Raw genomic sequence first — 115343 nt, forward strand, 5'->3', positions numbered from 1 at the left:
CCAGATGCGTCGCCAGGCTGGCGGCGTCCGCCAGCGCGGTGTTGGCGCCAAGCCCGCCCGCTGGGCTCATGGCGTGCACGGCGTCGCCGAGAAAGGCGATGCGTTCGCTGTGCCACACCGGCATCGCCTTCGTGACCTGCACCGTCCGCACGCTGAGCGACAGGGGATCCGCCAGCGCTAACGCCGTTTGCAAGGCGGGCGCCCATCCCTGCGAGATATGCCGTACACGCGCCTGCAGCGTTGCGCTTCCCTTCGCCCGTGTCGGCCCGCCGAGCCGTTCAGCCGATCCGATACAGGCCCAATAGAGATAATCGTCGACCGGCGTGAGGCGGCAATCGGGCGCGTAGTCGGCCGCCAGCTGCGCCAAGGGCGCCTGAAAGCGCATCGGTTCAATCACCAGCGATACGCCGTCGGCGAAGATCACCGATACGCCGTTCAGCAGCTCAGGGGCCAATTGGGCCCGGGTTGCCGCATCGAGCGGCGTTTTGCCGTAAAGAGTGACCGTGCCGCTGTCTTCGGGCCCCGCCTCGGGCAGGCAGCGCCGCCGCACCAGCGAGTTGACGCCGTCGGCGGCGATCAGCACATCGACTCGCACTTGCTCGCCGTTGACGAACTGTAGCTCCACGCCCTGCGGCGTTTGTGCAAATTCACGCAAGGTATGGCCGAAACGCACCCGGTCTTGCAGGCCGGCAAGCAGGATCTCGCGCAGCGTTTGGCGCTGAATGCCGAGATCGCCGCTCGGTTCTTGCGTTTGGCGCTGGCTGGACGGCAACCAGTGCTCGGGGCGCCGGCCGGTGAGCGGGGCAAGCTGCGGATCCCATAGATTGCTCTCGCCGCTGTTTTGCGCGCTGCCGGCGCAGAGCAACCGGTAGTGCGCCGGCGGCAGGCAGGCGGCCAGCGCCTGCTGGCCAGACGGATCGATGCGCAGCCGGTAGCCCTGATCGCGCGCTTGCGGCGTGGTGTCGCGTTCAAACACCGTGGCGTGGATGCCGAAGCGGCTCAGCCCCTGAGCCAGACACAGACCGCCGGGCCCGGCGCCGATAATGCCAATGCTGGGTGTTGTCATCATGTTCCCTCGTGAGTCAGTGGCCACAAACGGGAGCGGCCGGAAGCATTTCATTATGTCGGCGCAGGAAAAGGTTGATATAACGGTATCTGGACTAAAAATAGTGATAAGTGGCCAATGTGAACGATAACCCTCACTTCACTGACGCTGACTGCAGCGAATGGCGGGCGGGCCCCTGGCTGATCGCCCTTGGCGGCCGCGACGCGGCAGGCCGGGAGTATCGGTTGGGCACGCGCGAATACGACTGGCATCAGCATGTGCGCGGGCAGTTGCTGTGCGTCGAAAGCGGCTTGTTGCATGTACGCACGGCGCAGGGCGATTGGGTGCTTCCGCCTCAGCGGGCGGGTTGGATCCCACCGGCGACGGAGCACCGGGTGCAGGTCTGCGGCGCACTGAGCGGCTGGAGTTTGCTGCTGGCGCCGGAGGCCTGCCACGATCTGTCGAATGTACCCTGCGTCATCGGCATTAGCGCCGTGCTGCAGGCGCTGGCTCAGCGAGCAGAAGGCTGGGACAAGCGCAGCGCGCTCACCCTGGAGCAGGATCGCATGGCGCAGGTGATGCGGGACGAGATACGTTTGGCGCCGACGGAACCACTGCATTTGCCGATGTCGTCCCATCCGCGCCTGGCCGGCGTTCTGCAGGCCTTGCTGGCGCAGCCGGGGAGCGAGCGTTCGCTGGAGGCGTGGGCTGAATGGGGGGCGATGTCGCCGCGTACCCTGCGGCGGCTGATGATCGGCGAGACGGGGTTGAGTTTTGCACAGTGGCGCCAGCAGGCCCGGTTGTCGTATGCGTTAGCGAAGCTGGCCGAAGGCGAGACGGTGCTGCAGATCGCGGAAACGCTGGGGTATGCCTCGCCGAGCAATTTTATCGCCATGTTTCGTAAAGCTTTCGGCGATTCCCCGGCGCGTTATTTTTCCGCATCGGCAGGCAAGGGGCGCTAAGCGAAATACTTTGAGGATAGTTATATATCCCTAATTAATCATAAGGTTATAGGGGATATTCGCGGCGAGGGAATGCTGTTACTCTCTTGACGGGTGCTTGAGACTGTTCGTCTTGGGCATTGTGTGACAAGGCGGATAGATGAAAGCCCCAAACTGACTCTCAATCAGAATGGGGCTGCCCTAACGCCTAGACACCGTTATGGTAGCCCCTTCACAGCAAGGAGGCAAGCATGCGCTTAAGGCATGTGTTTCACTCGCTAACCGTTGTATGTATTACGGTTTTGTTATTTATCTGGATGATAAGAGACTCGCTGTGCGAGCTGAAAATCTACCAGGAAAATATCACTATCCTGATCAGGTTGGCGTGTGAGGTGAAGCGGTAATCATAGGGCGGGGGCAACCCCGCCTTCTGGTCTCCAGGCGCGGTTTCCGGCACCCGACTTTACATTTCCAGCTCGATATCCGTCAGCGGCATGCAGCAGCAGGGCAGGATCTCGCCGGCGTTGATAAACGCCAGCGGCTGCTGGCGGTAGGTCACTTCACCTTTCACCAGCTTCAGGCGGCAGGCACCGCAATAGCCGGATCGGCACTGATACTCCACCTGCACGTCGTGCAGTTCCAGCACGTCGAGCAGACAGTTTTCACTGTTGGGGCAGGAGAGCTGCGTGCCGGCGGCGCGCAGCGTTACGATTGGCGTCGCCATCGCTTACAGTTCGAAGTCGCTCAGGTCGTCGGCGTTGATCTCCGAGTCGATCTGGCCAACCAGGTAGGAGCTCACTTCCACTTCCTGCGGCGCTACCTGCACGTTGTCGGACACCAACCAGGCATTGATCCATGGGATCGGGTTGGAGCGGGTTTCGAACGGCAGACCAAGGCCGACCGCCTGCATGCGGATATTGGTGATGTATTCCACATACTGGCACAGGATGTCTTTGTTCAGGCCAATCATCGAGCCGTCGCGGAACAGGTATTCCGCCCACTCTTTCTCCTGCTGGGCGGCCAGCACGAACAGATCGTAGCACTGCTGTTGACATTCCTCGGCGATCTCCGCCATTTCCGGATCGTCGGCGCCGGAACGCATCAGGTTCAGCATGTGCTGGGTGCCGGTCAGGTGCAGCGCTTCGTCGCGGGCGATCAGCTTGATGATCTTGGCGTTGCCTTCCATCAGTTCGCGCTCGGCGAACGCGAAGGAGCAGGCAAAGCTGACGTAGAAGCGGATCGCTTCCAGCGCGTTCACGCTCATCAGGCACAGGTACAGCTGCTTCTTCAGCGCGCGCAGATTGACGGTGACGGTTTTACCGTTCACCTGGTGGGTGCCTTCACCCAGCAGGTGATAGTAGCTGGTCATCTCGATCAGATCGTCGTAGTAGCCGGAAATGTCTTTCGCGCGCTTCTTGATCTCTTCATTGGTGACGATGTCGTCGAACACTAACGCCGGATCGTTGACGATGTTGCGGATGATGTGAGTGTAGGAACGGGAGTGGATGGTCTCGGAGAACGACCAGGTTTCCACCCAGGTTTCCAACTCAGGGATCGAGATCAGCGGCAGCAGGGCGACGTTCGGGCTGCGGCCCTGGATGGAGTCCAGCAGCGTCTGATATTTCAGGTTGCTGATGAAGATGTGCTTCTCGTGCTCCGGCAGCGCCTGGTAATCGATACGGTCGCGGGAAACGTCAACTTCTTCCGGGCGCCAGAAGAAGGAGAGCTGTTTTTCGATCAGCTTTTCGAAGATTTCATGCTTTTGCTGGTCGAAACGCGCAACGTTTACCGACTGGCCGAAGAACATCGGCTCTTGCAGCTGGTCGTTTTTGGTCTGAGAAAAAGTGGTGTAAGCCATAAGCCTGAATCCATCGTAACGTGGCTAAATGAAGGGGCCGGAAAATTCCGGCCCGCTAGGTCAAACTTTAGATCTTGCAGGCGCCGCTTTCGCAGTCGTCATCGCCGGCCTTGGCAGGCTGCAAATCTTCCTGGGCGTCTTCCGCACCGTCGCGGGTGTTTTGGTAGTACAGCGTTTTCACGCCGAACTTGTAGGTGGTGAGCAGGTCTTTCAACAGCTGCTTCATCGGCACCTTGCCGCCCGGGAAGCGGGTCGGATCGTAGTTGGTGTTGGCCGAGATCGATTGGTCGATGAATTTCTGCATCAGCCCAACCAGCTGCAGATAGCCGTCGTTGCTCGGCATTTCCCACAGCAGCTCGTAGTTGTCTTTCAGACGCTCATACTCCGGCACCACCTGGCGCAGGATGCCGTCTTTCGACGCCTTGATGCTGATGTGGCCGCGCGGCGGCTCGATGCCGTTGGTGGCGTTGGAAATCTGCGAAGAGGTTTCCGATGGCATCAGGGCGGACAGCGTCGAGTTGCGCAGGCCGGTTTCCTGGATCTCTTTACGCAGGGTTTCCCAGTCGTAGTGCAGCGGCTCGCTGCAGATCGCATCCAGGTCTTTCTTGTAGGTGTCGATCGGCAGGATACCCTGCGAATAAGTGGTTTCGTTGAACCACGGGCAAGCGCCTTGTTCCTGAGCCAGACGGTTGGAGGCTTTCAGCAGGTAGTACTGAATGGCTTCGAACGTTTTGTGGGTCAGGTTGTTGGCGCTGCCGTCGGAATAGCGTACGCCGTTCTTCGCCAGGTAATAAGCGAAGTTGATGACGCCGATGCCCAGGGTGCGGCGACCCATCGCGCCACGGTGCGCAGCCTTGATCGGGTAATCCTGATAATCCAGCAGAGCGTCGAGTGAACGCACCGCCAGGGTCGCCAGCTCTTCCAGGTCGTCCAGGCTGTCGATCGCGCCCAGGTTGAAGGCGGACAGGGTACACAGCGCGATCTCGCCGTTTTCATCGTTGACGTCTTCCAGCGGCTTGGTCGGCAGGGCGATTTCCAAGCACAGGTTGGACTGACGCACCGGCGCGATCTGCGGATCGAACGGGCTGTGGGTGTTGCAGTGGTCGACGTTCTGGATGTAGATACGGCCGGTAGAGGCACGTTCTTGCATCATCAGCGAGAACAGCTCAACCGCTTTCACGCGTTTCTGGCGAATGCTGTCATCTTTCTCGTACTGGGTGTACAGGCGCTCGAATTCGTCCTGATCGGCGAAGAACGCGTCGTACAGCCCCGGCACGTCGGACGGGCTGAACAGGGTGATGTCTTCGCCCTTGATCAGACGCTGGTACATCAGGCGGTTCAACTGCACGCCGTAGTCCATGTGACGCACGCGGTTGCCTTCAACGCCACGGTTGTTTTTCAACACCAGCAGGCTTTCTACTTCCAGGTGCCACATCGGGTAGAACAGCGTTGCCGCGCCACCGCGCACGCCGCCCTGTGAGCAGGATTTGACGGCGGTCTGGAAGTGTTTGTAGAACGGAATGCAGCCGGTATGGAAGGCTTCACCGCCACGGATCGGGCTGCCCAGCGCGCGGATGCGGCCGGCGTTGATGCCGATGCCGGCGCGCTGCGAAACGTATTTCACAATGGCGCTGGAGGTGGCGTTGATGGAGTCCAGGCTGTCGCCGCACTCGATCAGCACGCAGGAGCTGAACTGGCGGGTTGGGGTGCGCACGCCGGACATGATCGGCGTAGGCAGCGAAATCTTGAAGGTGGAAATCGCATCGTAGAAACGTTTGACGTAGTCCAGACGGGTTTCACGCGGGTAGTTGGAGAACAGGCACGCAGACACCAGCAAATACAGGAACTGGGCGCTTTCGTAGATTTCGCCGCTGACGCGGTTCTGCACCAGGTATTTGCCTTCCAGCTGCTTGACGGCGGCATAAGAGAAGTTCATGTCGCGCCAATGATCGATAAAGGAATCCATCTGCTCGAACTCTTCAGCGCTGTAGTCTTCCAGCAGATGCTTATCGTATTTGCCCATCTCGACCATGCGAGTGACGTGGGCGTGCAGCTTCGGTGGCTCAAACTGGCCGTAAGCCTTTTTACGCAGGTGGAAGATCGCCAGGCGAGCGGCCAGGTACTGATAGTCCGGCGCATCGCGGGAGATCAGGTCAGCTGCGGCCTTGATGATGGTTTCGTGAATGTCGGCGGTTTTGATGCCGTCATAAAACTGAATGTGTGAACGCAACTCTACTTGAGAAACCGAGACGTTGTGTAATCCCTCAGCGGCCCAATCGATGACCCGGTGGATTTTGTCGAGATTGATGCGCTCTTTACGGCCATCGCGTTTAGTTACAAGCAGACTTTGGTTCATGTGGTGTTTTACCTGTCCGTATGGTGCCCCTAAGCAGAAGTGTAGTCGCTCTGCTCAGTATGTAAACACTATATATAGGGGTTGTATGTCGGTGAGGTAACAAGATAGTGAGAAAAAACGGCGTTTGCAAGTGAACAAAACCGGCCTAATTTGTGGATAACTTGGGGGTGAAATGCCACTTGCCGTTCGCAGTGCGCGCCGTGACTGGCGCGACAAGCTTGTCAATAAGCACGATCAGATTTTACTGAAAAACTGAAAAAACCGATCGTTTGGCGCTTTATTAAACGTTAGAAAAAAACGGCATATTGATCTGATTTAATATTCTAAAAAACTGTCTACAACCGCTATTTTGATCGAAGTCGCGGAAATTAGGTATTTTTCCTAATACCGCGTTGGCGCCGCCCCCCGGTAATGCAGGGCCGGCGCGGTTTACCGTGCTTAACCTTCGTGCTGGGTGTGCACCATGTAGTTCACGTCAACGTTGCGCCCAAGCTTGAAATGATCGGTGATCGGGTTGTAATGCAGGCCGATCATGTGCTTTTCGCGCAGCGGCGTGCCGTCGACCCAGCCGATCAGTTCGGACGGGCGAATAAACTTCTTATGATCGTGGGTGCCCTGCGGCACCATCTTCAGTACGTACTCGGCGCCGATCACCGCCATCAGCCAGGCTTTGGTATTGCGGTTAATAGTGGAAAAGAACACGTGACCGCCCGGTTTCACCAGATGGGCGCAGGCGCGCACCACCGAGGCCGGATCGGGCACGTGCTCCAGCATCTCCATACAGGTGACCACGTCGTAGCGCTGCGGATTGGCCTGAGCGTGGCTTTCTACGGTTTCCTGCACATAGGTGACGTCCATGCCGCTTTCCAACGCGTGCAGCCGGGCGACCTGCAGCGGCTCTGCGCCCATGTCCAGGCCGGTCACTTTGGCGCCTTCGCGCGCCATGCTTTCCGCCAGAATGCCCCCGCCGCAGCCCACGTCGAGCACCTGCTTGTCAAAGATGCCGCCGGCGCGCTGCATGATGTAGTTCAGGCGCAGCGGGTTGATGCGGTGCAGCGGTTTGAACTCGCCTTCCAGATCCCACCAGCGGGAGGCGACAGCCTCGAACTTGGCGATTTCCTGGTGGTCAACGTTTTGCACTCGGCTGGATGATTCTGCGTTCATGGGCTGGTCTGGCTCCTTGTTCTCGTTGCGCGGATTATACATGTTCCGGCGCGGCATCGTCTGCGCCGATGCGTTTTTAGCGCACTTATCTGCACAATTTCCGTGAAACAGCGGCGGTTATTTTCCCGTAAAGCGTGCTTTGTGATATAGTTTTACACCTTTGCCACTATGGCAGCGGGCAGATGAATCATTAGTAGAGGGATAGCAGCTCCATGAGCGACCTTGCCAGAGAAATCACACCGGTAAACATCGAAGACGAGTTGAAAAACTCGTATCTGGACTATGCGATGTCCGTTATTGTCGGACGTGCGCTGCCAGATGTTCGTGATGGACTGAAGCCGGTTCACCGCCGCGTTCTGTACGCGATGAGCGTATTGGGTAACGACTGGAATAAACCATACAAGAAATCGGCCCGTGTCGTCGGGGACGTGATCGGTAAATATCACCCGCACGGTGACAGCGCGGTTTACGACACTATCGTGCGTATGGCTCAGCCGTTTTCACTGCGCTACATGCTGGTGGACGGTCAGGGTAACTTCGGTTCCGTCGACGGCGACTCCGCCGCGGCGATGCGTTATACCGAAGTGCGCATGTCCAAAATTGCTCACGAACTGTTGGCGGATCTGGAAAAAGAAACCGTCGACTTCGTGCCTAACTATGATGGCACCGAGCAGATCCCGGCCGTCATGCCGACCAAGATCCCGAACCTGCTGGTCAACGGCGCATCGGGCATCGCCGTGGGCATGGCCACCAATATCCCGCCGCACAACCTGGCGGAAGTCGTCAACGGCTGCCTGGCCTATATCGACGATGAAAACATCAGCATTGAAGGGCTGATGGAACACATTCCGGGGCCAGACTTCCCGACGGCGGCGATCATCAACGGCCGCCGCGGTATTGAAGAGGCCTACCGCACCGGGCGTGGTAAAATCTACCTGCGCGCGCGCGCGGAAGTGGAAGCCGACGCCAAGACCGGGCGCGAAACCATCATCGTTCACGAGATCCCGTATCAGGTGAACAAGGCGCGTCTGATCGAGAAGATCGCCGAGCTGGTCAAAGAAAAACGCGTGGAAGGCATCAGCGCGCTGCGCGACGAGTCCGATAAAGACGGCATGCGCATCGTCATCGAAGTCAAACGCGATGCGGTCGGCGAAGTGGTGCTGAATAACCTGTATGCGCTGACACAACTGCAGGTCACCTTCGGCATCAACATGGTTGCGCTGCATCAGGGGCAGCCTAAACTGCTGAACCTGAAAGACATCCTCGAAGCCTTCGTGCGCCACCGCCGCGAAGTGGTCACCCGCCGCACCATCTTCGAACTGCGCAAAGCCCGCGATCGCGCCCATATCCTGGAAGCGCTGGCTATCGCGCTCGCCAACATCGATCCGATCATCGAACTGATTCGCCGTGCGCCGACCCCGGCGGAAGCGAAAGTCGCACTGGTAGCTCAGCCGTGGGATCTGGGCAACGTCAGCGCCATGTTGGAACGCGCCGGTGACGACGCCGCCCGCCCTGAGTGGCTGGAGCCGGAGTTCGGCATCCGCGACGGCAAGTACTACCTGACCGAGCAGCAGGCTCAGGCGATTCTGGATCTGCGTTTGCAGAAACTGACCGGCCTGGAGCACGAAAAGCTGCTGGAAGAATATAAAGAGCTGCTCAACTTCATCGCCGAGCTGATCTTTATTCTGGAAAGCCCAGAGCGCCTGATGGAAGTGATCCGCGAAGAGCTGGTGGCGGTCAAAGAGCTGTACAACGACGGCCGTCGCACCGAGATCACCGCCAATACTTCCGACATCAACATCGAAGACCTGATCAACCAGGAAGACGTGGTGGTGACCCTGTCTCACCAGGGCTACGTGAAGTATCAGCCGCTGTCCGACTATGAAGCCCAGCGCCGCGGCGGCAAAGGCAAGTCCGCCGCGCGTATTAAAGAAGAAGACTTTATCGATCGCCTGCTGGTGGCCAACACCCACGATACGATCCTGTGCTTCTCCAGCCGTGGCCGCCTGTACTGGATGAAGGTGTACCAACTGCCTGAAGCCAGCCGTGGCGCGCGCGGTCGTCCAATCGTCAACCTGCTGCCGCTGGAAGCCGATGAGCGTATCACCGCCATCCTGCCGGTACGCGAGTATGAGGAAGGGCGCCACGTGTTCATGGCCACCGCCAGCGGTACCGTGAAGAAAACCGCGCTGACCGAGTTCAGCCGTCCGCGCAGCGCCGGCATCATCGCCGTCAACCTCAACGAGGGCGACGAGCTGATCGGTGTCGATCTGACCGACGGCAGCAACGAAGTGATGCTGTTCTCCGCCAACGGTAAAGTGGTGCGCTTCCCGGAAGCGCAGGTGCGTTCGATGGGCCGTACCGCGACCGGCGTGCGCGGCATCAACCTCGGCGAAGGCGACAGCGTGATCTCACTGATCGTGCCGCGCGGCGAAGGCGACATTCTGACCGTCACGCAAAACGGCTTCGGTAAACGTACCGCCGTGACCGAGTATCCGACCAAGTCACGTGCCACCCAGGGGGTTATCTCCATCAAGGTGAGCGAGCGTAATGGCCAGGTGGTTGGCGCCGTGCAGGTGGAAACCAGCGACCAGATCATGATGATCACCGATGCCGGCACGCTGGTGCGCACCCGCGTTTCGGAAGTCAGCGTGGTGGGCCGTAACACCCAGGGCGTGACGCTGATCCGCACGGCGGAAGACGAAAACGTCGTCGGTCTGCAGCGCGTGGCCGAACCGGTGGAAGACGAAGAGCTGGATAGCCTGGAACCGGGCGCGGAAGCGGTGGAAGAAGACACCACGCCGCTGGACGATGGCGACGACGCGGCTGAGCCGATGGACGACGACAACGTTTAAAGCAAGGTGAGGGCGTCGGCATGCCGACACCGTAATGCACTGAGACAAAAGGGCCTGGCAGCGATGCTAGGCCCTTTTTCAGTTATATGGTTTAATTGGCGCACCGAGCCGCCGGCCGCCGTGCCGGCGATAGCGTGCGCCGCCACTGACTTTCGTATGGTATCCGATTGAAATACTTAGCCTCTTTTCGAACTACGCTGAAGATATCCCGCTATCTGTTCCGGGTGCTGGCGATTTTGCTGTGGTCGTTGGGAGCGCTGCTCACCACCTTTTATATTCTGAATATCCTGCATCAGAAAGAATCGGACATCCGGCAGGAGTACAACCTCAATTTCGACCAGGCACAGGGCTATATCCGCCATTCCGCCGACATCATCCGCGACATCAAGTATATGGCGGAGAACCGCCTCAACGGGTCGGTCAGCAGCCTGGACATGTTCAGCGGTGTGTTTCCCGGCAAGGGCAGCCCGCCGCAATTCTTTCCGCTGTACCCGGAGTCCAACTGTGCGCTGAGCACCACCTACCGCAGTTCGCTCGATTCACTGAGCGGCCTGATCCAGTATTGGAAAGAGAACTTCGTAGCGGCCTACGATCTCAACCGGGTGTTCTTCATCGGCGGCGACAGCCTGTGTATGGCAGAATTCGGCGGCGGCAATGCGAGTGCCAATCGGGAAAATGTGCTGAAGTCACTGCACGAGCGCATTCTGAAATACCGCAACGCCAAGAATCAGGACAAAGACAACAACCTGTATTGGATCAGCCCCAGCGCGCAGCGGCCGGACGTCGGTTATCTGTATGTACTGACGCCGATCTATATCGGCAACAAGCTGGAGGCGTTGTTGGGCATCGAACAAACCGTTCGGTTGGAGGATTTCGTTACCGCCGGCAACCTGCCGATCGGCGTCACGCTGCTGGATGAGAACAACGAGCCGGTGCTGCGTCTGGCGGACGGCGATCGTTATGCCGCCTCACTTAACAGCTATCCCGTAGAGCACGCGTACTTCGGCTATGTCGACAATTACCGCGACCTGATTCTGAAGAAAGCGCTGCCACCTTCTTCGCTGAGCATCGTCTATGCACTGCCGGTGAAAAGCGTGGTGGAACGCTTCAAAATGCTGATCCTCAACGCGCTGTTGCTGAACCTGTTGTCAGCCATCGTGCTGTTCACGCTGGCGTGGCTGTTTGAGCGCAAGATGTTCCTGCCGGCGGAGGACAACGCGTTTCGCCTGGAAGAGCACGAGCAGTTCAACCGCAAGATCGTCGCCTCGGCGCCGGTGGGTATCTGTATCCTGCGCATCAGCGACGGTACCAATATCCTGAGTAACGAACTGGCGCATAACTACATCAACCTGTTGACCCACGAAGATCGCGATCGCATTACGCGTATCATTTGCGAACAGCAGGCGAATTTCGTCGATGTGATGACCAGCAACAACAACAACCTGCAGATCAGCTTTGTTCACTCGCGCTACCGTAACGAAGAGGTGGCGATTTGCGTGCTGGTGGACGTCAGCGCGCGCGTGAAGATGGAAGAGTCGTTGCAGGAGATGGCGGCGGCGGCGGAGCAGGCCAGCCAGTCCAAATCGATGTTCCTGGCTACCGTCAGCCATGAGCTGCGCACGCCGCTGTACGGCATTATCGGCAACCTCGATCTGCTGCAAACCAAGGCGTTGCCGCAAGGGGTCGATCGGCTGGTCAATGCGATGAACAACTCTTCCGGCCTGCTGCTGAAAATCATCAGCGATATTCTCGACTTCTCCAAAATCGAGTCCGAGCAGCTGAAGATCGAACCGCGCGAGTTCTCCTGCCTGGAGGTGATCACCCATATCGCCGGCAACTATTTGCCGCTGGTGGTCAAGAAACGTCTGGGGCTGTACTGCTTTATCGAACAGAACGTGCCGGAGCGCATCTTCGGCGATCCGGTGCGGTTACAGCAGGTGCTCTCCAATTTGGTGAACAACGCCATCAAGTTCACCGATACCGGCTGTATCGTGCTGCAGGTCTGCACCCGCGGCAGCTACCTGGAGTTCAGCGTGCGCGATACCGGCGTCGGTATTCCGGAGAAAGAGGTCTCGCGCCTGTTCGACCCGTTCTTCCAGGTGGGGACCGGTGTTCAGCGCCACTTCCAGGGAACCGGTTTGGGGCTGGCGATCTGCGAAAAATTGGTCAACCTGATGGACGGCGATGTCTCTGTCGAGTCCGAACCGGGGTTGGGCAGCTTGTTCAGCATTCGCATTCCGCTGTTCAACGCCCAGTTCCCGATCCCGCAGGCCAGCGATACCTGGCAGGGCCGGCGGCTGTGGCTAGATATCCGCAATCAGCGGCTGGAAAGCTACCTGATGGCGATCCTGGGCGGTTACGGCGCCGATATCCAACGCTATGACGGGCAGGAGACCGCTGCCGGTGAGGTGCTGCTCAGCGATTACCCGCTGATGCTGGACACGCCGCTGCTGGCTCAGATCCAATTCTCCACCGAGCATATCGGCCCGTCGCAGGAAACCCGGCCAGGCTATTGGATGCACAGCACCTCCACGCCGCGTGAAACGTTGACCTTGCTCAACCGGTTGTTTGGCGTCGGCGGCGGCGCGGCAGAGGGGCTGGTGCAGCTGCCGGTGCCCGCCAAGGCCAGCGCGGCGGACAACGGCGATATTCATCTGCTGGTGGTCGACGATCATCCGATCAACCGTCGCCTGTTGTCCGATCAGCTGGGGTCGCTGGGGTATCAGGTGGTGACCGCCAACGACGGCGTCGACGCGCTCGGCGTACTGAAACAGCATCACGTCGATATTGTGCTGACCGACGTCAATATGCCGAACATGGACGGTTATCGCCTGACGCAGGAACTGCGACAGATGCAGTTCAGCGCACCGGTAATCGGCGTGACGGCGAACGCGCTGGCGGAAGAGAAGCAGCGCTGTCTCGAGGCGGGCATGGATAATTGCCTGTCGAAACCGGTTACGCTGGAGACGCTGGAACAGACGCTGGCTTACTACAGTCAACAGGTGCGCTACAGCCGCAGCGAGGCCTGAAAAGCAAACAGGCACGGCGGATGCCGTGCCTGTTTGGCGTTCACCTGCCGTGAGGCGGGCTTTAGTCTTTGTCCAACGGCGTCATGCTGACGGACGAGAGATAGTTGAGCAGGGCGATGTCGTTCTCGACGCCCAGCTTCATCATCGCCGATTTTTTCTGGCTGCTGATGGTTTTGATGCTGCGGTTGAGCTTCTTAGCGATTTCGGTCACCAGGAAACCTTCGGCGAACAGACGCAGCACTTCGCTTTCTTTCGGCGACAGGCGTTTGTCGCCATAGCCGCTGGCGCTGATTTTTTCCAGCAGTTTAGAGACGCTTTCCGGCGTGAACTTCTTGCCTTTCTGCAGGGCGGCCAGCGCCTTCGGCAGATCGGTCGGCGCGCCTTGTTTCAGCACGATGCCTTCGATATCCAGATCCAATACCGCGCTCAGGATCGCCGGGTTGTTGTTCATGGTCAGCACGATGATCGACAACTGCGGATAGTGACGCTTGATGTACTTAATCAGCGTGATGCCGTCGCCATACTTGTCACCCGGCATCGACAGATCGGTGATCAGCACGTTGGCGTCCAGCTTGGACAGATTGTTGATCAGTGCGGTTGAGTCTTCGAACTCCCCAACGACATTCACCCATTCAATTTGCTCAAGTGACTTCCGGATGCCAAACAGTACGATAGGATGGTCATCAGCAATAATTACGTTCAGGTTATTCATGTTGTTGGCTACCTTGCTTCAGCAGTCTGCTGACGAAAAAATCAATCTGACTGATGTTATTCTCGATCTCGGGCGCATCACCTTCTGCGATACGCTGTTCTAACGATTCGCACAGCTGCTTGCCGGGAAGCAGATTTAACATGGCAAACACGCCTTTCAGGCGGTGTGCGGTTTGTGACAGCGCATTGAAATCACTGCTGCCCGCCTCAGTATACAGTTTTTTGACATCGTCGGGTACTGTATCGACAAACAGCCCATAGTAATCACTTGATTTCAATTGTTTTTCATAGAGTTGGATATCTTCTGAACTCAATGAAAGCGGGCTTTCTTCCTGTTCCAGCGCGGCCATTTGCTGTTCGATCAGCATCAGCACGGCGTCGATTAATGCGCCGTTCAGGTTGTAGTTCACCCGAATGTAGCGTTTATCCAGCGCTTGCCAACCCGGCTCATCGGTCGCCAGCAGCAGGGTGTAGTCATCGGCCCGCTGCGGGTTATCCGTCAGCAGCACGTCATAATCGCGATTGACCGCGCGATCTTCGGCGACGAGACAGTCGGCGCCGTAGGCCTGCAACAGGCGGGTCACGATGCCGCGCACTTCATCCGACGTGACGTCCAGCAGGGCGGTGACGCCGTCGAGCAGCTTTTCCTGCTCCTGCGGTTCTTTTTTCTCCATCTCCATGGCGACGCGAATGGTGTAGCGAGTGCCGATATCCACCTTGCTGCGAATGTCCAACTGGCCGTTAAGCTTCTTGCACAGCTGATTGCACAGGAAGAAGGTGAGGCCGGAACCGTGGTTGAAGCGGTCCACCAGCGTCTGGCTGAGGAACGGATAGTTGAGGTTGCTGATCTCTTCGTTGGAGATGCCGGAGCCGGTGTCGTTGATTTGGAAAATCAGGCGGTCAGGGTGCTCGGGCTCATGGTCGATGACCAGAGAAATCTTGCCGCAGGCGGTAGTGATAATGGCGTAATGCACCAGCAGCGAGATCACCTTGCGCAGCGCGTTGGCGTCGCCGATATAGTTCTGCTCGACGTCCAGCTGGAAATGCTTGAACAGCGCCAGCCCCTTTTGATTGAGGGCAGGCAGGGCCTCCAGCAGTAACTCGTCGATCAGCGCCGTTGGGTTGAACGGCTCGCGTGTGGGTTGCCAGTCCTGGGTTTCCAGCCGGGTCAGCAGGGTGATGTTATCGATCAACTCCAGTACCGAAGCCGACGCCGTCGTCAGCTGGCCCAGCAGCGCCTGCTGTTGTTCCTCATCCGGCCGGTTGTGCAGGCGGTCGACCAGATCGTGCATCTGACGTACCGGCTGATTCAGCTCGATGCCCAGATTGTGCAGCATCAGTTTGCGCGCCTGAACGTTTTTGTCGTATTCGCGCCGCGCCTGCTGCAGCCGCTTGTTCACCATCACCTCTTTATCCTGATCGTTCATCAGGAACAGGTAGGTGTCCGGTGAGAGCTGGCTGCGGAAAATGCGAATTTCATACACCTCGTTGTTGACCGTCGCCTGGATCACTCCGTGATGCTGTTCGGCCATATGGGCGATCTTTTGCAGGCTGAGATGCGGCAGCAGGTGTTCGGCGATTTTGTTGCTGGCGATCACCGTATTGTTGGCGAAGCTGTAGACCAGCAGGCCGGAGGGCAGGCTGGAGACGATCTCCCGATTCAGCGCGCGCTCGGCCTCCAGTTCCACTGCCATGTTTTCGCTCGGGCGAATGTACTGGCGGCGGATAAAGTAGATGCTCAGCATCGACAGCGCCAGCAGCAGCAAGTTGACTGCGATCAGCCAGATGTTGTTGCGCAGCAGATCGATGGCCAGATTGATAGCCGAAACGCGATACACCACCTTCAGCGGCGCATTGGGCAGGGCGGCGCTGAACTCCACCCAGCCCCCGCTCATCGTTGCATGGGTACCGAGGACGGTTTCCGACGGGATGGTGCTGTCGTCGAGATCGACATCATCCGGCAGCAGCAGGAAATTGGCGCGGGCCAGATTGGCCGGAATGATGTCGTTGATCGGCAAATCAAAGGCGATCACCGTCGCCAGATGCCCCGGCTGATTAAAGGTGGTGCGAATCGAAAACGAATAGGCGTTCTGGAAGCGTTGCTTGCGCAGATCGGAAAAACTCTCGCGTTCGTCGAGCATATTGGCCTGCTGCAGCATCTCGGCGCGGCGTTCGTCCGCCGAGGTGGTCAGGTAGCTTTCCCGAAAGCGCGAAGCCAGCTCTTTGAGCGGCTGGGTAGTGATCAGGCTGAGGCTGTTGTCCTGACCATTGAGGTAATACATGGCGTAGTTCTCGGTCTTGGCGCCCCAGCGGGTATCCAGGTAGTCCGAGATGTTGGCGATCATCGCCAGCGTGTTCTCGTCATGGCTGCCGAAGATCACCGCGTCGGTTTTCTTGTGCGGTTTCTCGACATAATAGACGTCGGGCCGCAGGCGGGTTTCCTGCAAACCGGGATCGACATTCTGCGCCGGCGCATTGCCGAATTTGTCATAGACCTGATAGGTCATATAGCGGTAGGTATCGATACGCTTTTGCAGCGAACCGGCGATGCTATTGAGCGTGTATTTCTTTTCCGCCAGCCAGGCATTGGTGTAGTTGTAGCCATACAGACCGATGCCGATCGTCAGCAGCACGATAAACAGCAGGAAGCAGCGGGTAATGTTGCTGGAGCTGATGGTCAGTTGTTTATTTTGCATAGTGGCTGCGCATTCCTGAATCAGCGAGTGACGGCCCTGGCGCTGGCGGTCACCGCCAACAGCAGAGCGGCTACGCAGGCGAAGGCCACCGTCAGGTTGGAAAACTGAGCGATGAAGCCGATCAGCGCCGGGCCGGCCAGAATACCGGCATAGCCGACGGTGGTGACGGAAGCGATCGCCAAATTGGCCGGCATGTCGCGCTGGTTGCCTGCGGCGCTGAACAGGATCGGCACGACGTTCGAGGCGCCCAGGCCGACCAACATGAAACCGGCCAGCGAAACGGTGGCGTGATTGAAGGCGATGGCCAGACCCAGGCCGAAAGCGGCACACAGGCTGCCCAGCAGCAGCACCCGGTAGCGGCCCAGCGAGTTCACCACCCGATCGCCATTGAGGCGGCCGAGCGTCATGGTGATGGAAAACAGCGCATAGCCCAGACCGGCCTGGCTGTGTTCGACACCGCGCAACGTGGTGAGGAACAGCGCGCTCCAGTCGAGCATCGATCCTTCCGCCAGAAACATGATAAAGCACAGAATGCCGATGAACATCACCCAACCGCGCGGCAAGACGAACATCGGCCCGCCGTCGTCGGCGCCGCTCTCACGCAGCAGATGGCGGCTGGCAAGCGCCAGCAGGACTATCACCGCTAGCACGGTGAGCAGGGTGGATTGCAGCGGTGTCAGCCCCAACCACAGCAACGCGCTGACGCCGCCGGCGCCGGCAATGCCGCCGATGCTGAAGAAACCGTGAAAGCCGGACATCATCGCCTTGCCGCTGGCGCGTTCGACGATCACCGCCTGAACGTTCATCGCTACGTCGATCATGCCGATTGCCGCACCGAATAGCAGCAGCGCTACGGCCATGCCGCCGAGGGAATCCATCAGTGCCAACAGCGGCAGATCAATACACAATCCCAGACCCGCCATCAGGATCACCGCGCGGCAGCCCAGTTTGCCGGTCAGGAAACCGGTCAGCGGCATCGCCAACAAGGAGCCGGCGCCGATACAGAGCAGCAACAGGCCGAGCGAACCGTCATCGATACCGATGCGCGCTTTGGCGAAGGGGACCAGCGGCGCCCAGGCGGCCATGCCGAGACCGGCGACGAAAAAGGCCAGACGGGTGGCGATCTGTTGAGGAATGCCGGGCGTTTGCTGTTCATTGCACAAGGTAGCTGTCATGTAAGCGTCAGGATCTTGGGTCAAAAGAATGGTGAAAGTTACTGACAGTTTTTATCACAATCCGCGATCCGGATCGAAAATATTCGCGCCTGACATCTCCCTGGCACCGCCTCTGCGCACCAGCCACAGCGCGATAGCTTGGACAATATACTCCTTTTGCTGCTCGTTCAGTGCGACGCCTTGCGGTATGCCGTGCCACTTTTCCAGACAGCTGCGGCAGCAGGTAGCGGTGGCATGCTGGGCGACGAACACCGGGTGGCCGCGCATCGGTGTTTGCTTGCCGTCATTCTTAGGATGGGCGGCGGCCAGGCGGCGGTCGATAAAATCGCGGGCATGGCTGAGTATCAGCGGCAATCCCTTGCCGTCGAGATAAGTCTGGTCTTTGGCATTTAAACGGAAGCGAGCGCGGAAGGGGGAGGTTTGTAGCCGCCGCCACAGCACGTCGGGTTGAAAGGGCATCATGAATTTTACTCGCTGGAGGTGCATTTTTTTCAGGTTATCAGAATTGAAACTCTGCGGCTAATTGTGCCTGTGGCGGGAAATAATCGGTGGGATAAAGCACGAAATGAAAAGTAATTTCAATTTGTAGACTAAAATAAGGGAAAAGATTAGCAATTAGTGCGAAAGTAAATTAATGAAACTATATCATTAAGTTATTTATTTGCGTGCTATTTGTACGAGTCGGAATTGTGAGGAGAGTATGGAGAAAAATAAAAAACCGGCCAGAAGCCGGTTAAAGGAGTGCAGAAATTATCCTCGGATCTCGGATAATGAAGGTAATAATGAAAATAATGATGATAGCGAGGTGATTATAGCGGCTGCGTGCGGACGGCGTTTTGGCACAATGTGCTTATTGTCTGGCTCAATTGTATGGTTGGCTTTTTTTTCTTAAAGATATGTATAACTACATGATTTTTTATCAATTAATCTATTCTTTGTCTTTAAGTGCTTTATTTTGTTTGTCTGTAATGTTTTGTGAAAGTTCGCGCGTATTTACATTTGGAAACCTTTATTAATTACACTGAAACACTATCGGATACTTGGTATCATTTTCTTTCTGGATTAATATAACCCTTGTTACCAGAATGGTAATGCACAGTCGTGCTAATAATGCTCGAAAAGGGCAGTGGCCGTAGCTCGACATAATTAACGAGGATAATAACGATGAAACTTCGAGTACTCTCTCTGATGGTACCCGCACTGCTGGTTGCAGGCACAGCAGGCGCGGCGGAAATCTACAACAAAGACGGTAATAAACTGGATTTGTACGGTAAAGTCGACGGTCTTCACTATTTCTCCAGCAACAACGGCGTGGACGGCGATCAGTCTTATATGCGTTTTGGCCTGCGCGGCGAAACGCAAATCAGCGATCAGCTGACCGGTTACGGCCAGTGGGAATATCAGGCGAACCTGAATCACGCTGAAAGCCAGGACAACAAGAACTTCACCCGTTACGGCTTCGCCGGTCTGAAATTCGGCGACTATGGCTCCTTCGACTACGGCCGTAACACCGGCGTGCTGTACGACGTCGCGGCGTATACCGACTTGCAGCCTGAGTTCGACGGTATGACCTACGGCGCCGACCAGTTCATGTTCCAGCGCTCCAGCGGCCTGGCGACCTACCGTAACAACGACTTCTTCGGTCTGGTTGACGGCCTGAACTTCGCCCTGCAGTACCAGGGTAAAAACGGCAACGGCGAAGAGACCAACAACGGTCGTGACGTTCTGGGTCAAAACGGCGAAGGCTACGGTATGTCCATGAGCTATGACATGGGCTACGGCATCAGCGCCGCAGGTGCCTTCTTCAACTCGCGTCGTACCAGCGAGCAGAACGGCGGTAACGGTCATCAGAACATCATGGGTCGCGGCGACAAGGCCGAAGGGTACTCCGGCGGTCTGAAATATGACGCCAACGACGTCTACCTGGCGGTGATGTTCACCCAGTCCTACAATGCGGCGCGTTTCGGTAGTTCTGACAGCAGCGTTTATGGCTACGCCAACAAGGCGCAGAGCTTCGAAGCCTACGCGCACTACCAGTTCGACTTCGGTCTGCGTCCGTTCGTGGGTTATAACCAGACCAAAGGTAAAGACCTGGGCCGCGCCGGCAACGGCAAGGACTACGGCGATCAAGATCTGGTCAAATTCGTCGACCTGGGTGCGACCTACTTCTTCAACAAAAACATGTCCACCTATGTTGATTACAAAATCAACCTGGTGGACAACAACGACTTCACCGACGCTGCCGGTATCAACACCGACAACGTGGTTGCCGTGGGCCTGGTTTACCAGTTCTAAGCACCTCAGTGTGAACGTCATCGCGCGGCCTTCGGGCCGCGTTTTTTTTGCCTGTAAGCCGGTAAAAAAGCACGGATTGATCCGCTATCGGCACGGGAAGTACCGTGGTTTTCCTCCTCTAAGCCTACGCTGTCAGTACAGAAAAAGAGGGGGATGATATGGAACTCAAGATCGACAAGGTGATCGAAACGGTGCTGTACGTCAGCGATATTGAACGCGCGGACGCTTTTTACCGGGAGGTGCTGAAACTGCCGGCGATGGTCGCTAACGAACGGTTTCGCGCCTATAACGTCGGCGATCGAAGCGTACTGTTGCTGTTTATCGAGGGCGACTCGCTGCGCGGGGCGCACTATCCTACCGGGTTTATTCCTGCGCACGATGGCGTGGGGCCAGCGCATATCGGGCTGGCGGTGGCGAAAGCGCAACTGCCACACTGGGAACGGCATCTGACGGCCAACGGCGTGGAGATTGAGGGGCGGATGCGCTGGGAACACGGCGGGGAGAGTATTTATTTTCGCGATCCCGACGCCCACCTGTTAGAACTGGTGACGCCGGGCATCTGGGCCAATTACTGATCGAACCCGCCTTGTGCCAGCAACGCCAGAGCGGCATTCAGCACCTGCAGCGCCGCCTGCGGTTGCCGCTCTATCTGCACTCTGACGATGGCGCCGTCGATCAGCATCGCCAGCATTGCTGCCTGCTGTTCCTGCTGTGGGCCGGCGGGCAGGTGACGTGCCAGTTCCTCCGCCATTTGCCGCTTATGCCGGCTGGCGATGTGCAGGCTTTCCGGCAGCAGATCGGCGATTTCCACCGCCGTATTGATAAATGCGCAGCCGCGAAAGCGCGGTTCGTCGAACCACTCCGCCAGGCAGGGCGCCAACGCCGGCAGCAGCCCACCGGTTTGCGCCACATGATGGGCCAGCGATGTGCTGAACCAGGTGAGCCACTGCTGATGGCGATAGGTCAAAAACGCCGTAATTAAATCATTCTTGCTGGGAAAGTGGCGATAGAAGGTCACCTTGGTCACGCCCGATTCTTTGATGATGCGATCGATGCCGGTGGCGCGGATCCCTTCTTGATAAAACAGATCGTGCGCCGTCAGCAGGATACGCTGGCGGGCGGGTAAGGCGTTGAGATCGGCGGTCATCATTTTCTCCCTGGCTATTTCCGAGTGATTGTAGACAACTCTGTCTACATGCGCTAGCGTAATGATGTAGACAGAGTTGTCTACACGCCTTCACTTAGGAGATAAACATGAGTATTAAACCCCCATTGCCGCCTTTTACCCGCGAATCCGCTATCGAGAAGGTGCGGCTGGCGGAGGATGCCTGGAATAGCCGCGATCCCGAACGTGTATCGCAGGTGTATTCCCTCGATACCCACTGGCGTAACCGCGCGGAATTTGTCGATGGGCGCGCGGCGGTGGTCGGCTTTTTGCAACGCAAGTGGGCGAAAGAACTGGAGTATCGGCTGATTAAGGAGCTGTGGGCGTTTGACGGCGCGCGCATCGCGGTGCGTTTTGCCTATGAATGGCGCGACGATTCCGGCAACTGGTATCGCAGCTTCGGCAATGAGAACTGGGAGTTCAATCAGGAGGGGCTGATGATCAACCGTCACGCCTGCATCAACGACATGCCGATCCGCGAACAGGATCGGCGTTTTCATTGGCCGCTCGGCCGGCGCCCGGACGATGTCCCGGCCCTGAGCGATTTCGGTTTTTGAATCTGATGGGATGCTGCGATGGCCTTTTGAGAGCAAAAGCGCACCGATCGACAAAGGGGAATTTGTAGAAAAGCCTTCCCGCTTCTAGACTTAGGGAACAACAAATGCACTCCAAGAGGACAAGCTATGACGAAGAAGTTGGTTTTGGCCGTCGGCACTGCGGCGGTATTCTCCATTCTTGCCGGTTGTACCACCTATGATCGCGCAGCCAGCTATGTCAATGAGCCGGTGGTCAGCGATGTCAAAGTAGGGATGACCAAGCAGCAGGTGCGGGCTATCGCGGGTCCACCGTCGACCACTGCCACACTGGTTCATGCGCAGGGCACCTGCGACACCTATGCGGTGGCGCCGCGCGACGGCAAGGTGCAAACCTACTTTGTCAGCTACAACGACACGGGCCATGTCATGAACAAGGGCTATCAAACCTGTTCAGACTACGATTCTCAGCCGAAATAATCGCGTTTCGGCCGACCAAAAAAGCCTCGCTTGCGCGGGGCTTTTCATTTTTTAAGCGTTTAAGGCCTGAAGTTTAGGCAACTGCACCGGTTGTGCCATTTTTTTGCATCAAAACGATAGACATTTCATAACGGTATCGCTAATATCAGCGCCCATTGGAAGGATGGCCGAGTGGTTTAAGGCAACGGTCTTGAAAACCGTCGAGTGTAACAGCTCCCAGAGTTCGAATCTCTGTCCTTCCGCCAAATTCAGCCGGCTTAGCTCAGTAGGTAGAGCAACTGACTTGTAATCAGTAGGTCACCAGTTCGATTCCGGTAGCCGGCACCATGACAGAGGCCCCAGCAGCGATGCTGGGGCTTTTTGTTATGGTATTGGTGCGCTAGAAAAGTGCACACTGCAGCAGCGCGCGCTTCGAATAGCATCGATATTAACATTAACCAACCGATAACCGGATGGGGGAGGCACCGCGTCAATCCCATTAGCCAAGGGCTGAACGTTTGCATATACTGGCGGAAATATAGCCGGTGGGCGAGTCCGGCTATCAGACAGGGTTCAAATATCAGTGACCAGCCACTGATCCGCTTCTTCGAACATCTCTTCCAACATTCGGTTCAGCTTCTCACGATCGCTTTTGCTGGCGTCGGAGTTCAGGCCGTTGGCCTGCATCGGCTTCACGCGCACCTCCGCCTCCGGGAACAGCACATGCACGCGTTTTTCCAGCTCGTTGCGAATAATCTCGGCGGCGTTGGGTAGCCCAGCGACGTTGCGCTTGTCGTACACTAATTCTACAAACATGACTCACCTGTAAACACTGATTTAATGTACAGTATTTTGGCCTGAGGAAGGCGGGTTGGCAAGAGGAGGGCGCAATTTTGCATAAGGCGTTTATTCTTACTTGCGCAGCGGGCGGCCAAGCCTGCCACGGCATCATTTCTTTACGTCTGGCCAGTGGTCTGCATTTTCCCCGCTCACTTCGGGCGTGAATATTCAAAGGGCACGATTATCCCCCGCAGTCTACATTTTTCTCCCTTACAAATCAGTACGTAAGGCGGTGGCGTCGGGCTGGGGCTCCCTGGTGTTGGGGGCCCGGCGCCACCTTTCTGGTCGCCGTTCTTGGCATAATATCGATCAACGCAGGTACGCGTCGGAACTCGGCGCTACGGGCGCTGACGCAGCTTCTTCGCGTTCTGACAGAGAAAAAATCCCGAGTGTTGGGCAATGGTCGCTCTATGAGCGCTGAATAAAGCATTCATCTTATTTCCTTTAAAATTATTAAACCGGGATGCGGTTTGCTCTCCAGGTTGGCTTCTGTGCGTTAAATTGCTGCGGGGTTAATGATCAGCATTTTGGGTTTCTCCCGCGTCAGCTATGGCGTGACCCGGGCGTTGTAAAGCGCCTTTGATGTTTGATGAACGGGATATGAGTTAGCCTGCTCAGACAGCCATTTCATAAGTAAATTGAATCATTTAAAAAGCAACCAATCACGTTCGGTAATAACGGCGATTCACAATAAAATAATTATATTACAATGCATTATATTTATATTTCGTATACCAAAGGCCCCGAGCCATTGTCATGCCCACCCTGTAAGTGGTTTAATGTTTTTGATTCACTTTAATGACACTAAAGTATAGGTTTAAAACATTATAATGCAACCAAACAACATTAAAATATCAGAAGAAAATGGTATGTCATTGAAAATGATAGGTGAAAACCTTACTTACCTCATGCGCCTGCACGGGATTGACGCCAGTCGGTTGAGCAGCGAAACAGGGATAGGTATTGCCACGATCAATAATCTGAGGAAAGGCGTGGGGAATCCCACGATCTCTACGCTTGCGTCCATTGGTGAATTTTTCAGCGTAAAAGTAGGGGAGCTGACTGACAAGGATTTAAGCGTCACGGGAGAGGCCAAACACAATGTGAGATCGCTTCCACTCATTAGCTACAGCGATGTAGAACGTTTTCTGGCCAACACGATCAGAACGGCAGATACCTATACGACAGAAGTCGATGACATGACGGACGATTCGCTGTTTGTGGTAGAGATAACGAATAATTCACTGTCGCCTGAATTAGACCGTGGAACGTATTGTGTGATCTCGCTCAAGGAGCCATTTTGCGATGGCGATATCGTCCTGGTTAAGCTGAAAAATTACCCAATATGCTTAAGGCGAGTTTTTGTTTCCGACGGCGACTTGTTGTTTACAAACATCTCATTAGATTCAGATAGCAGTGTGAAGTCCTATAGCGATTATGCGATCGTCGGTGTTCTATTGAAAACGATAAAGAGGCTGAAATAAATGGACTTATTTAATATAATGAGAAGGTTAAGAAAAATATACTCTCCCAGTTACCTCTATACGTTAGATCGTAGCGTGATCCGAACGGCGGATGGATATTGGCTTTTCAAAGAGTTTGGCACCCATACTTTCGTGAAAAAAAACTGGGGGCAACTCATCGAGGGCGATTTTCTCAGGCATGTTAATCCGAAAGATATCGCTTTTATCGCCGAGACCGAATCTAAAATAAAAATCGCCTCGGCCAAACTGTCGATTCATGAAGAGAAACGAAACTGTATGTGGACGTTGAAAAACGATGTTGATTCGATATCAATATCAGGGGCGGATTTTCTAAGGGATCGCGATCTTGTCGACAAAACCGAGTCCTTGGATGCGACGAAAATAGCCTTTTATGCCGGGGTAAAGGAAGGCAGAGCACTCTCTGCCTCATTGAAAAATGCTAAGAAAAGCGACAGGTCTAAAAAAACAATACTGACGTTGATTAAATAAACCAGGGTTCGACGTGAATATGCTCATCGAACGTAATCACGCTGAAAGCCGAATTGTCTATGCTGCTGACAGCGCTTGTGCCGTTCTTCCATTGCGAACAAATCGCCGGGGAAACAGAGACTAAGGTTTCCCCCAGCTTTCTTTGGAATAGCGTATGTGCATGGCCTGAGCCGATAAACTTAACGTTTAATCGTTGGCAGAGGCTCAAAAACTCCTCGGCATTGTTTAACATACAGCTATCAACAATCGGGGTGCCTACCGGAATAGGGTGATGATGCAAGAAGACGGCGACCTTTTTATTGTCACTTGCGACGATGGCTTTTTCAAGCGTGTCGAGCGCATGCGTCGAGACCCTGCCGAAATCTTCGTTATCGACCACCGAGTCGATGCTGAGCATGCGCCATTCGTCATCTTCAAACGAGTTTATATCGTAGCTGCCGCCCTGTTTACGGGCTGTATCGTCCAGGTTCTTTTTGTTGTCGTGGTTGCCTGGGAAAAAATAGAAAGGTAAGGAAGTGCGGTTCATTATCTTAAAGAAGCGCTCATAAGAGGGGATATCGCCATCATGAGAGATGTCACCCGTCACAATGATTAAGTCGGCATTGATTTTATCGGCATTGGCATTAATGAAGTCAATGGCCCTGTCGAAATTAGCAAGATGCTTCGAAGCCAGCGCGCTTTCATTAGGCATAATATGTATGTCGCTAATCTGAATTACTTTCATGTGAGACCCTGTTGATATTACTTAAATGGATTGTATGAGGTGCCCCAATCATAATGATCGGTATTTTCTATCTTCTTCACCCACTCGACTAAGGCGATGGCGAGCGGCAGTAATACAATAGAGACGACAACTTTATAAGACCACGTCGTGCTTATGATGTTAACCAACTCCATGAAGGTGTATTTTCCTGAAAGACTGATCGGATAGGCTGTCAGCAACAGGGCGGCCTGTGTAGACATGGAGCCCACAATATATCGGATAAAGAAGTATTTGCCGGAGAAGATAATCTTCATCTTTGAAATAATAAAACCATTGGCGAAATAAGCGACCGGAACGGACACCCAGGTGCCTATCATGACTCGCCAGAATTCATGGTATAAAGAATAATAGTGTGTGGCGATATCGTTGTTTTCTGGCTGAATAACGGCTGAGAGATTAAGTATTATGACATATAAGCTTTGGCAGAACACCATGATCCATATTGCTCTTACCGACAATTTATAGCCGTAAACCTCAGTCAGCAATGTGGATATCAAGAAACACAAGGAGAATACAATGCCGCTTGCCGTTATTTTAAAACCATAGATATCAAAGACCTTATAAACCAACGTGTCGCAGGTGATCATAATGGTCACCGTCAGGCCAACAAAAAGGCCATAGAGCTTGAGATTTCCTTGCATTTTTATTCCTTATTTAGTCCGTGTTCTTCTGTTATTCATAATCCATACTCATTTAAAACGTCAAACGGGCGGCCAGATAGTGGCGTAATGATGCTCGAGCCATGTTGCATGGTCATCATTTCTCTTTATTCAAGGCAACGCCCCTTCTTTCCCACACGGGGTTCCTGAAGGCGAAAGCGCTACACTGGGTTTTGCGGAGAATGCTGATAGCCTGTTGGTTGAGAAAAGGTGATTCTACCGTAATTAATTAATATTTCTAATAAATATATTGCCTGGATCGCGCTGTGTCAATCAAGGAAAGAGGAATACGGGACGTTAGCTTGATGAGGGCTTTATGCATTCACTCCCGGGGCGTGGGCGGCAGAGCCTGCAGCTGAATCACCAATTCCGCCAGGCTAGCGGCCTGCATTTTCTCCATCACTTTCGCCCGGTGAACCTCTACGGTGCGCAGCGCGATATTCAGCCGCTCCGCCATTTCCCGATTCATCATGCCTCGCACCACCAACTGCGCGATGTCGCGTTCTTTCGGTGTGAGCGTATGGTAGCGGCCGCAAGTTTCATGGCGCTGCTGGGCTTTGGCCGAGACCTGCTGCGCCCGTTCGAGGGCGGCGATTAACGGTTCAGCGGCGATCGGTTTTTGCAGGAAGTCCACCGCCCCGTACTTCATCTGCTCCACCGCCATCGGCATGTCGCCATGGCCGGACAGGAACACCACCGCCAGCGTACTACCGCGGCGGCGCAGCTCAGCGTAGGCCTGATGCCCATCGAGTATCGGCATCCGCATGTCCAGCAAGACGATCCCGGTCTGAAACAGATCGGCCTGCGCCAAAAAGCCGGCGCTGTCATTCCAGCACTGCACGTCGTGGCCGAGGCTGGTCAGCAAAAAATGGCAGGCGTCGGTGACGGCGGCGTCATCGTCCACCAGATGAATTAGCGACATGGTTTTCCTCATCGTTCAATATGAAATGCAGCGTTATGCACAGCCCATTGCGGCTGTCGGGGGCGGGGCGGTTAGCCAGGCGGATTTCGCCGCCGCCGTAGCGGGCCAGGCGCCGGCAAATGGCTAACCCCAGCCCCATGCCGCCGGCTTTGGTGGTGTTGAAGGGGCGAAAAGCCTGTTCCAGCCCGGCCGTTGTCATGCCGCCCGCGTTGTCCTGCAGATGCAACTCGATCGCCCGTTCGCTCTGGACGGCGGAAAGCCAGACGGCGTTGGCTCCGGCCTGCGCCGCATTCAGCAGCAGGTTCGCCAGCAACTGTTCCAGCAGCGCCGGCGGCAGGGTTAGCGTCAGCGAAGGCGCCACGTTGTTGAACAGTTTCAGGTCGGGATAGCGCTGCGTCAGGCGCAGCAGCGTCCACACCCGCTCGGCGGTTTCGCTTACCGCCGCGGGTCGCCAGCGTGTTTGGTCTATCGCCTCAGCGGTGGGCTGCACCCACTGGCGCAGGTTATGAATTGTCTCGCCGCCGCGCTGCGCCTGTCGGTCGATATTTTCCAACGGACCCAACAGCGGATGCCCGGCGTCCGTTTTGCGCAGTTGGATCAGGCATCCCTGCGCATAAAGGCGAATAGCCGCCAACGGTTGATTGAGCTCGTGCGCGAAGCCGGAGGCCATTTCCCCCAGCACGTTCAGCTGCCTGGCGTTCTCCAGCGCCTGCTCCTGCCGCCGCAGTTGCTCTCCGGCATGGAGCAACTGCCGCCCGCGCCGGCGTACCAGCAGCGCGATCCAGATATGGTTGACGATCAACAGCGCCAGCACCGCCAGCGACAGGCCGACGGCCGTCTGATGCTGGATCAGCCAGCTCTTGATATCCAGCCACAGCCGCCGCTGTTCCGGGTGTTGATTGACGGCGCGCAGCAAGGCTTCCACCTCGCTGGTCGAGACCGGTGCGCCCCATTGAAAGGGAGACTGCGGAGGTGCGGTCAGCAAGGCTCTTGCCACCGCATCCACCAGTGAGTTATCCAGGCCGGGCAGGGCGGCGAACGACCAGTTGGGGTAAAGTGGCGTGCTGCTGACGCAGGGAACCGATGTGGGCCGTTGCAACAGCGGGCGAAAATCCGCCGGGTTGATCAGGCCTTCTCGATCCATTTTCTCCAGCAGGCAGACGGGGACGATGGCGGCCTGAATGGCGCGCTCGCGCAACAGATAGAGCAGGGCATCGGCAGGGAAACCGGTAAAGCGCAGGTGGAAATCGCGATCGGGCCGCATACCGGCATCGCTGAGCGCCTTATAGCCGGTCAGATAGCCGCCGAAGGCCTGCGGATCGATGGCGCCCAGCGTTTTGCCCATCAGCGCCTGCGGCGTCGTGATGCCGCTGTCGCGCCGCACCAGAATCACGCTGCCGATGATGTTGCCCGTTGCCCGATCGCCGTTGGCGGCGCGCAATGATGCCAGCCAGCGCAGATGATAGCGGCTGTTCAACTGCACGAACTGCGCCGGATTAGTGACCACGAACTGCACGCTGCCCCGATTGACCGCTTCGCGCATCTGCGTCAGATCGAGCGGCTGCAGGCGGAAGCGCTCACCGCCGACACTGCCGTTGAGGCTGTCGATCAGCGGCTGCCAGTCACGCGCGGTCGCCGCATCGCCGCGCATCGCCAGCACGCCGACCGACCACTCTCCCGCCTGTGCCGCCATCCCCCAACCGAGACTGAACAGCAGTAATAACACGACCCTCACAGCCCCTCCTGATGGGCAATTTGCCTGCCGCCACTTGTTTTAGATCAACGTTGGGGCCGGTATGTGGTTAACCACAATAGAGCGCCATCGATGCCATTTTTACACTGTAAATCATCGACATTGTTTATTCATCTAACGGGCATCAATAGCGTGATCGGGGTGATGCCCAGGGCGTGGGAGAGGCGCATGGACTTCAGTAAACGGCAGTTTTTGCAGCAGCTGGGCGTGTTGACGGCGGGGGCTTCGCTGATCCCCGTGGCGGAGGCCGGGCTGACGTTAGCGCCGACGCGGCGCGAGGGGGATGCGAGCCGCCGCTACGCGATGCTGATCGATCTGCGGCGCTGCGTCGGGTGCCAGGCCTGTACCGTGAGCTGCGCCATTGAAAACCAGACGCCGCACGGCGAGTTTCGCACCACGGTAAACCAGTACCAGGTCAGCCTCGAAGGTGAAGCGGTGGCGACCAACGTGCTGCTGCCCAGGCTGTGCAACCACTGCGACAACCCACCCTGCGTGCCGGTGTGCCCGGTACAGGCCACTTTCCAGCGTGAGGACGGGATCGTGGTGATCGACAACACGCGCTGCGTGGGGTGTGCCTATTGCGTGCAAGCCTGCCCGTACGATGCCCGCTTTATCAATCACGCCACCCAAACGGCGGACAAATGTACCTTCTGCGTACACCGGCTGGAGGCGGGATTGTTGCCGGCGTGCGTGGAGTCGTGCGTGGGCGGGGCGCGGATCATCGGTGACATGCGCGATCCGCACAGCACGCTGAGCAAAATGCTGCGGTGCCATGAGGCCGAGATCAACGTCCTCAAGCCGGAGAACCAAACCGCGCCCCATGTGTTCTATCTGGGGCTGGATGACGCCTTCGTCACGCCGCTGCCGGGGCGGGCGCAGGTTGCCTTATGGGGGGAGGGACGATGAGTCGCCAACTGATGATCGCAGAAGTGCTGGGCCAACCGCAGGCGGTGAGCTGGCTGCCGTGGGCCGTGCAATATTTCTTCTTTATCGGCATCGCTGCCTGTGCTGCGCTGCTGGCCTGCGTGTGGCGCTGGCGCGGTGGAGATAACGCCGCGCATCTGGAGCGCATGGCGCTGTTTATTGGGCTGACGTGCGCCATCACCGCACCGCTGGCGCTGACCGCCGACCTGCATCAAACCGCCCGCTTCTGGCATTTCTACGCCTACCCGACGCCCTGGTCGTGGATGCCGTGGGGCGCGCTGTTCTTGCCGCTCTTTACCCTGCTGATCGGCCTGTGGTTTCTCGCTCTCGAATTTGCGCGGCTGACGGGCAGGCCGGTTGCGTTGCTGCGTGGGATTGCGCCCGCTTGCGCGCTGGTGGCTATTGGCCTGCTGTTGTACACCGGGCGTGAGGTTTCCGTCGTGCGTGCCCGCCCAATCTGGTTCAGCTACGCATTTCCGATCGTGATGTTCCTCAGCGCGCTGCAGGCGCTCTTGGCCTTGCTGCTGCTGACATTGCGCGAACGGCCCGGTCTGCAGGCGCCGCTGGCGCGCGGGATGCTGCTGACGTTACTGCTGCTCGGCGGGGCGATCCTGCTGTGGGTATGCGGCGATACGTTATCCGGCGCGGCGGTACGCCACTGGCTGCAGACGCAGGCGATGGCGCGCCGGTATGCCGTGGGATGGATTGCGCTGTGGGGGCTGACGCTGGCGTGCGCCGCTTGGGCCGGCTCTCGGCGCTTGCCGCGCGGCGGTACGACGCTGCTGGTGGCCGGCGCACTGGGGCTGAGTTGGCTGATGCGCTGGACGCTGTTGATCGAGGTGCAAACCATCCCGAAATACAACGCGACGTATTCCCCTTATAGCCTGCCGCTCGGCACCGATGGCTTGCTGGCGATCGTCGGCACTTTCGGGTTGTGGCTGGCGTTAATGATCATGGTGCGTGAAGCACAGGCGTTTTTACTGCGGAGAAAACAACATGGCTAAACTCACCCGGCGTCAGTGGTTGAAAGTGGGCCTGGCCTTTGGCGGATTGTCCGCTTTCGGCCTGAGCTATCGCGAGGTCGCCAAACGGGCGATAGACGGCTTGATTCACGGCACTTCAGGGCGGGTGACCCTGGATCGCATCAACGGCAACTCCCTGCCACCCGAAGGGCGGGCAAGGCCGGAATGGCAAGGCAATCCGCAGCAGGCCATCTCGATGACCCAGTGTTTCGGCTGCTGGACGCAATGCGGCGTGCGGGTGCGGGTGGACAGGCAGACCGACCGGGTATTGCGCATTGCCGGCAACCCGTATCATCCGCTGTCTCAGGAACGGCACGTCGACTCGGCCTTGCCGCTGCAGGACGCGTTGGCGCAGCTGGGCGGCGAAAGCGGCCTCGACGCCCGTTCCACCGCCTGCGCGCGCGGCGCCACGCTGCTGGAAGGGCTTTACAGCCCGCTGCGCGTGCTGGAGCCGATGAAGCGGGTCGGCAAACGCGGCGAGGGCAAGTGGCAGCGCATCAGCTTTGAGCAGTTGATCGCTGAAGTGGTGGAAGGCGGCGATCTGTTCGGCGAGGGGCATGTGGAGGGCCTGCGGGCGATCCGCGATCTGGAGACGCCGATCGATGCCCGGCAGCCGGGGCTGGGGCCGAAAGCCAATCAGCTGTTGGTGACCAACGCCGGTGACGACGGGCGCGACGGCTTCCTGCGGCGTTTCGCCCAGAACAGTTTCGGCAGCAAAAACTTCGGCGCGCACGGCGCATACTGCGGGCTGGCCTACCGTGCCGGTTCCGGTGCGCTGATGAACGATCTGGACAAAAATCCGCACGTAAAACCCGACTGGGAACAGGTCGAATTCGCGCTGTTTATGGGGACCTCGCCGGCACAGTCCGGCAACCCGTTCAAGCGCCAGGCTCGGCAACTGGCCAGCGCCAGATTGCGCAGCGAGTTCCGTTATGCGGTAGTGGCGCCGGCGCTGCCACTGACCACCACATTGGCGGACGATCATGGCCATTGGATCCCGATATTGCCGGGCACCGACTCGGCGCTGGCGATGGCAATGATCCGTTGGATCCTCGACCACCGGCGTTATCAGGCCGGTTATCTCGCCATCCCGTCCGAGGCCGCCATGCAACGTGCCGGCGAGAAGAGCTGGACCAACGCCACGCATCTGGTGATCGCCGAGAGCGAGCATCCGCGGGCGGGGCAGCATCTGACGTTGGCCGATCTGAATGGCGCCGAGTCGGCGTCGCCGTTGGTGGTCAACGGCGCGGGGGAACTGGTGGCGGCCGAGGCGTGCGACAGCGCCGAGCTGTGGGTAAGCCGTACGGTGACGCTGCACGACGGCGTGCAGGTGGGGGTGAAAAGCGGCTTCCAGTGTTTGAAAGAGGCCGCCGACAAGCTGTCGCCGGAGGCGTACAGCCGGCAATGCGGCGTGCCGGTGGCACGCATCGCGGCACTGGCCGAGGCCTTTACCGCCCACGGGCGCAAGGCGGCGGTGATCGCCCATGGCGGGATGATGGCGGCAAACGGGTTTTACAATACCTGGTCGGTGATGATGCTTAACGTGCTGATCGGCAACCTGAGCCTGGCGGGAGGCGTGTTCGTCGGCGGCGGAAAATTCAACGGCTTCGCTGAGGGGCCGCGCTATAACCTGGTCGAGTTTCCCGGCCTGGTAAAACCGAAGGGCCTGAATATCGCGCGCAGCAAGGCCGCCTATGAAACCTCCGACGAGTACCGCGAAAAAGTGGCGGCGGGCGTTTCCCCCTGGCCGGCCAGGGCGCCCTGGTATCCGTTCGTCGCCGGGCAACTGACCGAGCTGCTGACATCGGCGTTGGCAGGGTATCCGTACGGGCTGAAAGCCTGGATCTCGAACATGACCAACCCCTTGTACGGTATCGCCGGGTTGCGTAGCGTGGCGGAGGAACGATTGAAAGATCCGGCGCGTTTGCCGCTGTTTATCGCTATCGATGCGTTTATCAACGAAACGACGGCGCTGGCCGACTATATCGTCCCGGACACCCATAACTTTGAGAGCTGGGGGTTCAGCGCCCCCTGGGGCGGCGTCGCCAGCAAGGCCACTACCGCGCGCTGGCCGATAGTGACGCCGGCGACCGCGAAAACGGCGCAAGGGCAGCCGATTTCCATGGAGGCGTTTTGCATCGCCGTCGCTAAACGCCTGGCGCTGCCGGGGTTCGGCGATCGCGCTATCGGCGACGGCCAGGGCGAGCTGCTGCCGCTCAACCGTGCCGAGGATTATTATCTGCGCGCCGCCGCCAACGTGGCGTTTGCCGGCAAGGCGCCGGTGCCGGCCGCGAGGGCGGACGAACTGACGCTGAGCGGCGTCGATCGCTTGTTGCCGCAGCTTGCGCAGACGCTGCGCGCCGATGAAATCGACCGCGTGGCGTTTATTTACAGCCGCGGCGGCCGGTTCGCCGATCACGACAGCGGCCGCCGCGACGGCAGCGTGGGCAACCGGTGGGAGAAACCGCTGCAGATCTGGAATGCGGAAGTGGCGCAGCACCGGCATGCGATCACCGGTGAGCGCTTCAGCGGCTGCCCCACCTGCTATCCGGCGCGTTTGTCGGACGGCCGCGCGGTGGAAGCGCTCTACCCTGAGCAGCAGTGGCCACTGCGCCTGATGTCCTTCAAATCCAACGTGATGAGCAGCTCCACCGTGGTGATCCGGCGCCTGCACGACGTGAAACCGGTGAACCTGGTGGCGCTGAACCCGGAGGACGGAGCGCGTTTCGGCATTCAACACGGCGACCGGGTACGTATCAGCACGCCGGGCGGCAGTCGAGAGGTGCAGATCAGTTTACTGGCGGGCGTGATGCCCGGCGTGATCGCGGTGGAACACGGCTACGGCCACTGGGAGATGGGGGCCAGTCAGCACTACCTGGACGGCGAACCGCTGGCGATGGATGAGCGCATCGCCGCCGGCATCAACCTCAACGATTTGGGCTTTGCCGATCCGACGCGCGAAGTGCCGAATACCTGGCTGGATTGGGTGACCGGTGCGGCGGTGCGTCAGGGGATCCCTGCGACCATCGTCAAACTTTCCGCGTAGGCGCAGCCGTAATGGCCTGCTGTGGCAGCTGGTTTTACGGTGCGGGGGGTTAAGCCTGCGTCAGCAGCTGCAAAAAGCGGCTCAGCGCGGCAAAAGGCGGTTCGCTGTTGCGCCAGAAGACGCCCACGCTGCCTTTCTGCTCTATCTTCGGCAGATTCAGGATCGCCAGCTGCCCCTGGCTGGCATAACGCTGCGCCAGCCGTAGAGAAAGAATGGAGATCATATCGCTGCTTTGCAGCAGGTTGGTACTGACGTTCATGGATGCCGATTCAACCGTGTTTTCGGGCAGCATCACGCCGTTATCCGCCAGCGCATTATCAATGCTGAGGCGGATGGGCGTGCCGGTCGGCCAGACAATCCAGCGCCAGTGGGTGAGATCGCGCCAGGTGAGGGAGGCGGATTCCGCCAGCGGATGGTGAGGGCGGGCAACAAAGCATACCGGTTCGGTGTAGAGCACTTGATAGTTGAGCGGCAGTTGCAGCGCCCGCCCGCCAACGCGGCCCACGACGACGTCCACCGCGCCCGCGATCAGATCGTGCAGCAGCGGGGTCATCACCTTTTCCTCAATATTGAGATGCAGCGTTGGCATTTCCTGCAGCAGGCTCAATATGGCCTGCGAAACGCAGTCGGTGGCGACCGGCGAACAGCCGATTTTCAGGCTTCCCACCAGCCCGCCTTGCTTAAAGCGGGCGATTTCAGACTGCGAACGCTCGAGATCGTTGACCAAGCGCTGCGCATGCTGAAGCAGCAGTTTCCCCCCCTCGGAGGGGCGCAGCCCTTTGCTATGCCGCTCAAACAGCGTGATCCCAATCTCATCTTCGAGCTGTGACAACCATTTTGACAGAGCGGGTTGGGAGATGTTCATCATCCGGGCAACGTGGGTCAGATTTCCCTGCTCACCCAACGCCACCAACATTTGCAGATGGTGAAGTTTCATTTTCTGCGCCCAGTTCGCCATTTGCTATAACCCTCCGGTTATGTCTCTGCCTGAAAAGCCATTGTACATTTTATCGCTAAGGATACAAATTCGTAACATACCTAAAACAAGACAGACATCTCCCTACCTGCACCGAGGCGCTCACTATGACTCAACGGCGTGATTTACAAGCACTGATCGATGCTGCTCCCATCGGTAAGACGCAGTGGCGCGTTATCATCTGCTGCTTTTTGGTGGTGATGTTCGACGGTTTTGACACCGCCGCCATTGGTTTCATCGCACCCGACATCCGTACCCAATGGCAACTGACCGCCGGCGAACTGGCACCGCTGTTTGGCGCGGGGTTGTTGGGATTGACGGCGGGCGCACTGCTTTGCGGCCCGCTTTCTGACCGCTTTGGCCGCAAGCGCGTCATCGAACTTTGCGTGGCGCTGTTTGGCACGCTGAGCCTGATTTCGGCCTTCTCCCCCGATATGCCAACGCTGGTCATTTTACGTTTTCTCACCGGCCTGGGGTTGGGGGGCGCGATGCCGAACACCATCACGATGACCTCTGAATATCTGCCTGCTCGCCGCCGTGGTGCGCTGGTCACGCTGATGTTCTGCGGTTTCACGCTCGGTTCAGCCCTGGGCGGGATCGTCAGCGCCCAACTGGTGCCGGTGATGGGGTGGCACGGCATTTTGGTGCTCGGAGGCGTTTTGCCGCTGATGCTCTTTGTGGTGCTGCTGTTTGCCCTGCCGGAATCCCCGCGCTGGCAGGTCCGCCGCCAACTGCCGCGCAAGGTGATTGCCAAAACGGTCAGCGGCATCACCCGAGAGTGCGATGAAGAGACCCATTTTTACCTCAACGAAGCCGCTACGGCGGCCAAAGGGAGCATCAGCCCGCTGTTTGCCGGCCGCCAGCTGCGCATTACTCTCATGCTCTGGGCGGTTTTTTTTATGAGCCTGTTGATTATCTATCTGCTCTCCAGTTGGATGCCGACGCTGCTTAACCATCGCGGTATAGATCTGCAGCATGCCTCTTGGGTGACCGCCGCTTTCCAGATGGGCGGAACGCTGGGGGCGCTGGGGCTGGGCGCGTTGATGGACAAATACAATCCCTTCCGGGTGTTAGCGGCGAGCTACGCCCTGGGCGCCGCGTGTATCGTCATGATTGGTCTGAGCGAGAACGGCCTGTGGCTGATGGCGCTGGCCATCTTCGGCACCGGCATCGGCATCAGCGGTTCGCAGGTTGGGCTGAATGCCTTGACCGCCACGCTCTATCCGACACAAAGCCGGGCGACCGGCGTCAGCTGGTCCAATGCCATTGGCCGCTGCGGCGCGATTGTCGGCTCGCTTGCCGGCGGCGTGATGATGGCGATGAATTTCTCATTCGATACGCTATTTTTCATTATTGCCGTGCCGGCGGCGATCAGTACGGTGATGTTAATGCTGCTGACGGCTGTCGTTCGCCAGTCTGCCCCAGCCCCTGATACGTTGCCTCGCGCAGCGTCGTGAATGAAAAGGAGAATCCCTATGCCTGAACGCAATCAGGATGTTAATCCCAGCCGCCAGCAGTTCTACCGGCATATTTCCGGGCAGAACCTGACCCCATTGTGGGAGTCGCTGCACCATTTGGTGCCGCAAACGCCGAATGCAAACTGCGCTCCGGCTTACTGGAACTATCAGGCGATTCGCCCGCACCTGCTGGCCAGCGGCGAGTTGATTGGCGCCAAAGAGGCGGTTCGCCGCGTGCTGGTGCTGGAAAACCCGATGCTGCGCGGACAGTCCTCCATCACCCCGACGCTGTATGCCGGATTGCAGTTGATCATGCCGGGCGAAGTCGCGCCGAGCCATCGCCATAATCAGTCGGCATTGCGTTTTATCGTCGAGGGGAAAGGGGCATTTACCGCCGTTGACGGTGAACGTACGCAAATGCATGAAGGCGACTTCATTTTGACGCCGCAGTGGCGCTGGCACGATCACGGTAATCCCGGCGAGGAGCCGGTGGTATGGCTGGACGGGCTGGATCTGCCGCTGGTGAACCTGCTGGGTTGCGGTTTCGCGGAAGACTATCCGCAAGAGCAGCAGCCCGTGACGCGCCAGGAGGGGGATTATTTACCGCGCTATGCGGCCAATATGCTGCCGCTGCGCCATCAGAAAGGCAACTCATCGCCCATTTTCAACTACCGCTACGATCGCAGCCGGGAAGCGCTGCACGACCTCACCCGCATGGGGGACGCCGACGAGTGGGACGGCTACAAGATGCGCTACGCCAACCCGGTGACCGGCGGCTATCCCATGCCCTCGATGGGCGCCTTCCTGCAGCTGCTGCCGAAAGGCTTTTCCTCACGGAAGGCGCGCACCACGGACAGCACCATTTACCACGTGGTGGAAGGGCGCGGCCAGGTCAGCATCGGCAGCGAAACCCTTCACTTTTCGGCAAAAGATATCTTCGTGGCGCCGACCTGGTTCGACGTGTCGTTTCAGGCGGACGAAGACACCGTGTTATTCAGTTTCTCGGACAGGCCGGTTCAGGAAGCCCTGGGACTGTTCCGCGAAGCACGTTATTAATTTGGGAGAGACAAAATGACGCAATACGTATTTGCACCGCAAGCCCCTGTGACGGTTCCTGTTGTGGGGAGTGATAAACAGTTTCCCGTGCGCCGTGTCTACTGCGTCGGGCGTAACTATGCTGCGCATGCCCGCGAAATGGGCTTTGACCCGGATCGTGAGCCACCGTTTTTCTTCTGCAAGCCTGCCGATGCGGTGGTGCCGGTGGCGGCCGGCGAAACGCTGGCGTTGCCGTATCCGTCGCAAACCGACAACTATCACTACGAAATCGAACTGGTGGTGGCGATTGGCAAACGGGGGAGCGATATTCCGCTGGAAAAGGCGCATGAATACATTTGGGGATATGCCACAGGCCTGGACATGACCCGCCGCGATCGGCAGATGGACATGCGTCAGATGGGGCGCCCATGGGAAATCGGCAAGTCGTTCGATCTTTCTGCGCCCATCGCGCCATTGCATAAAGCCGGCGACAGCGCCGACGTGAACAACGCGCCTATCTGGCTGCAGGTCAACGGCAGCGATCGCCAGCGCAGCGACATCCGCCATCTGATCTGGTCGGTGAATGAAACCATCAGCTATCTGTCCGGCTTTTTTGAGCTGCAGCCCGGCGATCTGATTTTTACCGGGACGCCGGAAGGGGTGGGCGCGGTGGTGAAAGGCGATGTGATTACCGGCAATGTAGAGGGGCTAACCCCAATCGCCGTGAAGATTGTCTGAGCCGATTCAGAGGTGAATGATGAAGCTGTACAGTTTCTTTAATAGCTCAGCGTCCTACCGCGTGCGCATTGCGCTGGCGCTGAAAGGCCTCCATTACCAGACGGTGGGGGTCAATATTCGCATCGGGCAGCAGAATGAGCTGGCATATCGGCGAATGAACCCGGTCGGACTGGTGCCGACGCTGCTCACGGACGACGGTGAGTCTCTCAGCCAGTCGCTGGCGATTATTGACTGGCTGGATCGCCATTTTCCTCAGTCGCCGCTGTTACCGACGGCCGATCCGGCGCGCAGCCGGATACTGGAAATCGTTTATGTTATTGCCTGCGATATTCATCCGGTAAATAACCTGCGGGTTTTACGCTACCTGAGTGAAGAGCTGAAGGTGAGTGAGGAAGAGAAAAAACGCTGGTATGCGCACTGGATCCGCCAAGGGCTGAGCGCCGTAGAACAGCTGTTGCTCCAGAGGCCGCCAGGACCCTTCTGCGTTGGCGATACCCCGACGTTGGCGGATTGCTGCCTGATCCCTCAGTGGGCGAATGCCCTGCGGATGGGGTGCGATCTGAGCGGGTACCCGCGCTGTAAAGCGGTTTACGACGCCTGTACTCGTCTCCCGGCGTTCATCGCCGCGGCGCCCGAAAACCAACAAGACAAAATCTCAGCCTGAGCCCGAAAGGAGGAAAACAATGGCTAAAGTGATGCGCGCAATTATCGTCGGGGGAGGCATTGGCGGCGCAGCGACTGCGCTCTCGCTGGCTCGCCAGGGCATTAAAGTGATGTTGTTGGAAAAGGCGCACGAGATTGGTGAGATTGGGGCGGGTATTCAGCTCGGCCCCAACGCCTTTTCCGCGCTGGATAGCCTGGGTGTGGGCGGCGTAGCGCGTCAGCGCGCCGTCTTTACCGATCACATTACCCTGATGGATGCGGTCAATGCCCAGGAGGTGGTGCATATTGAGACCGGGCAAGCATTTCGCGATCACTTTGGCGGTCCCTATGCGGTTATCCATCGGGCGGATATCCACGCCTCTGTTTGGGAAGCGGTATTGACCCATCCGGATGTGGAATACCGTACCTCAACGCAGGTGGCGGGTATCAGCCAAACGGTGGACGATGTGACGGTATTTGATGAGCAGGGCAATCGCTGGACGGCGGATATTCTGATCGGCTGCGATGGCGTGAGGTCGGTGGTGCGGCAGTACCTGCTGGGCGATGCGCCGCGGGTGACCGGACATGTGGTTTACCGCGCCGTGATTAATTGCGATGAGATGCCGGAGGATTTACGCATTAACGCGCCGGTACTGTGGGCGGGGCCGCATTGCCATCTGGTGCATTACCCGCTGCGCGGCGGGAAGCAGTATAACCTGGTGGTGACGTTCCATAGCCGTCAGCAGGAGGAATGGGGTGTGAAGGAGGGCAGTAAAGAGGAGGTACTTTCCTATTTTTCCGGTATTCACCCGCGTCCGCGCCAGATGCTGGATAAGCCGACCTCATGGCGCCGCTGGTCAACCGCCGATCGTGAACCGGTGGAGAAATGGGGCAACGACCGTATCACGCTGGTGGGAGACGCAGCGCACCCGGTGGCACAGTATATGGCACAGGGAGCCTGCATGGCGCTGGAGGATGCGGTAACGCTGGGTAAAGCGCTGGAAGAGCATGGAGGGGATGCGGCAAAAGCGCTTGCCCTGTACGAGTCGGTACGTATTCCACGCACGGCGCGCATCGTCTGGTCAACCCGTGAGATGGGCCGTGTTTATCACGCCGCAGGCGTTGAGCGCCAGGTGCGTAATCTGTTATGGAAAGGCAAATCTCAGGCGGAATTTTATCGCGGAATGGAATGGCTGTACGGCTGGAAAGAAGAAAACTGCCTGCAGCCGCGCTGAGAGAGAGGCCCTGCCCAGGCCTCCGCTAGCGCATGGGCCAAACCGGTGCGGCCTAATCCTCTCAATATGCAGACGAAAAAACTGCTGTAACAGCAGGTTTTCTTGAATTTGGTCGGCATGAGAGGATTATGCGCATCTTCGATGCTTGCCCTGCGGGCCGTTGCTAAAGCAACGTGGTCTCACTACGTTCGGCTCAAACCTCCTTCGGAGGTTCTCATCCTCTCAATGTACAGACGAAAAAAAACCTGCTGTAACAGCAGGTTTTCTTAAATTTGGTCGGCATGAGAGGATTATGCGCATCTTCGATGCTTGCCCTGCGGGCCGTTGCTAAAGCAACGTGGTCTCACTACGTTCGGCTCAAACCTCCTTCGGAGATTCTCATCCTCTCGACGTGCAGACGAAAAAAAACCTGCTGTAACAGCAGGTTTTCTTAAATTTGGTCGGCATGAGAGGATTCGAACCTCCGACCCCCGACACCCCATGACGGTGCGCTACCAGGCTGCGCTACATGCCGACGCTATGAAAAATCATACTACCGATTCCCGATGTTAATGCAAGCGCCTCGCCACTTGATTGCTTTAGTTTTAAGCAGTTAGTTGGCGATAAAGCGTTTTACATCGGTCAGCACCTGCAGCAGCAGAGCAAGCTGCGGTTTCTCGTCTTTTATTTCTTCGCCGTTCTGATCGTAGACGCGATAGTTGCCGCTGTTGTCCAGCATCAGCGTCTGCGTCGGCGTAGTGATCACCAGCTGATTGCCATCGCCGGTGGCGATCCAGTCGTTGCGGCGCTGGGCGGTGAACAGATCTTCGCCCTGCGAATAGTCTTTCGGCGCGGTTTTCACGTGCAGCAACCGTTGCATCAAGGTGCGCATCACGTCGTTATGGCCGGTCAGCTTGCTGATGGTCTGCGCCGGGGTGCCCGGCCAGTGGATCACCAACGGCACCTGCAGTTGCGCCTGGTTGAAGGCAGTGCCGGCGCCCCATTGGCCTTTGCCGCTGTCGTTGAATTCGACGCCGTGTTCGGCGGTGATCACCACCACGGTTTTGTCCAGCAGACCGCGCTGTTTCAGGGTATCCAGCACCTGGGCTATCTGGGCATCCACGTCTTGCGCGCCGGTGCGATAGCGTTGGATAAAATCGGCCGGCGCCGGGGTTTTGTCGCCTTCGGCCGGCTCGGCGCCGCTGAAGTTGATATAGGAGAACCACGGCTCTTTGCCGCCCTGATCCGTCAGCCAGCGCTGCCATTGCTGCGTGGTTTGCGCGTCGCTTTGCGGCGCCGGCGTCGGCAGCGAGAAGTCGGTCAATAGGGCCTGGCGGTACAGGCTGGCGTTGAAACCGTCGGAAGAGAACAGCCCCAGTTGGTAGCCCTGATCGCCGAGCGCGTTGAGCAGCGCCGACGGCTTGCGGCCGGCGAGCACGCTGTCCAGATAGGTCGGAGAAATGCCGTAGAACAGGCCGAACAGCCCGGTGTCGGCATGATTACCCGAGCTGTAGTGATCGTTGAAACGCACGTTTTCCTGGGCGAAGCGCGTCAGCGCCGGCATGTCCTGCGCCACGTCTTTGGCGCGAATGCCGTCCACCACGATCATCAGCAGGTTATAGCCGCTGCCTTTATCGCCGTAGCTGAGATCGCTGAGCGGATACTCCACCGCCACCGCTTCCGGGTTGCCCTGTTGCATCAGGCGGCGCTCATACTCTTGCTGGTCGAGCAGGCCGTGTTTTTCGAGGAACTTGCGCGCGGTCATCGGGTACGAGAGCGGCAGATTGGCTCGCTGCATGGTGATCGGGCGATAGAAGTTGGCGTCAGCCCAAATGTAAATCAGGTGCGACGCGAAAAAGGCGCTGATAAACAGCGCCGCCAGCGGTTTGCCGAAGCGGCGGCGGTTCAGGCTGCGCAGCTTCTGCCAGCTCCAAGTGCCGAACAACATCTCCACCAGGAAGATCACGGGCACGCAGATAAACATCAGCTGCCAGTCGCGCGACAGCTCACTCTGGTCCGGGTTGACCACCAGATCCCACACCACCGGATTGAGGTGCAGGTGGAAATGGGAGAACACTTCGCTGTCGACCAGCAACAGCGTGAGCCCGATGGTGGCCAGCGCGGCGGAAATAAATCGCAGCAGCCGCTGCGACATCACCACGAAGGTGAGCGGGAAGATCACCAGCAAATAGCCGGCGAACACGATAAAGCTGAAATGCCCCAGCAGGCTGACAAAGGCATAGACCCGGCCCAGCAGGGATGCGGGCCAGTCGGTGACAAACAGGTAGCGGCTGCCCAGCCCAAGGGCGAGCAGGATGTTGAATAAGGCGAACCAGTGCCCCCAGCTGATCATCTGGGAGACTTTTTCACGATAACGCTGACGGTTTGTCACCATAAGTCAATATTAATGTGCTTTATCTTCACGGACAGAAGCCTGCAGGGCTTCCGCGAACGATCTTGCCAGGGTTTTCCGCTGCGCGGGGGCAACGCTGGTGTTGATCAAATTAGTGACCATGTTGCCCAGCACCATCAGGGAAAGATCGGTGGGGGTATGGTGTTTTTCCAGAACATTGACCAGCTCTGAGAGCAGTTGTTCAACGTGTTCGTCACTGTAACGGGATGATTGTGGCATAAAATTGCGCTTAGTAATCTGCAAAGTGCCCTATCTTACCGTATAGGGCAGTGATTTTCCGCTCTTTTATCACTTCCTGTCATTTGGGGAAGGGGGCGCCCGTGGCGGGGCTGCTCCTCGCAGCGCCTTTCCGGTTTGCCGCGGCTTTTTAGTATTGCAGGGCGGGGTCTTCAGTGTTTGAATACGCGCCTAAAGAACAGGAGGATTTATCATGAGTCTGGATATCGACCAGATCGCTCTGCACCAATTGGTGAAACGCGACGAGCAAACGCTGGACGTGGTGTTGCGCGATACCTTGCTTCCCACCAACGCGGCGGTGGAAGAAATGATGACGGAACTGCATCGCGTCTACAGCGCCAAGAGCAAGGCCTTGGGCCTGTTCAACGAAGGCAGCGAGCTGGCGGAAGCGCTGCGCACTTGCCGCAAGGACGATAAGGACTTTCTGGCCTTCAGCCGCGCGGCGACCGGCCGCCTGCGCGACGAACTGGCGAAGTATCCGTTTGCCGAAGGCGGCGTGGTGCTGTTCGGCCAATACCGTTATCTGGCGGTGGAGTACTTGCTGATCGCGGTGCTGAACAGCCGTAATAGCATGCGCGTCAACGAAGAACTGGATATCAACACCACGCACTATCTGGACATCAACAACGCCGATATCGTCGCGCGCATCGATCTGACCGAATGGGAAACCAACCCGGAATCGACCCGCTATCTGACCTTCCTGCGCGGGCGCGTAGGCCGCAAGGTCGCCGACTTCTTCATGGATTTCCTGGCGGCGTCCGAAGGGTTGGACACCAAGGCGCAAAACCGCGGGCTGCTGCAGGCGGTGGACGACTACTGCGCCGATGCGCAGTTGGACAAGAACGAGCGCCAGTCGGTGCGCCAACAGGTGTACAGCTACTGCAACGAACAGCTGCAGGCCGGCGAAGAGATTGAACTGCAGGCCCTGTCGCAGGAGCTGTCGCCGGTCGGCGAGAAAGACTTCATGCAGTTCTCCAGCGAGCAAGGGTATGAGTTGGAGGAAAGCTTCCCGGCGGATCGCGGCACGCTGCGCCAGCTGACCAAATTTGCCGGCAGCGGCGGCGGCATCAGCCTGAATTTCGACGCCATGCTGCTGGGCGAGCGCATTTTCTGGGATGCGGCCACCGACACGCTGACCATCAGAGGCACGCCGCCGAACCTGCGCGATCAGCTGCAACGCCGGACCGGCAGCGGCAAGTAAGCGCGCCGAATCGCAGACAATAAAAAACGCCGCAATTGCGGCGTTCTTTATTTCGGCGTCCCGAAAGGTTCGAAAACGTAGCGATTAAACGCGAACGAAGTCGATGTGAGCCAGTTTTGGCTTGAACGGGTGACGCTGTACAGCCTGAACCTTAACTTTGGTTTCTTTACCGTCGATAACCAGAGTTACTGCTTCGCTGTAGAATTCTGGTTTAGCTTCCATGTTCTTAACAGAATCATGGTCCAATTCGATGGAAACTGCAGCTTCTTTGCCACCGTAAACGATAGCTGGGAATTTGTTTGCTGCACGCAGGCGGCGGCTCGCACCTTTACCCTGGTCTTTACGTACTTCTGCATTGATAGTGAACATTGTTTTTTCTCTTAAAAGAAAATTTACCCTGCTACAGGCGACCCAAGTAGCAAGTTCGGAAATCCGCTTTAACGCCGGGCAGGCCCAGGTAAAGCGCGCGGCATTTTAACGGAAAGCCGCCTGCAGGGCAACGAAAACCTGTCCAGATTGAGGACCGTTCGCTCAGGTCAATTGATTGGCGCGGCGGAAACGGCCTTGATAATCGAACACTTTCTCGCGCACCTGCCAAAACTGCCCGCGTTTGCGCGCCACCACGAAATCCGGATGGCGCAGCGCCTGCTGTTGCGCCAGCACGTCGGCGGCGGTGTGCCAGGCGAACGGCACGCCCGGCGCGCGCTGATGCGGGCGCAGGAACAGCATCTCGAACGCTTTGCGCTGCGCCGGCGTCTGCAGGCGGAAGCGCTCGCTGGTGCTGGTGCCGTCCTCGTCGTAATAGGTGGCCTTCAGCCATTCGCCCTTGTCGTCGCGGCCGCTCTGCAGTTCCATGCCGCCGCAGCGCAGCACCAGCGCGTCTTTCAGCTTCAGCGCCGCCTTCAGCATGTCATCGGGATCGACCAACACTTCCTGACATTGATGGCAGCGGCGTGCGGCGATATCGTTCTCCGCGCCGCAGTGCGGGCAACTCTTGAACCGGAAGCGGTAATCGCACTGCTCGCGGTGGCCGTCGTCGTCCTCCAGCCAGCCCTGACAGCGGCGGCCGTAGTGCTCGATGATATCGCCGTTCTCGGTGCACTTGCCCCAGAACAGGTTGGCGAAGCCGCAGGCCGGGCAGAATACCTGCACCGGCTGGCTGTCGCCGTGCGGCTTGCTGACGCCGACCTCCGGCGTGAACAGATCGTGCGGGTTGCCGGCGTAGTCGAGGATCAGGCAATCCTTTTTGTCGGGCGCCAGCCGCAGCCCGCGCCCGACGATCTGCTGGTACAGGCTGACGGACTCGGTGGGGCGCAGGATCGCGATCAGATCGACGTGCGGCGCGTCGAAACCGGTGGTCAATACCGCGACGTTGACCAGATAGCGCAGCCGCTGCTGTTTGAACGCGTCGATCAGCGCATCGCGCTCGGCGGGCGGCGTTTCGGCGCTGACCAGCGCGGCTTCGCCGTTCGGCAACAGGCCGTGGATCTCGCGGGCGTGTTCGACGGTGGCGGCGAAGATCATCACGCCTTTGCGATCCTCTGCGTACTCCACGATCTGGCTGATGATGTGCGGCGTGACGCGGTTTTGCCGCTTCAGCTCGCGGTTCAGATCCGCTTCGCTGAACAGGCCGTTGCTCCTGGCCTCCAGCCGGCTGAAGTCATATTGCACGATCGGCATGTCCAGCCGCTCAGGCGGCACCAGGAAGCCGTGTTTAATCATGTAGCGCAGCGGCAGCTCGTAGATGCAGTCGCGAAACAGACTGGCGCCGTCGCCGCGGGTGAAACCGTGGTAGTGATACTGGTAAATCCAGCCCTTGCCCAGGCGATAGGGCGTGGCGGTCAGCCCCAGCAGCCGCAGCTGCGGGTTGGTTTTCTGTAAATGCTGGATGATTTGCTGGTACTGGCTGTCGTCGTCGTCGCTGATGCGGTGGCATTCATCGACGATCAGCAGCGAGAAGGCGCCGTCGAACAGCGGCAGGTTGCGCGCGACGGACTGTACGCTGCCGAACACTACCTTGCCGGCGCTCTCTTTCTGCTGCAGGCCGGCGGCAAAGATGTCTGCTTCCTGCCCGTAGGCGCAGTATTTGGCGTGGTTTTGCGCCACCAGTTCCTTGACGTGCGCCAGCACCAGCACCCGCCCGCGGGCGCGCTTCGCCAGCTCGGCGATCACCAGGCTTTTGCCGGCACCGGTCGGCAGCACGATCAGCGCCGGTTCGGGGTGCCGCCGGAAATGGTTGATGGTGGCTTCGACCGCTTCCAGTTGGTAGGGGCGTAGGGTAAAGGCCATAAATGAACGCCGTAGGTTGGAATGGGCCGCCGGGAACCGGTTTTGTCACCTCTGTTCCCACAGAAACCGTGACATTTTACGTGCCGGGCGGCCGAAAAATTTCTATTATTATGCCTTCTGCGCGCGCGCGGTGCGAGAAGCGTGAAAATTACCCCTGTCGGGCAACGCGTTGTACCGCTATACTCGTGTGACAGCAATCGCTGTTCCCCCACGCGATTTCCCCCCTGAACCTGCCATTTGCACCCGGTGCAACGGCGGGCGTCATATTTTGGCAATACGATCAATGCGATCATAACAACGACAGGCAAAGCAGATCCCATGCGATTGGACAAGTTTTTATCTCAGCAGTTAGGCATTAGCCGTGCGCTGGTTGCGCGCGAACTTCGGGCTAAACGCGTCACCGTGGACGGTGAGGTGGTGAAGAGCGGGGCTGTCAAACTGACCCCGGAGCAAGAAGTGGCGTTCGACGGCAATCCGCTGCAGCAGCAGAACGGCCCGCGCTATTTCATGCTCAACAAACCGCAGGGTTACGTCTGTTCCACCGACGATCCCGATCATCCGACGGTGCTGTACTTCCTCGATGAGCCGGTCGCGTACAAGCTGCACGCCGCCGGACGGTTGGATATCGACACCACCGGGCTGGTGCTGATGACCGACGACGGCCAGTGGTCGCACCGCGTCACGTCGCCACGCCACCACTGTGAGAAAACCTATTTGGTGACGCTGGAGCACCCGCTGGCGGAAGACACCGCGCAGCGTTTCGCCGAAGGGGTGCAACTGCACAACGAGAAAGATCTGACGCGGCCGGCGACGCTGGAGCAGGTCGACGAGCACGTGGTGCGCCTGACCCTCAGCGAAGGGCGCTACCACCAGGTGAAGCGGATGTTCGCTGCCGTCGGCAATCGGGTGATCGAGTTGCACCGCGAGCGCATCGGCGCCATCGTGCTGGATGACGATCTGGCGCCGGGTGAATACCGCCCACTGACCGAAGAAGAGATCGCCAGCGTGGGCGCGCCGCACCTGCAGGACTGATAACCGATCATCGATTGCGGCCGATTAAGGAGTCGTGGAACGTGCAACAGAACCGAACCTCTCATCTCGGTTTGATTTTCATTCTGGGCCTGTTGTCTATGTTGATGCCGTTGGCCATCGACATGTACCTGCCCAGTATGCCGGTGATCGCCGCCCAGTTTGGCGTCGAGTCCGGCAGCGTGCAGATGACGCTCAGCGCCTATATGCTCGGCTTTGCCTTCGGGCAGCTGTTCTATGGACCGATGTCGGACAGCATCGGCCGCAAGCCGGTGATCCTGTGGGGTACGCTGATCTTCGCCATCGCCGGCTGCGCCTGCGCCATGGCGCAATCGATCGATCAGCTGATCGGGCTGCGTTTCCTGCACGGTTTGGCCGCCGCCGCCGCCAGCGTAGTGATCAACGCCTTGATGCGCGACATGTTCACCAAGGACGAGTTCTCGCGCATGATGTCGTTCGTCATTCTGGTGATGACCATCGCGCCGCTGCTGGCGCCGATGATCGGCGGGGCGCTGCTGCTGTGGTTCAGTTGGCACGCCATCTTCTGGACCATGGGCGCCGCGGCGTTGATCGGTTCACTGCTGGTGGCCCTGTTCATCAAGGAGACTCTGCCGAAAGAACGGCGACAGCGGTTCCACCTGCGCACCACGCTGGGCAATTTCGGTTCGCTGTTCCGCCACAAACGGGTGCTGAGCTACATGCTGGCCAGCGCCTTCTCGTTCGCCGGCATGTTCTCGTTCCTCAGCGCCGGGCCGTTCGTCTACATCGAACTGAACCACGTTTCGCCGCAACACTTCGGCTACTATTTTGCGCTGAACATCGTGTTCCTGTTCCTGACGACGCTGATTAACAGCCGCAACGTGCGGCGGTTCGGCGCGGTCAAGATGTTCAAGCTGGGGCTGCTGGTACAGCTGGCGATGGGGCTGTGGCTGCTGGCGGTGAGCGCTGTCGGTCTGGGTTTCTGGGCGCTGGTGATCGGCGTTGCGGTCTATCTGGGGTGCATCGCGATGATCTCCTCCAACGCCATGGCGGTGATCCTGGATGATTTCCCGCATATGGCGGGCACCGCTTCTTCCCTGGCCGGCACGTTGCGCTTCAGCATCGGTGCGTTGGTGGGGGCGGTGCTGTCGATGGCGCCGGGCAAAAGCGCTTGGCCCATGGTCACCTCGATGGCGCTGTGCAGCATCGTGGCGGTGCTGTTCTATGTTTACGCCAGCCGGCCGCGCGATCGCGCAGCCTGACGTTCTCCCGATTCGGGGCGTTTTGCCCCGCATCGCCTTAGGGTTGCGCCTTGCCATTTCAGGGTGCAACTGGCAATGAAAAATTTGTTGCTAAATATACGCAAGCTAATCAATTGGCCGTTTTCCCCTCTGTGTGCTTTTTGTTAAAAAATTCCGCCATCGTGCCGCCCAATATTCCCCGGGAGGCGCGGCGCTCTGTCGGCTGAACAGCGTGAGCTGTTTGTATTAGGATTGATATAAATCAAGCTATTAGAAGAGACAGTTGCGCTAACGTGGCGGGCTAAATGTTTCTTCATTGTAAAAATATGGCGACGGAAAAGTAGTCGCATTGCAAGAAAAAAGAGTTGAGATCGCTGCGGGAAAGGGTTACATATAACGCAAAAATGCGAGCTGAGTCGCAAAATGCCGTGAAATAACACCGCACGGCGCGCCAAAAAATGGCACGGCATCGGCAAGCACGGGGTCAGGTTAATGGCTAGCGGCAAAATTTACATTTAAATAACATTTGTGCGCGGCAGAGTCGGGAGTCAACGGCTATAACTTAGTAACCCTGTCAGGTAAAAGTGTTTCACCTTTTCAATCTAGGGATTTCATGTGGAAAGTATCCAACTTTCGGTAGTGCATCGCTTGCCGCAAAGTTATCGTTGGCTATCTGGTTTCACCGGCGTGAAGGTCGAACCGATTCCGTTTAACGGAATAGACGAAGATAACAACCTGATTGGTCTGAAGTTACTCAGCCATGAAGGGGCCGAGGCCTGGCAGGTCATGCAACAGCTCAATCTGTCGCTGCAGGAGATTCAGGTCGACTGCGCGATTGTTGAATGGGAAGGGGAACCTTGCCTGTTCGTGCAGCGCAGCGACGAGAGCGCCACCATGTGCCGCCTGAAAAACGTCGGCGCCGCGATCGCCGAACCGCTCAGCGCGCAATACCCTTTCTAAATTCGCCGCTAGTCCGCCAACTGCAGCAGTTGACGGGTATAGTCGGCGGCGGGCGCCGCGAAAATCGCCCGGCAGTCTCCCTGTTCAACCACTTCTCCCTGTCGCAACACGATGACCTGGTGGCATAGCGAACGCACCACCTGCAGGTCATGGCTGATGAACAGATAAGCCAGCCGGTGGCGTTGCTGCAGCGATTTCAGCAGCGTCAGGATCTGCGCCTGCACCGATTTATCCAGCGAAGAGGTCGGCTCGTCGAGGATCAGCAACTGTGGCTGCAGGATCAGTGCACGCGCGATGGCGATACGCTGGCGCTGGCCACCGGAAAACTCGGTGGGATAGCGGTGGCGCAGCTGCGGGTCCAGCCCGACCTCCTGCAACACCGCGATCACGCGCTGTTCCCGTTGCTCGGCGGTAAGCCGCTGGTGCACTTCCAGCCCTTCGGCGATGATCTGCTGTACGTTCAGGCGCGGGTTCAGGGCGGAATAGGGATCCTGGAAGACGATTTGCATTCGGCTGCGGTAGGGCAGCATCTGCTTCATCGTGAGCGGGTGCAGCGGTTCGCCGTCGAACCAGATGGCACCCTGCGAGGCCAGCAGGCGCAGCAGCGCCAGCCCGGTGGTACTTTTGCCCGAGCCGGATTCTCCCACCAGCCCCACGCTTTCCCCGGCGCGCAGCTCGAAACTCAATGATTTCAAGGCATAGTGATAATCCACCGTGCGGCGCAGCAGGCCGCGGCGAATGGGGAAGCGCACCTGCAGATTTTCCACCTTGAGCAGCGGCCGCTCGTCGCCGGGGCGCCTGTTGGCTGCGGCAGGCAGCGGCAGCGGTTCACCGACGTCCTCGGCGGCCAGCAGCTGCTGCGTGTAAGGATGTTGCGGGCGGCTGAACAGCTGCGTGCGGGCGTTTTGCTCTACGCAGCGCCCCTGACGCATTACCGCCACGTTATCCGCCAGGCGGCGCACGATATTCAGATTATGGGTGATAAACAGCAACCCCATGCCCATCTCCTGCTTCAGTTCTTGCAGCAGCGTCAGGATCTGCGCCTGGATAGTAACGTCGAGCGCGGTGGTGGGTTCGTCGGCGATCAGCAGTTTTGGGCGGGTCAACACCGCCATGGCGATCATCACCCGCTGGCGTTCGCCGCCGGACAGCTGATGCGGGTAATCCTGCAGCCGGCTCTTGGCCTGACGGATGCCGACGCGTTCCAGGCACTCGACGATCTCTGCGCGCGCGGCTTCGCGCCGCAGGCCGCGGTGCAGCATCAACACTTCCGCCAGCTGTTTTTCGATGGTGTGCAGTGGGTTAAGCGACACCATCGGCTCCTGAAAGATCATCGCGATCTGATTGCCGCGCACCTTGCGCAGCGCCGCTTCCGGCGCATGCAGCAACGAGTCGCCGTTGAACAGGATATCGCCGGCAGGGTAAACCACCGGCGGCGCGGGCAGCAGGCGCAGTATCGACAGGGCGGTGACGCTTTTGCCGGAGCCGGACTCCCCTACCAGCGCCAGCGTTTCCGCCGGCGCGATTTGCAGCGAGAGTTCGTTGACCACCGGCGTGACGGTGTCGCCCTGGCGGAAGGCGATGCTGAGATCTTGAATTGCGAGCAAAGGAGTGGCCATATCAATGCGCCTTGCTGGGGTCAAAGGCGTCGCGCACCGCTTCGCCGATAAAGATTAATAACGACAGCAGCACAGCCAATACCAGGAAGGCGGTGATGCCGAGCCACGGCGCCTGCAGATTGTTTTTGCCTTGCAGCAGCAATTCGCCGAGCGACGGCGAGCCTATCGGCAGCCCGAAGCCGAGGAAATCGAGCGACGTCAGGGTGGTGATCGAGCCGCAAAGGATAAACGGCAGGAAGGTCAGCGTCGCCACCGTGGCGTTAGGCAGCATATGGCGGGACATGATCACCCGATCCGGCACGCCCATGGCGCGCGCGGCGCGGATGTAGTCAAAGTTGCGGGTGCGCAGGAATTCGGCGCGCACTACGCCCACCAGGCTCATCCAGCCGAACAGGATGGTGATGCCGAGCAGCCACCAGAAATTGGGCTGGACGATGCTCGACAGCAGAATGATCAGAAACAGCGTCGGCATGCCCGACCACACTTCGATAAAGCGCTGCCCCCACAGGTCGAAACGCCCGCCGTAATACCCCTGGGTCGCGCCGACGCACACGCCGATCAGGCTGGAAAACAGCGTCAATGCCAGGCCGAACAGCATTGAAATGCGAAAACCATACAGCACCCGAGCCAGCACATCGCCGCCGTTGCTGTCGGTGCCCAGCAGGTTATGGCGCGAAGGCGGCGAGGGGAAGGGCACCTCGGTGGCGAAGTTGATGGTGTCGTAGCTGAAACGGATCGGCGCCCAGACCGCCCAGCCGTGCCGTTCGATCTGCCGCTGGACGAACGGATCCTGATAGTCGGCTTCGGTATTCAGTTCGCCGCCGAAGGCGGTTTCGCTGTAGCTAATCATAAACGGCAGGTATAACCGGCCTTCATAACGCACCAACAGCGGTTTGTCGTTGGCGATCAGATCGGCGGCCAGACTCAGGGTGAACAGCACCAGAAAGATCCACAGCGACCAGTAGCCGCGGTGGTTGCGGCGAAAGCGCGCCCAGCGCGCCTGGTTGATTGGGCTAAGGCGGCTCATTGGCGGGCCTCGAAGTCAATGCGCGGATCGACCAGGGTGTAGGTGACATCGCTGAGGATGTTCAACAGCAGGCCGATCAGGGTGAAGATATACAGCGTGCCGAACATCACCGGGTAGTCGCGCTGCAGCGTGGCGTCGTAGCCCAGCAGCCCCAGACCGTTGAGCGAGAACATCACCTCAATCAGCAGCGATCCGGTAAAGAACATGCTGATGAAGGTGGCCGGAAAACCGGCGATCACCAGCAGCATGGCGTTGCGGAACACGTGGCGGTACAGGATCTTTTTTTCGTCCAGCCCTTTGGCGCGGGCGGTGGTGACGTACTGCTTGCGGATCTCATCAAGGAACGCGTTTTTGGTCAGCATGGTCAGGGTGGCGAAGCCGCCGATCACCGTCGCCAGCACCGGCAATGTGATGTGCCACAGGTAGTCGGCGATCTTCGCCGGCCACGAGAGAGTGTCGAAGTTGCTGGACACCAGGCCGCGCAGCGGGAACCAGTCGAGGTAGCTGCCGCCGGCGAACAGCACGATCATCAGGATAGCGAACAGGAAAGCCGGAATGGCGTAGCCGATGATGATCAGCGTGCTGCTCCAGGTATCGAATGCGCTGCCGTTGTGGACGGCCTTGCGGATGCCGAGCGGGATCGACACCAGATAGATGATCAGCGTGCTCCAAAGGCCCAGCGTGATGGAGACCGGCAGGCTCTGGCTAATCAGTTGCATCACCGAAGCGCCGCGAAACAGGCTGTCGCCGAAGTCGAAGCGCATATAGTTCCACAGCATGGTGAAGTAGCGTTCGTGCAGCGGTTTGTCGAAGCCGTACCGTTGGGTGATCTCGGCGATCACCTCCGGATCCAGGCCGCGCGAACCGCGATATTGTCCGTCGCCTGCCGCAATGCCCGTCCGGGCATGGCCCAGGCCTTCGCCGACACCGCCGCTGCCAAAACCGCTGCCGTGCCCCAGCTCGATGGCGGCGATGGCCTGATCCACCGGGCCGCCAGGGGCGATTTGCACGATAAAAAAGTTGATGGTGATGATCGCCCACAGCGTGGGGATCACCAATAACAGTCTGCGTATCAGATAGGCCGCCATTCCGACTCCTTATTGCCGCTGAGCCGGTAAGCGCGCCGCCTTGTTGACGTCGTACCACCAGTTGTCGAAGCCAATCGCATAGGCCGGGCGGATCGACGGCGTGGAGAATTTGTCCCAATAGGCATAGCGATCGTGGTTGGAGTACCACATCGGCAGCATGTAGTTGTTCCAGGTCAGCACCCGGTCCAGCGCGCGGCCGAGCGGCAACAGGGCTTTTTCGTCGCCCTGATGGGCGGCGATTTGCCTGACCAGGCTGTCGACCGCCGGGTCCTTGACGCCGGCCGTGTTGTAGCTGGAGTCGATGTACTGCGAATCCCACAGGATTTGCAGATCGGCGCTGGGGAACGGCATCGCCATGTACACCGTCGACATCATGTCGAAATCACGCTCGCGCATGCGGCGGGTGTACTGCGAGGCGTCAATCTCGCGGATTTGCATATCGATGCCCAGCCGCTGCAGGTTGTGGCGAAACGGCAACACGTACTGGAAGTTGCTGCCGCTCAGCAGCATCAGTTCAAAGGTGAACGGCTGGCCGGTTTTGGCATTGACCAACTTTTGATTTTTGACCACCCAACCGGCTTCTTTCAGCAGTTGGGTCGCCTTCAGCAGGTTTTGCCGATCGTTGCCGCTGCCGTCGGAGGAGGGCGGTTGGTAGATGCTGGTAAACACCTCTGGCGGTATCTGGCCTTTGAGCGGCGCCAGCAAGGCCAGTTCAGCGGCGTCCGGGTAGCCGCGGGCGGCGTAGGCGGTGTTTTGGAAATAGCTGTCGGCGCGCTGATAGGCGTTGTAATACAGCGCTTTGTTCATCCAGTTGAAGTCGAAAGCCAGGCCGATCGCTTCCCGTACCCGACGATCGGCGAACAGCGGTTTTTGCAGGTTAAACGCCAGCCAGCGGGTATTCTGTGCCGCCTGGTTGGTTTCGTCCTGTTTGATGATGTAGTTGCGCGCGAAATTACCGCCCTGATACTGGGTGGCCCAGCTCTTGGGCGACGGCTCGATGCGGAAATCATAAGCGCCGGCCTTGAAGGCTTCCAGCGCCACTTTATCGTCCAGGTAATAATCGTAGCGAATGCTGTCGAAGTTATAGCGGCCGCGATTCACCGGTAGGTTGGCGGCCCAGTAGTCGCGCACCCGCTGATAGGTGATGTACTGGCCGAGGCGGTAATCGCCGATTTTGTACGGGCCGCTGGCGAGCGGCGGGGTGCTGAGCGGTTCGTTGAGCTTATGGTTTTTCCAGAAGCTTTCCGGCAATACGCGCAGGCTGAGCAGGCTGAGGATTTGATCGCGATTTGCCTTAGGCAGCTCGATGCGCACCGTCAGCCGGGAAATGGCCTTGACCGTGACGCCTTTGTAAAAGGAGCGAAACTGCGGTACGCCTTCGGTCATGAATTTATTGAAAGTAAAGGCCACGTCGGCGGCGGTGATCGGGCTGCCGTCCTGGAAGCGGGCGCGGGCGTTGATATCCAATTCCATCCAGCGCATGTCGGCTGGGAAACGGGCCGATTCGGCAATCAACGGGTAATAGCTGCCGGGTTCGTCGTCGGAGTTGGTGAACAGCGTATCGTACAGCTCCATCGTGCGCTCGCCGGGTACGCCGCGGGTAGCGAAACGGTTGAAGTTGTCGTAGGTGCCGATGGCCGCCAGCCGTACGTCGCCGCCTTTGGGCGCCGCCGGGTTGACGTAGTCGAAATGGCTGAAGTCGGTGGCGTATTTCGGTTCACCGAGCAGGGCGAAAGCGTAGCTTTCGTTGAGGGCTTCGGCCTGCAGACCGAAACTCAGTGCCGAGAGCACCAGAGCAGCGAAAATGCGCACGGACATCGGACGGTAAGCTCCTGCTGTGGAATAAGGTACAACCTGCGCCCAGCATAACATTCTTCGGGTGGGCGTAGGGTAAAGTTGCCTAAAGATTAACTATTTTTTTCCTGATAATCAAAGACCTGATTAGCATTGCAGTAAGCGACGAAATCATCGATGCTCAGCGGCTTGCTGAAGTAGTAGCCCTGCATGAAGTTGACGCCGTGTTCTTGCAGGAACTGCATCTGCTCGGCGGTTTCCACGCCCTCGGCCACCGTCAGCATTTTCAGCTTTTTCGCCAGCGAGATCACCGCATCCAGCACCGGCGCGGTGACCGTATCCTGGCCGATGGTGTTGACGAAGCCGCGATCGATCTTCAGGTAATCCATGGTGAAGCGCTCAAGATAGATCAACGCGCTGTGCCCGGTGCCGAAATCGTCCACCGCGATCTCGATACCCTGTTTGTGCAGCCAGTCGAACTCCGCCAGCGCGCTCTCTTCTTCCACCATGCCGCGTTCGGTGATTTCAAACACCAGCGTAAAGTAATCGCCCGGCAGCTGCGTCAGTAGTTCATACACGTCCTGATGGAACGACGGCGCGCTAAGGTGGGCAGGGGAAATATTGAGACCGACTTTGCCTCCCCGTGGCAGCGCTTTGGCGAGCTGCGGCGCATCTTCGGCGATCAGCCTGAACAGATGGCGGGTAAGCGGCACGATCAGCCCGTTGCTTTCGGCGTAGGGGATAAAGACATCGGGCGGGATGCGGCCCTCGAGCGGATGCTGCCAGCGGATCAGCGCTTCCAGCCCACCAATGCTGTTGCTGTCGGTATGGAACACCGGCTGGTATTCGATAAAGAACTCGTTGCGCTTGATGCCGCGCAGCAGCGCACGCTCCGGGCTTTGCCGCAACAGCAGCATATAGTAGCAGAGCACGCCAATCATCAGCGACAGCACCAGGCTGCCCAGCAGCGTCAGGCGAATGTCATTGGGCGTCAGTTTCTCGTTGTAGAACAGGATGGTCAGCGGCAGATTGGGCATCGTCAGGGTATCCGCCTTGCCTTTCGGCAGTTGATCGACCGGCATCAGGTTTGGGCTGAAGGTGGTCAGGGCGCGGTTGCCCATCACGATGGCGATGCCCGGCGCCTGTTCGTCATGCGAGGTGAACAGTAAGTAGGGCATCAGATCGATGTCCAACGTAGCGAGGATGCCGGTGGCCTTTTCGCCGGGATGCCGCAGCCAAACCGCAACCGCCGGTTTGTTCGGTACGATCGGCGTGCCCTGCTGCAGCTTCAGATCCAAAGGCAGATCCCAGTCGATTTCCTGGTAGAGATTTTTCATCGGCAACATCATGTCACCGGTGGCGGAAGAGCAATAGGCGTAGCCGCCTTTTACCAACAGGAAGGTGCGCACGCCGCTGGTAAAGGCCGCTTGGTAGGTAATATCCGACTGGCTGGAGAGGCAAGGCTTGTCCAGCAGCGGCATCATTTGCTGCATCACTGCCGTCAGGTGCGAGATATAACCCAGCGTGAATTTTTGCGTACGCGCTTCGACCTTGTGTTGATATTGCGTGCGCTGGTGGTTGATCAAAGAAAGCGTGACCGCAGTGAAGAGCGTAAAAAATACCAGGGCAGCGACACCGCTTTTAGCCAGGCTGCGCTGTCGGTGAGACACGCTGCGGGCAAAAGCTCTTTTCAAGCCCATAACCGAGTCCTCTGCAACCGGGCGTCAGGGGTGTCGCACAGCCAGTTAATGGATTGTGCCAACGGCTTTTTTTTCATTTTTGACTTTTTATCCCGAACCAACCGGCGGCGCCGTTTAAATACGCGACGTCGCCGACAGAAATATAATGCGCCTATTTTAAGCGGAAACGTTTTAAATAACGCCGGGGCGCCGTTGCCGTCATCTGACGATAATAGGCGAGTTTTTCCTCGATGGCGCGATTTCCTGCCAACAGTTTATCAAAATAACGACGTGCGGCAGTGTTAAGTGGGGAACGGTGACGATAAGGCAGGGATCAATCTTGATGATACCCATTCGACAGCCAAAAAAAACGCCGCCCGTAGGCGGCGCTTATCGCTCGTTTGGTATTCAGGATCTTCAGGGCGTTGCGCCGTCAGCCGTTGGTCAACACTCGGCGTGCTTCTCGATAACGTTTATTCCAATAGTTATCGGTCAGCTTGGAAATCATGACGCCACTGCTGGTAGAAGCGTGAACGAACTGATCGTTACCTAAATAGATGCCGACATGGCGCCCGGTAGAACCGGCGCGGAACAGCACTAAATCGCCGGCGCGCAGCTTGGTGCGCTGGATTTTCTTGCCGAGATCTTCCTGTTCATAGGTAGAACGCGGTAAATCCATACCGAACTGTTCGCGGAAGGTGCGCTGTACAAACGCCGAGCAATCGATGCCGCGCTTGGTGTCACCGCCTAAGCGGTAGCGAACGCCTTTCCAGTCCGCGTACTGATCCATAATCTTTGACTTGACGTCAACGTTGCGGACCATCGCTTCGAATTCATCCTGAGAGGCTTGCAGTAAAAGACCGTCTTTGTCATTAACTGCACGCATCTCAGTTTGTGCGTTATTCAAGTTCGAAGTGTGAGTCGAGCTGCACGCTGACAGCATAACCGCAGCGGCAATTGCAGGGACTACCCGCAAAAAATATCTCAGAAACGGTTGAGATTTGACCATTGTTGTTGTTTTCCCTTGAAGTCCTTAACGACGAAAGTCGCTACCTGAAAAATGCCAAACGGAACGAGCCTAGTCCGCACCTGTTGCATCGACAACCAGTTACCGTTGAAAACGTGCGAGAACGCACATTTTTATCGGATTCCATACTGATTCGACTTAAACCAGGCACAAACGCATCTGAGATTACCGGAACAAATAGGGGATTGCGAGCCTTTTTCCCGTCTTTTTTATATGAATTTGTGATGTAACATAATGTAAATCTTCATATAAAAAACGCCAATTGTCCGATGTATGAATCTGGCGTGAAATCAGGTTGCAAAAGCGTTAACGACTGGTGGCGACATTTTGCGCTCGGCGAAGGGGGAAAGGCCGGGAGGCGGGCACCTCCCGGTATGAGTCATAAATGCATATTATGGTTGGCTGGGACGGTGCTTGCCGGGCAACAGGCGGTTCAACCGATCGACGATCCAGTCGCTGCAAGGCGTCATCAGCACCCAGCTGGCACCAACCAGCACCACGGACAGCGAGCCGACGGCGATATCGGTAAACCAGTGGGCGCCAATCATCACGCGTGGCAATGAGAAGACCAGCGTAATCAGCAGGGCGATGGCAAAGGCGCCGCGGCCGAAATAGCGCAGCATAAAGCAGGAAAAAATAATCAGCATCATGCCGTGGTCGCCGGGGAAGCTGTCGCCGGAAGCGTCCTTAGTGGGGATGCCGGTCAGTTCGCTGACGCGATTGATATTGTCAAAGGTCAGGGTGGGGCTTGGATGCTTCACCGGCAGCAGATGGCCAAGCTGGTTCAGCACCACGGCGGTCAGCAGCATCACCACGCCGGTGATCACCAGACGGCGGCGGCCGGCGGCGTCCTGCTTCAGATAAAAGTACAGATACAGCAGCCCCATGGCGAGCAGCGAGATCGCGTCGAACGCGCGGTTGTTGGTGATGGCGACCAGGTGCAAAAACGCCGGGTCGGTGGCCAGATGGCGGTTAAAGAAGAAGAAGATCGCCGAATCCAGGGTAAACCAGCCGCCGTGATTGGCCGGCAGGAACCAGGACAGAAACAGCGCAACGCCCAGTAAATTGAAGAAGAGAATGAAGGGTAAATTGCGGCGCGTCATGACATAAACCTGTTGGAAAAATGAAAACGAAACAAAACCCGGTTGCCCTGCGACAACCGGGGGGCAACGGTACGGGGTTTAACTTAAACGAATCTTAAACAAGGCGGATTGCAGGGCGTTCCAATCGGCATTTTCGCTGTGGATCAGTTCAATTCGGCTGTCGAGCGGTGCGAGCGGGCGGGTTTCGATGTTGAGATCCTGCCCCTGGCGATTGATCAGCAATGTGCCTTCGGGGATGCGCACCACGCCTTTGATTCGTTCGACCGGCGCCAGCCGCACCCACTCCATGAAACCGACGGTATCGAACCGGGTGTCGCCGTCAAAAATCCAGCCGCAGCTGGTGAAGCCTTGCCCTTCGTTCAGCGCTCGCCGCCAACGGGCGTGTTCCGGCAGCCGCAGCGCCGCCAGCCCCTGCTTTTTCGCCTGACCATGATGATGCTGCGCGTCCGGCAATTCTGTACGATTTGTGCGAGGAAGTGACAACAGCGCGACATCTGCTTCGCCTTGCGCGATGGCGTAGCAGGGCCGCTGCAGCGAATCTTGCGCCCTCCAGGCTTCCAGCGCCAGTCTGTCTTGCGGTTGATAGGTGTCGTTTTTGCTGGCCAGAATAACGTCGGCCGCGGCCAGCTGATCGCGGAAATTTTCGTTGTCGCGGTAGCGGGGTTGGCTAAGCTGGCGGGCATCCAGCAGGCACAGCGTGGCCTGCAGATCGATCCAGCCGGCATAGCTCTCCTGGGTCAGCAGTGACAGGATTTGCTTCGGGTGTCCTAGCCCGGTCGGCTCGATCAGCAGCCGGTCCGGTTTGGCCTGTTGCAACAGCATATTCAAGCCCACCTGCATCGGCAGGCCGTTGACGCAGCACATGCAACCGCCGGGGATCTCTTTGAGCACCGCGCCGCTGTCCGCCAGCAGCGCGCCGTCGATGCCGATCTCGCCGAATTCATTGACCAATACCGCCCAGCGTTCATGTTCGGGTTTATGAGCCAGCAAATGGCGGATAGTGGTGGTTTTACCGCTGCCGAGGAAACCGGTAATCAAATTGGTTTTGGTCATTAATCATTCCTGGCGCAAAAATTAACCTGCTTAATAAATGAGTTACGCAGCCGTATCGGTGAAACGACCGCGATTTAATTTGTGCTCTATCTCGCAAATTTTGCACGTCACCCTGCGCTTTTCAACCGATAAAATCCACCTTTCTTTGCAAGAAAATTCTTAGATAAAACCCTGTATTAGATACGGTTAACTTTTGTTAGTAGCTTGTTTTTACATTGTTAATTACGCGATTAACGATCAAATCCTGTCCCTTTCCTTGCGATTATTCCTAACAAGATCCTCTATGGTTAAATTGGCTTAACTAAAAATGAGGTTGCCATGAATACCTTTCGGTTATTTTTGATCGTAGGAATGTTGTTTTCATGGACGGCAGTGAGTCAGGCAGGAGTGGCCGGTGGGGTAATTCGCTTCGTCGGCTCTATCGTTGAAAGTCCTTGCACGGTCAAGATTGCAGATTCTAAGGCGAATACGCAATGTTACCGCAACGGCCAGCATTATCAGGCCCAGCAAGCGTTGTCAGGTTTTGATACTACACGCAAAGAACTTCCGCTGAATCTTGGCACAACCGAAATGAAGTGGGTAGACCAACAGAAGAAACTTGCTGTTATGACGGTCGTTTATCGTTAAGTCGTTCCGCCATGCCGGCGTAACGTTACGTCGGCATGGTTATTCTCAGCCTGCAGGCACTTCACCGCTTCACCCACTCCTTCACCGTTTCACGCGCACCGCGATCGCGCAGTGACAAATAGGCTTGCGTCACTGCGTCGGTAAACCCCCCATGCGTCGCCAGCGCTTCGCCGAACACCGGTTTGAGCGCCAGCAGCGCCGTTACGCGCCGCCGATCGTCCGGCGTGGCGGCGACAGTCTGTTGCAGCACATCTGCCAGCGGATCGCGAATGTCGATCGGCTGTCCGGCGTCATCGACGCCGCCGATGTAACGCATCCAGCCCGCCACGCCCAGCGCCAGCCCGCTATAGTCGCCGCCGTGCCGCAGATGCCAGCGCACGGCGTCCAGCAGACGCTGCGGTAGCTTCTGCGAACCGTCCATGGCGATCTGCCAGGTGAGGTGTTGCAGCGCCGGATTGCTGAAGCGCGCGATAAGCTGTGCGGCGTAGTCGGCCAGACTGATGCCGGTGACGCTCAGCGTCGGGGCCTGTTCGTCCAGCATCAATCGCAGGGCGGCGCGACGGTAGTGCTCATCCGCCATGCACTCGTTGATATAGCGGTAGCCGCCCAGGTAGCCGAGATAAGCCAGGAACGAGTGGCTGCCGTTCAGCATGCGCAGCTTCATGTGTTCAAACGGCAGCACATCGCTGACCAACTGGGCGCCGGCCAGCTCCCACGCCGGGCGTCCGGCGACGAAGTTGTCTTCCACCACCCATTGAATGAAGGGCTCGCAGGCGATGGCGCATTCGTCGCGCACGCCGCCCAGCGCGGCGGCGATCTCATCCAGCGTGGTCGGCGTGGCGGCCGGCACGATGCGGTCCACCATGGTGCAGGGGAAGGTGGCGGCGGCGGCGATCCAATCGGCGAGCGACGGATCCCGCGCCTGCGCCAGATCGAGCACCGCCCGACGCAGCACGTGGCCGTTCTCCGGAATATTGTCGCAGGAGAGCAGGGAAAAGGCGGGCAGGCCGCGTTCGCGCCGCAGCCGCAGCGCCTCTACCACAATGCCGGGCACGGTCTGCGGCTGATGCGGCGCCGCCAGATCGGCGACGATCCCCGGATGCTGCCAATCCAGTTGCCCGTTGCCGGGCTCGATGCAGTAGCCTTTTTCGGTGATGGTCATCGAGACGATTGCCACCTGCGGCTCTGCCAGCTTCTCCAGCACTGCGGCGATGCCCTCCAGCTTGCGGTGCAGGCTTTCATGCACCGCGCCGATCACAATGGCCTGATGGCCGTCCGCGCCTTTCTCCAGCACGCTGTACAGATGATCCTGCTGCCGCAGCGCCTCAAACAGCGGCACGCCGCCAGACAGGCTGATTTCGCAAATGCCCCAGTCGCCGCCCTGGGCGTTCAATACCCGATCCGTCAGCAGCGCTTGATGTGCGCGGTGGAAAGCGCCGAAACCCAGGTGCACGATACGGCTGCGCAGGGCACGGCGATCATAGTTCGGTTGCCGGACGGTGCCCGGTAGCGGGGTGTTGGCGATCGTTTTCATCTCATCTCCAAAGCGTGTAGGACAGCTGGCGGGCCACTTGCATCAAGTTAGCGGACCAGTTTGCCGCCGTATGGGCAGGGTGGCGCCGGCGATAAAAAACTGCGACCAGTGTAGGTCTGTCGACAAGTTAAAGGAATTGGTCAGTCCAAAATAAGCCAAAATCGTGAAGTGGATCAACCAATGCGCGGTTCACTTTTGACAGCGCGTTGCGAAAGAGTACCTTAAAGGTAACTGACATCTACGTTAAACTGGTATAACAGCATCGCGATGCGAGACAGGCATAAGGACAAAACATGGAACAAACATGGCGTTGGTATGGCCCGAACGATCCGGTCTCTTTGGATGATGTGCGTCAGGCCGGGGCGACCGGAGTCGTGACGGCGCTGCATCATATCGCGAACGGCGAAGTCTGGCCGATTGATGAGATCCGCGCGCGCCAGACGTTACTGGCGGAAAAAGGACTGGTGTGGTCGGTGGTGGAGAGCGTGCCGGTGCATGAGGAAATCAAAACTCACAGCGGTGACTGGCAGCGGCATATCGCCCATTACCAGCAGACGCTGCGCAACCTGGCGGTCTGTGGCATCGATACCGTCTGCTATAACTTCATGCCGATCCTCGACTGGACGCGCACCGATCTGGCCTATTCGCTGCCGGACGGCGCCAAAGCGCTGCGTTTCGATCAGATCGCCTTCGCCGCGTTCGAGCTGCATATCCTGCAGCGCGCCGGCGCCGAGGTGGACTATACGCCGCAAGAGCGCAGTCAGGCGGCAGCCTATTTCGCCGCCATGAGCGAGGAGGAGAAAGCCACGCTGACCGGCAATATCATCGCCGGCCTGCCGGGAGCGGAAGAAGGCTATACGCTGGATCAGTTCCGCCGCCGCCTGGCGGAATACGACGGCATCGACAAGGCGCAATTGCGCGAAAACATGGCGATCTTTCTGCGCGCCATCGTGCCGGTGGCGGAAGAGGCCGGCATCCGGCTGGCGGTGCATCCCGACGATCCGCCGCGGCCGATCCTCGGCCTGCCGCGCATCGTCTCCACGATTGAAGACATGCAGTGGCTGAAGCAGACCGTCGACAGCATTCATAACGGTTTCACCCTGTGCACCGGTTCCTACGGCGTGCGCGCCGACAACGATCTGGTGCGGATGATTGAAACCTTCGGCGATCGCATTCACTTCACCCACCTGCGCGCCACCTGCCGCGAGGAGAACCCGAAAAGCTTCCACGAGGGGGCGCACCTGCAGGGCGATGTGGACATGGTGGCGGTGATCGAAGCGATCCTGACCGAAGAGCTGCGTCGGCAACGGGCCGGCGATCGGCGGCCGATCCCGATGCGCCCCGATCATGGGCATCAGATGCTGGACGATTTGAAAAAGAAAACCAATCCGGGCTATTCGGCCATCGGGCGGTTGAAAGGGCTGGCGGAGCTGCGCGGCGTCGAGCTGGCGCTCAAGCGGCGCTTTTTCCCGGAATTGCCGTAGCGGAAAATGAAACGGGGCCGAGACTCGGCCCCGCTGGCGCGACTAGTCAGCGCGGCTCATGTAGCGGCGTTCGGCGATATGAATGCGAATTTTGTCGCCGGCGCTGAGGTATTCCGGCACGTGGATCACCAGACCGGTCGCCATGGTGGCCGGTTTGTTGCGGGCGCTGGCGGAAGCGCCTTTGATGCCCGGCGCGGTCTCGACGATTTCCATATCTACGGTCTGCGGCAGCTCCAGCGCCAGCACCTGGCCATCCAGCGTCAGCACCTGCATGCCCGGCAGGCCGCCTTCCGGAATGAACAGCAGCTCGTCTTCGATCTGGTCTTTCTTGAAGATGTACGGCGTGTAATCTTCGTCATCCATAAACACGTATTCTTCGCCGTCGATATAGGAGAAGTTCACCTTGCGGCGCGACAGGGAAATGGTGTCCAGGATATCGTCGCCCTTGAAGCGTTCTTCCACTTTCAGGCCGGTGCGCACGTCGGAGAAGCGCATTTTGTACAGGGTGCTGGCGCCGCGGGCGCTCGGGCTCTGCACGTCGATATCTTTTACCAGCAGCAGCTTGCCGTTGTAGCTGATCGCCATGCCGCGTTTAATTTCGTTAGCTCTTGCCATTTCAATTCATCCGCAATGAAGAGTATTAGAGAAGTTGCGACAAGGTACTCGCGCCACCGATTTCAGGCAATAGCCCGGCGCAAAAACAGTGCGGGAAAGGGAGGGCGGCCGCCCTCCCGTCGGGGATTAGTGGAAGACCGGCAGCAGGCCGAAAAGCGACAGAATATGCGCGGCGGCGTTGATCAAGCCGAACAGGATGACGAACAGGATCACGCCGTTACCGCCCGGTGCGCGGTAACCCGCCTGCGGATAGCGGCGGCGGCTGGCGCGCGCCATCAGCGCCGGCACGATCACCGCCCAGATGGTGGCCGCCAGCCCGGCAAAGCCGATGGCGTACAGAAAACCGTTCGGGAACAGCAGCGCGGCCAGGGTCGGCGGCACAAAGGTCACCAGCGCGGTCTTGCTGCGCCCGACGGCGTCATCCTTGAACTTGCAGAAGTCCGCCAGGTAGTCGAACAGGCCCAGCGACACGCCGAGGAACGAGCTGGCCAGCGCCATATAGGAGAAGGCGTTCAGCAGTTGGCTGACGGTCTGGCTGCTGGAGACGTTGCCCATTTGCTTGAGCAGGCTGCCGATATTGCCGCCTTCGGCGATCACCTGCTTAAAGGCATCGCGCGCGATATTGCCCTGAATCACATACTGCCACAGGATGTAGATAGCCAATGCCAGCAGGGTGCCGTACACCAGGCTGCGCACCACGGAGCTGCTGTCCTTGTGGTAGTACTTCACCAGCCCGGGAATGTTGCCGTGGTAGCCGAACGAGGTCAGCAGGTAAGGCAGCGCCGCCAGGGCGTAAGGCAGATAGCTGGCCTGGTCATCGCCGGTGTTGAACAGCACCGCGGGCTGCACGTGGGTGAACATGTCGCCCACGGACATCACGAAGGTGATCACCATGCCGCCGATCAGAATGGTGCTCAGGCGGTCGACCGCGCGGGTGGAGAGCCAGACGATAAACGCCACGACCAGTGCGAAGACCAGGCCGGCGGTGGTCTGGCCGACGCCGACGATGCCCTCCAGCGTATGCGCGATAATCGAGCCGCCGGCGGAGATATAGGCGTAGGTCAGGATGTAGAGTACGAACGCCACCGACAGGCCGTTCACGGCGTTCCAGCCCTTACCCAGCAGATCCTTGACCATGGTGTTGAAGCTGGCGCCGCTCGGGTAGTGCAGCGTGGCTTCGAGGATCATCAGGCCGGAAAGCAACATGCAGGCCCAGGTATACACCAGCAGCGCGACGGAGCCGCTGAACCAGACACCGGAAGTGACGATCGGAATGGAAAACATGCCGGCGCCAACGGCGGTTCCGGCAATGATCATCGCGCCGCCGAGGACGGAAGGGCGGGCTAGCTTCTGGATGGTGTCCGTAGACATGCGTGCTCCTGATGGAAGAAGTTCTTTTGTACTAGCTCAATGGTACATGGGCGCATGGCGCATGTAAAGCGGGGGGATTGCACGTTTCACGCGTTTTTGTCTTTAAATTGCGGCTTTTTGGGCGTTTACTCGCCAGGCGGCGAATCAGCCGGGGTAAGACGGTTGCGGGACGAGTGTAAAGATCGCAGGGGCGCAGGGATTCTGCTGGCGGCCACCGCGCGCGGCTGCTATTGTCGCGCTTCTTTTCCCCAGCCCACCAGGAGTAGCGCTGATGGACTGTCGCAGCGACTGCGGCGCCTGCTGTATCGCGCCGTCAATATCCAGCCCGATCCCCGGCATGCCGAACGGCAAGCCCGCCAATACCCGCTGCATTCATCTGGATGAACAGCTGCGCTGCGGCCTGTTTCATTCGCCGCTGCGGCCGAAAGTGTGCGGCAGCCTGCAGCCGAGCCGCGATATGTGCCACGATCACCGCGATCAGGCGCTGATCTACCTCGCCAGGCTGGAAGCGGACACCGCGCCCTAAACTTCCCTCAGCTTCCACAGACACAGCGTCGCACCTGCCGCCATCGCCAGCGCGGCGTAAAATACCGCATGGTAGTTCCAGATTTCCGCCACCGCACCGGCGATGGCGCCGGCAATGACCCAGCCGACCCGAATGGTGTTGGTGAACAGCGTGGTGGCCGTGCCGGCCTGGCCGGGCATCAAATCCTGGAAGTAGAGCATGCCGATCCCCGCCAGCACGCCGATAAACGCCGCATTCAGCAGCTGCAGGGCGATGAGTTGCCAACTGCCGGTGATAAACAGCAGGCTGCAATAGAACAATACGCCGGCGACGGCGGCGCCGCGCATCAAACAACGCTTGCCGCAGCGTTTCGCCACCAGACCGGCGATCAGCATGATCGGGATTTCCAGCCCGGCGGCGGTGCCCATCAGCACGCCGACCAGCCGCTCCGGCAGCCGCAGTTCGTGCACCATATACAGCGGCATGTTGATCAGGTACATGCTGTTGGCGGTCCACATCAAAGTGCTGGCGCAAAACAGCAGTAGCGCATCGCGGCGATGCTGGCGCGGTGCGGCCAGGGGCGCACTCGCCGCGGCAGTTTTCGGCATGGAAGGCAGCCGTTTCCACACCAGCAGGCCGCACAGCACAAAGGCCGCCGCGCCCGCCAGATACATGGCCTTGAAGCCGAAGCCCAGCGCCAGCGCGAAGGCGATCGGCGGGCCAATGACCCAGGCGAGCGAGACCTGGGCGCGCATGATGGAGGTGAACATGACCGCCTCGCGGCCGGTGCGATCGGCGTGTTCGCGCGCCAGAGCGAACATTTGCGGGTTAGCGGTGGAGCCGAAGCTGGTGAGCAGTACGCCGACGAGCAGCAGCAGGTAATAGTTGCGGCTCCAGGCGAACAGCGTGAACCCCAGCGCACCCAGCATGCAACAGAGAAAAATCAGTGATTTGCGGTCGCCTTTTTTATCCGAGCGGCCGGCGAGAAACTGGCTGACCAGAATGCCGATCACCGCGCTGCCGGTAAAGAATAGCCCGACCAGCGCCGGCCGCACCTTGACCTCGGTTTCCAGAAACAGGCTCAGCGTCGGGGTTTGCAGGGCGCCGGCGATGCCGGTAAGAAACGCCACCGCCAAAAAGGCCAGCGAAGTGAGATCGGGCGCGCGTCGCGTTACTGCGGATGAAGTCGGCATGGTGGTTGAGAATTCGTCGAAAAAGGAAGGTCGCGCGCATCATACGCCCGTTGAAATGAAACGCAAACCGCTCCTTTGCGGCGAAGGGTAAACGGATATGTCGCGCGGCGACGAGAAAAAAGGGGCGCGTTGCGCCCCCTTGCTTGCTGGTAAATCAGGCGCCTTGCGGCACCGCGTGCGCGGTATTTTTCAGCGCCGGCCCCTGATATTTCTCGATCTGCAGCTGCGCCATCTGCCCGCAGTTGCCCTGCGCCAGGCTGGAAGAGCCGATGTCGAAGGTCAGGCAGTTGACGTTACCGTTCTTGCACAGCGAGCCGGGCTGCGCCGGATCGGCCGGATCGAACCAGGCGCCTTCGCTGATGCGCACCACGCCGGGCCGCACGTCTTCGCTGACCACCGCGCCCACCAGGATCTGGCCGCGATCGTTGTACGCCCGTACCAGATCGCCGCCACTGATGCCGCGCGGCTGCGCGTCCTGCGGGTGGATCAGGATCGCTTCACGATCCGCTACCGCGTATTTCTCGCGCAGCGGCGTGTTGTCGAGCTGAGAGTGCAGCCGGTTGGTCGGGTGCGCGGTATTGAGCGACAGCGGATACTTGGCCGCTTCCGGCCCGCGATACCACTCGTGCGGCGGCATCCAGGTCGGGATGCCGGGGCAATCCGCATAATGCATTTTGGCGATCGCGTCGGAGTAGATCTCGATCTTGCCCGACGGCGTGCCCAGCGGGTTCAGCAGCGGGTTGTCACGATAATCGGCGAAGCGCACCCACTGCTTATTGGCCTCGGGCACCGGGAAACGCACGTAGTTATTGGATTGCCAGAACATGTCGAACGGCGGCAGCGCCACCCGTGCGGCGCGCGCCTGGTTTTTCATGTCGTCATACATGCCTTTCAGCCACTGGGTTTCATCCTTGCCCTCGGTAAAGGCCTCCTGCACGCCCAGCCTGGCCGCCATCGCCGAGAAGATGTCAAAGTCACTGCGCGATTCGTGCTGCGGCGGCACGCATTGATGCATCGGGAACACATAGAGCTGCGAATAGTCACCCCCCATCTCCAGATCGTTGCGCTCGTAGCTGGTGGTGGCCGGCAGCACGATATCGGCATGCTTGGCGGTGGCGGTCCAATAAGGCTCGTTGACCACGATGGTGTCCGGCCGCTGCCAGGCTTTGACCAGGTTGTTGGTGTCCTGATGCTGGTGGAAGGTGTTGCCGCCCGCCATATACACCATTTTCACCTCGGGGTAGGTGACCTTGGCGCCGTTGAAGTCGATGGTTTTGCCTGGGTTGCTCAGGCATTCGGCGATGCGCGCCACCGGGATCGGCGCCGGTGAGTTTTTCGGCGCATTGCCGGCGGAGATGCCGGCGATGATGCCACCCTTGGCGGTCGGGCTGCCGCCGGACGAATAGTGGTAGCTGAAGCCGAAGCCGCCGCCCGGCAGGCCGATCTGGCCGAGCATCGCCGCCACCGTCACCAGCAGCCAGTGCTGCTGTTCGCCGTGGTGCTGGCGCTGAATGCCCCAGCCGCCCATGATCATGGTGCGATGCTTCGCCATTTCGCGCGCCAGACCGCGTAGCGTGTCGGCATCGACGCCGCTGATGTCGGCCGCCCATTCGGCGGTTTTCGCCACGCCGTCGCTCTCGCCCAGCAGGTAGGCCTGGAACTTGTCGAAGCCGACGGTATAGGTTTTCAGGAAGTCCGGATTATGCAGCTTCTCGGTCAGCAGCGTGTGGGCGATGCCGATCAGCATGGCGCCGTCGGTGTAAGGGCGCGGAGCGATCCACTGCGCATTGACGAACTTGGCGCTGTCGTTGTGCACCGGATCGATGCTGATCACCCGGGTGCCTTTTTTCTTCAGCGCCTCGAAGCCGGTCTGGCCGACGTGATCCGGCACGTTCCAGCTGTTTTTCAGCGTGACCATCGGGTTGCAGCCCCACAGGATCACCAGCTCGCTGTTTTCGATCACGTTCGGCCAGGCGGTCTGCTGTTCGTAGACCTCCATCGAGCCGACCACGTGCGACATGATCACCTGCGCCGCGCCGGTGGAGTAGTCGCCGGCGTAGCCGAGGAAGCCGCCGGTCAGGTTCATCAGGCGCTGCAGCAGCGTGCGGCTGTTGTGCAGCATGCCGACGCTTTTCCAGCCGTAGGAACCGGCGTAGATCGACTGCGGGCCGTGATCTTTCTGCAGGCGGGTGATCTCATTGCACACCAGCTCGGTCGCTTTGTCCCAGCTGACGCGCACCCACTCGTCGCGGCCGCGCAGCTCGGTGCGGCTGCCGGGGCCGCCTTCCAGCCAGCTTTTGCGCACCATCGGGTATTTGATGCGGTTCTCGGCGTGCACCTGATAAGGCGCCATGGTGATCAGCTCATTGGGATACGGGTCGTCCTGCACCGGCTGCACGCCGACCATCTTGCCGTCCTGCACGATGGCCTCAAACGCGCCCCAGTGGGCGCCGGTCAGGATGCCTTTTTGCGCCTGACGCAAGACGATGAACTGCGGCAGCGCTTCGCTGATGGCCTGCGCCAGCGCCGCTTTGGGCCATAAGCCCGCCAGCAGCGGGGCAGCGGTCAGCGCGGCGGCGCCGGTCAGAAAGCGGCGGCGGCTCATGGTTAACGGTTTTTGGTTGCTCATTGCGCTTCTCCCTTAAAGCTTGGCCGGTGCGGCAGGTGGCATGTCGCTGGCGTGTTTTTGTACGTATTGTGTCAGCACGCGCAGCTGTTCCTGCGTCAGCGAGGTGCGCGGCGCCATGCCTTTGATGACGCCGATCCATTGGTTGGCGTTGAAGCGATCGAGCGCGGTCAGCCCGTGGCAGCCGGTGCAGTTGGCCGACATCATGTCCGCGGCGTAGCGCCAGATTTTTTGCTGATCGTCGATCAGCTGCTTGCGCGGCAGCCACACCTGCAGAGAGACCTGATGCCAGACCAGGCCGGTTTCCGCATCGGTCTGGGTGGACGCGGTCTTCAGCTGTTTGCGCGCGTCTTCACCCAGCAGCACGCTGAGGATGCGCTTGCCCTGCGCGGCGTAGAACACTTCGCTGACCCCGTCTTGCTGCCAGCCGCTCACGGTGGCCAGCACCTTGTCGCCCTCCTGTTTCACCACCTGCACTTCGGTGGACGGCATCAGGTTGCCGGCATTATGGCTGTCGTCTGCGCTGAGGAAGAACGGTTCGGTGGCGATGGTGTAGAGGGTGGTGGCGCCCGGTGCGGTCAGCGCTGCGGCCTTGGCCAGCTCGGCGGCGCCAGCCTGGGTTTCGCCGCTCATGTCCGGCAGGATGTGGGCCACGCCTTTATGGCAGTCGATGCAGGTTTCGCCCTGTTTGATCGCCACCGGGTGCTGCAGGCGCGCCTCAGGGCGCTGGGCGGTGATGTCCATGGCGTCGTAGCTGTGGCAGGAACGGCAGGTGGCCGAATCGTTTTCTTTCAGCGTCTTCCAGACCGACTGCGCCATCGCCAGCTTGTGCGCTTCGTATTTTTCCGGCGTATCGATGGTGCCGACCATCTCGCCGTAGATGTCTTTTACCGCGCGGATCTTGGTCCACAGGTAATCGATCGGCTGATGGGGGACGTGGCAGTCGGCGCACTCGGCGCGGATGCCCTTGGTGTTTTGGAAGTGGACGCTGCCCTGATATTCGGCCAGCGGTTGTTGCATGGTGTGGCAGGAAACGCAGAAGGCGGTATCGCTGGTTTTATGGAATACGGTGGCAGTCCCGGCCAACAGCGCCGCGCCGAGGATAATCCCCAGCAGCAAAAGCCATAACCATCCCCACCGGCGCTTTTTTTCAAAGCCAGTCAGTTTTTTGCTCATGGTAAACCCGCTTATAATTATGAATTTAAAATAAAATCTTGCCAAAAGGCCACCGACCGGAGGTCAGAATGCCACGTCGATTGCAGGGGTAATAATAGAAGAGGGTTAACCCCATGGGGTTATCCGTAGTCAAAAAAATGGTTTATATCGCAAAAAATAGCGTTATATTCTAATTTATATAGCGGTGGGGCGGCGCAGCACGCGCTCGCGATGGGTCAGGCCGTGGGCAGATAGGCCTGGCCGCTCAGCCACAGGCGGATCGCTGTGCGGCTGGCTTCGAAATGGGGTTCCGGCAGAGAGTCTGGCGCGCACCAACGCCATTCGGCGCATTTTTCGGGTTCTTTCAGCTCGGCTTCGCCGCCGGGGTGATCCACCTGCAGGCAGATAGACACGGTGTGTTTGCCTTCGGCGTGCCAGGTTTGCAGATTGTTGCTGACGCCAACGAAGCGCGGCGGATCGATGATCAACCCGGTTTCTTCGGCAATTTCGCGCTGGGCGCACTGCTCGAAGGTTTCACCGGCATCCAGATGCCCGCCGGGGATAGACCAAAAGGGCGCATGGGAGCCGCAGCGTTTGCCCAACAAAATCTCACCTTGTGGGTTGACGATGATCACCCCGACGCCCGTCACTACGTTCATGCTTTTCTCCGTCAGCAAAGTTTCAGCACAGTATGTCATTTTGCCCTGGCGCTGACCAATGCGCCGGCAAAAGTGTGCGTAAGCTCAAAAATCTGCAATGGCGAAAGGGAGAAAACTTGCTTTCACATTGCGCTGCTTACACACTCCTTGAAACGTTTCAGCGTTATCCGACCGCTTGTGGGCAGCGGGTAGCGCTCCTTTTTCTCAATAAAGCTGAAACGATTCAATTCAGCAGGAGAGGAGAATCATGTTCCAGTTGTCACCGCAAGACATTCATCTGGGCGCCGCTGCCGCCGATAAGCAGGGGGCCATCCGTCAGGTGGCCGCCGCGCTGACCGAAGCCGGCTGCGTCAGCGCCGGTTACGTGGACGGCATGCTGCAGCGCGAACTGCAGACGTCCACCTACCTGGGCAACGGCATCGCCATTCCGCACGGCACCACCGATACCCGCGATCTGGTGTTGAAAACCGGCGTGCAGGTGTTCCAGTTCCCGCAGGGCATCGCGTGGGGGGAAGGCCAGACCGCCTATGTGGCGATCGGCATCGCCGCCCGTTCCGACGAGCATTTGGCACTGCTGCGTCAGCTCACCCACGTGCTGAGTGATGACAGCGTGGCGGAGCGGCTGGCGAAAACCACCTCCGCGGAAGAGCTGCGCAGCCTGTTGATGGGCGAACGGCAGAGCGCTGAATTCCAGTTCGACGTTTCGCTGATTGCGCTCGACGTCGCGGCCGACAGCCTGATGACGCTGCAGGCGCTGAACGCCGGCCGTCTGCAAAAAATCGGGGCGGTCAACGCGCAGTTCGTCAGCGATGTCATCACCCGCAGGCCGCTGAATCTGGGGCAGGGCATTTGGCTGAGCGACAGCGTTGAAGGCAACCTGGCCAGCGCGGCCACCGTCAGCCGCCCGGCGCAGGCTTTCGTGGAAGACGGCGAGCCGGTGGCGCTGCTGCTGACGGTGTCGGTCGCCGACGCGCAGCCGCTGGCGGTGCTCAACTACCTCAGCGATCTGCTGCTGGCCAACAAAGCTGAACGCTTGCTGAAGGCGGATGCCGCTGGGGTGCTGGCGCTGCTGACCAGCGACGTGGCGGAAGAGAGCAGCGTGCTGAGCGCCGAATTCGTGATCCGCAACGAGCACGGTCTGCACGCGCGGCCGGGCACGGCGCTGGTCAACGTGATCAAAAGTTTCAACAGTGACATCACCGTCACCAACCTGGACGGCAGCGGCAAGCCGGCCAACGGGCGCAGCCTGATGAAGGTGGTGGCGTTGGGCGTGAAGAAAGGGCATCACCTGCGCTTTACCGCCAATGGAGAAGATGCTGAAGCCGCGCTGAAGGCGATTGGCGAAGCGATTAATGAAGGACTGGGCGAGGGCGCAGCATGAGCAGAAGAGTAGCAACAATCACCCTGAACCCGGCGTACGATCTGGTGGGTTTCTGCCCGCAGATCGAGCGCGGGGAAGTCAACCGGGTAAAAACTGCCGGCCTGCACGCCGCCGGTAAGGGCATTAACGTCGCCAAAGTGTTGAAGGATTTAGGCATCGACGTCACCGTCGGCGGCTTCTTGGGCAAAGACAATCAGGACGGTTTCCAACTGCTGTTCAGCGATCTGGGGATCGCCAATCGCTTTCAGGTGGTGCCGGGCCGCACCCGCATCAACGTCAAGCTGACGGAAAAAGACGGCGAAGTGACCGATTTCAACTTCTCCGGTTTTGAAGTGACATCACAGGACTGGGATCGCTTCGTCAGCGACTCGCTGAGCTGGCTGGGCCAATTCGACATGGTGGCGGTGAGCGGCAGTCTGCCAGCCGGCGTCGATCCCGACGCCTTTACCGACTGGATGACCCAGCTGCGCGCCAAGTGCCCGTGCATCATTTTCGACAGCAGCCGCGAAGCGCTGGTCGCCGGGCTGAAGGCCTCGCCGTGGCTGGTGAAGCCGAACCGCCGCGAGCTGGAAATCTGGGCCGGTCGCCCGCTGCCGACGCTGGCGGACGTGGTCGAGGCCGCGCATGCGCTGCGTGAACAGGGCATCGCCCACGTGGTCATCTCCCTCGGCGCGGAAGGCGCGCTGTGGGTTAACGCCTCCGGCGCCTGGATCGCCAAACCGCCGTCCTGTGAGGTGGTCAGCACCGTGGGCGCAGGCGATTCGATGGTCGGCGGCCTGATTTACGGCCTGCTGATGCGCGAATCCAGCGAACACACTCTGCGTCTGGCCACGGCGGTAGCGGCGCTGGCGGTCAGCCAAAGCAACGTCGGCGTGACCGATCGTCCCCAGTTGGCCGCGATGATGGCGCGCGTCGATCTGAAACCTTTCAATCAATAGCAGGAGGCAGAATGAAAACGCTGCTGATGGTAGACAGTTCGCTGGGGCAGGCCCGTGGCCACCTGGCGAAACGCATGCTGGAGGCCGCCGCGGCCAAAACTGGCCTGACGCTGGTCGAGTCACTGCAGGACGCCGAACTGGTGGTGGTGGCGGGGCAGGCTGCTCCTGCTGACGCCGGGCTGAACGGCAAATTGGTGTATGTGGGCGATGTCGAACAGGCGGTGCGGGAACCGGATGCTTTTCTGGCGCGTGCCAAGGCCGAAGCTGAAACCTATCAGGTGCCGCAGGCGGCGGCACCGGTGAAAGCCAATGGGCAAAAACGCATCGTGGCGATCACCGCTTGCCCAACCGGCGTGGCGCATACCTTTATGGCGGCCGAAGCCATTGAAAGTGAAGCCAAGAAACGCGGCTGGTGGGTGAAGGTGGAAACGCGCGGTTCCGTCGGCGCCGGCAACGCCATCACCCCGGAAGAAGTGGCGGCGGCGGATCTGGTGATCGTCGCGGCGGACATCGAAGTGGATCTGGACAAGTTTGCCGGTAAGCCGATGTATCGTACTTCCACGGGTCTGGCGCTGAAGAAAACCGCGCAGGAACTGGACAAGGCGCAGGCCGAGGCGGAGGTGTTCCAGCCGCAGCAGCGCGGTAGCGCGGCGCCGGCGGCGAAAAAGAAAGAGGGCAGCGGCCCGTATCGCCACCTGCTGACCGGCGTGTCCTACATGCTGCCGATGGTGGTGGCCGGCGGTCTGTGCATCGCGCTGTCGTTCGTGTTCGGCATCAAGGCGTTTGAAGTCAAAGGCACGTTGGCGGCGGCGCTGATGCAGATCGGCGGCGGCTCCGCCTTTGCGTTGATGGTGCCGGTGTTGGCCGGTTTTATCGCCTTCTCCATCGCGGATCGTCCGGGCCTGACGCCGGGCCTGATCGGCGGCATGCTGGCGGTGAGCACCGGCGCCGGGTTCCTCGGCGGCATCATCGCCGGCTTCCTGGCGGGTTATGTCGCCAAGGCGATCAGCAGCAAGCTGCGCCTGCCGCAAAGTATGGAAGCGCTGAAGCCCATCTTGATCATTCCGCTGGTCGCCAGCCTGATCACCGGCCTCATCATGATTTACGTGGTCGGCACGCCGGTGGCGAAAATCATGGAAGGTCTGACCCATTGGCTGCAATCGCTGGGTACCGCCAACGCCGTACTGCTGGGGGCAATCCTCGGCGGCATGATGTGTACCGACATGGGCGGCCCGGTGAACAAAGCGGCCTACGCGTTTGGCGTGGCGCTGCTCAGCTCTTCGGTGTATGCGCCGATGGCGGCGATCATGGCGGCGGGCATGGTGCCACCGCTGGCGATGGGTCTGGCGACACTGCTGGCGCGCCGCAAGTTCCCGAAATCCGAACAGGAAGGCGGCAAGGCGGCGTTGGTGCTGGGGCTGTGCTTCATCACCGAAGGGGCGATTCCGTTCGCCGCCCGCGACCCGATGCGCGTGTTGCCGTGCTGCATCGCCGGCGGGGCGCTGACCGGCGCGCTGTCGATGGCCTTCGGCGCCAAACTGATGGCACCGCACGGCGGGCTGTTCGTGCTGCTGATCCCGGGCGCGATTTCGCCGGTGTTGCTGTACCTGGTGGCGATCGCCGCCGGTACGCTGCTGGCGGGCGTAGCTTATGCCCTGCTGAAACGTGCGGAAGTACCGGTTACCGCCGCGGCGTAAGCCTCGCGATACCGCAAAACGCGCAGCCCCGAGCTGCGCGTTTTTGTTTGTGCCTTAGGCAGTTAGCACGATTTACCCCTGGTCAGAAACCACAACGCTTTCTAAGCTGATAGCGCGACTTTGTTCCTGCGAACAAGCAATGACTCAAGGAGATTCATCCGTGGCTAAAAAAGTGGCGATCGTACTCACACCCGGTTTCGCCGATTGGGAATACGCGCTGATTGCCGGCGTTGGCGGCCCGTTTTATGAGCTGGAGGTGGCGTTTTTTGCGCCGCAGGCCGGAACGCTTCGCTCACAGGGCGGGCTGACGGTGGAGGTTGAAAAAAGCGTGGCCGAACTGGCGGATTGGCGCCCCGAGGTGCTGGTGGTGGTCGGCGGCACCCTGTGGGAAACCGAACGGGCGCCGGATATCCGCGCGTTGCTCAACGAGCAGTCTCAACGCGGCGCGACTCTGGCGGGCATTTGCGGCGGGACGTTGGCGTTGGCGCGGGCCGGCCTGTTGAACGGCAGGGCGCATACCTCCAACGCTGCCGAGTTCTTGACGGGCAATGTTGAGGGCTACAGCGGGCAGCGCCATTACGTTGCGAGCGCCGCCGCCGTCGTGGATGACCGTGTCATTACGGCACCAGGCTCGGCGCCGGTCAGCTTTACCACCGCGGTGTTTAGGGCGGCGGGCCTGGATGAAGAAACGCTGTGTCAGTTCGGCGCCATGCTGGCGGCAGAGCACACGGTGGGGGAAACCGCTCGCGCATAGGCGAGCGGCCAAGGGAGGGTTACTGCTGTGCTTTCAGCCAGGCGATCTCTTCCGCCCAGATATCCGGGTTTACCGTTTCCAGAATCAGCGGAATATTGTCGAAGCGCGGATCGCGCATGATGTAGCTGAACACCGTTTTGCCGATGTTGCCTTCCCCCAGGCTGTGGTGGCGGTCGACGCGGCTGTTGAACTCGCTCTTGGCGTCATTCAGGTGCATGCCGCGCAGGTAGTTGAAGCCGACGATGTCGCCCAACTGCTTGAAGGTGTGCTCGCAGTCTTCTTCGGTACGCAGATCGTACCCGGCGGCGAAGGCGTGGCAGGTGTCGATGCAAACGCCGACGCGGCTCTTATCTTCCACGCCGTCGATGATCGCCGCCAGATGTTCGAATTTGAAGCCCAGGTTGCTGCCCTGGCCGGCGGTGTTCTCGATCACCGCCGTCACGCCAGCGGTTTTATCCAGCGCGATGTTGATCGATTCGGCGATGCGCGCCAGGCACTTGTCTTCATCGATTTGCAGCAGGTGGCTGCCGGGATGGAAGTTCAGCAGCGTCAGCCCCAGCTGTTCGCAGCGCTGCAGTTCGTCGATAAACGCCTCGCGCGATTTTTCCAACGCCTCGGCCACCGGGTGGCCCAGATTGATCAGGTAGCTGTCGTGCGGCAGGATCTGCCCCGGCCCGAAGCCGTACTGGGCGCACGCGCTCTTGAACTTATCGATCACGTCGGCGGCCAGCGGTGCGGCCTTCCATTGACGCTGATTTTTGGTGAACAGGGCGAACGCGGTCGCCTCCAATTCGTGCGCGCGGATAACCGCCTGATCCACGCCGCCTGACGCGCTGACATGTGCACCGACAAACTTCATCTTCATTCTCCTGTGTTATCGGTGACATTATGGCATTGATGGCGGGCGGATTGAATGGCGAAAAGCGGCGGCCCGCCGAAGCGGACCGCCGAGGGGGATTACAGCAGGTGTTGCACCAGTTGGTTTATCGCGCCGCCGCCGACCAGCAGCCAGACGAACAGCAGCGTCGCCAGCAGAATCGGTTTCATCCCGGCCTGGCGCACGGCGCTGATGTGGGTGGTCAACCCCAGCGCCGCCATCGCCATCGCCAGCATCCAGGTATCGGCGGTGATCAGATGGCGCACCAGCGCGGCCGGCAGCAGGTTGAAGGAGTTCAGCCCGGCGACGGCGATAAACAGCACGGCGAACCACGGAATGGTGATGGCGGATTTTTCCGCCTTGCCTGCGCTGCCGCGGCTGATGTAGCCCGACAGCAGCAGCAGGAACGGCGCCAGCATCATCACGCGGATCATCTTGGCGATCACCGCCGCATTTTCGGCGTCCGGCCCGATGGCGTGCCCGGCGGCGACCACCTGAGCCACTTCGTGGATGGTGGAGCCGGCGTAAATGCCGAAGGTTTCCTGGCTGAACGGCAGCCACTGGAAGTGTTCATTCAACTGATACAGCCAGGGATAAACGAAAATAGCCAGGGTGCCGAATACCACCACGGTCGAGACCGCTACCGCCACTTTGCTGGAATCGGCCTTCAGCACCGGCTCGGTGGCCATCACCGCCGCCGCGCCGCAAATGCTGCTACCGGCGCCGATCAGTATCGCGGTCTGGCTGTCGATGCCGAACACTTTCTTGCCGAGCCAGCAGGCCAGCAGGAAAGTGGTGATCAGGGTCAGTGCGTCGATGATGATGCCGCTGGCGCCGACATCGGCGATCTGCTGAAAGGTCAGCCGGAAGCCGTAAAGGATAATCCCCAGACGCAGCAGCCGCTGTTTGGCCAGCTGTACGCCGCTGTGACAAACGGTTTGCCAGTGGGGGTACAGCGTGTTGCCCACCAGAATGCCGAGCAGGATCGCCAGCGTCAGCGCCCCCAGCCCCAGCTCCGCCACCCAGGGAATATCGCCGGCCCAGACGGCCAACGCGGTGAGCGCGCCGGTCAGCGCCAGCCCCGGCACCAGCCGTGGCAGGCCAAACAGCGGAAAGCGTCGCTCGGGATAGGTGTGAGTGGTATCAGTCGCCATAAAAGTCAGTCCTTCAGTCTGTTTCTTGCTGCTAAGAGTACGTTTGGGCTGAATAAAAGAGAAATTGATTATATATTTATAACCTATCTGAATAAGTGGTATGGGATCAGGCATTGGCATAACGCCGCATTGCGGCTAGGGTGTGGAGGAGCGGCGAGCCGCCGTCAACTTTCCAACTAACAGGAGCAGGCGATGGATACCGACGATCAACGCAGAGAGCAGGTAGATCAGGAAGTGGGGCGCGCGGTGCGGCGGTTGATTGAAGAAAACAAGGCGATCGACCGCGATCACCTGGTGGCGATGCTGCAATTGATACTGCGGGACGAAGCCGGCACGCCGCGCGAGCCGGTGCTGGTCGCGGCGGCGCAGCTGGTCGCGTTGGGCAAATAGCGCGCCGATCTGGCCGCAAACAGGGTAGCCTGGCCGGGCTGCCCACATCACCATGTTGGGTTCTCTGGCAGAACCTTCTTTCAATACCGGGACGGCTATGCATATCACGTTGCGTCAACTGGAAGTTTTCACCGAAGTGCTGAAAAGCGGTTCGACCACTCAGGCCTCGGTGGTGCTGGCGCTGTCGCAGTCGGCGGTCAGCGCGGCGCTGGCGGATCTGGAGGGGCAGCTGGGCGTGCAGCTGTTCGATCGCGTCGGCAAACGGCTGGTGATCAACGAGCACGGCCGGTTGCTGTATCCCAAGGCGCTGGCGCTGTTGGAACAGGCGGGGGAGATAGAGCAGCTGTTCCGCCATGACGGCGGGGCGCTGCGCATCGCCGCCAGCAGCACCATCGGCAACTACATGCTGCCGGAGATGATCGCCCGTTACCGTCGGGATTTTCCGGCCACGCCGCTGGAGCTGAACGTTGGCAACAGCCAGGACGTGATCGTAGCGGTGGCGGATTTTCGCGTCGATTTGGGGCTGATCGAAGGGCCTTGCCATATGCCGGAGCTGGTGACGCAGCCGTGGCTGGAGGACGAGCTGGTGGTGTTTGCCGCGCCGGACAATCCCTTGACCCACCAACCGCCGACGCTGGAGGCGCTGGCCAATGCGCCTTGGATCCTGCGCGAGCGTGGTTCGGGCACCCGCGAGGTGCTGGATCATCTGCTGTTGGCGCACCTGCCGCACTTCCAGCTGGTGATGGAACTCGGCAACTCGGAGGCGATCAAGCACGCGGTGCGGCACGGTATCGGCATCAGCTGCCTGTCGCGGCGCGTGGTGGCAGAACAGCTGGCCAGCGGCGCACTGGTAGAACTGCCGGTGCCGCTGCCGCCGCTGCGGCGCACCCTGTACCTGATCCGCCATCGGCAAAAGCACATTTCCAACGCCTTGCAGCGTTTTCTCAGCTATTGCGCGCTGTAATCGACAGCGCGTCACGTCCTCTGCTGCTGCGCAGGCCGAAGAAAGCATAAAAACCTGCGCGCGCTCACATTAATGAGAGTAAGTAAGGCCATAAGGGCCGCGGCTAATAATTGCCTCTGAATTATGAAGCTATCTTATATCAGTGCAATGTTGCTAGTTCACCGGCGGGTATTTGTTACAATCCGCCCTCATTTTTTCAAAGAGCAGATAGGGTACGAATGGCTCAGCAGGATATAAAAACATCGGGGCAGCAAGCACCCGGATTGCGCCGCGAGCTGAAAGCCCGGCATTTGACCATGATCGCCATCGGCGGCTCCATCGGCACCGGCCTGTTTGTGGCCTCGGGGGCCACGGTTTCTCAGGCAGGCCCCGGCGGGGCGCTGCTGTCTTACGCTCTGATCGGTTTGATGGTGTACTTCCTGATGACCAGCTTGGGCGAACTGGCGGCCTTTATGCCGGTCTCCGGTTCATTCTCCACTTACGGCGCCAAATACGTGGAAGAAGGCTTCGGCTTCGCGCTGGGCTGGAACTACTGGTACAACTGGGCGGTGACCATCGCCGTTGACCTGGTGGCCTCGCAGTTGGTGATGAACTACTGGTTCCCGGACACCCCAGGTTGGATCTGGAGCGCCTTGTTCCTCGGTCTGATGTTCCTGCTGAACTACATTTCGGTGAAAGGGTTCGGCGAGGCGGAATACTGGTTCGCGTTAATCAAGGTCAGCACGGTGATTATCTTCATCGCCGTCGGTGTGCTGATGATCGTCGGCATTCTGAAGGGCGGCGAGCATGCCGGCTGGCAGAACTGGACGGTAGGAGATGCGCCGTTTGCCGGCGGCTTCTCGGCGATGATCGGCGTGGCCATGATCGTCGGCTTCTCGTTCCAGGGCACCGAGCTCATCGGTATCGCGGCCGGCGAATCGGAGAATCCGGGTAAAAACATCCCACGCGCAGTGCGTCAGGTGTTCTGGCGTATCCTGCTGTTCTATATCTTCGCCATTCTGATCATCAGCCTGATCATTCCGTACACCGATCCGAGCCTGCTGCGCAACGACGTGAAAGACATCAGCGTCAGCCCGTTCACCCTGGTGTTCCAGCATGCCGGCCTGTTGTCGGCGGCGGCGGTGATGAACGCGGTGATCCTGACGGCGGTGCTGTCGGCCGGTAACTCGGGCATGTACGCATCGACTCGCATGCTGTACACCCTGGCATCGGAAGGCAAGGCGCCGCGCATTTTCGCCAAGCTGTCGAAAGGCGGCGTGCCGCGTAACGCGCTGTATGCGACCTGCGTGGTGGCTGGCCTGTGCTTCCTGACGTCAATGTTCGGCAACCAGTCGGTTTACCTGTGGCTGCTCAATACCTCGGGCATGACCGGTTTCATCGCCTGGTTGGGCATCGCTATCAGCCACTACCGTTTCCGTCGCGGTTACATGCTGCAGGGGCGCGATCTGAACGATTTGCCGTACCGTTCCGGGTTCTTCCCACTGGGGCCGATCTTCGCCTTCGTGCTGTGCCTGATCATTACCCTGGGCCAGAACTACCAGGCCTTCCTGCAAGATAAGATCGACTGGTATGGCGTGACCGCGACCTACATCGGCATTCCATTGTTCCTGCTGATCTGGTTCGGTTACAAGCTGTCGCAAGGCACCCGTGTCGTGAAGTACAGCGAAATGGAATTCCCGAAGATGGACGTGAAGTAATTTTCGGTGAGTGATACGCGGCGGGGGTTCCCGCCGCGTTTGGCTTTACTTTTTCCCGCCTTTGGCTTCCGCCAGCGCCTGCTGCGCCGAACTCATCAAATCTTCCACCGTCGCATAATGCTGCGTCAGCGCCACAATGCCAGCGTTGAGCTGCATGTTCACCTCGCCGAACGCGCCAAAATCGTAAGGTGCCTCCAGCGGCGGCACGATGCGCGCCAGGAATTCGCTTTCCGCGCCGTAGGGCAGATCGTGCACCAGAATCAAAAACAGGCCGCCGGTATAGCGGCAGACGTAGTCGCTCGGGCGGATCAGCGTCTTGAGACGCTCGCCGACGGTGCGCAGTACGTCGTCGCCGATCTGGACGCCGTGGCTTTGGTAGAGCGCCGCCAGCGGACCGAACTCAAGAATGAACAGGTGAGAGATCGTCTGTGCCGCTGCGGGGCGGCAGATGCTGCGCATCACCACCTCGCCGCCCGCTCGGTTGAGGAAGCCGGTCAGGCGATCGCGGTGCGACGCCTGCTGCTTCTCCCAGGCCAGCGTGACGTGCTGCACCAGTTGGCGGTGGTAGCGTGCGATCATGCCATGGGCCAGCACCAGCCACAGCGGCGCGAGGTCCGCCAGGACAAACAGATTTTGCACGCGCGACAGCGGTGCCGCCAGCAGGTAAGGCAGCGTCAGCGCGATCACCTCAAGCAGCGCGAAGCGTGGCGCGGCGGCGTGGCGCTGCATCAGCCAGCAGGCCAGAGCGGTGATGGTGAGGCCGGCGAAAAGTATTAAAACGAAGCGGCCCGACAGCATCGCCAGCGCGGCGCTGGCGCCGACCAGCAGCGCCCACAGCAACACCGTCACCAGCATGGCGTCCGGCCAGGCGGGTTGACGCCGGCGCGCCAGCCAGGCTCGCCCGGCGGTCAACAGCAGCAACAGCAGCAGCAGGCCGATACCGACCAGCGGTCGGTTCAGCCAGGCGTACCCCACCAACAGCGCGACCGGCCCTGCGGCATTCAGCCAGGGAGTGAGAGGAGAGGGCGTCAGCGTGAGACGCAGCTGGCGTTGAAACGGCTCGTCATCGGCCTGCAGCGGGCTGTATAACAGCCAGTTCAGCAGCGCCGGACGTTTGGGCGTTGTCGCCGGAGATGGACTTCTCATTACAGCCTCGTCAATAAGGCCGCTCTTGCGGCGGCCTGAAGGTTTTTTGCACGCGCGGTGCTGTGGCTTTGGATTCTATGTGGTTTTGCCGTTATTTGTCAGAGTCTGGTCGGATCAGGGATCACTTTCAGAATAATGAACCTACTGGCCGCTGGCGGGGGTAAGCGTGGTGGTTTGAAAAATGGCGTGTAAAAACAAATTGTTACATTTATATAACGCTGTTTTCACCGATTGATATGATTGATAAGTATTATCGTTTGCTTTATTGTGGACGGCTGCGCGCAGGCTGCTGCCGCACACTTTCCGGTTCACGGCGGACGCCTTCGCGCCGCTGTCATGATGGTTGTAACAGGTATCTTAACGAATGAGCGTATCCACCGATCCCATGACTGACGCCAAGGGGCAACCCAACGCCGGCGTGATGGGGCGTTATCAGCATATTCTTCGCCATCGCCTGATGATGATGGGCGTGTTGGCACTGGCGATCCTGGGCTCGCTGCTGCTGGATTTCACCATGGGGCCGTCCGGCCTGTCGCTGTCGTCCTTATGGCACACGCTGCTTGACCCCGCCGCGGCCGATGCCGGCACGCGGGTGATCGTCTGGGACATCCGATTGCCTTACGCGCTGATGGCGGTGGTGGTGGGCTTTGCGCTCGGCCTGGCCGGGGCGGAGATGCAGACCATCCTGAATAACCCGCTGGCCAGCCCCTTTACCCTCGGGGTCTCTTCCGCCGCGGCCTTTGGCGCCGCGCTGGCGATCGTGCTTGGCATCGGCATTCCGGGGATTCCCGACCAGTGGTTCATCTCCGCCAACGCCTTTATCTTCGCGCTGTTCGCTGCGCTGATGCTCGACGGCATCACGCGCTGGACGCGGGTCGCCACCTCCGGCGTGGTGCTGTTCGGCATCGCGCTGGTGTTTACCTTCAACGCGCTGGTCTCGATGATGCAATTCATCGCCAGCGAGGACACGCTGCAGGGGCTGGTGTTCTGGACCATGGGCAGCCTGGCGCGCGCCTCGTGGGACAAACTGGGCATTCTGTTCGGGGTGTTCGCCGTGCTGCTGCCGCTGTCGATGATGAGCTCGTGGAAACTGACCGCGCTGCGTCTGGGGGAAGACCGGGCGGTGAGCTTCGGTATCGACGTGCGTCGTCTGCGTTTGACCACGCTGCTGCGCATCAGCATGCTTTCGGCGCTGGCGGTGGCGTTCGTCGGGCCGATCGGCTTTATCGGCCTGGTGGCGCCGCACATCGCCCGCATGATCTTCGGCGAAGATCACCGTTTCTACCTGCCGGCCAGTGCGCTGATTGGCGCGCTGGTGTTGTCGATGGCCTCGGTGGCGTCGAAAAACCTGGTGCCCGGCGTGATCATTCCGGTGGGCATCGTCACGTCGCTGGTCGGGGTGCCGTTCTTCCTGAGCATTATTCTGCGCCATCGGGGGAACGTATGATCCAGGGTTTACGGATAGAAAACTTCTCGGCGGGCTACCCGAAACGCCAGGTGATCGACAATCTCTCGGTGCCGATGCTGCCGCGCGGGCAAATCACCGTGCTGCTGGGGCCGAATGGCAGCGGCAAATCGACGCTGCTGCGCTCGCTGGCCGGGCTGAACCCGGCGCAGGGCAAGCTGTGGCTGGACGACGGCGATCTGATGCAGATGCCGTTCGCCCGTCGGGCGGAGAAAGTGGTGTACCTGCCGCAGTCGCTGCCTGCTGGGGTGCATCTGCACGTGCTGGAGTCGATCATCGTGGCGCAGCGCGCCTCGGGCGGCCGCAGCAACGCCGGCAGCGAAGCGGAAGTGATGGCTTTGCTGGAACAGCTGGGCATCGCCCACCTGGCGCTGAGCTATCTCGATCAGCTGTCCGGCGGCCAGAAACAGCTGGTGGGGTTGGCGCAGTCGCTGATCCGTCAGCCGTCGCTGCTGCTGCTGGATGAGCCGCTGAGCGCGCTCGATCTCAACTACCAGTTCCACGTGATGGATTTGGTGCGCCGCGAAACCCGCAAGCGCAATATCGTGACGGTGGTGGTGGTGCATGACATCAACATCGCGCTGCGTCACGGCGACCACGTGCTGATGCTGCAGGATGGCGATCTGATCGCCGATGGCGCGCCGGATCAGGTGATTACGCCGCAGAGCCTGGCGCGGGTCTACGGCGTGCGCGGGCGCATCGAGCGTTGCTCGCAGGGCACGCCGCAGGTGCTGATAGACGGTCTGGTGAACCAGCCGACGATTTAACCCAAGAAAAAGCCCGGCATCGCCGGGCTTTCTTTATCGCGCAGCGTGGTTTAGGGCCTCGCTCACGCGTTCGACGACGTGCTGGGCGGTGACGATGCCGCCGGACAGATACACCTCGGCTGCCGGCAGGTAGACCACCTGGCCTTTTTTCACCGCCGTGGTTTTCTTCAGCGCGGTGCCGGTGAGGATTTTCTGCGGTGCCACCGCGTTCGGCCGCCCGGTCGCGGCGTCTCTGTCGATGACGAACAGCCAGTCAGGATTCAGTTTGGCGACCTGCTCAGGTGTCAGCTTGTTGCCGCGCACGTCTTTTTCGTCGGACTGCAGCGCGGACGAGAAGCCGAGGGCGTCATAGACGAAGCTGAAACGGCTCTTGGGCGCGTAAGCGCTGATCTTGCCGCCGGAGAACAGCACCACCAGCCCACGCCCGGCCTGGGTGGCCTGTGGTTTGACTGCGGCGATCTGCGCATCCAGCTTATCGATCGCCGCCTGCGCCTGTTGCTGCTTATCGAACAGCTCGCCCAACTGCAGGGTGCGCTGTTTCAGGCTGCCCAACTGATCCTGCTGATCGACGGACATGTTCAGCGTCGGTGCCAGCGCGTTCAGCTCGTCATAAGCTTTGGACGCCCGGCCGGCGATCAGGATCAGGTCCGGCTTGGCGGCGCGCAGCACGGCCATATCCGGTTCGAACAGGGTGCCGGCATTGAGGTATTTGTCATCCTGATAGCGCTTCAGGCTATCCGGAAAGTTCTTGCGGTTGCCGGGCAGCGCCAGCGGTTCGACGCCCAGCAGCTGCAGCGTTTCCAACGACGCGTAATCCAGCACCACGATGCGCTGCGGGTGCTTCTTCACCTCGGTGCTGCCGTTCAGGTGCTGGACGTTGACGGTGGCCGGGGTAGCGGCTACCGGCGTATCGGTTTTGCTGTGGCAACCCGCCAGCGCCATTGCGGCTAGCAGGGCGATCATCAGGGGGGAGCGGCGTAATCTCATGGAGCTTCCTCACGGTGATGGAATGAAAAGGGCGCGCAGTGCGCGCCCAAGGGCATCAGAAGTTGTAGGTCATGCCGACGGTGTAACGGCGGCCGTCCAGCGTGGTACGGTAGTGATCGTAATCCACGGTTTTGTCGAGGATGTTGTAAACCCCGCCGGTCAGCTGCAGGTTTTTCGCCGCCTGGTAGCTCAGGCCCGCATCGACGAAGGTGTAGGATGGCGTGCTGGTCGCCATCGAGGTGCGGCTCAGATATTGTGAGGTTTTGCTGCGGAAGTTAACGCGCGACCACAGGCTGAGGTCCTGCGTGGCACGCCAGTCCAGCACGGTATTCAGCATGTGCTTAGGCATCTGGTTGAGCGCCTTGCCCTGGAACTCGCCGCTCTTCTGCTCGGAAGAGGTGTAGGTGTAGTTGGTGTTCCACTTCCAGTCTTTGTTGATCTGCCAGCCGAAGGTGGCCTCTACGCCGCGCATATTGGCTTTGTCGACGTTGACGCGATCGCTGATAAAGTCGTAGGACGTTCCGCCGATGGTGCAATCCGGCGTGTCTTCACAGCGGCGCACTTCGGTGATTTTGTCTTTAAAGTCGGTGTTGAAGACCGTCACGCCGGCGTTAACGCCTTTCAGGCTATCCCACATCAGGCCGATTTCTTCGCTCAGGCTCTTCTCTGGCTGCAGATCCGGGTTGCCGACGATGATGCCTTTACGCACGCCGCCGCCGGTGACCTGCCCCCAGTTAGGGGAGGATTGGCGCAGATCCGGCGATTTGTAACCGGCGGAGACGCCGCCTTTCAGCGTCCACTGTTCGGTCAGGTGCCAGACACCGTACATGCGTGGGGTCCAGTGGCTGCCGAAGTTTTCATCACGGTCCATACGGATGCCGCTGGTCAGGCTAAAGTCGTTGGTCAGCGCCCATTCGTCTTCAGCGAACAATGCCCAGCTCCAGCGCGTCAGCTTGCTGAGACCTTGAGCCGATTCAAGCTGGTTGCCACCGTCGCCCAGTTTTTCATAGCGGTATTGGCCGCCGAGGTTCAGCATGTGGGAACCCAGCTCGAACTGGTTCTGGGTGTTGAAGATGGTGTTGTAGGCCTTCATGTTACGGCCCGGGTTACCGGTTTCTTCGCGCTGCACGTAGCTTGTGGAGTTGCCGAAGTCGTAATAGCCGTTGTGGGTCAGCGCGTAGTTGGTGCGAGTGTATAGGCTTTCGCTGACCTCGGTTGGTGTGCACTTGCCTTTGCTGCAGCGCTCCGCCACTACCGATTTGCCCGGCGTGCTGTTGCGATCCTGCAGCGAGCGGCCGATTTCGAAATCGAATTCGTTTTTCTCGTCCGGCGTCAGGGTGAACACCGCGGTGCCGCTGCGCATGCGCTGTTCGTTGTAACCGTTGGTGATTTTATCTTCCGCGCGGCGCGACAGCAGGCCGTTGACCCGCAGGCCGAGCAGGCCTTCAACCAGCGGGCCGGAGGCGTAGGCGTTGGTCTGGAACAGATCGCCGGAATCGCGGTTTTCCTGAACGGTGGCGTCACCGTGCAGCGAGCCTTTCCACTCGGTGCGTGAGGTTTTGCGGGTGATGACGTTGATCACGCCGCCCATGGCGTCGGAACCGTACAGCGAAGACATCGGCCCGCGCACCACTTCGATGCGTTCGATGGCTTCCAGCGGCGGCAGCCAGCCCTGTTCGATGCCGGCGTTGTCGCTGTTCGGGCGGGTGCTGCGGGTGTCGACGCGCTTGCCGTCCACCAGGATCAGCGTGTACTTGGAGGACATGCCGCGGATGCTGATGTCACTGCTGCTGGCGCCGCCAGTGACCACCACGCCCGGCACGTCTTTCAGTGCATCGGTCACGTCGCGATAGGCCTTATCTTCGATCTGCTGGCGCGGGATCACCGAGATGGACGCGGCGGAGTCCTGAATTTTTTGCTGGAAGCCGGAGGCGGTGACGACCATGGTGTCCTGGGTGTCGTTCTGCGGCGCGGCCAGTGCGGCGGTGGCGCTGAGTGAGGCAATCACCAGAGCGGCGAGCTTGCTGTAACGTGGCGTTTCCATGAGGTGAACCTTTCCTGGATTGAAGTGAAAGTAATTAACCAATTGAATTTCTAATGAAATTATTCATCGTTCGCTGAGAAATACTTCGCTTCGTCAGCGTTGCGTGAGGGTATTGTAAGGATTTTTTACTGAATGTAAACGCTAATGATAATTCATATCATTTGTATGCTTGTTCTACTGACGGGAAAGGGTAACCGGATGAATTAAAGGGAAAAGCGGCGCAGCGGGCGTGCGCCGGGGAGGATCAGCGTTTCTGGATGTAGGTGATGGCCAGCGCCAGCGCCAGCACCAGGCCTTTGATAATATCCATGGCGTAGTAGGGCACCGACAGCATCACCAGGCCGTTTTGCAGTACGCCGAGGATCACTGCGCCGATCAGGGTGCCGAGCGCATTGGGTTTGCCGGAGCCCGCCAGCGAGAAACCGATATAGGCCGCCGCCACCGCGTCCATCAGATAGCCGCCGCCGGCATTGACCTGCGAAGAGCCGATACGTGACGCCAGCAAGATGCCGCCAAGCGCCGCCAGCCAGGAAGAAATGACGTAAGCGGCAACCCTGTAACGTACGGTGCGGATACCCGACAGACGCGCAGCCTCGGGGTTGCCGCCGATGGCGTACATCCGGCGGCCGTGCTTGGTCAACGAGAGGAACAGCTGTACCGCCACGGTGACCGCCAACATGATCAGCACGATCACCGGCACCTGGCCGAGGGCGGAAAACACCTCTGGGATCAGGCCTTCCGCCATGTCGCCATTCGGCAGCACCATGTTTTGGGTGATGGAGCCGCCGTAGCTGTAGGTCATCGCCACGCCCTGGATCACGAACAGGCTGGCCAGCGTCGCCAGCATGTCGGGGATTTTGAGCACCACGATCAGCAGGGCGTTGAACAGGCCGACCAGCGTGCACAGCAGCAGCGTCACCACGATGGCGCCGGTGGTGCCGAACCCGTGCCAGACGAACAGTGAAATCACCAGCGCGTTGGCCAGCGAGGCGGTCGAGCCGACCGACAGATCGAAACCGCCGACCGACAGCGAGATAGAGACGCCGATGGCGATCACCGTCACGATGGCGATCGAACGCAGGATATTGATGATGTTATTGGCATCGAGAAAGTTGTCCGACGCCAGGCCAAACAGGGCGATCAGTGCCGCGACGGTCAGCAGCATGCCCCACTTGTAGAGGAAATCAAACAGCTGTTGGCGCCAGGGCAGCGCAGGCCGCAAGGCAAATTCTTTACTCACGCAGGGGTTCCTCCGGTGGAATAGAGCAATAAGGTTTCTTCGTCGATGTCGGCGGCGTTCAACTCCGCCACGATGCGGCCGTCCCACAGCACGCAGATGCGATCGCACAGGCCAATCAGCTCGGCGAACTCGCCGGAGGCGTAAATCACGCCTTTACCGGCGCGGGCCAGGCCGTCGATCAGGCTGAACAGCTCCTGCTTGGCCTTGATGTCCACGCCCTTGGTCGGCTCATCGAAGATCAGCACCTCGGCGTCGCCGCGCAGCCACTTCCCGATCGCCACTTTTTGTTGATTGCCGCCGGACAGGCGCGCCAGCCGCTGTTGCGGGCCGGAGGCGCGAATGTTCAGACGCTGCATGATCTCGCGCGCCCAGCGCAGCTCTTGCCGCCGGTTGAACAGGCTCCAGCGCGAGAAGCTGTCGTCGGCGCTGACGCTCAGGTTCATTGGGATCGCCTCGTCGATGAAAATGCCCTCTTTGCGGCGCTCTTCCGGCACCAGCGCCAATCCCTGTTCAACCGACAGGTGCGGCGCGCGTGGCGCCCAGGGCTGCCCACGCAGTTCGCCGCGCTCGAGCTGCACGGCGCCGGCGCCGAACAATGCTTTGCACAGTTCGGTTTTGCCCGCCCCGGCCAGCCCGGCGATGCCGAGGATTTCGCCTTCATGCAGCCGCAGCGAAACGTCGCGCAGCTTGTGGCGATCGCGCAAGCCTTGCACCTGCAGCAGCGTTCGCTCAGGGTGCGGCGGGCGCGGCGGCGGGAAAATGTCGTCCAGCCGATGGCCGAGCATCTTCTCGACGATCTGTTCGCCGCTCAGCCCGCGCATGGCGTCTTCGCTGACGCGCCGCCCGTCGCGCAGCACCGTCAGCCGATCGCAAATATCGCTCAGTTCGTGGATGCGGTGAGAAATGAACACGATGCCGATGCCTTCGGATTGCAGGCGGCGCACCACGTTAAACAGGCGCTCGCTCTCGGCGCGATCGAGCGGCGCGGTCGGCTCGTCGAGCACCAGAAAACGGCAGCGGTGCGACAGCGCGCGCGCCAGCAGCACCTGCTGTTTTTCCGCCAGCGTGCAGTCCGCCAGGCGTCTGCGCGGGTTGAGCGGCAGCGCCCATTGCTGCAGCAGCTGCGCGGCGCGGCGGTGCAGCTCCGCCCAGTTCAGCCAGTGGCCCGGCTCGTTCAGCCAGTCCAGCATGATGTTCTCCGCCACCGACAGCGTGGGGATCAGCGCGACGTCGACCTCTTGCTGTACCACGTGGATGCCGTGGCGGCGCGCCTGCAGCGGGGAATGAATTTCCACTGCCCGGCCGTCGATCAGGATCTCGCCGCGGTAGTGATCGTGGGCGCCGGAGAGGATCGCCATCAGCGTCGACTTGCCCGCGCCGTTGGCGCCGACCAGCGCATGGATTGAACCGCCCTGCAGCGTGAAGTCCACGTCCTGCAGCGCGTTGAAGCCGGCGAAGGCGATCGAGATATTGCGCATCTCGAGGCGTGAAGGCGTTGCGGTTGACATAGGGTAGTAAGGCCGTTTAGATGTTTAGATGGCTGTTTTGCTCTGTTGTAACACAGATTACGCCGTTGGCAACCAACAAAATGGCATAACGGCGATGAAAAACGTGGAGAGGCAGGGGCGCAACCCGCGTCAGGCTGCGCCGGTGCGAGAAGCGGTCAGAAGGTGGTAGGGGTGTGTGCGCTGACGATGCGGCAAATGCGCGCCGAGGTATTGCTGAAGCTGTGCGGAATGCCGGTGTTGATGGCGTAACTCTGACCGGCGGTCAGGCAGTAGCTCTGGCCGTTGATGGTTAGCACAATCTCGCCCTCCAGCAGGGTGCCTATCTCTTCGCCCTGGTGCTTGATCTTTTCACCGGTGGTGGTGCCGGGCTGGTAGGTTTCCAGCATCATCGCCAGGTTGCGCGTCGGGCTGCCGTTGTGCACCAGCTTCATCGACACCCCCTGGCTGCCGATCTCAATCAGGTCCTCGGCGTCGATCACCACGCGCGGTTCGTCGGCGGCTTCCGGTTCGGCAAAGAATTCAGACAGCGACAGGCCATACACCTTCAGCAGCTTTTGCAGCGTGCTGATGGCCGGGCTGACCTTGTCCTGTTCGATGGTGCTGATCGCACTGTGGGTTAACCCGGACAGTTCGGCGACCCGGCGCTGTGACAAACCCAATTGCTGACGGATCTGCGACAGGCGTTTGCCCGGTGCCAAGCTGACTTCGCTCATAGCGGTACTTCCTTCTGGTAAGGGCGACAGGCAGAAATGAAGATCGCTATCGGGTGCCTGTCTGGTCGATAACGATACTGCATGATATCGGTAGTTAGGGTGGGTTTGGAAAATATATTGCCCATGTTCACTCTTGGTGCGTTGGACAAAATAGTTGACGTGAAAATGGCAGTAAGGCCTTTTCGGTCAATATTTTATCAATTTAGCAGTCGCCGGCGAATAATCAAACAGGATTGTAACATTTGCAAACCCATTCTGTTAATACTATGTTTCATATTGTGGATGTTATTTTGAGCGCCCGGCAGCGGCGCGGCCTGACGAGAAATCCAATCATGTGTTGAATCGAACGGTGGACGGGCGCCAACGCGCCTTCAGAGCATAATGGCGGGTGACGTATGCAAACCAATAGCGCAGCAGTTGAACATTTTGCACAGCATCATGAAGAGAGGCGAAGTAGCGCGTTCCAAAATGAGGTTGCTCATTATTTGGAACGCCATCCCGCCACGCAGTATGTCGATATCCTTCTCACCGATCTTAATGGTTCCTTCCGCGGCAAACGCATACCCGTCTCTGGGTTAAAAAAACTGGAAAAAGGCAGCTACTTCCCCGCGTCGGTGTTCGCCATGGACATCCTTGGCAACGTGGTGGAGGAGACCGGCCTTGGGCAGGAGCTCGGCGAACCGGACCGCATTTGCCTGCCGGTGCCCGGTTCGCTGACGCCGTCAGCCGCCGATCCGGAGCACATCGGCCAGGTGCTGCTCACCATGTTGGATGAAGATGGCACTCCCTTTGACGTTGAACCCCGCAATGTGCTGAACCGCGTGTGGCAGGCGCTGCGACAGCGCGGTTTGTTTCCGGTGGCAGCGGTAGAGCTGGAGTTTTATCTCATCGATAGGCTGCGCGACGCGGAAGGCGATCTGCAGCCGCCGTGTGCGCCCGGCACTCAGGAACGCAACACCCAAAGCCAGGTGTACTCCGTCGATAACCTGAACCATTTCGCCGAGGTGCTGAACGATATCGACGCGCTGGCGAAGCTGCAGGGGCTGCCGGCGGACGGCGCGGTGGCGGAGGCGTCGCCGGGGCAGTTCGAGGTCAACCTGCGTCATACCGACGACATCCTGCTGGCCTGCGACCACGCGCTGGCGCTGAAGCGGCTGGTGCGGCTGGTGGCCGAGAACCACGACATGCACGCCACCTTTATGGCCAAACCCTATGAGGATTACGCCGGTAGCGGCATGCACGTGCATGTCAGCATGCAGGATAGTGCGGGCAACAACCTGTTTGCCGACGCCAAAGGCGAGGATTCGCCGCTCTTGAAACAGGCATTGGCCGGGATGATCACCCTGATGCCGGCGTCGATGGCGCTGCTGGCGCCGAACGTCAACGCCTACCGGCGCTTCCAGCCGGGGATGTATGTGCCGATCCAGGCCGCCTGGGGCCACAACAACCGCACTGTGGCGCTGCGCATTCCCTGCGGCGAACCGGAGAACCACCGGGTGGAGTACCGCGTGGCCGGCGCCGATGCCAATCCTTATCTGGTGATGGCGGCGATCCTGGCCGGCATGCTGTACGGGCTGGACAACCTACTGCCGCTGCCTGAGCCGGTGACCGGCAACGGGCTGGAGCAGGAAGGGCTGCCGCTGCCGATCCGCCAGAGCGACGCGCTGTACGAGTTTGAACATCAGCACGCCCTGACGCACTATCTGGGCGAGCGTTTCACCCAGGTGTATCACGCCTGCAAGACCGACGAACTGCTGCAGTTTGAACGGCGGGTGACGGAAACCGAGATCGACTGGATGTTGAAAAATGCCTGAATGGGCGTATAAAGTAAGAGGTATGTGCGGGTGACTGGCCTGCCGGCAGCGGAATAATTCGCCTGCCGGGCTGGTTTTCCGTGCGATCGACAAAAAGAATTTGTATTTGAGGGTTTCCGGATCTTGTCATTCGGAGGCATTCTGGTGCAAAATATCTCAAATGCAGATAGCCGACGTTTTGAAAGCGTCGGTTATTTTTTTTGCATTATGTTTTACCAACGTAGCGTTTCATACACCAAGCGAGGCCGGACACCGATCCGGATAGATAAATAGTTTCGTGCACGATCAAACAAAACTTTATGGTCGTGACTCATGAGGATTAGAAAGATGGGGCAATTTTTCACTTTAGCGCCGGTGCCCGCCGGTTTCCGCTGTGGCCGCAGCGACTATGGAGCAGCCGAGGTTTCCTCGACCCGTTATCCAGCTTACAACCCCCTTCTTTTAGAATTAAGTCGCTCGTTGCGAAGTTTCCCCGCAACCTTAAGTCTTGGCGTGTCCGCCATCCGCAAGGCTCAAGGTAAGGGGGGGCTGAACAATGTCCGATAACACCATCAACGCCGCTCCGGCTCAGCGCACTCAACTGCGTAAAACCCTGACTTTAGTTCCGGTAGTGATGATGGGCTTGGCTTACCTGCAGCCAATGACCATTTTCGATACCTTCGGCATCGTATCCGGCTTGACCGATGGTCACGTCGCGACCGCGTACGCCTTCGCTCTGCTGGCGATCCTGTTTACCGCCCTGAGCTATGGTAAGCTGGTGAAGAAGTTCCCTTCCGCCGGTTCCGCTTACACCTACGCCCAGAAAGCCATCAGCCCGCACGTCGGCTTTATGGTGGGCTGGTCATCGCTGCTGGACTACCTGTTCATGCCGATGATCAACATTTTGCTGGCTAAGATTTACCTGGAAGCGATCTTCCCGGGCGTACCGTCCTGGATCTTCGTGGCGGTGCTGGTCGGCTTGATGACGATTTTCAACCTGCGCGGCATCAAGCTGGTGGCTAACCTGAACTCCATCATCGTGGTGGTGCAGGTGGCGATCATGATCGTGTTCCTCGGCCTGGTGATCAACGGTATTTACCACGGCGAAGGCGCCGGTACGCTGGTCAGCAGCCGCCCGTTCTGGTCCGATAACGCCCACGTGGTGCCGATGATTACCGGCGCGACCATCCTGTGCTTCTCGTTCCTGGGCTTCGACGGCATCAGCTCGCTGTCCGAAGAGACCAAAGACGCGGAAAAAGTGATCCCGAAAGCCATCTTCCTGACGGCGCTGATCGGCGGCATCATCTTTATCGTGGTGTCTTACTTCGTGCAGCTGTACTTCCCGGACATCTCGCGCTTCAAGGATCCGGACGCCTCACAGCCTGAAATCATGCTGTACGTGGCGGGCAAGTTCTTCCAGTCGGTGATCCTGGTGTTCTCCTGCGTGACGGTATTGGCGTCGGGCATGGCGGCGCACGCGGGCGTTTCGCGTCTGATGTACGTGATGGGCCGCGACGGCGTGTTCCCGACTCGCTTCTTCGGCTATGTGCATCCGAAGTGGCGTACCCCGGCGCTGAACGTGCTCCTGGTTGGCGCCATCGCGCTGTCCGCGGTGTCGTTTGACCTGGTGACCGCGACCGCGCTGATCAACTTCGGTGCGCTGGTGGCCTTCACCTTCGTCAACCTGTCGGTGATTTCGCAGTTCTATATTCGCGACAAGATGAACCGCACCGTGAAGGACACATTTAACTACCTGATCCTGCCGGTGATGGGCGCACTGACCGTTGGCGCGCTGTGGATCAACCTGGAAGCCAGCTCGATGACGCTGGGCCTGGTTTGGGCGGCCATCGGTTTGATCTACCTGGCCTTCGTCACCCGCAGCTTCCGTCTGCCGGTGCCGCAAGCGAGCGAAGACGCCGCCTAAGCGCGAGCCGTCTCCTCAGCCACAAAAAAGGCCGCTTTCGCGGCCTTTTCCTTTTCTGCTTGCTGCGGGGTTTATCCCACCAACTCTTTGCCGTAATCGAACAGCGCTTTCAACAGGGCGGTTTTCTCTTTGTCGCCTTCGTGCAGGTTATACAGCGATTCGAGCTGCAGCAGGTAACCCTGCACGCGCTCTGCGCTCAGCGCTTCCTGGCGGTGTTGCAGCCAGCGACGCTGCTCGGCGTCGTCCAGCGTATTCGGGTAGTTGCGCGCGCGGAAGCGGAACAGCAGCTCTTTCATGCGGCCGTCGCTGAAGGCCAGATCCAGCGCCGGCAGGTTCTGCGGCTTGGTCTGCTGGATAATCCTCATCGCCGCCTTGTCGGCGTCGCTAAAGAAACCGTCGTACAAGCGGGCGTCGACGTCGTCGGCGCCTTTGAACGGCTCGGCTTCGGCGAACAGCGCGACCACTTTCTCGCGCACTTCCGGATGCTGTTTCAGCAGCTGCAGATTTTGCAGACACGCCTGACGATCGATGCCCAGCCGCTCGGCGTTCTCCGGCAGCAGGGTTTTGGCCGGCGCCAGCACCGGGCATTTGTTGATGTGCACCAGCTTGATCGGCACCGGTGCCTGATCCGGCGCCAGATCGTCACGGCGGGTATACAGCCGTTCACGCAGCTGCTCGGCGCTCAGCGTCAACAGCGGCGTCATGTCGCCGGCCAGATCGCACATGATCACCGCGTTCTTGTTGTCCGGGTGCCAGGCCAGCGGCGACACCCAGCTGGTATTGCCGCGTGCCGCGCCGAACATGCCGGAGACGTGCACCAGCGGCGTCATGTCGGCGACGTCGATCAGGGCGTTCAGCTTGTGCTTGTTGCGGTGCTGCAGCAGGAAATCGAACAGCCGCGGCTGTGCCTGTTTGACCAGCTTGGCCATGGCGATAGTGGCGTAAACGTCCGACATCGCGTCGTGAGCCTGCGTGTGCTCGACGCCGTTGGCGCGCGTCAGATGTTCCAGGCGGAAGCTGGGGAAACCGTCTTCGTTTTCCGGCCAAACGATGCCGTCCGGGCGCAGAGCGTAGCAGGCGCGCATCACATCCAGCAGATCCCAGCGCGAGTTGCCGTTTTGCCAGCTGTAGGCGTAGGGATCGTAGAAGTTGCGATAGAAGATATTGCGGCTCACTTCGTCATCGAAGCGGATGTTGTTGTAACCGAGAATGCAGGTGCCGGCCACGCTGAAGGCCTGATGGATTTGGCGGGTGAACTCGGCCTCGTTAACCCCTTTAGCACGCGCCACCTGCGGCGTGATGCCGGTGATCATCACCGCCTCGGGTTCCGGCAGGTAGTCATCGGCCGGGGCGCAGTAGATGACCAGCGGCTCTTCGATAATGTTGAAATCCATATCGGTGCGCACGCCGGCGAACTGCGCCGGGCGGTCCAGCGACGGGCTCTTGCCGAAGGTCTCGTAATCGTGGATATAAAATGTGGCCGGTGCCTTGCTGCTCAAAATCGCGTCTCTTCAGTGGCGGATACAATATGCCTCTATTGTAACGGCGTAGGGAGCGATGCCAAGCGGCGGTTAGCGAAATGCGCGCAATTACGCACGGCGATAGAAATCCAGCCGCTGGTGAAAGTAGGGGAGCAGGTGGTCGGGGATCTGTCGTTCTGTTTCCGCCTGGGTCGAAGCGATGCCGTAGCGCTCGTTGTAGATCACGCTGATGGCCAGCAAATCGGCTTCTATTTTCTCGCGTTGCGCCTGCGGTAAGCTATCCAGCTTTCGAACCATCGTTATCTCCCTGTTAACCTTAGGGTATAATAGGATCGTTAGCGGGTCTTGTCCCTACCCATTCCGAGGGGAGGTGGACGCCTGCGCGCTTTGCTTCGAGCTGGGGGCCAGACTGTGGCGCGCGGCGAACTCGCTCTGCGCCTGGTGCGCATTGAGGCGATCTGCCCGGTTATACAGCGAACAAGCGCCGCTTATCACCGCCCCCCAAAACAGGGTGCACAGCAGTAAAACCCCCAACCAGATTTTTTGGTTATAGGTCATAAGTCCTCCACGGACGAAAAGGGAAATAACATTGACCGTTAAATTAAATCAGGCACTACATCAATGGTATTTAAACGGCAGAGATTAATCATGGAATCTGCGTGGTTCTTTTGTTACTAAAGCCACGATGGATGTTTCAAAAGATTCCTTAAGATAATATTAAGAAAAGTGATTCTGGGCGCCGTAATTCTATTTAATATTTGTTTAAATATCCGCAGATACAATCTCCCACATTCAATACCAATGTGGGTGACAATGATGAAAACGCTACTGTTAACCGGCGCTACCGGCTTTCTCGGTGGTGCAGTTCTTGAAAAATTATTGATTGAAAATCAGTCCATTAATTATCTTCTACTGGTGCGCGCCGATGATGCGCAGCAAGGATTGGCTCGTATTCGCACGAATATGGAAAAGTTTAATATCGACGCGAATCTGCTGTCTAAAATTACGATAGAAAATATATTGTTGGGAGACCTTTCCGAGCCGGCCGAATTTTTAACTGACGCACGTATTAACAATGTCACGCACGTTATTAACTGTGCGGCCGTTGCTTCATTTGGTAATAACCCGCTCATTTGGAAGGTAAACGTAGAAGGCACCCTGGCCTTTGCCGAAAGAATGGCGCAGGTGCCGGGATTAAAACGCTTTCTGCATGTTGGTACCGCCATGTCCTGTTCCCCGGAACCGGGTTCGCTGGTGGCGGAGAGCGGCGAATTTGAGGAAGATGCCGAGCATCTGGTGGAATATACGCGTTCCAAATCCACCATCGAACAGCTGATGCGCCAACGCTGCCCGCAAATGCCACTGACCATCGCTCGTCCGTCGATTGTCGTGGGCCACACCCGCCTGGGCTGCCAGCCTTCGAGCAGCATTTTCTGGGTGTTTGGCATGGCGCTGATGCTGCGCAAGTTTATGTGCTCGCTGCAGGACAATATCGACGTGATCCCGGTGGACTACTGTGCGGATGCGCTGGTGATGCTGATGCTGATGAACAGCGAAACGCTGGAGAACGACGTTTATCACATCTCCGCCGGTGAAGAGCGCAGCGTCAGCTTTGCCGAAATCGACCGCGCCATGGCGGCAGCGCTGGAAAAAGCGCCGGTGGGCGATGAGTATGCGCAGGTGACGTATGACGCGTTGGTGAAAATGCGCCGTCAGCTGAAAGACATTTTCGGCCCGTGCAACGAGCGGCTGATGCTGAAGGCGATGCGCCTGTACGGCTCGTTCGCCATGCTCAACGTGCGTTTCAGCAACGAGAAGATCCTCAAGCTGGGCATGCCGAAACCGCCGCGCTTCACCGACTACATCGCCGGTTGCGTGCAGTCGACTCGCGGGTTGTCTATCCAGCAGCAGATGGTGGTGGACTTCAAATAACCGCCGGGCGCAGCGGGCGCCCGAGGTTGCTCTGCTACCAGGACGAAGAGGACCAGAAGACGCGGCCGAGCACCACCAGTTGCTCCTTGCGCTGCTGATAGCTGAGATGCTCGTCCTGGTACTCTTCACGGTTGAGGGAGCGGATGATGACGCCGCCGTCCGGCTGCTCGATCAGCACCTTCACCCGCAGCAAATTGCCGTGGCGGATGGCATAGGTCTTGCCCTCGCGGATGCGCGTGTCGTCGGTGTTGATGCCGACCACGTCGCCATCCTGCAGACGCGGTTCCATGCTGGAGCCGGAGATGCGGATAATGCGCGCGGCGTTGACCGCCACCCCCATCTTGTGCAGATAGTAACGGCGGAAGATCAGCGAAAACTCCTCGCGATCGACGATTTCGTAGCAGCCGTCGCCGGCGGAAAAATCAATATCCAGCAGCGGGATCTCCACAAACTCTTCCTTGTCCTGTTCGGTATCTTCCCATACCACCGGTTTTAAACGGGCGGGCTGGAAGTCCGACTCCGCCGCCACGTTGTCAAACGGGCGCACCAGCTGCTTTTCATGAAACACGTCGAACCAGCCCTTGGGCAAATTCAGCCTGGCCTCGATCCGCCTGGCCAGATTGTCGCCAAGATTGCGGGAGGATTTCTCCCCGATGATTTGGCTCAGCGTCGGCGCGGAAGACTCAACCAGCGTGGCGAATTCATTCTGGTTGACGCCTTGCCGGGCGTAGCGGGCCATCAATTCGCGCAGATTGTTGCGCCTGATTTCTTTAGTTTCCATCGTGCAATGATCGCACTCTTTAGCAAAAAGGTAAATAACGATTTTGCTAAAAAATACTTGCGCATGATTTAGCAATTAGCTAAAACAAAAAGAGTGAGCCAAAGGTTCACCCGTGCGGGGCGGCCTGTCATGATGAGGGGCCGCTCAGTGAAATCAAACGAGAGAGGGACTTTACGATGTACAAGATTGATTACAATAGCTACCGATCGGTCGCCAGCTTCGGCCACCGCGTGCGCTTTCTGGTGCTGCACTACACGGCGCAAAACTTCGCCGACTCGGTGAAGTCGTTGACCGGAAAATCGGTCAGCGCGCACTATCTGGTGCCGGATCCGACCGAGGCCACCTATCAGGCCGCCGGCTTCAGCGGCGTGCGCATTTTCAACCTGGTGGACGAGAACGAGCGCGCCTGGCATGCCGGTACCAGCCAGTGGGGCACCCGCAGCAATATCAACGACACCTCAATCGGCATCGAGATCGTTAACCTGGCGAGCGGCGACGGTGGAAACATCACCTTCCCGCCGTTCAATCCGCAGCAGATCGAGGCGGTCACCCAGCTGGCGCAGAACATCCTGCAGCGTTATCCGGACATCTCGCCGGTGAACGTGGTGGCGCACTCCGATATCGCGCCGGGCCGCAAGAGCGATCCGGGCCCGCAGTTCCCGTGGCAGCAGCTGTATCAGGCCGGCGTCGGCGCCTGGTATGACGAAGCGACCAAGCAGCAGCGCCAGCAGGAATACTGCAGCCAGGGCCTGCCGGCGCAGGCCGATTTGCTGAAACTGTTCGCCCAATATGGCTACGACACCTCGGCGGCGAACACCGCAGAAGGCTATCGCCAGCTGGTGCGCGCGTTCCAGCTGCACTTCCGTCAGCAGAAGTATGACGGCGTGATGGATGTCGAAACCGCCGCCGTTCTGCGCGCGCTGGTCGACAAGTACGCCGCCTGAGCCTGACCGCGAATGGGGGACGCCTCATTCGCCTTTTCCTCGCCGGGCTTCCTCCGCTAAAATAACGGCCTGGCTGGTCTTTATCGGAGGCATCGTGCGCCTCGATCGAAAAATCTCTTCCCTTGAACTGCTGACCTATCGCCACTACCGCATCGTACACGGCGTGCGCATCGGGCTGGCGTTTATTCTGACCTTTCTGCTGATCCGCCTGCTGGCGGTGCCCGAAGGCACCTGGCCGCTGATCACCCTGGTGGTGGTGATGGGGCCGATCTCGTTTTGGGGCAACGTGCTGCAGCGGGCGCTGCAACGCATTGCCGGCACGGTGTTCGGCGCCGCGTCCGGCCTGATCGCCCTGTATCTGGAACTCTATTCGCTGCCGCTGATGCTGGCTTGGTGCGGCGTGGTGATGTTCGTCTGCGGTTACCTGACGCTCGGCAAACGGCCGTATATGGCGCTGCTGGTGGGGATCACGCTGGCGGTGGTATGCGGCGCGGGCGCCGGTGACATGCACACCGCGCTGTGGCGCAGCGGCGACGTGATCTTCGGTTCGCTGCTGGCGCTGCTGTTCACCAGCATCTACCCACAGCGCGCCTACATTCTGTGGCGCATGCAAATGGCGGACTGCCTGCAAACCGCCGCCCGCCTCTACGGCGCGTATTTTTCGCCGAACGTTATCGAGCGGCCGCGGCTGGAGCCGCAGCTCAAGGATCTGTTGAATCAGGTGGTGAAGCTGCGCAGCCTGATCGTGCCCGCCAGCAAGGAAACCCGCATCCCCAAAGCGGTGTTCGAGGCGGTGCAAACCCTCAGCCGCAATTTGGTGTGTACACTGGAGCTGATGGCCGACGCCTACTGGGCCTCGCGCGAAACGCACTTCATCATGTTGAACGCCCGCACGCTGCGCAGTACCCAACTGCTGACGCTGAGCTCGCTGGAATCGCTGGCGGTGCTGATGCGCGAAGGGCCGCAGGCGCAGCGGCAGGCGGTGGCGGGGCAGTTGGCGGAGATCGCCGGCGAGCTGAAAACGCTGATGCAGGAGGTCAGCCTCGGCCAGCACGGCGAAGCGCCGATTTACGGCTACGTTTGGCTCAGCATGGAGCTGGCGCAGCAGTTGGAAGAGTTGGGGGATCTGCTCCAGGTTTGTACCGCCGCCGGGCGTGAATAGGGGTCAGATCATGAAGGCGGCGCTTTGGGTTTTGGCCGCCGGGGCAAAGTGGGTAAGATAAGGCAATCACTGTTGTGCCGGACCGCCACAAACCTGTATCTTGGTGCCATGTGGCCGTAAGCAAATGAATCTGTGTATTACTAAAGCAAGGGTATAAAGATGGATAATGCAAATAAGCCGAGTTTCCAGGACGTGCTGGAGTTTGTGCGTATGTTCCGCCGCAAAAACAAACTGCAACGCGAGATCGTCGACAACGAAAAGAAAATTCGTGATAACCAGAAGCGCGTGCTGCTGCTCGACAACCTGAGCGAGTACATCAAGCCCGGCATGAGCATTGAAGACATTCAGGGCATCATCGCCAACATGCGCAGCGACTACGAAGATCGCGTTGATGACTACATCATCAAAAATGCCGATCTGTCCAAAGAGCGCCGCGAGCTGTCCAAAAAGCTGAAAGCGATGGGCGAAGTGAAGTAACCCGCTTTATCGGGCCGGGTGCGATGCCTGGCCCGCATTCCTGCCAATCATCTTCTTCCCGCCGTTTCGATCATCTCCCGATCCTCATCGATCCTTTAAATGGGATCGCGATCCGCATTTGTAGCATTTTTAGCCGCAATGTTAACGAACTGTGATTTTGCTCAAACAATTATTTTTGCAGCTTTGGTTATATGTCGATCAATGTTCACGTTGTCATTTTGAGTTTTCGGGATGTTTGATGATTAATTCATTGAAATTTATCATGTTGTTTCGTTACTTGTTTTTTGTTGGATAAAAATGACAACGTCAACATTAAGAAAATTCAAGCGTTTAACGAGTGTATTGGAGGAAGAGATGAGCCAGTTGCCGGAAAAAATGCGCGCGGTCGTTTGCCACGGCCCGCAGGATTATCGTTTCGAACAGGTGCCTACGCCGCTGCCGAAGGCGCGCGAGCTGGTGATCAAGGTGGAAGGCTGCGGCATCTGCGCCGGCGACTGCAAATGCAAGAACGGCGCGCAGATGTTTTGGGGGGAGAACCCGTGGGTCAAACCGCCGGTGGTGCCGGGGCATGAGTTCTACGGCCGCATCGCCGCGCTGGGCGAGGGCGCGGAAGGCAAATACCGGATCGGCGAGCGGGTGATCGCCGAGCAGATCGTGCCGTGCTGGGAGTGCCGCTACTGCAAATCCGGCAGCTACTGGATGTGTGAGACGCATAACATTTACGGCTTCCAGAAAGACGTGGCGGAGGGCGGCATGGCGGAATACATGCGTTTTTCCGAGAACGCCATCGTGCACAAGATCCCGGAAAGCCTGAGCCATGAAGACGCGGTACTGATTGAGCCGATGGCCTGCGCCATCCACACCGTGGCGCGCGGCGACATCCAGCTGGACGACGTAGTGGTGTTGGCCGGCGCCGGGCCGCTCGGGTTGTGCATGGTGCAGGTGGCGCGCCTGAAAACGCCGAAGAAACTGATCGTGATCGATGCCATCGACGAGCGGCTGGCGCTGGCGAAGGAGTTCGGCGCCGACGTGGTGATCAACCCGCTGAAGGAAGATGCCGACCAGATCGTCAAATCGCTGACCGGCGGCTACGGCTGCGACGTGTACATCGAGGCCACCGGCGCGCCGATCGGCGTCACCCAGGGGCTGCAGATGATCCGCAAGCTGGGCCGCTTCGTGGAGTTCAGCGTGTTCGGTAAGGAAACCACCGTCGATTGGTCCATCATCGGCGATCGCAAGGAGCTGGACATTCGCGGCGCGCACCTGGCGCCCTACAGCTATGAAATCGCCATCGATCTGTTCGAGCGCGGGCTGGTGACTTCCAACGGCGTGGTTACCCACAGCTATTCATTGAACGACTGGGACGAAGCCTTCGCCCTGGCGGACTCGACCGACTCCATCAAGGTGATCCTGGTTCCCTGACCCTCCCGCCGTACCGCTGTTGCAGTCACGATCGCCGGCCCGTTCGCAATGGGGGGCCGGCCGGTCGGCCAAACGTAAAGACATGCTGTTGCTCTGATAACCACAACAAGAAGCTTCCCTACAGGAGAATTGGCTATGTTTTCATTATTCAAAAAGACCCTGCCTTTTATCGTCGCCGGTGGAATGTTGGCGGCCAGCCATGGGGCGCTGGCCAAGCAAATCACTATCGGTATGTCGTTCCAGGAAATGAACAACGACTACTTCGTCACCATGAAGCAGGTGCTGGATCAGGCGGCGGCGGATATCGGCGCCAAGGTGTACGTGGCCGATGCGCGCCATGACGTTGCCAAACAGATCGGTGATGTGGAAGACATGCTGCAGAAGAAGGTGGATATCCTGCTGATCAACCCGACCGATTCGGTGGGGGTGCAGTCGGCGGTGATCTCCGCCCATAAGGCCGGCGCGGTGGTGGTGGCGATCGACGCGCAGGCCGAAGGGCCGCTCGACTCGTTCGTCGGCTCGGAAAACTACGACGCCGGCTTCCAGGCGGGCGAATACCTGGCGAAAGCGCTGGGCGGCAAAGGCAAGGTGGCGATCCTCGACGGCATCCCGGTGGTGCCGATCCTGGAGCGCGTGCGCGGCTTTGAAGCGGCGATGAAAAAATACCCCGACATCAAGATTGTCACCAAGCAAAACGGCAAGCAGGAGCGCGACACCGCGCTGACCGTGACCGAAAACATGCTGCAGTCGGCGCCGGATCTGGCGGGCATCTTCAGCGTCAACGACGTCGGCGCGCTCGGCGCCCTGGCGGCGATCGAAAGCAACGGCGCCAAGGTCAAGCTGGTGAGCGTCGACGGCCAGCCGGAAGCCATCAAAGAGATCCTCAAGCCGAATTCGCCGTTCATCGCCACTTCGGCGCAGTTCCCGCGCGACCAGCTGCGCATTGCGCTCGGCATTGCGCTGGCCCGCTACTGGGGCGCCACGGTGCCGAAAACCGTGCCGGTCAAAGTGAAGCTGATCGACCGCAGCAATGCGGCCGGCTTTAGCTGGTAACAGCGGCCGGGTTCGCCCCGCTGCGGCGGGGCGTTCGGCGCGGAGGGCAATGCGGTGACACCTTTACTGGAACTGAAGCGAATAAAAAAGAGCTTTCCCGGCGTGAAGGCGCTGGACGGCATCGATCTGGCCATTCAACGCGGCGAGGTGCACGCCCTACTGGGCGAAAACGGCGCCGGCAAATCGACGCTGGTGAAAATCATGTGCGGTATCTATCAGCCGGACGAGGGCGATATTTTTATCGACGGCGAGCAGCGCCGCTTTAACAACTATCGCCAGGCGATCGAGGCCGGGGTCGGCATTATTTTTCAGGAATTCTCGTTGATTCCCTACATGAGCGCCATCGACAACATCTTCCTCAACCGGGAGATCAGGAACCGCTGGGGCCTGCTGGATCGGCAGGCGATGCGGCGCAAGGCCGAGGCCATTTTCAAGCGGCTGACGGTGGCTATCGATCTCGATTGCCCGGTGGAGCAGCTGAGCGTGGCGCAGCAGCAGTTCGTTGAGATCGCCAAGGCGCTGTCGCTGGAGGCGCGGGTGCTGGTGCTGGATGAGCCGACCGCCACGCTGACGCCAGGCGAGGCCGAGCACCTGTTCAGCGTGATGAACGATCTGCGGCTGCTGGGCGTCGGCATGGTGTTTATCTCGCACCACCTGGACGAGATTTTCACCATCTGCGATCGCATCACTGTGCTGCGCGACGGCGCCTACATCGAAACGCTGGCCACCGGCGACACCAACGTGGAAGAGCTGGTGCGGCTGATGGTCGGGCGCAAAATCGAGAACGCCTTCCCGGTGAAACAGCACCCGGTCGATACCGCGACGGTGCTGCTGGAGGCGGAGATCCAGCGCGAGAAGCACGGCGCGACCGACCGTTTTCACCTGCACAAGGGCGAGATCCTCGGCTTCGCCGGGCTGGTGGGCTCCGGGCGCACCGAGACCGTCTCGGCGCTGATCGGCGCCAGCCGCTGCCACCGCAAACGCGTTAGCCTCGGTGGCCAACCGGCGGCGCTGCGCTCCCCAGCGCAGGCGCTGGCGCAGGGCATCGGCCTGCTGCCGGAGAGCCGCAAAACCGAGGGCCTGGTGCTGCCGTTTTCGGTGGCGCAGAACGTCACCCTCAACCGGCACCACCGGCGCGGCAAGATCTTCGTCAGCGCCCGCAAGGATCGCGACGTGGTGCAGCGGCTGATCCGCGCCGTGGGGGTGAAAACCCCGGACGCTGAGACCGCCGTCAGCACCCTGAGCGGCGGCAACCAGCAGAAGGTGGTGATCGCCCGCTGGCTCAACAACGACTGCAACATCCTGATCTTCGACGAGCCGACGCGCGGCATCGACGTGGGCGCCAAGGCCGAGATCTACCAGCTGATGCAGCAACTGACCCAGCAGGGCATCTCCATCATCATGATTTCCTCCGAACTGCCGGAGATCATCGGCGTGTGCGACCGCGTGCTGGTGTTTCGCGGCGGCCACATCGTCGCCGAGCTGACCGGCGACGACATCGAATCCAACCACATCATGCTTCACGCGACCGGGAGTGCCTTATGATCGGAATTGAACAACCCGCCGTGGCGCGCCGCGCCGCCGGCCCCAGCCTCGGCAAGCGCTGGGAAAAACTGCTGCATCACCCGGCGGTCTTGCCGTTTATCGGCTTTGTGATCCTGTTCGTGCTGATGAGCCTGTTGAACGACAGCTTCCTCAGCGTCAACAACCTGACCAACGTGGCGCGCCAGGTGTCGATCAACGCCATCATCGCGGTGGGCATGACCTGCGCCATCCTGACCGGCGGCATCGATCTCTCGGTGGGGCCGGTGATGGCGCTGGCCGGTTCGGTCGCCGCCGGGCTGATGCTGGCGGCGGTGCCCATTCCGCTGGCGATGGTGGCGGCGCTGGCGGTCGGCGCGCTGTTCGGCCTGGCCAACGGCGCCTGCATCGCCTACCTGCGCATGCCGCCGATCATCGTCACCCTGGCGTCGATGGGCATCGCCCGCGGCCTGGCGCTGCTCTATACCGGCGGCTACCCGATCTCCGGCCTGCCCGACGTTTTCTCCTTCTTCGGCCGCGGCACGGTGCTGGGCATTCAGGTGCCGATCCTGATCATGCTCGGCGTGTACGTGCTGGCCTGGCTGATGCTCAACCAGCTGCCGTTCGGCCGCTACGTCTACGCGATGGGTGGCAACGAAGAGGCGGCGCGCCTGAGCGGCATCCGCGTGCCGCGCTACAAGATGCTGGTGTACGTGATCAGCGGCCTGACCGCCGCGCTGGCCGGGCTGGTGCTGACCTCGCGCCTGATGAGCGGGCAGCCTAACGCCGGCGAAGGCTTCGAGCTGGACGCTATCGCCGCCGTAGTGCTGGGCGGTGCGGCGATCTCCGGCGGGCGCGGCGCCATCGTCGGCACGCTGGTGGGGGCGATGATGCTCGGGGTGCTCAACAACGGCCTCAATCTGATGAACGTGTCGCCGTATATCCAGAACGTGGTGAAGGGCGGCATCATCCTGGCCGCCATCTACCTCAGCTCCGTGCGGCGCAAATAGGAGGCGCGATGTCAGTCTTTCTTGGCATAGACGTCGGCGGCACGGTGATCAAGGCCGGGCTGTACCGGGCAAGCGGTGAAGAGCTGGCGATCGCCGAGCGCGACGGCGCGGCGATTGCCGCCCAGCCGGGCTTCAGCGAACGCAATATGGACGCGCTGTGGGATGACGTCTGTGCGGCGATCCGCCAGACGCTGCACGCGGCGGGGCTGGAGGCCGGGCAGGTGCGCGGTGTCAGTTTCTCGGCGCACGGCAAAGGGCTGTACGCCATCGATCGCTACGGCAAACCGGTCGGCAACGGCATCCTCTCTTCGGACAACCGCGCGGCGGCCACGGCGGCTGAGCTGCGCCGCGCCGGGGTGGACGCGCAGACCTACCCGCGCAGCCTGCAGCCGCTGTGGCCCAGCCACCCGGCACTGCTGCTGCGCTGGCTGAAGCAGCGGCAACCGGCGCAGTATGCCGCCGTCGATCGCATCCTGATGGCACACGACTACCTGCGCTTTCGCCTCACCGGCGAGGCGGCGGCCGAGGTGACCAACATCTCCGGCAGCAACCTGTTCAATCAGCACAGCGGCGCTTACGATCCGGCGCTGATGGCGGCCTTCGGCATCGAAGAGGCGCAGGAGAAGACCGCGCCGGTGATCGGCTCGGCGCAGCTGGCCGGGCGGGTGACGGCCGCTGCGGCGGCGCAGTGTGGCCTGCGCGCGGGCACTGCGGTGTACGGCGGCCTGTTCGACGTGGTGGGCGCGGCGCTCAGCTCCGGCGTGGCCGACGATCGCACGCTCAGCGCGGTGGCGGGCACCTGGTCGATCGCCACCTGCGTGACCGAGCGCATCATTCCTGCCGATTACCCCTACGCCTGGGGGCGTTACTGCATCGACGGCCGCTATTTCGTGCACGAAGGCAGCCCGACCTCGGCCGGCAACCTGGCCTGGTTTCTGCGCCAGTTCTGCGCCGACGACCGGCAGCGCTACGCCCAGTTCAACGCCTGGGTGGCCGAGCGCCGCGAGCAGCCCAGCGGGCTGCTGTTCCTGCCCTATCTGTACGGTTCCAACCTCGGCGGCAACACGCCGGGCGGGCTGATCGGCTTGAGCGCCCACCACGAGATGGCGGACGTGGTGCAGGCGATCTACCAGGGCATCGTGTTCTCGCACCTGATCCATCAGGAGCGCATGGTGCAGCTGAATCCGCGCATCGAGCGGGTGCGCATGACCGGCGGGCCGACGCAGTCCGAGGTCTGGATGCAGATGTACGCCGACGCCGGCAACCTGCCGCTCGAGGTGGTGGAAACGCGCCAGAGCGGCTGCCGCGCCGCCGCTCTGTGCGCCGCCGTCGGCGCCGGGGAGTACGCCGGGTTCGCCGAAGCGATCGCCGCCGCGCCGCCCAAGCTGCGCTGTTATTATCCCGCGACCGCCGCCCACCGGCGCCTGCGCGCCCAGCAGGCGCGCTATCTGGCGGTCGCTCAGGCTTTGAGTGAGGTGACTGATGCAAACGACTAACGCCGCCTGTCTGGGGCTGTATGAAAAGGCGCTGCCCGCCGATCTGAGCTGGCCGCAGCGGCTGGCCACCGCCGCCGAGCTGGGCTTTGAGTTCGTAGAGATGTCGATCGACGAACAGCCGGCGCGTCAGCAGCGGCTGGATTGGGATCGCCGCCAGCGGCTGGCGTTTATCCAGGCGCGACTCGACAGCGGGGTGACGGTGCCGAGCCTGTGCCTGTCGGCGCACCGGCGCGACCCGTTCGGCAGCGCCGACGCCGCCACCCGCGAGCGGGCGCGGGTGCTGATGAGCAAAGCGCTGGAACTGGCGACGGATCTCGGCATCCGCAACATCCAACTGGCGGGTTACGACGTCTATTACGAACCCGCCGATCGCCACAGCCGCGAACGCTTTATCGAGGGCATGCAGTGGGCGGCGGCGCAGGCCGCCAGAGCACAGGTGATGCTGTCGGTGGAGGTGATGGACACGCCGTTCATCAACAGCATCAGCAAATGGCGCGACATCGCCCGCCACGTCAACAGCCCGTGGTTCACGGTGTATCCCGATCTCGGCAACCTCAGCGCCTGGGGTAACGATGTCGCCGCCGAGCTGGCGCTGGGCATCGGCAGCATCACTGCCGTGCACCTCAAAGACACCGTCGCGGTGGGGCCGGGCAGCGCCGGGCAGTTCCGCGACGTGCCGTTCGGCGAAGGCTGCGTGGATTTCGCCCACGCCTTTTCCGTGCTCAACGCGCTCGGCTATCGCGGCCCCTACCTGCTGGAGATGTGGGCGCGCGAAGACGGGCAGGATAAGCAACGCATCGCCCAGGCCAAGGCCTGGATCGAACAACAGATGATCGAGGGAGGCATCGCATGCTGAACGAACTCAAGCGGCAGGTGCTGGCCGCCAACCTCAGCCTGCCGGCATACGGGCTGGTGACCTTTACCTGGGGCAACGTCTCGGCGATCGATCGCCAGAGCGGGCTGGTGGTGATCAAGCCTTCAGGCATCGCCTACGAGGCGATGACGCTGGAGGATCTGGTGGTGGTGGATCTGGAGGGCAAGGTGCGCGAAGGGCACCGCAAACCCTCATCCGACACCGCCACCCACCTGGCGCTGTACCGCGCCTTCGCCGATATCGGCGGCGTGGTGCACACCCACAGCCGCAACGCCACAATCTGGGCGCAGGCCGGGCAGCCGATCCCGGCGCTGGGCACCACTCACGCCGACTACTTTTACGGCGACATTCCCTGTACCCGGCCGATGAGCGAGGCGGAGATCGCCGGGGATTACGAGGGGGAAACCGGCAAGGTGATTATTGAGACCTTCAGTCAGGCGGGGCGCGATCCGCAGCAGGTGCCGGGGGTGCTGGTTTACTCCCACGGCCCGTTCGCCTGGGGCAAGGACGCGGCGGATGCGGTGCACAATGCGGTGGTGCTGGAAGAGGTGGCGATCATGGCGATGGCGACGCGCCAGCTGGCGCCGGCCATCGCCCCGATGCAGCCGGAGCTATTGGATAAACATTTCCTGCGCAAGCACGGCAAACACGCCTACTACGGGCAATAGCGCCCGTCAGCGATTCAACAGCGAGCCGGTGAAGAACTCTCTGCGCACCGGCAACTCGCCGCGTGGGCTGTTAATGGCGCTGAACAGCAGCTCCGCGGCGATCTCCCCCAGTTTCTGCGTATCGTGATACACCCCCGGAATGTGCAGGCCGTAAGCGCCGGCGCGCGGCGGTTCGTCTATCGAGAAGAACTTCACTTGCTCATAAAGCCCCATCTCGTGGCAGATGGCGATGGCGCCCAGCGTGATGATGCCGTTCAGGCCGATGATGTAATCCGGGCTGTTCTCCGGCTGCGCCAGATAGGCGCGCACCTCGCTCTCTTGCGAGGTGAAATCGTAGTCGCCGTTGATGATGTGAATCTCACGGCCGCTGCCCTGCAGCGCCGCGACGATGCCGGCGGTGCGCGTTAGCGTAATTTCGGAATCCGCCGGGCCGCCGATAATCAGCAGCTTCTTCTCCGGCTGCTCCGCCAGATAGCGCCCGGCCAGCACGCCAATCTCGCGGTTATCGAGGAACACGCCGCTCAGCTGCTGATCGTAAAGATCGCGGTCGATAAGGATCAGCGGCACGCCGTACACCTCGGCCAGCTCGAGATAGGCGGGGCGGTAGCGCTTGTCGTCGCGCACCGCCGACAGCAAGATGCCGCGCGCCTTGTAGCCGAACAGCGCCTGAATGGCGCGCATTTCCGCCTCTTCGCTGCCGTCGGTGTCGAACAGCATGATCTGGTAGCCCTGCTGACGCGCAATGCGCGACACGGTCTTGATCAGGCCGGAATAGAACGGGTTGTACATGCTGCTGGTGACGATGCCGATAATCTGGCTGCTGCTGCTTTTCAGCCCCTGCGCGAAGGCGTTGGGCACATAGTTCAGCTCTTTGGCGATGGCGTGAATGCGCTCACGGGTTTCCGGCTTGACCAGCTCGGGCTTATTGAAGGCGCGGGAAACGGTGATATTGGTCACCCTGGCGCGGCGGGCGATATCCACGATAGTGGCATTGGGATTGGCTTTCGACACCGTCTTTCCTTGCGTTATGCCTCAACAGATCCCTTATTGTAGGGAAAGGGCGGGGCCGGTGCTAGGGGGGAGGGGGAGTTAAAAGGTAGATAATAATCCACTCATTAACTAAAAAGGGTTAAATATTTAATGAGGCTATTTTATTGTCGTTAGATTGTTGCAAGACGATGTCAGAGGTGTTTCTTGAGTAAGCATGTTTTTATTAAGAGACGAAGTTGCTTAACTAATGTAAGAAAATTAAAAAAAAGTGGGGGGTATATTGACAGTCAAAGAGTTTTAGCCATTTAATTAATGGTTCTATGTTGTTATTGGCCCCCCCTCGAGAAGGGCCTAGCATTTAATTTGGTGTTTCTATTTGATTGTTTTAATCCAATCACCATCAGGCTCAAATGAATGGTGTCCAAGGTATATTAAATAACGTTCATTAATTGATGTATGAACATTTCTCCGAGAGCAAATTTCTTTTAAATAAGTGCCTTGTAAGGAGGAGAGTATCGTTCCAAATGTCAGAAGCAATTCACTGTATTTATCAATTGATTTTTCAACCTTTAAAGAGCTAACTATTAATTGATTTTCCTCATGCAAACCAATTATATCTACAAGATTAAGTGATTTCAACTGACTCCCAATTCTTAGCATATTTGGCTTGCTTAATCCATTGATTTCATCATAGCCAAAGCCAACCTTATAATTTACAATATTTCTTATCTTAGACGGCCATGAATGCCCATCTGCAAACTTACTCAAATTTAGGCATGAAAGAGCTCTAAGGTCAATATCTGCTGGTTTGTCTTTAAAAAGCTCTAATCGGTCAACTATATCATTGTTAAATGCAACCCATAATCCTTCGTGGAAATTATTTGATTTTAATCTTTGTAACTTAAAATTAGCTCTTGAACCAGATGTATCCTCAAATTTAGTAATAAATGTACCATTCTGTGGTGATTTGTTATTCAAAGGATTAAGTTTATTAAACCGAGTAATCTCTTCACTTGGCAGATAGGTAACAACCTGACCAGTCATCCTCAACCATGATAATACTAAGTAAACACACCAATAATATGTAGTGACAAGTAACCAAGAACTACTCAGTGTTTTACCTGATGCTATAGCAGAACCAATAATGGTTTTGTGTTCTAGAGCTTGATTGTTAAGAGTTGTTGCTTCCTTAAGTAGTACACCACCTAATTCTCTTGCTGCGCAACTTAAATAAAATTCTTTTTTATTAGAACCAGAAACTAAATACCCTCCTTTCTCTCGCCATTCATAGAAGCTCATGATTTTATTTAGGTCTGCTTCAACACCCTCTGGAATTGCATCAAGAGAATCAGTGATGACAGAGTCATATATTATCCCATGTTGTATATCCATTTTCAAACCATTGAGTCAGAGATAGAAACGCTCTTTTTAAGGGCTGATTTAATTGGTTCGAGATATGTTGTTTTAGAGGTTCTTCCCCTTGAGAGTAATTCTTGGAAATCAATTGCTGATATAGGGGATAAGATATCAACAAGCGAATCTTTTTTAGCATTGCCATGCTTTGCAATTGATGTTTGAACAACATCATCAAACACTTCAAATATACTCTCGAAAAATGCAGATCTAACTAATATTGAAGAGTCATCGATAACTTGTATTACAGCTGATATATAATTTATTAAAAGTTGAAGGCGTGATTTTTCAGATGCATCAGCCCATATACCTGAGCGAATTACTGGAAGTAATGCTTTGTTGAAGGTTACTCTTGATATTTTACCTGTAAGGGATCTGTTTGGGCTCAATAGTTTTCTTAACGGCGATTTCTTATCATCATTTAGGCTGTCAAATAAAGCTCTAAGAATTTGCTCTTTAGAATTTTCTAACTGAGCAACCTGCTTAATATCCAAAAGTAAGGCGGATGGAACCCCAACTTGAGTTGTGTTGATGTCAATAAATAGCTTTGCTTCTTCCACACGATTAAGGCCTGTGTAAATAGCGACTGGAACTCGATGATCTATGTTATATTGTTCATAGCAGAGTTGGTAACCCCATAATCTATGTTGTCCATCAAGTACCAAAAATGATCCTTTTTTACCGGGGTAAGCAATGAGTTTTGAACGACTGTTGTAAGCTATTCCTGAGTCTTCCTGTGCTGATAGTACAATATTAGTTGGTATAGATCCTTTGCCACTTGATAAGTATTTTGCTATGTCTTCAGCCCGTGTTTTATTTAGCTTTCTTTGAAAGCCCTCAGAGGGGTTTTCATCTCTACTAACTACGAAGCACGATTCAAACAAAGCTGATACTGGAATCGTGCTGAAGTAAAAACGTTGTTCATTTTGAACAATAGGAACTGCTGGGTAAGAATGGCCCGTTTTATTCTTAGATGTAGCAGACATAGATTTTCCTTCAGTTTTTAATGTAAATACTTTATGTTCAAATATTGTATCGGTATAAGCTTACCCTTATCATACTCTGACATCAATGTTCAACAAAATAAGATTCAAATTTGTTGAGTTTCTCGCCTTATCCTCGTTGATTGACATCTCACAATACCACGCAGGCTTCTTGCCCATAACAGTCCCGTCTAAACATACAAAAGTCTGCGCAGCCCCATGGAATGCCCTATTAAATCACCCCCCGCCACAATCCCGGCAACAGCGCCAACGTCTCATCAATCAGCGCCCGCCGGTCATTGCCCGGCTTCCAGATGGTCACCATGGTTTGGCTGATCCCCTGGCTGCCCACTTCGGTGCGCAGCGTGTTGACGCTTTTCCACTGTTCCGCATGCATATGCGTCGGCAGGAATCCCCAGCCGCAGCCTTGTTCAAGCAGGGCGCGCAGCATTTCCAGCTCATTGGTGAAGATAGTGTGCCCTGAAATTTGCAGGCGGCGCGCCACCGGTTCGTCAGAATCCGGGTGCATGATCACCTGCGGCGTGAGTGAGAGCTCCAGCAGCGAAAGCGGCTGTTCCGCGCCGGGGAAAAGTGCTTTAGACGCGTAAAAATCCATCTCTATCGCCCCTAAGGCGCGCCACTCCATGGTGTCGCCCACGCTGCGGTGGCGCGCCTGGCAGATGCCCAGATCGGCCTGACCGAGTGCCAGCAGGCTTTCCGCTTCTTCGCGCGAGGCGTTAATCAGGCTCAGGCGCGTGTTGCGCTGGGCCATGGCGGCAATCAGCGCCTGCAGTAGCACGCGGGGCGTGAAGGGATCGTAAACCAGCGAGATTTCCTGCGCCGCGCTCTTGGGCACGTCTTTGGCAAATGCCTCAAACGCCTTCACCTGGCGCATCAGCAGGTGCGCCTGGCGTTGCAGCTGTTCGCCTTCCTGCGTCAGGTGCAGGCTGCGCCCCTCGCGCAGAAACAGCGCATAGCCCAAGCCATCCTCGAGAAAATCAATCAAATCGCGCAGCGTCGTGCGGTCTTTGCCCAGCTTGAGCGCGGCTTTCGCCAGGCTGCCGTGCTCGGCCACGGCGGTGAAGGCTTCCAATTGGGCAAAGGAATAAATCAGGCTCGGCACGCGGTTCCCCCGTCGATTTTGCGGGGGATTTTCCCCCATCAGGCGTTTTTTATTATAGGTCGCGTTTTTTTAAGCTGAACGCCTTCCTGAGCTAAGCGAGAAAAAATATGAAAAGCAAAGTGTTTAACCGCAGCCTGCTGGCGGGTGTTGTCATCAGTCTCTGCAGCGGCCTGTTGGCGCCCGCCGCCCTGGCCGCCTGTGCGGGCACCGAACTCAGCGCCTGTCCCGCACCTTTTGATGCGCAATTGCCGGACACGCACGAGATGCTCACCTGGAGCCAGAGCGATCGGGTGATCGGTTTTCGTAACGACTACCGCAACTATGCCGGGGATGTGTTTCATCACGGTAGTGCCACACCGCTGGTGGCTGCCGCTAAACAGCTAACGAATGCCAGCTATCAGGTGAATGGCAAAACCTACAGCCTGCAGGACTATCTGCAGCGCCAGAACGTCAGCGGCATGCTGGTATTGAAAGACGGCAAAATCGCCTGGAAATACCTGGGGCAGGGCAATACCGACGCCACCCTGTGGACGTCGCGCTCGGTGGGCAAATCCGTGGTCGCCACGCTGGTGGGCGTGGCGATTAAACAGGGCAAGATCCACTCACTCGACGATCTCATCACGCAATACGAACCCGATCTGAAAGGCACCGCGTGGGATGGCGTGACCCTCAGGCAGCTGATTACCCACACCTCCGGCGTGGCGTGGAATGAGGATTACACTAACCCGAAATCGGACTTCGCGCAGCTGACCGAGTGTGAAGCCAGGCCCGGCGCCTACGCCTGCGTGCGCAAGCTGGTGGCCGGTTTGCACCGCGCGCA

99 protein-coding genes, 3 tRNA genes and 2 other RNA genes (2 of these 104 cut by a window edge) are annotated in these 115343 nt (G+C 59.1%); 50 read left to right on the forward strand and 54 right to left on the reverse strand.

Going from position 1 to position 115343, the window contains the following annotated elements; translation table 11 throughout:
* Positions 1-1069: the 5' portion of an FAD-dependent oxidoreductase gene (locus tag ACJ8J5_RS01110; protein WP_238476127.1), read on the reverse strand. 140 nt of this gene lie to the left of the window's left edge; only the first 1069 of its 1209 coding nucleotides appear in the window; its start codon is at positions 1067-1069; the stop codon falls past the left edge of the window.
* Positions 1070-1185: 116 nt separating this feature from the next.
* On the opposite strand from ACJ8J5_RS01110, the gene ACJ8J5_RS01115 reads away from it, so the two are divergent.
* Positions 1186-2007, forward strand: a complete 822-nt coding sequence (locus tag ACJ8J5_RS01115; protein WP_043136550.1) for an AraC family transcriptional regulator — start codon at positions 1186-1188, stop codon at positions 2005-2007.
* 230 nt (positions 2008-2237) lie between these two features.
* Positions 2238-2390 carry a Hok/Gef family protein gene (locus ACJ8J5_RS01120; RefSeq protein WP_004935921.1) on the forward strand — a complete coding sequence of 51 codons (153 nt, stop codon included), beginning with the start codon at positions 2238-2240 and terminating at the stop codon, positions 2388-2390.
* A gap of 59 nt (positions 2391-2449) precedes the next feature.
* On the opposite strand, the gene yfaE is transcribed toward ACJ8J5_RS01120, so the two are convergent.
* From yfaE to ubiG, 4 genes are all read right to left on the reverse strand, one after another.
* Positions 2450-2710 (reverse strand): class I ribonucleotide reductase maintenance protein YfaE, encoded by a 261-nt coding sequence (gene yfaE, locus ACJ8J5_RS01125; protein WP_025303642.1) that lies wholly within the window; start codon positions 2708-2710, stop codon positions 2450-2452.
* Between the two features lie 3 nt (positions 2711-2713).
* A complete protein-coding gene (nrdB, locus tag ACJ8J5_RS01130) occupies positions 2714-3844 on the reverse strand; it encodes a class Ia ribonucleoside-diphosphate reductase subunit beta (protein WP_019453694.1) in 1131 nt (376 codons plus the stop codon).
* 67 nt (positions 3845-3911) lie between these two features.
* A complete protein-coding gene (gene nrdA, locus ACJ8J5_RS01135) occupies positions 3912-6200 on the reverse strand; it encodes a class 1a ribonucleoside-diphosphate reductase subunit alpha (protein ID WP_025303641.1) in 2289 nt (762 codons plus the stop codon).
* Positions 6201-6638: 438 nt separating this feature from the next.
* Positions 6639-7364 (reverse strand): bifunctional 2-polyprenyl-6-hydroxyphenol methylase/3-demethylubiquinol 3-O-methyltransferase UbiG, encoded by a 726-nt coding sequence (gene ubiG / locus ACJ8J5_RS01140; protein ID WP_025303640.1) that lies wholly within the window; start codon positions 7362-7364, stop codon positions 6639-6641.
* A 212-nt stretch (positions 7365-7576) separates the two neighbouring features.
* Here ubiG and gyrA point away from each other — a divergent pair, with 212 nt between their 5' ends.
* Both gyrA and rcsC read left to right on the forward strand, forming a co-directional pair.
* Positions 7577-10219: a DNA topoisomerase (ATP-hydrolyzing) subunit A gene (gene gyrA / locus ACJ8J5_RS01145; protein ID WP_049203668.1), complete on the forward strand. Its 2643-nt coding sequence runs from the start codon at positions 7577-7579 to the stop codon at positions 10217-10219.
* A 167-nt stretch (positions 10220-10386) separates the two neighbouring features.
* Positions 10387-13248, forward strand: coding sequence for a two-component system sensor histidine kinase RcsC (gene rcsC, locus ACJ8J5_RS01150; protein WP_025303638.1), 2862 nt, complete (start codon positions 10387-10389; stop codon positions 13246-13248).
* A gap of 61 nt (positions 13249-13309) precedes the next feature.
* On the opposite strand, the gene rcsB is transcribed toward rcsC, so the two are convergent.
* From rcsB to ACJ8J5_RS01170, 4 genes are read right to left on the reverse strand one after another with little or no spacing between them, the layout of a single operon-like run.
* Positions 13310-13960, reverse strand: a complete 651-nt coding sequence (rcsB, locus tag ACJ8J5_RS01155; protein WP_004935900.1) for a response regulator transcription factor RcsB — start codon at positions 13958-13960, stop codon at positions 13310-13312.
* Positions 13953-16655, reverse strand: a complete 2703-nt coding sequence (gene rcsD / locus ACJ8J5_RS01160; RefSeq protein ID WP_049207299.1) for a phosphotransferase RcsD — start codon at positions 16653-16655, stop codon at positions 13953-13955. Before rcsD ends, rcsB begins: the two co-directional genes overlap by 8 nt.
* A 20-nt stretch (positions 16656-16675) precedes the next feature.
* On the reverse strand, positions 16676-17830 hold the full coding sequence (locus ACJ8J5_RS01165; protein WP_049294881.1) for an MFS transporter: 1155 nt from the start codon (positions 17828-17830) through the stop codon (positions 16676-16678).
* A 54-nt stretch (positions 17831-17884) separates the two neighbouring features.
* Positions 17885-18292, reverse strand: coding sequence for a DUF4186 domain-containing protein (locus ACJ8J5_RS01170; RefSeq protein ID WP_062826730.1), 408 nt, complete (start codon positions 18290-18292; stop codon positions 17885-17887).
* Between the two features lie 702 nt (positions 18293-18994).
* Here ACJ8J5_RS01170 and ompC point away from each other — a divergent pair.
* Together ompC and ACJ8J5_RS01180 are read left to right on the forward strand one after the other, a co-directional pair.
* The gene (ompC, locus tag ACJ8J5_RS01175; RefSeq protein WP_025303634.1) at positions 18995-20125 is read left to right on the forward strand and encodes a porin OmpC; all 1131 of its coding nucleotides are present in this window, start codon (positions 18995-18997) and stop codon (positions 20123-20125) included.
* Between the two features lie 158 nt (positions 20126-20283).
* Positions 20284-20700 (forward strand): VOC family protein, encoded by a 417-nt coding sequence (locus tag ACJ8J5_RS01180; RefSeq protein ID WP_025303633.1) that lies wholly within the window; start codon positions 20284-20286, stop codon positions 20698-20700.
* Here ACJ8J5_RS01180 and ACJ8J5_RS01185 read toward each other — a convergent pair.
* Positions 20694-21272: a TetR/AcrR family transcriptional regulator gene (locus ACJ8J5_RS01185; RefSeq protein WP_049203662.1), complete on the reverse strand. Its 579-nt coding sequence runs from the start codon at positions 21270-21272 to the stop codon at positions 20694-20696. The genes ACJ8J5_RS01180 and ACJ8J5_RS01185 overlap by 7 nt on opposite strands.
* Positions 21273-21379: 107 nt before the next feature.
* Here ACJ8J5_RS01185 and ACJ8J5_RS01190 point away from each other — a divergent pair, with 107 nt between their 5' ends.
* From ACJ8J5_RS01190 to ACJ8J5_RS01205, 4 genes are all read left to right on the forward strand, one after another.
* Positions 21380-21847: a nuclear transport factor 2 family protein gene (locus tag ACJ8J5_RS01190; RefSeq protein WP_025303631.1), complete on the forward strand. Its 468-nt coding sequence runs from the start codon at positions 21380-21382 to the stop codon at positions 21845-21847.
* Between the two features lie 126 nt (positions 21848-21973).
* Positions 21974-22303 carry an osmotically-inducible lipoprotein OsmE gene (gene osmE, locus ACJ8J5_RS01195; protein ID WP_025303630.1) on the forward strand — a complete coding sequence of 110 codons (330 nt, stop codon included), beginning with the start codon at positions 21974-21976 and terminating at the stop codon, positions 22301-22303.
* A 157-nt stretch (positions 22304-22460) separates the two neighbouring features.
* A tRNA-Ser gene (locus ACJ8J5_RS01200) sits at positions 22461-22548 on the forward strand.
* A gap of 6 nt (positions 22549-22554) precedes the next feature.
* Positions 22555-22630: transfer RNA gene (locus tag ACJ8J5_RS01205), tRNA-Thr, on the forward strand.
* 225 nt (positions 22631-22855) lie between these two features.
* Here the strand turns inward: ACJ8J5_RS01205 and ACJ8J5_RS01210 are convergent.
* Entirely contained in the window at positions 22856-23098 is a 243-nt protein-coding gene (locus tag ACJ8J5_RS01210) for a DinI family protein (protein ID WP_025303629.1), read from the reverse strand.
* 854 nt (positions 23099-23952) lie between these two features.
* Between ACJ8J5_RS01210 and ACJ8J5_RS01215 the strand changes: the two genes are divergently transcribed.
* Positions 23953-24606 (forward strand): helix-turn-helix domain-containing protein, encoded by a 654-nt coding sequence (locus ACJ8J5_RS01215; protein WP_414105077.1) that lies wholly within the window; start codon positions 23953-23955, stop codon positions 24604-24606.
* On the forward strand, positions 24607-25095 hold the full coding sequence (locus ACJ8J5_RS01220) for a hypothetical protein (RefSeq protein ID WP_043136490.1): 489 nt from the start codon (positions 24607-24609) through the stop codon (positions 25093-25095). It begins immediately after the preceding gene.
* Here the strand turns inward: ACJ8J5_RS01220 and ACJ8J5_RS01225 are convergent.
* The 4 genes from ACJ8J5_RS01225 to ttrS form a co-directional block, all read right to left on the reverse strand.
* Positions 25088-25819: a metallophosphoesterase family protein gene (locus tag ACJ8J5_RS01225; RefSeq protein ID WP_043136485.1), complete on the reverse strand. Its 732-nt coding sequence runs from the start codon at positions 25817-25819 to the stop codon at positions 25088-25090. The genes ACJ8J5_RS01220 and ACJ8J5_RS01225 overlap by 8 nt on opposite strands.
* Positions 25820-25836: 17 nt before the next feature.
* Positions 25837-26499: a VUT family protein gene (locus tag ACJ8J5_RS01230; protein WP_148123603.1), complete on the reverse strand. Its 663-nt coding sequence runs from the start codon at positions 26497-26499 to the stop codon at positions 25837-25839.
* Positions 26500-26839: 340 nt separating this feature from the next.
* Positions 26840-27439: a tetrathionate respiration response regulator TtrR gene (gene ttrR / locus ACJ8J5_RS01235; protein WP_414105078.1), complete on the reverse strand. Its 600-nt coding sequence runs from the start codon at positions 27437-27439 to the stop codon at positions 26840-26842.
* A complete protein-coding gene (ttrS, locus tag ACJ8J5_RS01240) occupies positions 27411-29132 on the reverse strand; it encodes a tetrathionate respiration histidine kinase TtrS (RefSeq protein WP_236689672.1) in 1722 nt (573 codons plus the stop codon). The genes ttrR and ttrS overlap by 29 nt, the downstream gene beginning before the upstream one ends.
* A gap of 228 nt (positions 29133-29360) precedes the next feature.
* Here ttrS and ttrB point away from each other — a divergent pair, with 228 nt between their 5' ends.
* From ttrB to ttrA, 3 genes are read left to right on the forward strand one after another with little or no spacing between them, the layout of a single operon-like run.
* The gene (gene ttrB / locus ACJ8J5_RS01245) at positions 29361-30098 is read left to right on the forward strand and encodes a tetrathionate reductase subunit TtrB (RefSeq protein WP_025303622.1); all 738 of its coding nucleotides are present in this window, start codon (positions 29361-29363) and stop codon (positions 30096-30098) included.
* Positions 30095-31120: a tetrathionate reductase subunit TtrC gene (gene ttrC / locus ACJ8J5_RS01250; RefSeq protein ID WP_148123600.1), complete on the forward strand. Its 1026-nt coding sequence runs from the start codon at positions 30095-30097 to the stop codon at positions 31118-31120. The genes ttrB and ttrC overlap by 4 nt, the downstream gene beginning before the upstream one ends.
* Positions 31113-34184, forward strand: a complete 3072-nt coding sequence (gene ttrA, locus ACJ8J5_RS01255) for a tetrathionate reductase subunit TtrA (protein WP_414105079.1) — start codon at positions 31113-31115, stop codon at positions 34182-34184. The genes ttrC and ttrA overlap by 8 nt, the downstream gene beginning before the upstream one ends.
* A 49-nt stretch (positions 34185-34233) precedes the next feature.
* On the opposite strand, the gene ACJ8J5_RS01260 is transcribed toward ttrA, so the two are convergent.
* On the reverse strand, positions 34234-35142 hold the full coding sequence (locus tag ACJ8J5_RS01260) for a LysR family transcriptional regulator (RefSeq protein ID WP_060433674.1): 909 nt from the start codon (positions 35140-35142) through the stop codon (positions 34234-34236).
* Positions 35143-35267: 125 nt separating this feature from the next.
* Between ACJ8J5_RS01260 and mhbT the strand changes: the two genes are divergently transcribed.
* From mhbT to ACJ8J5_RS01285, 5 genes are read left to right on the forward strand one after another with little or no spacing between them, the layout of a single operon-like run.
* Complete coding sequence (gene mhbT, locus ACJ8J5_RS01265; protein ID WP_025303618.1) at positions 35268-36617, forward strand: 3-hydroxybenzoate transporter MhbT; 1350 nt, start codon at positions 35268-35270, stop codon at positions 36615-36617.
* Between the two features lie 18 nt (positions 36618-36635).
* Positions 36636-37673, forward strand: a complete 1038-nt coding sequence (gene gtdA / locus ACJ8J5_RS01270) for a gentisate 1,2-dioxygenase (protein WP_049208494.1) — start codon at positions 36636-36638, stop codon at positions 37671-37673.
* A gap of 15 nt (positions 37674-37688) precedes the next feature.
* The gene (locus ACJ8J5_RS01275; protein WP_025303616.1) at positions 37689-38390 is read left to right on the forward strand and encodes a fumarylacetoacetate hydrolase family protein; all 702 of its coding nucleotides are present in this window, start codon (positions 37689-37691) and stop codon (positions 38388-38390) included.
* A 19-nt stretch (positions 38391-38409) separates the two neighbouring features.
* Positions 38410-39054 (forward strand): maleylacetoacetate isomerase, encoded by a 645-nt coding sequence (gene maiA, locus ACJ8J5_RS01280; protein WP_049208527.1) that lies wholly within the window; start codon positions 38410-38412, stop codon positions 39052-39054.
* A 19-nt stretch (positions 39055-39073) separates the two neighbouring features.
* On the forward strand, positions 39074-40267 hold the full coding sequence (locus ACJ8J5_RS01285; RefSeq protein ID WP_043136451.1) for a 3-hydroxybenzoate 6-monooxygenase: 1194 nt from the start codon (positions 39074-39076) through the stop codon (positions 40265-40267).
* 109 nt (positions 40268-40376) lie between these two features.
* Here ACJ8J5_RS01285 and ACJ8J5_RS01290 read toward each other — a convergent pair.
* The 5 genes from ACJ8J5_RS01290 to ACJ8J5_RS01310 form a co-directional block, all read right to left on the reverse strand.
* Positions 40377-40506, reverse strand: a non-coding RNA gene (locus ACJ8J5_RS01290) — RtT sRNA.
* Positions 40507-40540: 34 nt separating this feature from the next.
* Positions 40541-40670: non-coding RNA, RtT sRNA (locus tag ACJ8J5_RS01295), on the reverse strand.
* A gap of 34 nt (positions 40671-40704) precedes the next feature.
* Positions 40705-40781 (reverse strand) — tRNA-Pro (locus ACJ8J5_RS01300).
* A gap of 78 nt (positions 40782-40859) precedes the next feature.
* Complete coding sequence (yejM, locus tag ACJ8J5_RS01305; RefSeq protein WP_308370282.1) at positions 40860-42641, reverse strand: LPS biosynthesis-modulating metalloenzyme YejM; 1782 nt, start codon at positions 42639-42641, stop codon at positions 40860-40862.
* Between the two features lie 9 nt (positions 42642-42650).
* A complete protein-coding gene (locus ACJ8J5_RS01310) occupies positions 42651-42878 on the reverse strand; it encodes a YejL family protein (protein ID WP_004935782.1) in 228 nt (75 codons plus the stop codon).
* A gap of 211 nt (positions 42879-43089) precedes the next feature.
* Here ACJ8J5_RS01310 and yejK point away from each other — a divergent pair, with 211 nt between their 5' ends.
* Positions 43090-44097 (forward strand): nucleoid-associated protein YejK, encoded by a 1008-nt coding sequence (gene yejK / locus ACJ8J5_RS01315; protein WP_004935779.1) that lies wholly within the window; start codon positions 43090-43092, stop codon positions 44095-44097.
* Positions 44098-44181: 84 nt separating this feature from the next.
* Here the strand turns inward: yejK and rplY are convergent, their stop codons facing one another.
* A complete protein-coding gene (rplY, locus tag ACJ8J5_RS01320; RefSeq protein WP_004935776.1) occupies positions 44182-44466 on the reverse strand; it encodes a 50S ribosomal protein L25 in 285 nt (94 codons plus the stop codon).
* 162 nt (positions 44467-44628) lie between these two features.
* A complete protein-coding gene (locus ACJ8J5_RS01325; protein ID WP_414105080.1) occupies positions 44629-46386 on the reverse strand; it encodes a DEAD/DEAH box helicase in 1758 nt (585 codons plus the stop codon).
* Positions 46387-46704: 318 nt separating this feature from the next.
* Between ACJ8J5_RS01325 and rsuA the strand changes: the two genes are divergently transcribed.
* The 3 genes from rsuA to ACJ8J5_RS01340 all read left to right on the forward strand — a co-directional run bounded on the left by rsuA (position 46705) and on the right by ACJ8J5_RS01340 (position 49595).
* On the forward strand, positions 46705-47418 hold the full coding sequence (gene rsuA, locus ACJ8J5_RS01330; protein ID WP_025303560.1) for a 16S rRNA pseudouridine(516) synthase RsuA: 714 nt from the start codon (positions 46705-46707) through the stop codon (positions 47416-47418).
* A 41-nt stretch (positions 47419-47459) separates the two neighbouring features.
* Positions 47460-48656, forward strand: coding sequence for a Bcr/CflA family multidrug efflux MFS transporter (locus ACJ8J5_RS01335; protein WP_025303559.1), 1197 nt, complete (start codon positions 47460-47462; stop codon positions 48654-48656).
* Positions 48657-49250: 594 nt separating this feature from the next.
* Positions 49251-49595 carry a YejG family protein gene (locus ACJ8J5_RS01340; RefSeq protein WP_004935763.1) on the forward strand — a complete coding sequence of 115 codons (345 nt, stop codon included), beginning with the start codon at positions 49251-49253 and terminating at the stop codon, positions 49593-49595.
* Between the two features lie 8 nt (positions 49596-49603).
* Here ACJ8J5_RS01340 and yejF read toward each other — a convergent pair whose 3' ends face one another.
* The 8 genes from yejF to ACJ8J5_RS01380 all read right to left on the reverse strand — a co-directional run bounded on the left by yejF (position 49604) and on the right by ACJ8J5_RS01380 (position 59985).
* The gene (yejF, locus tag ACJ8J5_RS01345; RefSeq protein WP_167324462.1) at positions 49604-51214 is read right to left on the reverse strand and encodes a microcin C ABC transporter ATP-binding protein YejF; all 1611 of its coding nucleotides are present in this window, start codon (positions 51212-51214) and stop codon (positions 49604-49606) included.
* A 1-nt stretch (position 51215) separates the two neighbouring features.
* Positions 51216-52241 (reverse strand): ABC transporter permease, encoded by a 1026-nt coding sequence (locus ACJ8J5_RS01350; protein ID WP_089196095.1) that lies wholly within the window; start codon positions 52239-52241, stop codon positions 51216-51218.
* Entirely contained in the window at positions 52238-53329 is a 1092-nt protein-coding gene (locus ACJ8J5_RS01355) for a microcin C ABC transporter permease YejB (RefSeq protein WP_025303556.1), read from the reverse strand. The genes ACJ8J5_RS01350 and ACJ8J5_RS01355 overlap by 4 nt, the downstream gene beginning before the upstream one ends.
* A gap of 9 nt (positions 53330-53338) precedes the next feature.
* Positions 53339-55147: an extracellular solute-binding protein gene (locus ACJ8J5_RS01360; protein ID WP_043136440.1), complete on the reverse strand. Its 1809-nt coding sequence runs from the start codon at positions 55145-55147 to the stop codon at positions 53339-53341.
* 89 nt (positions 55148-55236) lie between these two features.
* On the reverse strand, positions 55237-56823 hold the full coding sequence (locus ACJ8J5_RS01365) for a cyclic di-GMP phosphodiesterase (RefSeq protein WP_025303554.1): 1587 nt from the start codon (positions 56821-56823) through the stop codon (positions 55237-55239).
* Between the two features lie 412 nt (positions 56824-57235).
* Positions 57236-57811 (reverse strand): bifunctional murein DD-endopeptidase/murein LD-carboxypeptidase, encoded by a 576-nt coding sequence (gene mepS / locus ACJ8J5_RS01370; protein WP_025303553.1) that lies wholly within the window; start codon positions 57809-57811, stop codon positions 57236-57238.
* A 410-nt stretch (positions 57812-58221) separates the two neighbouring features.
* A complete protein-coding gene (locus tag ACJ8J5_RS01375; RefSeq protein ID WP_025303552.1) occupies positions 58222-58932 on the reverse strand; it encodes a phosphatase PAP2 family protein in 711 nt (236 codons plus the stop codon).
* 78 nt (positions 58933-59010) lie between these two features.
* Positions 59011-59985, reverse strand: a complete 975-nt coding sequence (locus ACJ8J5_RS01380; RefSeq protein WP_025303551.1) for a CobW family GTP-binding protein — start codon at positions 59983-59985, stop codon at positions 59011-59013.
* A 318-nt stretch (positions 59986-60303) separates the two neighbouring features.
* Between ACJ8J5_RS01380 and ACJ8J5_RS01385 the strand changes: the two genes are divergently transcribed.
* Positions 60304-60612, forward strand: coding sequence for a type 1 fimbrial protein (locus ACJ8J5_RS01385; RefSeq protein ID WP_004935734.1), 309 nt, complete (start codon positions 60304-60306; stop codon positions 60610-60612).
* A 61-nt stretch (positions 60613-60673) separates the two neighbouring features.
* On the opposite strand, the gene ACJ8J5_RS01390 is transcribed toward ACJ8J5_RS01385, so the two are convergent.
* Positions 60674-62146: a mannitol dehydrogenase family protein gene (locus tag ACJ8J5_RS01390; protein ID WP_147824035.1), complete on the reverse strand. Its 1473-nt coding sequence runs from the start codon at positions 62144-62146 to the stop codon at positions 60674-60676.
* 293 nt (positions 62147-62439) lie between these two features.
* Between ACJ8J5_RS01390 and uxuA the strand changes: the two genes are divergently transcribed.
* Positions 62440-63630, forward strand: a complete 1191-nt coding sequence (gene uxuA / locus ACJ8J5_RS01395) for a mannonate dehydratase (RefSeq protein WP_049208508.1) — start codon at positions 62440-62442, stop codon at positions 63628-63630.
* Between the two features lie 42 nt (positions 63631-63672).
* Here uxuA and yeiP read toward each other — a convergent pair whose 3' ends face one another.
* Together yeiP and mtr are read right to left on the reverse strand one after the other, a co-directional pair.
* On the reverse strand, positions 63673-64245 hold the full coding sequence (gene yeiP, locus ACJ8J5_RS01400; RefSeq protein WP_004935725.1) for an elongation factor P-like protein YeiP: 573 nt from the start codon (positions 64243-64245) through the stop codon (positions 63673-63675).
* A gap of 126 nt (positions 64246-64371) precedes the next feature.
* Positions 64372-65616 (reverse strand): tryptophan permease, encoded by a 1245-nt coding sequence (gene mtr / locus ACJ8J5_RS01405; RefSeq protein ID WP_025303548.1) that lies wholly within the window; start codon positions 65614-65616, stop codon positions 64372-64374.
* 271 nt (positions 65617-65887) lie between these two features.
* Here mtr and ACJ8J5_RS01410 point away from each other — a divergent pair, with 271 nt between their 5' ends.
* A complete protein-coding gene (locus ACJ8J5_RS01410) occupies positions 65888-66142 on the forward strand; it encodes a YkgJ family cysteine cluster protein (RefSeq protein WP_019453627.1) in 255 nt (84 codons plus the stop codon).
* On the opposite strand, the gene ACJ8J5_RS01415 is transcribed toward ACJ8J5_RS01410, so the two are convergent.
* From ACJ8J5_RS01415 to ACJ8J5_RS01430, 4 genes are all read right to left on the reverse strand, one after another.
* Entirely contained in the window at positions 66139-67314 is a 1176-nt protein-coding gene (locus ACJ8J5_RS01415) for a sugar efflux transporter (protein WP_414105081.1), read from the reverse strand. The two genes, ACJ8J5_RS01410 and ACJ8J5_RS01415, sit on opposite strands and share 4 nt — an antisense overlap.
* A 154-nt stretch (positions 67315-67468) precedes the next feature.
* Positions 67469-69943: a trimethylamine-N-oxide reductase TorA gene (gene torA / locus ACJ8J5_RS01420; RefSeq protein ID WP_414105082.1), complete on the reverse strand. Its 2475-nt coding sequence runs from the start codon at positions 69941-69943 to the stop codon at positions 67469-67471.
* 12 nt (positions 69944-69955) lie between these two features.
* Positions 69956-71116, reverse strand: a complete 1161-nt coding sequence (locus ACJ8J5_RS01425; RefSeq protein ID WP_043136424.1) for a NapC/NirT family cytochrome c — start codon at positions 71114-71116, stop codon at positions 69956-69958.
* Between the two features lie 215 nt (positions 71117-71331).
* Positions 71332-71754 carry a nucleotide triphosphate diphosphatase NUDT15 gene (locus ACJ8J5_RS01430; protein ID WP_043136420.1) on the reverse strand — a complete coding sequence of 141 codons (423 nt, stop codon included), beginning with the start codon at positions 71752-71754 and terminating at the stop codon, positions 71332-71334.
* Between the two features lie 247 nt (positions 71755-72001).
* Between ACJ8J5_RS01430 and fruB the strand changes: the two genes are divergently transcribed.
* The 4 genes from fruB (at position 72002) to ACJ8J5_RS01450 (ending at position 76524) form a co-directional block, all read left to right on the forward strand.
* On the forward strand, positions 72002-73135 hold the full coding sequence (gene fruB, locus ACJ8J5_RS01435) for a fused PTS fructose transporter subunit IIA/HPr protein (RefSeq protein WP_049294865.1): 1134 nt from the start codon (positions 72002-72004) through the stop codon (positions 73133-73135).
* Positions 73132-74073, forward strand: a complete 942-nt coding sequence (fruK, locus tag ACJ8J5_RS01440) for a 1-phosphofructokinase (protein WP_043136417.1) — start codon at positions 73132-73134, stop codon at positions 74071-74073. Before fruB ends, fruK begins: the two co-directional genes overlap by 4 nt.
* Before the next feature lie 11 nt (positions 74074-74084).
* Positions 74085-75770: a PTS fructose transporter subunit IIBC gene (fruA, locus tag ACJ8J5_RS01445; RefSeq protein WP_060433639.1), complete on the forward strand. Its 1686-nt coding sequence runs from the start codon at positions 74085-74087 to the stop codon at positions 75768-75770.
* A gap of 160 nt (positions 75771-75930) precedes the next feature.
* The gene (locus ACJ8J5_RS01450) at positions 75931-76524 is read left to right on the forward strand and encodes a DJ-1/PfpI family protein (RefSeq protein WP_197835093.1); all 594 of its coding nucleotides are present in this window, start codon (positions 75931-75933) and stop codon (positions 76522-76524) included.
* A 19-nt stretch (positions 76525-76543) separates the two neighbouring features.
* Here ACJ8J5_RS01450 and nfo read toward each other — a convergent pair whose 3' ends face one another.
* Both nfo and ACJ8J5_RS01460 read right to left on the reverse strand, forming a co-directional pair.
* Positions 76544-77383 carry a deoxyribonuclease IV gene (gene nfo / locus ACJ8J5_RS01455; RefSeq protein WP_049205268.1) on the reverse strand — a complete coding sequence of 280 codons (840 nt, stop codon included), beginning with the start codon at positions 77381-77383 and terminating at the stop codon, positions 76544-76546.
* Between the two features lie 98 nt (positions 77384-77481).
* Complete coding sequence (locus ACJ8J5_RS01460) at positions 77482-78555, reverse strand: YeiH family putative sulfate export transporter (protein WP_151428912.1); 1074 nt, start codon at positions 78553-78555, stop codon at positions 77482-77484.
* A gap of 192 nt (positions 78556-78747) precedes the next feature.
* Between ACJ8J5_RS01460 and ACJ8J5_RS01465 the strand changes: the two genes are divergently transcribed.
* The 3 genes from ACJ8J5_RS01465 to ACJ8J5_RS01475 all read left to right on the forward strand — a co-directional run bounded on the left by ACJ8J5_RS01465 (position 78748) and on the right by ACJ8J5_RS01475 (position 81606).
* On the forward strand, positions 78748-78945 hold the full coding sequence (locus ACJ8J5_RS01465; protein WP_141998550.1) for a hypothetical protein: 198 nt from the start codon (positions 78748-78750) through the stop codon (positions 78943-78945).
* 97 nt (positions 78946-79042) lie between these two features.
* Complete coding sequence (yieE, locus tag ACJ8J5_RS01470) at positions 79043-79909, forward strand: DNA-binding transcriptional regulator YeiE (RefSeq protein WP_025303536.1); 867 nt, start codon at positions 79043-79045, stop codon at positions 79907-79909.
* A gap of 218 nt (positions 79910-80127) precedes the next feature.
* A complete protein-coding gene (locus ACJ8J5_RS01475; protein ID WP_025303535.1) occupies positions 80128-81606 on the forward strand; it encodes an amino acid permease in 1479 nt (492 codons plus the stop codon).
* A 45-nt stretch (positions 81607-81651) separates the two neighbouring features.
* Here ACJ8J5_RS01475 and ACJ8J5_RS01480 read toward each other — a convergent pair whose 3' ends face one another.
* Positions 81652-82752, reverse strand: coding sequence for a GGDEF domain-containing protein (locus ACJ8J5_RS01480; protein ID WP_060433633.1), 1101 nt, complete (start codon positions 82750-82752; stop codon positions 81652-81654).
* A 364-nt stretch (positions 82753-83116) separates the two neighbouring features.
* Here ACJ8J5_RS01480 and ACJ8J5_RS01485 point away from each other — a divergent pair, with 364 nt between their 5' ends.
* Together ACJ8J5_RS01485 and ACJ8J5_RS01490 are read left to right on the forward strand one after the other, a co-directional pair.
* Complete coding sequence (locus ACJ8J5_RS01485; RefSeq protein WP_025303533.1) at positions 83117-84199, forward strand: FecCD family ABC transporter permease; 1083 nt, start codon at positions 83117-83119, stop codon at positions 84197-84199.
* On the forward strand, positions 84196-84984 hold the full coding sequence (locus ACJ8J5_RS01490; RefSeq protein ID WP_025303532.1) for an ABC transporter ATP-binding protein: 789 nt from the start codon (positions 84196-84198) through the stop codon (positions 84982-84984). The genes ACJ8J5_RS01485 and ACJ8J5_RS01490 overlap by 4 nt, the downstream gene beginning before the upstream one ends.
* A gap of 33 nt (positions 84985-85017) precedes the next feature.
* Here the strand turns inward: ACJ8J5_RS01490 and ACJ8J5_RS01495 are convergent, their stop codons facing one another.
* The 5 genes from ACJ8J5_RS01495 to puuR all read right to left on the reverse strand — a co-directional run bounded on the left by ACJ8J5_RS01495 (position 85018) and on the right by puuR (position 91476).
* A complete protein-coding gene (locus tag ACJ8J5_RS01495; RefSeq protein WP_414105083.1) occupies positions 85018-85971 on the reverse strand; it encodes a siderophore ABC transporter substrate-binding protein in 954 nt (317 codons plus the stop codon).
* Positions 85972-86026: 55 nt separating this feature from the next.
* On the reverse strand, positions 86027-88015 hold the full coding sequence (locus ACJ8J5_RS01500) for a ligand-gated channel protein (RefSeq protein ID WP_197769026.1): 1989 nt from the start codon (positions 88013-88015) through the stop codon (positions 86027-86029).
* A gap of 244 nt (positions 88016-88259) precedes the next feature.
* Positions 88260-89255: an ABC transporter permease gene (locus ACJ8J5_RS01505; protein WP_099817478.1), complete on the reverse strand. Its 996-nt coding sequence runs from the start codon at positions 89253-89255 to the stop codon at positions 88260-88262.
* A complete protein-coding gene (locus ACJ8J5_RS01510) occupies positions 89252-90763 on the reverse strand; it encodes a sugar ABC transporter ATP-binding protein (RefSeq protein WP_414105085.1) in 1512 nt (503 codons plus the stop codon). The genes ACJ8J5_RS01505 and ACJ8J5_RS01510 overlap by 4 nt, the downstream gene beginning before the upstream one ends.
* 155 nt (positions 90764-90918) lie before the next feature.
* Positions 90919-91476 (reverse strand): HTH-type transcriptional regulator PuuR, encoded by a 558-nt coding sequence (gene puuR / locus ACJ8J5_RS01515; protein WP_025303528.1) that lies wholly within the window; start codon positions 91474-91476, stop codon positions 90919-90921.
* A 395-nt stretch (positions 91477-91871) separates the two neighbouring features.
* Between puuR and ACJ8J5_RS01520 the strand changes: the two genes are divergently transcribed.
* Both ACJ8J5_RS01520 and ACJ8J5_RS01525 read left to right on the forward strand, forming a co-directional pair.
* Positions 91872-93290 (forward strand): glutamine synthetase family protein, encoded by a 1419-nt coding sequence (locus ACJ8J5_RS01520; protein ID WP_060433627.1) that lies wholly within the window; start codon positions 91872-91874, stop codon positions 93288-93290.
* Positions 93291-93825: 535 nt separating this feature from the next.
* Positions 93826-95193, forward strand: coding sequence for an APC family permease (locus ACJ8J5_RS01525; RefSeq protein WP_025303526.1), 1368 nt, complete (start codon positions 93826-93828; stop codon positions 95191-95193).
* Positions 95194-95264: 71 nt separating this feature from the next.
* Here the strand turns inward: ACJ8J5_RS01525 and sbcB are convergent, their stop codons facing one another.
* The 3 genes from sbcB to ACJ8J5_RS01540 all read right to left on the reverse strand — a co-directional run bounded on the left by sbcB (position 95265) and on the right by ACJ8J5_RS01540 (position 97232).
* Positions 95265-96692, reverse strand: coding sequence for an exodeoxyribonuclease I (gene sbcB, locus ACJ8J5_RS01530; protein WP_414105086.1), 1428 nt, complete (start codon positions 96690-96692; stop codon positions 95265-95267).
* 90 nt (positions 96693-96782) lie between these two features.
* Positions 96783-96971, reverse strand: coding sequence for a DNA polymerase III subunit theta (locus ACJ8J5_RS01535; RefSeq protein ID WP_025303524.1), 189 nt, complete (start codon positions 96969-96971; stop codon positions 96783-96785).
* Positions 96972-97025: 54 nt separating this feature from the next.
* Positions 97026-97232 (reverse strand): hypothetical protein, encoded by a 207-nt coding sequence (locus ACJ8J5_RS01540; RefSeq protein WP_043136378.1) that lies wholly within the window; start codon positions 97230-97232, stop codon positions 97026-97028.
* A gap of 258 nt (positions 97233-97490) precedes the next feature.
* On the opposite strand from ACJ8J5_RS01540, the gene ACJ8J5_RS01545 reads away from it, so the two are divergent.
* Positions 97491-98606, forward strand: coding sequence for an SDR family oxidoreductase (locus ACJ8J5_RS01545; RefSeq protein ID WP_414105090.1), 1116 nt, complete (start codon positions 97491-97493; stop codon positions 98604-98606).
* Positions 98607-98640: 34 nt separating this feature from the next.
* Here the strand turns inward: ACJ8J5_RS01545 and ACJ8J5_RS01550 are convergent, their stop codons facing one another.
* Positions 98641-99387, reverse strand: a complete 747-nt coding sequence (locus ACJ8J5_RS01550; RefSeq protein WP_019453597.1) for a S24 family peptidase — start codon at positions 99385-99387, stop codon at positions 98641-98643.
* Between the two features lie 176 nt (positions 99388-99563).
* Between ACJ8J5_RS01550 and ACJ8J5_RS01555 the strand changes: the two genes are divergently transcribed.
* The 10 genes from ACJ8J5_RS01555 (at position 99564) to araD (ending at position 110014) form a co-directional block, all read left to right on the forward strand.
* Positions 99564-100331 (forward strand): N-acetylmuramoyl-L-alanine amidase, encoded by a 768-nt coding sequence (locus ACJ8J5_RS01555; protein WP_025303521.1) that lies wholly within the window; start codon positions 99564-99566, stop codon positions 100329-100331.
* 94 nt (positions 100332-100425) lie between these two features.
* A complete protein-coding gene (locus ACJ8J5_RS01560) occupies positions 100426-101493 on the forward strand; it encodes an FUSC family protein (protein ID WP_025303520.1) in 1068 nt (355 codons plus the stop codon).
* Positions 101494-101652: 159 nt separating this feature from the next.
* Entirely contained in the window at positions 101653-101970 is a 318-nt protein-coding gene (gene tmaR, locus ACJ8J5_RS01565; protein WP_004935612.1) for a PTS system regulator TmaR, read from the forward strand.
* Between the two features lie 354 nt (positions 101971-102324).
* Positions 102325-103392: an erythritol/L-threitol dehydrogenase gene (locus tag ACJ8J5_RS01570; protein ID WP_016927009.1), complete on the forward strand. Its 1068-nt coding sequence runs from the start codon at positions 102325-102327 to the stop codon at positions 103390-103392.
* Positions 103393-103527: 135 nt separating this feature from the next.
* On the forward strand, positions 103528-104445 hold the full coding sequence (locus ACJ8J5_RS01575; RefSeq protein WP_414105087.1) for an ABC transporter substrate-binding protein: 918 nt from the start codon (positions 103528-103530) through the stop codon (positions 104443-104445).
* Between the two features lie 54 nt (positions 104446-104499).
* Positions 104500-105990: a sugar ABC transporter ATP-binding protein gene (locus ACJ8J5_RS01580; protein ID WP_414105088.1), complete on the forward strand. Its 1491-nt coding sequence runs from the start codon at positions 104500-104502 to the stop codon at positions 105988-105990.
* A complete protein-coding gene (locus ACJ8J5_RS01585; RefSeq protein WP_033655114.1) occupies positions 105987-106976 on the forward strand; it encodes an ABC transporter permease in 990 nt (329 codons plus the stop codon). The genes ACJ8J5_RS01580 and ACJ8J5_RS01585 overlap by 4 nt, the downstream gene beginning before the upstream one ends.
* An 8-nt stretch (positions 106977-106984) precedes the next feature.
* The gene (locus ACJ8J5_RS01590) at positions 106985-108472 is read left to right on the forward strand and encodes an FGGY-family carbohydrate kinase (protein ID WP_414105089.1); all 1488 of its coding nucleotides are present in this window, start codon (positions 106985-106987) and stop codon (positions 108470-108472) included.
* Positions 108459-109328, forward strand: coding sequence for an L-ribulose-5-phosphate 3-epimerase (locus tag ACJ8J5_RS01595; protein WP_046687461.1), 870 nt, complete (start codon positions 108459-108461; stop codon positions 109326-109328). The genes ACJ8J5_RS01590 and ACJ8J5_RS01595 overlap by 14 nt, the downstream gene beginning before the upstream one ends.
* Positions 109322-110014, forward strand: coding sequence for an L-ribulose-5-phosphate 4-epimerase (araD, locus tag ACJ8J5_RS01600; RefSeq protein ID WP_033651896.1), 693 nt, complete (start codon positions 109322-109324; stop codon positions 110012-110014). The genes ACJ8J5_RS01595 and araD overlap by 7 nt, the downstream gene beginning before the upstream one ends.
* Before the next feature lie 6 nt (positions 110015-110020).
* On the opposite strand, the gene ACJ8J5_RS01605 is transcribed toward araD, so the two are convergent.
* The 4 genes from ACJ8J5_RS01605 to ACJ8J5_RS01620 all read right to left on the reverse strand — a co-directional run bounded on the left by ACJ8J5_RS01605 (position 110021) and on the right by ACJ8J5_RS01620 (position 114523).
* Positions 110021-111025, reverse strand: a complete 1005-nt coding sequence (locus ACJ8J5_RS01605; protein WP_197835085.1) for a LacI family DNA-binding transcriptional regulator — start codon at positions 111023-111025, stop codon at positions 110021-110023.
* 351 nt (positions 111026-111376) lie between these two features.
* Positions 111377-112396 (reverse strand): hypothetical protein, encoded by a 1020-nt coding sequence (locus tag ACJ8J5_RS01610; RefSeq protein ID WP_414104352.1) that lies wholly within the window; start codon positions 112394-112396, stop codon positions 111377-111379.
* A 2-nt stretch (positions 112397-112398) separates the two neighbouring features.
* On the reverse strand, positions 112399-113403 hold the full coding sequence (locus ACJ8J5_RS01615) for a DGQHR domain-containing protein (protein WP_414104353.1): 1005 nt from the start codon (positions 113401-113403) through the stop codon (positions 112399-112401).
* Between the two features lie 229 nt (positions 113404-113632).
* The gene (locus ACJ8J5_RS01620; protein WP_414104354.1) at positions 113633-114523 is read right to left on the reverse strand and encodes a LysR family transcriptional regulator; all 891 of its coding nucleotides are present in this window, start codon (positions 114521-114523) and stop codon (positions 113633-113635) included.
* A 107-nt stretch (positions 114524-114630) separates the two neighbouring features.
* On the opposite strand from ACJ8J5_RS01620, the gene ACJ8J5_RS01625 reads away from it, so the two are divergent.
* On the forward strand, positions 114631-115343 hold the 5' portion of the coding sequence (locus ACJ8J5_RS01625; protein ID WP_164062909.1) for a serine hydrolase domain-containing protein. It continues 595 nt past the right edge of the window; only the first 713 of its 1308 coding nucleotides appear in the window; the start codon lies at positions 114631-114633; its stop codon lies off the right edge, out of view.

It is taken from the genome of Serratia sp. CY43202 (assembly GCF_052168755.1).
Taxonomy (GTDB): Bacteria; Pseudomonadota; Gammaproteobacteria; order Enterobacterales; family Enterobacteriaceae; genus Serratia; species Serratia bockelmannii.

Bases quoted from the DNA above. Each gene is read 5' to 3' on its own strand.
- ACJ8J5_RS01120 (WP_004935921.1), top strand. From the start codon at position 2,238: ATGCGCTTAAGGCATGTGTTTCACTCGCTAACCGTTGTATGTATTACG.
- yfaE (WP_025303642.1), bottom strand. From the start codon at position 2,710: ATGGCGACGCCAATCGTAACGCTGCGCGCCGCCGGCACGCAGCTCTCC.
- nrdB (WP_019453694.1), bottom strand. From the start codon at position 3,844: ATGGCTTACACCACTTTTTCTCAGACCAAAAACGACCAGCTGCAAGAG.
- nrdA (WP_025303641.1), bottom strand. From the start codon at position 6,200: ATGAACCAAAGTCTGCTTGTAACTAAACGCGATGGCCGTAAAGAGCGC.
- ubiG (WP_025303640.1), bottom strand. From the start codon at position 7,364: ATGAACGCAGAATCATCCAGCCGAGTGCAAAACGTTGACCACCAGGAA.
- gyrA (WP_049203668.1), top strand. From the start codon at position 7,577: ATGAGCGACCTTGCCAGAGAAATCACACCGGTAAACATCGAAGACGAG.
- rcsB (WP_004935900.1), bottom strand. From the start codon at position 13,960: ATGAATAACCTGAACGTAATTATTGCTGATGACCATCCTATCGTACTG.
- rcsD (WP_049207299.1), bottom strand. From the start codon at position 16,655: ATGCAAAATAAACAACTGACCATCAGCTCCAGCAACATTACCCGCTGC.
- ACJ8J5_RS01165 (WP_049294881.1), bottom strand. From the start codon at position 17,830: ATGACAGCTACCTTGTGCAATGAACAGCAAACGCCCGGCATTCCTCAA.
- ACJ8J5_RS01170 (WP_062826730.1), bottom strand. From the start codon at position 18,292: ATGATGCCCTTTCAACCCGACGTGCTGTGGCGGCGGCTACAAACCTCC.
- ompC (WP_025303634.1), top strand. From the start codon at position 18,995: ATGAAACTTCGAGTACTCTCTCTGATGGTACCCGCACTGCTGGTTGCA.
- ACJ8J5_RS01180 (WP_025303633.1), top strand. From the start codon at position 20,284: ATGGAACTCAAGATCGACAAGGTGATCGAAACGGTGCTGTACGTCAGC.
- ACJ8J5_RS01185 (WP_049203662.1), bottom strand. From the start codon at position 21,272: ATGACCGCCGATCTCAACGCCTTACCCGCCCGCCAGCGTATCCTGCTG.
- ACJ8J5_RS01190 (WP_025303631.1), top strand. From the start codon at position 21,380: ATGAGTATTAAACCCCCATTGCCGCCTTTTACCCGCGAATCCGCTATC.
- osmE (WP_025303630.1), top strand. From the start codon at position 21,974: ATGACGAAGAAGTTGGTTTTGGCCGTCGGCACTGCGGCGGTATTCTCC.
- ACJ8J5_RS01210 (WP_025303629.1), bottom strand. From the start codon at position 23,098: ATGTTTGTAGAATTAGTGTACGACAAGCGCAACGTCGCTGGGCTACCC.
- ACJ8J5_RS01215 (WP_414105077.1), top strand. From the start codon at position 23,953: ATGCAACCAAACAACATTAAAATATCAGAAGAAAATGGTATGTCATTG.
- ACJ8J5_RS01220 (WP_043136490.1), top strand. From the start codon at position 24,607: ATGGACTTATTTAATATAATGAGAAGGTTAAGAAAAATATACTCTCCC.
- ACJ8J5_RS01225 (WP_043136485.1), bottom strand. From the start codon at position 25,819: ATGAAAGTAATTCAGATTAGCGACATACATATTATGCCTAATGAAAGC.
- ACJ8J5_RS01230 (WP_148123603.1), bottom strand. From the start codon at position 26,499: ATGCAAGGAAATCTCAAGCTCTATGGCCTTTTTGTTGGCCTGACGGTG.
- ttrR (WP_414105078.1), bottom strand. From the start codon at position 27,439: ATGTCGCTAATTCATCTGGTGGACGATGACGCCGCCGTCACCGACGCC.
- ttrS (WP_236689672.1), bottom strand. From the start codon at position 29,132: ATGGCGGCACAGGCGGGAGAGTGGTCGGTCGGCGTGCTGGCGATGCGC.
- ttrB (WP_025303622.1), top strand. From the start codon at position 29,361: ATGGACTTCAGTAAACGGCAGTTTTTGCAGCAGCTGGGCGTGTTGACG.
- ttrC (WP_148123600.1), top strand. From the start codon at position 30,095: ATGAGTCGCCAACTGATGATCGCAGAAGTGCTGGGCCAACCGCAGGCG.
- ttrA (WP_414105079.1), top strand. From the start codon at position 31,113: ATGGCTAAACTCACCCGGCGTCAGTGGTTGAAAGTGGGCCTGGCCTTT.
- ACJ8J5_RS01260 (WP_060433674.1), bottom strand. From the start codon at position 35,142: ATGGCGAACTGGGCGCAGAAAATGAAACTTCACCATCTGCAAATGTTG.
- mhbT (WP_025303618.1), top strand. From the start codon at position 35,268: ATGACTCAACGGCGTGATTTACAAGCACTGATCGATGCTGCTCCCATC.
- gtdA (WP_049208494.1), top strand. From the start codon at position 36,636: ATGCCTGAACGCAATCAGGATGTTAATCCCAGCCGCCAGCAGTTCTAC.
- ACJ8J5_RS01275 (WP_025303616.1), top strand. From the start codon at position 37,689: ATGACGCAATACGTATTTGCACCGCAAGCCCCTGTGACGGTTCCTGTT.
- maiA (WP_049208527.1), top strand. From the start codon at position 38,410: ATGAAGCTGTACAGTTTCTTTAATAGCTCAGCGTCCTACCGCGTGCGC.
- ACJ8J5_RS01285 (WP_043136451.1), top strand. From the start codon at position 39,074: ATGGCTAAAGTGATGCGCGCAATTATCGTCGGGGGAGGCATTGGCGGC.
- yejM (WP_308370282.1), bottom strand. From the start codon at position 42,641: ATGGTGACAAACCGTCAGCGTTATCGTGAAAAAGTCTCCCAGATGATC.
- ACJ8J5_RS01310 (WP_004935782.1), bottom strand. From the start codon at position 42,878: ATGCCACAATCATCCCGTTACAGTGACGAACACGTTGAACAACTGCTC.
- yejK (WP_004935779.1), top strand. From the start codon at position 43,090: ATGAGTCTGGATATCGACCAGATCGCTCTGCACCAATTGGTGAAACGC.
- rplY (WP_004935776.1), bottom strand. From the start codon at position 44,466: ATGTTCACTATCAATGCAGAAGTACGTAAAGACCAGGGTAAAGGTGCG.
- ACJ8J5_RS01325 (WP_414105080.1), bottom strand. From the start codon at position 46,386: ATGGCCTTTACCCTACGCCCCTACCAACTGGAAGCGGTCGAAGCCACC.
- rsuA (WP_025303560.1), top strand. From the start codon at position 46,705: ATGCGATTGGACAAGTTTTTATCTCAGCAGTTAGGCATTAGCCGTGCG.
- yejF (WP_167324462.1), bottom strand. From the start codon at position 51,214: ATGGCCACTCCTTTGCTCGCAATTCAAGATCTCAGCATCGCCTTCCGC.
- ACJ8J5_RS01350 (WP_089196095.1), bottom strand. From the start codon at position 52,241: ATGAGCCGCCTTAGCCCAATCAACCAGGCGCGCTGGGCGCGCTTTCGC.
- ACJ8J5_RS01355 (WP_025303556.1), bottom strand. From the start codon at position 53,329: ATGGCGGCCTATCTGATACGCAGACTGTTATTGGTGATCCCCACGCTG.
- ACJ8J5_RS01360 (WP_043136440.1), bottom strand. From the start codon at position 55,147: ATGTCCGTGCGCATTTTCGCTGCTCTGGTGCTCTCGGCACTGAGTTTC.
- ACJ8J5_RS01365 (WP_025303554.1), bottom strand. From the start codon at position 56,823: ATGGGCTTGAAAAGAGCTTTTGCCCGCAGCGTGTCTCACCGACAGCGC.
- mepS (WP_025303553.1), bottom strand. From the start codon at position 57,811: ATGGTCAAATCTCAACCGTTTCTGAGATATTTTTTGCGGGTAGTCCCT.
- ACJ8J5_RS01375 (WP_025303552.1), bottom strand. From the start codon at position 58,932: ATGACGCGCCGCAATTTACCCTTCATTCTCTTCTTCAATTTACTGGGC.
- ACJ8J5_RS01380 (WP_025303551.1), bottom strand. From the start codon at position 59,985: ATGACCAAAACCAATTTGATTACCGGTTTCCTCGGCAGCGGTAAAACC.
- ACJ8J5_RS01385 (WP_004935734.1), top strand. From the start codon at position 60,304: ATGAATACCTTTCGGTTATTTTTGATCGTAGGAATGTTGTTTTCATGG.
- ACJ8J5_RS01390 (WP_147824035.1), bottom strand. From the start codon at position 62,146: ATGAAAACGATCGCCAACACCCCGCTACCGGGCACCGTCCGGCAACCG.
- uxuA (WP_049208508.1), top strand. From the start codon at position 62,440: ATGGAACAAACATGGCGTTGGTATGGCCCGAACGATCCGGTCTCTTTG.
- yeiP (WP_004935725.1), bottom strand. From the start codon at position 64,245: ATGGCAAGAGCTAACGAAATTAAACGCGGCATGGCGATCAGCTACAAC.
- mtr (WP_025303548.1), bottom strand. From the start codon at position 65,616: ATGTCTACGGACACCATCCAGAAGCTAGCCCGCCCTTCCGTCCTCGGC.
- ACJ8J5_RS01410 (WP_019453627.1), top strand. From the start codon at position 65,888: ATGGACTGTCGCAGCGACTGCGGCGCCTGCTGTATCGCGCCGTCAATA.
- ACJ8J5_RS01415 (WP_414105081.1), bottom strand. From the start codon at position 67,314: ATGCCGACTTCATCCGCAGTAACGCGACGCGCGCCCGATCTCACTTCG.
- torA (WP_414105082.1), bottom strand. From the start codon at position 69,943: ATGAGCAACCAAAAACCGTTAACCATGAGCCGCCGCCGCTTTCTGACC.
- ACJ8J5_RS01425 (WP_043136424.1), bottom strand. From the start codon at position 71,116: ATGAGCAAAAAACTGACTGGCTTTGAAAAAAAGCGCCGGTGGGGATGG.
- ACJ8J5_RS01430 (WP_043136420.1), bottom strand. From the start codon at position 71,754: ATGAACGTAGTGACGGGCGTCGGGGTGATCATCGTCAACCCACAAGGT.
- fruB (WP_049294865.1), top strand. From the start codon at position 72,002: ATGTTCCAGTTGTCACCGCAAGACATTCATCTGGGCGCCGCTGCCGCC.
- fruK (WP_043136417.1), top strand. From the start codon at position 73,132: ATGAGCAGAAGAGTAGCAACAATCACCCTGAACCCGGCGTACGATCTG.
- fruA (WP_060433639.1), top strand. From the start codon at position 74,085: ATGAAAACGCTGCTGATGGTAGACAGTTCGCTGGGGCAGGCCCGTGGC.
- nfo (WP_049205268.1), bottom strand. From the start codon at position 77,383: ATGAAGTTTGTCGGTGCACATGTCAGCGCGTCAGGCGGCGTGGATCAG.
- ACJ8J5_RS01460 (WP_151428912.1), bottom strand. From the start codon at position 78,555: ATGGCGACTGATACCACTCACACCTATCCCGAGCGACGCTTTCCGCTG.
- ACJ8J5_RS01465 (WP_141998550.1), top strand. From the start codon at position 78,748: ATGGATACCGACGATCAACGCAGAGAGCAGGTAGATCAGGAAGTGGGG.
- yieE (WP_025303536.1), top strand. From the start codon at position 79,043: ATGCATATCACGTTGCGTCAACTGGAAGTTTTCACCGAAGTGCTGAAA.
- ACJ8J5_RS01475 (WP_025303535.1), top strand. From the start codon at position 80,128: ATGGCTCAGCAGGATATAAAAACATCGGGGCAGCAAGCACCCGGATTG.
- ACJ8J5_RS01480 (WP_060433633.1), bottom strand. From the start codon at position 82,752: ATGAGAAGTCCATCTCCGGCGACAACGCCCAAACGTCCGGCGCTGCTG.
- ACJ8J5_RS01485 (WP_025303533.1), top strand. From the start codon at position 83,117: ATGAGCGTATCCACCGATCCCATGACTGACGCCAAGGGGCAACCCAAC.
- ACJ8J5_RS01490 (WP_025303532.1), top strand. From the start codon at position 84,196: ATGATCCAGGGTTTACGGATAGAAAACTTCTCGGCGGGCTACCCGAAA.
- ACJ8J5_RS01495 (WP_414105083.1), bottom strand. From the start codon at position 85,971: ATGAGATTACGCCGCTCCCCCCTGATGATCGCCCTGCTAGCCGCAATG.
- ACJ8J5_RS01500 (WP_197769026.1), bottom strand. From the start codon at position 88,015: ATGGAAACGCCACGTTACAGCAAGCTCGCCGCTCTGGTGATTGCCTCA.
- ACJ8J5_RS01510 (WP_414105085.1), bottom strand. From the start codon at position 90,763: ATGTCAACCGCAACGCCTTCACGCCTCGAGATGCGCAATATCTCGATC.
- puuR (WP_025303528.1), bottom strand. From the start codon at position 91,476: ATGAGCGAAGTCAGCTTGGCACCGGGCAAACGCCTGTCGCAGATCCGT.
- ACJ8J5_RS01520 (WP_060433627.1), top strand. From the start codon at position 91,872: ATGCAAACCAATAGCGCAGCAGTTGAACATTTTGCACAGCATCATGAA.
- ACJ8J5_RS01525 (WP_025303526.1), top strand. From the start codon at position 93,826: ATGTCCGATAACACCATCAACGCCGCTCCGGCTCAGCGCACTCAACTG.
- ACJ8J5_RS01535 (WP_025303524.1), bottom strand. From the start codon at position 96,971: ATGGTTCGAAAGCTGGATAGCTTACCGCAGGCGCAACGCGAGAAAATA.
- ACJ8J5_RS01540 (WP_043136378.1), bottom strand. From the start codon at position 97,232: ATGACCTATAACCAAAAAATCTGGTTGGGGGTTTTACTGCTGTGCACC.
- ACJ8J5_RS01545 (WP_414105090.1), top strand. From the start codon at position 97,491: ATGAAAACGCTACTGTTAACCGGCGCTACCGGCTTTCTCGGTGGTGCA.
- ACJ8J5_RS01550 (WP_019453597.1), bottom strand. From the start codon at position 99,387: ATGGAAACTAAAGAAATCAGGCGCAACAATCTGCGCGAATTGATGGCC.
- ACJ8J5_RS01555 (WP_025303521.1), top strand. From the start codon at position 99,564: ATGTACAAGATTGATTACAATAGCTACCGATCGGTCGCCAGCTTCGGC.
- tmaR (WP_004935612.1), top strand. From the start codon at position 101,653: ATGGATAATGCAAATAAGCCGAGTTTCCAGGACGTGCTGGAGTTTGTG.
- ACJ8J5_RS01570 (WP_016927009.1), top strand. From the start codon at position 102,325: ATGAGCCAGTTGCCGGAAAAAATGCGCGCGGTCGTTTGCCACGGCCCG.
- ACJ8J5_RS01575 (WP_414105087.1), top strand. From the start codon at position 103,528: ATGTTTTCATTATTCAAAAAGACCCTGCCTTTTATCGTCGCCGGTGGA.
- ACJ8J5_RS01585 (WP_033655114.1), top strand. From the start codon at position 105,987: ATGATCGGAATTGAACAACCCGCCGTGGCGCGCCGCGCCGCCGGCCCC.
- ACJ8J5_RS01590 (WP_414105089.1), top strand. From the start codon at position 106,985: ATGTCAGTCTTTCTTGGCATAGACGTCGGCGGCACGGTGATCAAGGCC.
- ACJ8J5_RS01595 (WP_046687461.1), top strand. From the start codon at position 108,459: ATGCAAACGACTAACGCCGCCTGTCTGGGGCTGTATGAAAAGGCGCTG.
- araD (WP_033651896.1), top strand. From the start codon at position 109,322: ATGCTGAACGAACTCAAGCGGCAGGTGCTGGCCGCCAACCTCAGCCTG.
- ACJ8J5_RS01610 (WP_414104352.1), bottom strand. From the start codon at position 112,396: ATGGATATACAACATGGGATAATATATGACTCTGTCATCACTGATTCT.
- ACJ8J5_RS01615 (WP_414104353.1), bottom strand. From the start codon at position 113,403: ATGTCTGCTACATCTAAGAATAAAACGGGCCATTCTTACCCAGCAGTT.